Genomic DNA, 113,625 nt, shown 5'->3' on the forward strand with positions numbered 1-113,625 from the left:
CTGGCCCGCTCAAGGACCGCATCCGGGCCGGCACCCTGGTGTCGGGCCGGCGCTGGACCCTCAAGCTCGACGGCATCGACGTGCGCCTGCCCGAGACCGGCGCCCGCGAGGCGGTGGCCCGCCTCGTCAAGCTCGAGGCCGAGTCGAGCCTGATCGAGAAGGACATCATCGCGGTCGACCTGCGGCTGCCCGACCGGGTGGTGGTGCGGCTGACCGAGGAGGGCGCGGCGGCGCGCCTGGAGGCCCAGAAGAAGTCGAAGAAATCGAAGGGAACCGAGACATGACCCGCGCGCGAGACGTGACGCCCGCCGGTCTACCCGGCTCCTCCTCCAGCCCCCCGATCCCCTTTTCCTCCCCGGTGAGCGTCGCGTCATGAGTCTCCTCCAGCACGGTCTCACGCCGCGCTTAAAGCCGCTCTCGGCGCGCCGCAGCGCGACCCTGTCGGTGCTCGACATCGGCACCAGCAAGATCGTCTGCCTCGTCGCCGAGCTGCAGCCGGTCGAGACGCTGGCGACCTTGCGCGGCCGCACCCACCTCGCCCGCATCATCGGCATCGGCCACCAGCGTTCGCTCGGCTTGAAGGGCGGCGCCGTGGTCGATCTTGAGGCGGCCGAGACCGCGATCCGCCAGGCGGTCCACGCCGCCGAGCGGATGGCCCGGGTCGAGGTGCAGTCGGTCATCGTCAGCCTGTCGGGCGGGCGGCTCGGCTCGCAGCATTTCGACGCCAAGGTCCCGGTCCGTACCGGCGCCGTCACCGGCTCGGACGTGCAGCGGGTGCTGGAGGCCGCGAGCACCCACAGCATCAGCCCGGGGCGCGCGGTGCTGCACGCCCTGCCGACCGGCTATTCCCTCGATCAGCAGAGCGCGGTGGTCGATCCGTCGGGCATGCTCGGCGAGCGCCTCGGCGTCGACCTGCACGTCGTCACCGCCGAGATCGCCGCCGCCCGCAACCTGATGCTGGCGGTGGAGAACACCCACCTGCGGGTCGAGGCGGTGATCGCCACCCCCTACGCCTCGGGTCTCTCGGCGCTGGTCGACGACGAGGCCGAGATGGGTGTGGCCGTCGTCGACATGGGCGGCGGCACGACGAGCGTCGGGGTCTTTTCCGGCGGCCACCTCGTCCATTGCGACGCGCTCGCGGTCGGCGGCCACCACGTCACCATGGACATCGCCCGCGGGCTCTCCACCCGGGTGGCGGCGGCCGAGCGGCTCAAGACCCTCTACGGCGCCGCCATGGCGACGGCGTCGGACGAGCGCGACATGATCGCGGTCCACGGCGTCGACGAGGACGAGCGCGACCTGCCGCACCACATCCCGAAGTCGCACCTCGTGCGGATCATCCGCCCGCGGGTCGAGGAGGTGCTGGAACTGGTGCGCGACCGCCTGCGCAACGCGGGCTTCGCCGCCCAGGCCGGGCGCCGGGTGGTGCTGACGGGGGGCGCCAGCCAGCTCGTCGGCCTGCCCGAGGTCGCCCGCCGCATCCTGCAGGGCCAGGTCCGGATCGGCCGGCCGCTCGGGATCAAGGGGCTGCCCGAGGCCGCCAAGGGGCCGGCCTTCTCGGCCGCCGTGGGTCTCCTGGTCTATCCCCAGGTCTCCCACGTCGAGCATTTCGAGCCGCGCGGCCAGTCCGGCCGCCCGGGCCTCGTCTCCAACAGCTACCTCTCCAAGTTCGGACGCTGGTTCGCGGAGAGCTTCTAACGGGATCGCCTCCCGGCGCGGGCCCCGGAAACGGGCCGCGCCGGAGAGGCGGGACGGCAAACGGCGCCGTCCAAGGCGCCACCAGAAACGTAACGATCATCAGAGGCTCGCGCATCATGGCCATCTCCCTGCAAGCTCCGGACATCCGCGAACTGAAGCCCCGCATCACCGTGTTCGGCGTCGGCGGCGCCGGCGGCAACGCCGTCAACAACATGATCGAGTCGGGCCTCCTCGGCTGCGAGTTCGTGGTCGCCAACACCGACGCCCAGGCGCTGACCTCCTCGAAGGCCGAGCGCGTGATCCAGATGGGCATCGGGGTGACGCAAGGCCTCGGCGCCGGCTCGCAGCCGGATGTCGGCCGCGCCGCCGCCGAGGAGGTGATCGACGAGATCCGCGATCAGCTCTCGGGCGCCCACATGTGCTTCATCACCGCCGGCATGGGCGGCGGCACCGGCACCGGCGCCGCCCCGGTCATCGCCCGCACCGCCCGCGACATGGGCATCCTGACGGTCGGCGTCGTGACGAAGCCGTTCCAGTTCGAGGGCGTGCGCCGCATGCGCACCGCCGAGTCGGGCATCAACGAGCTGCAGCAGGCCGTCGACACCCTGATCGTGATCCCGAACCAGAACCTGTTCCGGGTCGCCAACGAGAAGACCACCTTCGCCGACGCCTTCGCGATGGCCGACCAGGTGCTCTATTCGGGCGTCGCCTGCATCACCGACCTGATGGTGAAGGAGGGTCTCATCAACCTCGACTTCGCCGACGTGCGGGCGATCATGCGCGGCATGGGCAAGGCGATGATGGGCACCGGCGAGGCCTCGGGCGAGAAGCGCGCCAACCGCGCCGCCGAAGCCGCGATCGCCAACCCGCTCCTCGACGACGTCTCGATGAAGGGCGCCCGCGGCCTGCTGATCTCGATCACCGGCGGCAACGACCTGACCCTCTACGAGCTCGACGAGGCCGCCACCCGCATCCGCGAGGAGGTCGATTCCGACGCCAACATCATCCTGGGCGCCACCTTCGACGAGAGCCTCGACGGCATCATCCGGGTCTCGGTCGTCGCCACCGGCATCGAGCCGGCGCTGATCAACGCCAACGCGATCGGCTCGCCGGAGATCGCCCAGACCGAGCAGCGCATCGCCGAGGTCGCCGAGCGCCTGCGCGCCGAGGCCCGGGCCCGGGCCGCCGCCCCCTCGGCGCCCCCCTCCACCGCCTCCTTTCGTCCCGCCGAGGCCCCGGTAGCGCGGGCCCCGGCACCGGAGCCGGTGGCGCATGCCCCGATGATGCATGCTCCGATGCACGCCCAGCCCGCCGCGCCGGAGCCGGCCCGGATGGACCTGTCCGCCGCTCACCAGGCCGCCAGCCTCATGCGCGACGAGGTCCAGATCACCCCGGCCCAGCCGCGCCAGGCCCCGGTCTACGAGCCGGCCCCGGCGCCCGCGCCCGAGCCGCAGATGCCGATGGCCTCCGGCCCGTTCATCCCGCCCTCCCCGGCGGTGGTGCGCGCGCCGCGCATGCCCCGGGTCCAGGACCTGCCGATGCCGGCCCAGAACCAGATCCGGGCCAGCCGCGGCGAGGAGCCGGTGCAGCAGGTGACCCCGGACGCCAAGCGCACCTCGCTGCTGCGCCGCCTCGCCACCGTCGGCTTCGGCGGTCGGCGCGAGGACGAGGCCGGTCACCCGGCCCAGGCGCCCGCTCCCGCGGCGCATGCCCCGCAGCCGGCGCCCAGGATGCAGGCTCCGATGCCGCAGGCTCCCGCGCATCAGGCTCCGGTGCAGCACCAGCCCGCGCCGCGCCCCGCGCCGCAATACGCCCCGCAGGGCAGCTACCAGGCGCAGCCCCAGGGCTACCGCCCGGCGCAGGGCAACCTCGACCCGCAGGGCCGGACGGTGCCGGCCGGCAACCGCATGGACGACGACCAGCTCGAGATCCCGGCCTTCCTGCGCCGCCAGGCGAACTGAGCCGGGAGCACCGCCCGCCGCCTTCGCCTTTGGGCGGAGACGGCGGGATGGTGGCGTATGCCACGATCCCGCCACGCAAGGGGGGCGGTGCCGCCCAAAAGACACACCCCGAGGCCCCCCGGCCTCGGGGTTTACGCGTTCTTCAAGCTTTTGATACAGCACGGTTTTTTGCGGCCGGAGCGGGTCCCCGGGGCTGTTACAGATCGTAAGAATCCGTGATTTGGCCGTGCTTTCGAGCGCGACTATAGCTGTCCTACGCACAAGGGCGAAGGCCGAGCGGAACCGCCGGCACTGACACCCACAGGGGCTTCAAGCAACGGACGGATCGCCTCGAAACGTGAGCCTGGCAACAGGACACGATGGTGAGTCGCGGCCGAGGGCTGAGGTAATGAAAACAAGTCAGCAAACGACCCTACGCTCCGCCGCGGGCCTTTCAGGCATCGGCGTGCACTCCGGTAACCCCGTCTCGATCACGCTCCATCCCGCGGAGGCGAATCACGGCATCGCCTTCCTGCGCACCGGCCTCGCGAACGGCCGGGACCGCCTGATCCAGGCCCAGTTCGCCCAGGTCAGCGCCACCGAGCTCTGCACCGTCATCGGCAGCCGCGAGACCGGCGCCGTCGCCACCATCGAGCACCTGATGTCCGCTCTCTACGGGCTCGGCATCGACAATTGCCTCGTCGAGATCGACGGGCCCGAGATGCCGATCCTCGACGGCAGCGCCGCCCCCTTCGTGGCGGCGATCGAGGCGGTCGGCACCACCTCCTGCGGCACGCCCCGCCGCTTCATCAAGGTGCTCAAGACCGTCCGGACCGAGAAGGGCCGCGCCTATTCCGAGCTGCGCCCGTTCGAGCGCGGCTTCCACCTCGACGTCGAGATCGACTTCGAGAGCCCCGTGATCGGCCGCAGCCGCAAGGCGCTGACCCTCACCCCCGCCGCCTATCGCCGCGAGATCGCCCGCGCCCGCACCTTCGGGATGATGCGCGACGTCGAGCGCTACTGGAAGGCCGGCTTCGCGCTCGGCGCCTCGCTGGAGAACACCGTCGCGGTCGGCGACGGCGGCGTGGTCAACCCCGAAGGCCTGCGCTACCCGGACGAGTTCGTCCGCCACAAGATCCTCGACGCCGTCGGCGACCTCGCGCTCGCCGGCCTGCCGATCCTCGGCGCCTACCAGTCCTTCTGCGGCGGTCACGGCCTCAACGTGGCGGTCCTCGGCGAGCTCTTCGCCGACCGGGCCAACTATGCCATCGTCGAGGGAGCGGCCGCCCGCCGCGAGCCGGTCTTCGCCGAGTTCGGCGTCGGCCTCGGCGCCGCCGTCTACGCGCCCGAACTCTGAAGGCCTCCGGCTCCGCGTTGCGGCGGGGCCACATTCTGCCGATTTCGTCGCCGCGCCGCGGCGAGTCACGGAACTTCAACCACCTCGCGCCGTCTTGGCGCCCCATTCGCCCCACAGGGTTGAGAGGCTCCCGACCGACGGTTCCGCGCTCCGGCGCGGTGGCCGTGACGGGCTTGGCGCGTGGCGCCGGCCTGGGCTAAGGGGCTCATGGATCAGCGGCCGCAAAGGCCGCTTGCTTGGGGAAGAACCCGAATGCCGTTCGCCCACCCGCTTCGCGACGCGAAGGTGACCGTTCTGCGGACCGTGCTGCTCGCGGCGTGCGGCCTGGGGCTCGCCGGTTGCGACGCGATCGACTCGATCAACCCGTTCGCGTCCGAGAAGTACAAGACCGAGGTCGTCCCCGACGTTCCGCCCAACAAGCTCTACAGCCAGGGTCTCGCCAAGCTCGAGGACCGGGACTACGAGGGCGCGACGAAGAAGTTCGACGACCTCGACAAGCAATACGCCTATTCCGACTGGTCGCGGAAGGCGGTGCTGATGACGGCCTACTCGAACTACGAGGGCGGCCGCTACGAGGACGCGATCACCGCCTCGAAGCGCTACCTGCAGCGCCATCCGGGCTCGAAGGACGCGGCCTACGCCCAGTACCTGCTGGCGATGTCGCATTACAAGCAGATCCCGGACGTGACCCGCGACCAGGACCGCTCCGAGAAGGCCCTCGTGGCGCTCACCGAGCTGGTGCAGAAGTACCCGACCTCGGAATACGCCGCCGACGCCAAGGCCAAGATCCAGATCACCCGCGACCAGCTCGCCGGCAAGGAGATGGAGATCGGCCGCTACTACCTCGAGCGGCGCAACTTCCCGGCGGCGATCAACCGTTTTCGCGATGTGGTGAGCAAGTACCAGACCACCCGCCACGTCGAGGAGGCGCTGGAGCGCCTGGCCGAGGCCTACATGGCGCTCGGCATCGCCGGCGAGGCGCAGACCGCCGCGGCGGTGCTCGGCCACAACTTCCCCGATTCGCCTTGGTACAAGGACGCCTACAACCTGCTCCAGAGCGGTGGCCTGCAGCCCCGCGAGGAGAAGGCCTCCTGGATCAGCAAGGCGTTCCGCGGCGTGATCGGGATGGACACGCGCACCGCCGAGGCGCAGTAAGAGCCTCGCGGCTCGTAGCCTGAACATGCGGCCGTGGCGCGCACTCGCGCCGCGGCCCGTTCGGCTGTAGATACCCGCCCGATCTCCTCCTTCACGTCCCGGCAAGGGTGGCATGCTGGTTCAGCTCGCGATCCGCGACATCGTCCTGATCGATAAGCTCGAGCTGAACTTTCGCGAAGGCCTGAGCGTCCTGACCGGGGAGACCGGCGCCGGCAAGTCGATCCTCCTCGACGCCTTCACGTTGGCGCTCGGCGGCCGCGGTGACGGCCGCCTGGTGCGCCAGGGCGAGGCGCAGGGCCAGGTGACTGCGGTGTTCGACGTGCCCGCCGACCATCCGGCCCGGGTGCTGGCGGCGTCCTCCGACATCGACACCGAGGGCGACCTGATCCTGCGCCGGGTCCAGGTCGCGGACGGGCGCACCCGCGCCTTCGTCAACGACCAGCCGGTCGGCGTACAGGTCCTGCGCGCCATCGGGACGGCGCTGGTCGAGATCCACGGCCAGCACGACGATCGGGCCCTGTCGGATTCGACCACCCACCGGGCGATCCTCGATGCTTTCGGGGGCTTGAGTGCCCGCCAGGCCGCGGTGGCGGAGTCTGCGCGCCGGGTGCGCAAGGCGCGCACCGCGCTGTCCGAGCACCGCGCCCGGGTCGAGGCCGCCCGCAAGGAGGTCGACTTCCTGCGCCACGCCGTCGAGGAACTGGCCGCCCTCGATCCCAAGGCCGGCGAGGAGACCGAACTCGCCGAGCGCCGCACCGCGATGCAGCAGGGCGAGAAGGTTGCCCGCGAATTGAACGAGGCCCTCGATGCCGTCGCCGGCCAGGGCTCGCCCACCGCCCATCTCTCGGCGGCGCTCCGCAAGCTCGAACGGCGGGCGGCCCAGGCGCCGTCCCTGGTCGAGCCGAGCATCGCGGCCCTCGACAATGCGCTGGTCGCCCTCGACGAGGCCCGCACCAGCCTGGAGGACGCGCTCCAGGCGGCGGAATTCGATCCGCGCGAACTGGAGCGGGTCGAGGAGCGCCTGTTCGGCCTGCGCGCCGCGGCCCGCAAGTACAACGTCGCCGTCGACGACCTCGCGGCGCTCCGCGAGCGCTACGAGGGCGACGTGGCGGTGATCGATGCCGGCGAGGAGGCGCTCGGCCGGCTCGAGGCCGATCTCGCGAGTGCCGACGCGGCCTATCTCGAGAAGGCGGAGGCCCTGAGCAAGGGCCGGCGCAAGGCGGCCTCCGCCCTCGACAAGGCGGTGCAGGCCGAGTTGCCGCCGCTGAAGCTGGAGCGCGCCCGCTTCATCACCGAGATCGCCACCGATCCGGAGGCCCGCGATCCGGCCGGCCTCGACCGGGTCGAGTTCTGGGCCCAGACCAATCCGGGCACCCGGCCCGGCCCGATGATGAAGGTGGCATCCGGCGGCGAGTTGTCGCGCTTCATGCTCGCCCTCAAGGTGGTGCTGGCCGACAAGGGCTCGGCCCCGACGTTGATCTTCGACGAGATCGATACCGGCGTCGGCGGTGCGGTGGCGGACGCGATCGGCGCCCGCCTCGCCCGGCTCTCGGCCCGGGTCCAGACCGTGGCGGTCACCCACGCGCCCCAGGTCGCCGCCCGCGCCTCGACGCATTTCCTGATCGCCAAGGAGGCGGTGAAGGGCTCGGACCGGGTCGCCACGCGGGTGAAGCCGCTGGCGGCGGTGCCGCGCCAGGAGGAGATCGCCCGGATGCTGGCCGGCGCCACGGTGACCGAGGAGGCCCGGGCCGCCGCGGCCCGGCTGCTCCAGGCGGCCGAGGCCTGAGCCGGGGCCGGCGGCATCGCAGGGCGTAACGGCCCTCGACAGAGGTTGCTGTACGGTTAAGCTCTAGGGGGTGATTCGCAGGGCGGCTGTTAGCCCCTTCGGCATGGTGAACAAAGAACAAATCTTAACTCTTTCTTTACCATGTCCCATGAGAATGTCTCGTCTCGGCATGGGTCGTCCTTTCCCTCGGACCCGTGCGACGGTGCGGGGCCAGTGGTCCATGAAACAGGAAGTGAGTGCGTCCCGGGAGGCCGTTCAGGATCAGATCCTGCCGGCGATCTGCGTCGAGGCCCAGCATCGTCTCGGGCAGACGCTGCGCTCGTTCTACGAGCGCACGGTGGACGGCGAGCCCATACCCCTCGACCAGGTCGACCTGCTGCTGCGCCTGCGGCACCGGGAGCGCGAATTGCAGCGTCAGCGCTGAGGCGCGACGACCTTCGGACATCGACTGAGAAATAGCGATTCAGGCGCGCGGTGCTCCGCCGAGGAGCAGCGCACGGGCTGCAAGCGAAGACGTGTGCGGGCCGTCACGGTCCCGCACAGGGAGCCGGTCCCGGGTGGGACCGGCAGGGGAGGGCGGTTCTAGCGCCGCCGGCGGTCGCGCACCCGCACCGGCACGAGGGCCGGTGCCTGCTGCGCCCGCGCCCCGGCGAGCGCGATGGCGCCCGCGAGACCGATCGCCGTGAGGATCCCTGTCACCACCATCGGCGAGGCCGTGAGAAGACCCGCCAGCAAGGCGAGCAGCACGAGGCCGGCACGCAGGGCATTGGAACGGATCATCATCAAGCCTCCATCCAGACGCCGGTGAGAACGTGTGGCGCGAAACCGGAGTTCCGCCCGGCCGCCCCCCGACCGTCCCGACAATGTGGGGGGTCCGATCCGTTTGCGCTACCTGCGACAAAGCGGAACCCAAGGTCATGCTTGACGTTGTCTGCTCACGATCGGCCGGGGGCCGAGAGAATCAGACAAGAGAGGGTCTCGCCATGCTGGGTTGGGCTGTCACATTCCTCGTCGTCGCCCTGGTGGCCGCGCTGTTCGGGTTCGGCGGTATCGCCGGCACCGCGGTCGAGGCCGCCAAGCTCATCTTCTTCGTCGCCGTCGTGCTCTTCGCCATCTCGGCCGTGGTCGGCCTGATGCGGGGCCGCTCGCCGACGCTCTGACATCGACGGATCGAACCTGTCGAGACTTCGCGCCGTCCCTCCCCTCGAGGGGCGGCGTTCTTGCTCCGCGGCGCTCGTGTGGTCCAGATCACGATTCCGTCGGCGGCGCATCCGGTGGCAGCTGTCCCGAGCTGCGCTCGAGTTCGGCGATGAGATCGACGAAGCGGTCGGGAATAGGCTGCTGCATCAGTTCGTCATACATGGCACGCAGGTGCGAGCCGATGCGCCCCTGCACGTTGCGGTCGAGGGCGGGCTGCTCGGGCCCTGCCGCGGGATCATCCTCGTCCCGGGGCGTCCGCGGGGCTTGCATCCCGGGACCTTGCATCCCCTTGCCGTCGATCATGCCGTTCCCCTTCGCCCGTCCTGGACACGCGGACAAGGCGATGCCATGGCGCCCGGTATGCCGGGTCGCGCTGCGGCGACAACGCGCGCCGGCGCGGTCAGTTCCGCGCTTGCCCGGAACGAATGCGGGCGCACGGCGTTGAGGCATCAGGGCCGACGCGCGTAAAACGGCAACACCAAGGGGACCTGAATGTCGACAGCACAACTCGTGGTGCAGCACCTGCCCTACCTGCGCCGCTACGCGCGCGCCCTCACGGGCAGCCAGGTGGCCGGCGATGCCTACGTGGCCGCGACGCTCGAAACGCTCGTGAACGAGCCCGAGACCCTCGGGCGCAGCACCAACGTCAAGGCCGACCTGTTCCGCGTCTTCACCCGGATCTGGAACTCGCTCTCGGTCAACGGCCAGACCGAGCAGACCCAGCACGACCTGCCGGCCGAGGTACGGCTCGGCCAGATCACGCCGCTGCCGCGCCAGGCCTTCCTGCTCTCCTGCCTGGAGGGCTTCTCCGAGGAGGACGCCGCCACCATCCTGGGCGTCGACGTCTCCGAGGTCCGCGACCTCGTCGACGAGGCCGGCCGCGAACTCGCCGCCGACATGGCGACCGAGATCCTCATCATCGAGGACGAGCCCTTGATCGCCATGGACCTCGAGGCCCTGGTGGAGGGCCTGGGCCACAACGTCACCGGCGTCGCCCGGACGCGGACCGAGGCGGTCAAGCTCGCCTCCAGCAAGCGCCCCGGCCTGATCCTCGCCGACATCCAGCTCGCCGACGGCTCGTCGGGCCTCGACGCGGTCAACGATCTCCTGAAGTCGTTCGAAGTGCCGGTGATCTTCATCACGGCCTATCCGGAGCGCTTCCTCACCGGCGAGCGGCCCGAGCCGGCCTTCCTCATCGCGAAGCCCTTCCAGCCCGCCAACGTCTCGGCGGTGATCAGCCAAGCGCTGTTCTTCCAGCAGAGCGCCCGCCGCCGCGAGGCCCGCGCGAGCGCCTGACGCCGCACCACGCGAATCGCGACGCGCAGTTCGGGACAAAGCCCTGGGCCCGCCGGCAGGCGGGTGCCGGGGCTTCGTCGTTTCGGGAATCATGTCCTTCGGAGCGTTCCGGATGATGGCGAACCGTCGAAAGGCGGGGGCGGTATCGCCGAATGGGTGCGTGGGCGGCGACCCGCGCATGCGCACCGCGCCTGCTTCAGCTGGACCACGCTTCCGCTAGACCATGCTTCCGCTAGACTTGGCCGCTCCCGAACGTCCAGGCCCAATACAAAAGAACGGGCCGGATCGGGATCCGGCCCGTTGAAAGAGTTTCCGGCCAATGCACAAGGGGAATGCGGGGAGGACCAGGTGGCCGGGTTGCCATATCAACGAGAATCTCCGCGACAAGGTTCCGTGCAGCTGCGATCGGCGATGCTTTTTCGTTGCCTGTGGCGAAATTGCTGCGCTTGATCGCCGCGCGATCCGCATCTGGGCTGGTTAACGAGTGGTTGACGGGCTCCGCCGCATTCGCGGCATGAATTGTCCCGTCCAGGCACGGACGCGGGAACGACTTGCGGAGGATCCGCGTTAAGGAAGCATTCTCAAGCTTCGCCGCGAGGGCCACGCGTATGCTCCGCCCGCACTTCTTCCTCGGTGTTACGGTTCCGGCCGCGTTCCTCACCCTGGTCGGGCAGCCGCTGATCGAGCATTCCGTCGGGGCGGTCGCCCGTCCGGCCGTCGAGCAGGCGGCGCTCAAGGGCGATCGTCTCGCGCCGGTCCGGCCGGCCGCGAAGGCGCAGGTCCCGGTCGCCGTCGAGATCACCGGGCTCGGTGCGGCCAAGGTCACCCTGCGCAACGCCGCCGGCGACATCGTCTACCAGGCCGACGCCACCCGCAACACGACGCTCGTCGCCCGCGACACCGCGATCCCCCACGTCACCGTGCGCGAGCGCACCGGCACTCCGGTGGCGCAGCGCGATCCGGCTCCCGCCGGCCAGGCCGTGCGGCGGATGCCGGAGGGCTGCGAGGGGGCGATCAGCGGGCTCGCCGGCCACGAGGCCCGTCGCCTGCTGCCGAGCCGCTGCCTCGCCGATGCCGGTGACGTCCTGCCGGCTTCCGTCTCTCCGACCCCCGTCGCGACGCTTTGACGGGCGCCGCCCCGTCAGACATCCACCGAATCCCCGTCATGATCGATCTGCGCGAATACGAGGTGCCCTCGCCTCAGCCGCCGCCTCCGGAGCGGGTTCATCGCGACGGTCACGTCGAGCCCGATGCCGACCGGCTCGCCAGCCTTCTGGCCGGTGTCACCGCCGTGCGGCCGGTCGACGACGTGGTCTGCCCGGCCCTGGCGCGGCGCAACCTCGTGGTCACGGCGCGGCCCCTCGCCGCCTGACGACAGGGGTCGAACGAAGAGCACCCCGGGCGCCGTGGCGCCCGGGGTGCTTCGTCGCGTCCGGAAGCGCGACATTCGACGATATGTCGTCCTGAACCGTCGTCACGGCCCATGCTGATGCGCCGGAGGCGAGGCTGGCTCCCTCCGGCGCATGAGCGCGGGTCTCAACGGGCGGGTCTCGATGGGTCCCCTGGAGCGGGGTAGCGCGAGGCGGGCCCGGTCATGGAGATCATCCGTCCGCCGGGCGGTTCCGGCTCGACGGGATCCGGCCTTCACTCGTCGGTGGCGCGGCCGCTGCCCGAAGCCTGCCCACCCTTGCGGCCGGCCGACGAGGCCAGTTCGCGGTCCTGCGAGAAGGAGCGCTTCTCGGCCGGCACGCTGCGGCCGCCCTTGCTGGCGATCTCGCGCTGGCGCTCCAGATCCATGGATGCGAAGCCGCGCTTCGAGGTCGAATTTCCGGTTGCCATGTTTGCCTCCTTGGCGGGGTTCTCAGTCCGGACAACCTTCAGCGCAAATGATGGTTCCTGCCACGCATGCGGGCCGTCCGACTGATGGTCCCGATTCGGGGCAGTACAGGTCGGGCTGTCGCCACGTCGCGTCACGTCGGCGACTTGAGCTAACACCTCTCGCAGACGGCGAAACTTCTCGCAGACGACGAAACTTGGCCGCACCGGCCGGACCTGAGGTGGAACCGGGCGGGTGGGCCGGCGTTCGCCCCGAACTCCGCGGTGGAGCGGCCTGCGGCCGCCTGCCGCACCCTCGTGCCTGGAGCCGCCGATGACCAACAAGACCATGGTGAGCCGGGAGGCCGCCGCGCATCCCGAGACCGCGCCCGCCCCGAACCGCGCCGCCCCGCCGCCGATGCCCGCCGAAGAGGGCAGCCCGCACCCGACCACGACCGAGGAACCCGGCGACTCGCCCCAGCCGAACCGCCAGTTCGGCGACGAGCCGATCGGCGGCCTGACCACCCGCAAGGACCATCCCCACCGGGATTGATGCGGATTCGGCCGGTGCGCGCCGGCACGGCGCCGGTTTCCAGTCCCGCTCCCGCCCTCTACACAGGCGGACGGGATCCGGGCGGGATTCTTGAGGCGGCAGACCACGATGAGCGGCGGGGCGGGGACGGCGGAGCGGACAGGGGTCGTCTCTAAGGAGGATCTGCCCAGGGGGGAGCTGCCTCCGGCGGCGGGCGACGGTCGGGCCGTCCCGCGCGGGGACCGCGCCGCCGGGGAGGACAGGGCGGAAGCGGCCCGCTTCGGCAACGATCCGGAGGCCGCCGACGCCTCGGGCGGCCTCGACCGCAGCCTGTTCCGCTACATCTGGCGGCACTCGAAGCGCGACCAGATCCTGATCTGCGCCGTCGTGCTGGCCTCGCTCCCGCTCTACTTCGCCTCCCTCGACCTGCCGCGGCGCATCGTCAACGAGGCGATCCAGGGCCACGCCTTCGAGAAGGGCAACGAGACCGCCAAGTTCCTGGTGCTGCGCCTGCAGATGCCGGACTGGTTCGGCCACGACATCTCGCTGTTTCCGGGCTTCGACGTCGACCGGTTCGAGCTCCTGTTCGGCCTCTCCTCGATGTTCCTGCTGCTGGTGCTGATCAACGGCGCCTTCAAGTACTGGATCAACGTGGCCAAGGGGGCGCTCGGCGAGCGGATGCTGCGGCGCCTGCGCTACCAGCTGTTCTCGCTGATCATGCGCTTCTCGCCGGAGGCCCTGCGCCACACCAAGGCGTCCGAGGTCGCCACCATCATCCGCGACGAGGTCGAGCCGATCGGCGGCTTCATCGGCGACGCCTACATCCTGCCGGCGTTCCTCGGCACCCAGGCCGCCACCGCGATGGCCTTCATCCTGCTCCAGAACGTCTGGCTCGGGCTGCTCGCCGCCGGGGTGGTGGGGGTGCAGTTCGTGGTCATCCCGCGCCTGCGGCGCGAATTGCTGCGCCTCGGGCGCCAGCGCCAGCTCGCCTCCCGCCGCCTCGCCGGCCGGGTCGGCGAGGTGGTGGACGGCATCGCGGCGGTGCATTCCAACGGGGCCGAGGCCTGGGAGCGGGCCGAGATCGGCCATCGCCTCGGCGGGTTGTTCGACCTGCGCCTGCGCATCTACCGGCGCAAGTTCATGGTCAAGTTCCTGAACAACCTGCTCGCCCAGATGACGCCGTTCCTGTTCTACTGCATCGGCGGCTACTTCGCCCTCAAGGGCCAGCTCAGCATCGGCCAGCTGGTCGCGGTGATCGCCGCCTATCGCGACCTGCCGCCGCCGCTGAAAGAACTGATCGACTGGGACCAGCAGCGCCTCGACGTGCAGGTGAAGTACGAGCAGGTGCTGCAGCAATTCCTGCCCGAGCGCCTTCTCGGGCTCGATGCGCCCGGCCGCGACGAGAGCCTGTGCGGGCGCCTCGCTGCCGAGGGCGTTGGCGTCCAGGAGCCGCACGGGCCGGTTCTCGCCAACGTCTCCCTGTCCCTGGACCTGCCGGCGATCGTCGGCATCGTCAGCGACGGCGGTCCGGCGGCCTCGACCTTCGCGCGGGTGCTGGCGCGGCGCGTGGTGCCGACCTCGGGACGGCTCACCCTCAACGACCACGACCTCGCCGAATGGTCCGGCGCGGCGCTCACCCGGCGCATCGCCTATGCGGGGGTCGATCCGATCCTGTTTCCGGGGTCCTTGCGCGACAACATCGTGTACGGCCTCAACCGCCGCCCACCCGAGGCGGCGGCGATGGACGCCAAGGCGCTCGCCGAGGCCCGCCGCACCGGCAACCCGGTCGAGCCCTTCCCGGCCGACTGGACCGATTACGAGCAGGCCGGCGTCCCGGATGCCGCCGCCCTCGATGCCCTGATCCTCGACTGGCTCACCCGCATCGGCATGGGCGAGGAGGTCTACCGCTTCGGCCTCCTCGGCCAGGTCGATCCCGAGCGCCACCCGGACCTCGCCGCGCGGCTGATCGAGGCGCGGATCGCCTTCCGCGAGCGCCTGGCGGCGGAGGGGCACGCGCATCTCGTCGAGCCGTTCGACCCCGCCCGCTACAACCGCCAGGCGACGGTGGCCGAGAACCTCTTGTTCGGCGTGCCGACCACCACGGCGCTGACCGGCCGGGCGCTCGCCGAGCACGCGGTGGTGCGCCTCGTCCTCGACCGCACCGGGCTCGCCGACGACCTCGTCACCATGGGCGAGCGCATCGCCGCGACCATGCTGGAGATCTTCCGCGGCCTGCCGAGCGGGCATCCGCTCTTCGAGCAATTCTCGTTCCTCTCCGCCGACGAATTGCCGGAATACGAGGCGATCCTCGCCCGCCGCACGGCCACCGAAGCCTCCGCCGAGCGCCATGGCGGCGGCACGCTCAACCGCATCCGGCGGCGCTGGATCGGGCTCGGCCGCTACGGCTCGGCCGATGCGACCCGGCTCATGGCCCTGCCGCTCGCCTATATCGAGCCCCGCCACCGCCTCGGCCTGATCGACGACGCCTTCCGCGAGCGGATGGTCGAGGCGCGGGCAGAGCTGCGCACCACCCTCGACGAGGCCGGGATGGGCGGCGTCGATTTCTACGACCCCGACCGGGTCTGCCCAGCGGCGCCTTTGCGCGACAATCTCCTGTTCGGCCGCGTCAACCAGTCGGTCGCCGATGCCGTCGAGACCGTGACGAAGACCGGCACCGCGCTGGTCCAGGAGATGCAGCTCGCCCCCGCCATCACCCGGGTCGGGCTCGATCACCAGGTCGGGCCCGAGGGGCGCTTCCTGTCGAGCGTCCAGCGCGCGGTGGTGAGCCTGGTCCGGGCCCTGATCCGCCGGCCGGACCTGCTCGTCCTCGACGGCGCCCTGTCGCCGATGGGCGAGGCCCGCGCCCGCACGGTGCTGGGCCTGCTCTTGGAGCGGTACGGCCGCGAGAACAGCCTCGTGGTGGTGCTGCCGAACGACCGCGTCGCTGACCGGTTCGCCCTGGTGCTGCAGGCCGCCGGCACGCAGATCCAGGGTCCGGAGAGGCCCGCCGGACCCGCGGCATCCCCCGAAGAGACGATGGCGGGGGCTGGCGCTGCGGCGCCGGCTGCGGCAGTCTCCGCACGCGCCGAGGACGAGACGGGGCCGGAACCGGCGCGCGTCGAGCAGGATGTGAAGGCATGACGCTTGAGACCGAGGTGCAGTCGCTGCGCCAAGTGCCGATGTTCCGCGAGGTGGATCCGGCCCGCCTGAAGCTGCTCGCCTTCACCAGCGAGCGGGTGCATTTCGCCGACGGCCAGCGCTTCTTCGACCGTGGCGACGCGGCGGATGCCGCCTACCTGATCCTGGAGGGGGAGGCGGCCGTGACGCTCGACGGGCCGCAGGGGCCGATCCGCCTGGCGCTGCTCGGCGCCAACGCGCTCGTCGGCGAGATGGGCATCCTGGCCGACCAGCCCCGCTCCGCCACCGTGACCGCGGTGGTGCCGACGACGGCGCTCCGCATCGACCGGCGGGTCTTCCTCGAACTCCTGAGCCAGTTCCCGCAGATCGCCATCGCGGTGATGCGCGAACTCGCCCACCGCCTCGAGATGACCAACCAGCAGCTCGCCCGGATGCGGACCGGCTGAGGCTCAAGGACCGACGAGGCCTGCCCGCGAACGAGGCAGGCCCGGACCACGATCGGGGGACACGCCATGGATCTCGCCGCAGGCCTGAAGGGCCGCCACGTCCTCGTCACCGGGGCTTCGGGCGGCCTCGGCGATCATTTCGCGCGCCTCTGCGCGCGTTGCGGTGCCGCCGTCACCGTGGCGGCGCGGCGCAAGGAGAAGCTCGACGCCCTGGTGCGGGATCTGGCGAGCGCCGGAGCCCCTGAGGCCCATGCCGTCGCCCTCGATGTCGCCGACCCGGATTCGGTGACGGCCGCCTTCGCCAGCCTGCACGCCCTGCCCGACGTGGTGGTCAACAATGCCGGCATCGCCGAGGGCGGGGCGGCGATCGACGTCGACACCGCGACCTTCGACCGGGTGATCGACACCAACCTGCGCGGCGTCTGGGCGGTCTCGACCAGTGCGGCCCGGGCCTGGCGCGAGGCCGGACGCGGCGGCGTCATCGTCAATATCGCGTCGATCCTGGGCCTCAGGGTCGCCGGCGGGGTCGCGCCCTACACGGTGTCGAAGGCCGGCGTGGTGCAGATGACCCAGGCGCTCGGCCTCGAATGGGCCCGCTACGGCATCCGGGTCAACGCGCTGGCGCCGGGCTATATCGGCACCGACATCAACCGCGAGTTCTTCGAGACGGCGCCCGGCCAGGCGATGCTCAAGCGCATCCCGATGCGCCGGCTCGGCCGGCCGGAGGACCTCGACGGCGCCTTCCTGCTGCTGGCCGGCGACGCCTCCGGCTGGATGACCGGGGCGACGCTGCCGGTGGACGGGGGGCATCTGGTGTCGGGGTTGTGAGGCACCCCCCGGAAAGCAGGGCTTTTCGGGGAAAGGAAAAGGCTAGGGTCTCCCCCTCTCCCCGCGGGCCTAGCGGATTCACACTTCTCCTCTGAGAGCTAAGCCTTTGTAAATGTGCGCGCTTTCCCCTCCCCCTTGTGGGGAGGGGTTAGGGGTGGGGGTGGTGCCGGAGAAGCCTCGGTGCTCTACGCGGCACCACCCCCACCTCCAACTCCTCCCCACAAGCTTGAGCGATCTCGGGCAAGCCCGAGATCGCCTGGGGAGGAGAGGCGCGCTACCTTCCAAGGGGAAAGCACCCAGACCGAGATGTGTGAATGCAGTAGCCCCGCGGGCGGGGAGAGGGCCGATCCCCCGTCCAGGGGGAGCGGCGAGCCCCCAGGGCGAGGGTGAGGGGGTGTTGCCGGAGGAGTCTCATCCGGAAATACCCCCTCACCCTCGCTTCGGCTTCGCCTTCCGCTTGCTGCGTCTCCTGAACGGAGACGTAGCCCTCTCCCCGCCCGCGGGGAGAGGGGAAACCCGCGCTGAATTTGTCTGGACGAAGGTTTCCCCGGATAGCCCTGCCCGGAATTGGGTTTTCCGGGAGGCGCATCGCGTGCCCTCCGGTATTCCGTGTAGACCTGCCTCGACGATCGAAGAGAGCAGGTCGCCCCCTCAGGAAAACCGCAGGTTGCTGCGTGTCAGCTGATCGACGGAAGAACACCCCATCAGGCGCATGTCCCGCTCGATCTCGGTCCGCATCAGGCCGAGCGCGCGCTCGACCCCGGCCTGCCCCGCCGCCGCGAGCGGGAACAGGTAGTAGCGGCCGAGACCGACGGCCTTCGCGCCGAGGGACAGCGCCTTGAGCACGTGGGTGCCGCGTTGCACCCCGCCATCCATGATCACGTCGATCCGGTCGCCCACCGCGTCGACGATCTCGGCGAGCTGGTCGAAGGCCGTGCGCGAGCCGTCGAGCTGACGGCCGCCGTGGTTGGAGAGGATGATGCCGGTGCAGCCGATCTCGACCGCGCGCTTGGCATCCTCCACCGACATCACGCCCTTCAGGCAGAACTGGCCGCCCCATTCCCGCACCATCGCGGCGACGTCGTCCCAGGACAGGCTGGGATCGAGCATCTCGGTGAAGTAGCGGCTGATCGACAGCGCGCCGCCGCCCATGTCGACGTGGCCGTCGAGCTGCGGCAGCTTGAAGCTCTCGTGGGTGACGTAGTTGATCCCCCAGGCGGGCTTGAGCGCGAACTGCATCATGCCGCCGAGGGTGAGCCGGAACGGGATCGAGAAGCCCGTCCGCTTGTCGCGCTCGCGGTTGCCGCCGGTGATGCTGTCGACGGTCAGCATCATGACCTCGATGCCGGCCTCCTTGGCGCGGGCCATCATCGCGCGGTTCAGGCCGCGATCCTTGTGGAAGTAGAACTGGTAGACCTGGGGACCGCCGCTGATCCGGCGGGCCTCCTCGAGGCTCACGGTGCCGAGCGAGGAGACGCCGAACATCGTCCCGTACTTGCCGGCCGCCGCCGCGACGGCCCGCTCGCCCTGGTGGTGGAACAGCCGCTGCAGGGCGGTGGGCGAGCAATAGACCGGCATGGCGAGCCGCTGGCCCATCACGGTCACGGACATGTCGATCTCGCCGACGCCGCGCAGGACGTTCGGCACCAGGTCGCACCGGTCGAAGGCGGTCGTGTTGCGCCGGTAGGTGACCTCGTCGTCGGCACCGCCGTCGATGTAGTCGAAGATCGGTCCGGGCAGGCGCGCCTTCGCCATGCGCCGGAAATCGTGGAAGCTGTGGCAGCTCTTCAGTCGCATCTCGTACGCTTTCCGATTGATCGCTTCGCGATGCGGAAAGCGGCTTCGCTCAAGCGCCGCGCGGGCTGGCGAGACGAGATCCGGAAGCGATCGACCGGATCTCGTCTCAGGGCTCCGCGGGCGCACGGCGCCGCCGCAGGCATCGAACGGGGGAGGGCCGGGGGGTGCCCCGGCCCGATGGCCTCAATGGACGACGGCCGGGACCGCCGCGTGCGGCACCATGGCGGTGAAGGGCGGCACATAGGCCTGCAACATCACCAGGAGGCCGACGAGGCAGGCGAGCGCGATCGAGTGGAAGAACACGTAGCGCAGGATCTTCGCCTCGCCGCCGTACCATTGCGTCGCGGTCGAGGCGACCACGATCGACTGGGCGTCGATCATCTTGCCCATGACGCCGCCCGCGGAGTTCGACGCCGCCATCAGGACCGGCGACAGGCCGAGCTGCTCCGCCGTGATCTTCTGGAGGCCGCCGAACAGCACGTTCGAGGCGGTGTCCGATCCCGTCAGCGCCACGCCGAGCCAGCCCAGCATCGCCCCGAAGAACGGGTAGATCCAGCCGGTCTGGGCGAAGGCGAGGCCCAAGGTGGCGTCGGTGCCCGAGTACTTGGTGACGTAGCCGAGCGCCAGCATCGCCGAGATCGTGATCAGCGAGTAGCGTACGAGCCAGGCGGTGCGACCGTATTCGCGCAGCAGCCTCACCGGGTTGAAGCCGAGGATCAGGCCGCCGACGATCGCCGAGAGCAGGATGCCGGTGCCCGTCGCCGAGAGCAGGTTGAGGGTGTAGATCGCGGCCTCGTTATGGGGCGCGGCGACGACCGGCGGCATCTTGACCACGAGGTTGTGCAGGGAGGGCACCGGCATCTTCCACACCCAGAGCGAGTCGAGCCAGATGCGGAATTGCGGGGTGCCCCAGGCGAAGACGAAGACCGACAGGATGATCCACGGCAGCCAGGCCCGGAACACGGTGCCCGCCGCGTGGGTCTTGCGCTCCACGACCGGGGCCGCCTCTCCCTCCATGTCGGTCGCCGTCCAGATCCGGGCCGGCTGCCAGACGCGCAGGAAGCCCGCCAGCGCCGCCATCGAGGCGATCGCCGCGACCACGTCGACGAGCCAGGGGCCGTGGAAGTTCGAGACGAGGTATTGCGGCACCGCGAAGGCGAGGCCGGCCACCAGCAGGGCCGGCCAGACCTCCAGCATGCCCTTGCGGCCGGCGAACGCCCAGATCAGCCAGAACGGCACGAGGAGCGAGAAGAACGGCAGCTGGCGCCCGATCATCGCCGAGAGCTCGATCAGGTCGAGGCCCGTGACCGCCGACAGCGCGATGACGGGCGCGCCGAGCGCCCCGTAGGCGACGGGCGCCGTGTTGGCGATGAGCGAGAGGCCTGCCGCAGCGAGCGGCGTGAAGCCGAGGCCCATCAGCATCGCCGCCGTCACCGCCACCGGCGTGCCGAAGCCCGCCGCGCCCTCGAAGAAGGCGCCGAACGAGAAGGCGATGAACAGGAGCTGGAGCCGCTTGTCCGGGGTGATGCCGGCGATCGAATCCCGCAGGATGTCGAACTGCCCGGTCTTCTCCGTCAGCCGGTAGAGGAAGATCACGTTCAGGATGATCCAGCCGATCGGCAGGAGGCCGAAGGCCGCGCCGTAGACCGCCGTGGCGCCCGCCATCGGGGCCGGCATCCCGAAGCCGATCACCGCGACGCAGAGCGCCACGACGAGGCCGAGGAGCGCCGCGACATGCGCCTTCAGGTGCAGGAGGCCGATGCCGCCGAGCAGCACGATGATCGGCAGGGCGGCGAGCGCCGTCGACCAGACGGCGCTCCCCAACGGATCGTAGGTTTGGTTCCAGCTCACTGCGTCGTCCTCCCGTTGCAGGTTCTCGGTCCGCGCGGCGATCGGGCAGCCTCCATCGTCACCCCTGGGCGCGTGGCGTACGCGCAGGGGCCGGATGCCGCTCTCACCGATCCGCGTCGAAGCCTTGGCTTGTCCTATGAGCCGATGGCTGCGCATTGGTAAAATGATTTTACCAAGCGCGTCAACTGGACATGGCGCTTGCCCGCGTTACAGTCCGGAGGCCGGCGGCGAGTTGGAGCCGGCGAGTGGGAGCACGGGATGGAGCCGGAGCCGATCAAGGGCGGGAGCGTCGCCGAGAGCACGGCCCGTCACCTCAAGGATCTGATCCTCGAAGGCGCCCTCAGCCCGGGCGACCTCCTGCTGCCCGAGCGCGATCTGGCGGTGCAGCTCAACGTGTCGCGCCCGACCCTGCGCCAGGGCATCAAGATCCTGGAGGACGAGGGTCTCATCGTGTCGACGCCGGCCGGTCGCTCCGTCGCCTCCCTCGGCAGCGAGATCACCGATCCGCTGATCGCGCTCATCGCCTCGCACGCGGAGGTCGTGGACGATTACCTCGAGTTCCGGGCGACGACCGAGCGCATGGCGGCGCGCCTCGCCGCCGAGCGCGCGAACGATGTCGACCGCGAGCGGCTCACCGCCTGCATGGAGCGCATCGACCGCGCCCACGAGGGCGGCGTGCAGCGCCAGGAGGCCGATGCGGATGTCGACCTGCACATCGCGGTCTACGAGGCGAGCCACAACCTCGTCGTCCTGCACACGATGCGCGCCCTGTCCGGCATGCTCCGGCAGGGCGTGATCGAGAACCGGGAGCTGCTGTTCTCACGCCCGGAAACGCGCGACCAGCTCCGGGCCCAGCACCGGGCGATCTACGAGAGCGTAATGGCGGGCAAGGTCGAGGAGGCCGGCGACGCGGCCGAGGCGCATATCCACTACACCCACCGGGCCCTGAACGAGATCAAGGCGTCCGAGGCCCGGCTTCAGGTCTCCCTGCGCCGGCTGAACGGCGGCCGCGTCTCGACGCGGAAGGCCGATCGTTAGAGCGCGTCACGATCGCGCTGCCATCGCGAAACGCTCTGAGTTTTTGCTTTGCCGCATTGTCTTCGACGAACCGGTATCCCCTTCGTCGGAAAAGGCTTCAGCCACCCAAGGGCGACATGCGGTTGACGCGGCGGGCGACATGGATCGCCGGACGGGCGACCGTCTCCAGGACGGTGCCGTCCGACGTCATCGTCCGCAAACCCTCTCAGGCAGCCCGGATGGTCGCGAGGAAGCGGGCGACCTCCCCGCCGAGATGCTCGGACTGGCGCGACAGCTCGGAGGCGGCCGACAGGACCTGGCCGGCCGCGGCCCCGGTCTCCTCGGAGGCCTGCGCCACGCCGACGATGTTGCCGGTCACCTCGTTGGTGCCGACGGAGGCCTGAGCGACGTTGCGGACGATCTCCTGCGTCGCCGCGCCCTGCTGCTCCACCGCTGCGGCGAGCGAGGTCGCCACGCTGTCGATCTCGCGGATCCGCTCGGTGATGCCGCCGATCGCCGTCACGGCCTGGGCGGTGACCCCCTGCACCTCGCCGATCTGGCGCCCGATCTCATCGGTCGCCCTGGCGGTCTGGGCGGCAAGCGCCTTCACCTCGCTCGCCACCACGGCGAAGCCGCGCCCCGCCGCGCCGGCGCGCGCCGCCTCGATCGTCGCGTTGAGCGCCAGAAGGTTGGTCTGGCCGGCGATCGTGGCGATCAGGCCCACCATGTCCCCGATCCGGGCCGAGGTGGCTTGCAGCGCCTGGACCAGGTGGCCGGTCTGGTCGGCCGCTCCCACCGCCGACTGGGCCAGCCGCGCCGAGCCGGAGACCTGCCGGCCGATCTCGACCACCGACGAGCCCAGCTCCTCGGAGGCGACCGCGACGGTGTTGACGTTCGCAGCCGCCTGTTCCGCGGCGGCGGCGACGGTGGTGGACTGGGACGCCGTCTCGGTGGCGATGGCCGTCATCTGCTGGGCGGTGGCCTGGAGTTCGGTGGCCGAGGACGACACCATGCCGACGATGCCGCCGACCGCGCGCTCGAAACCGTCGGCCAGTTCGACCATCGTGCGCTTGCGCTCGGCTGCCGCGGCCTCGTCGGCGCGGCGTTTGACCTCGGCCTCCTCGGCGGCCCTGCGGGCGACCATCGCCTTGATGCCCTCGACCGCCTTGCCCACCGCGCCGATCTCGTCGCGGCGGCCGGCTTCCCCGATCTCCGCATCGATCTCGCCGCGGGCCATGCGCTGGAGCACGCTGACGAGGCGGCCGAGCGGGCGGGTGACCTGCATGACGATCGTGTAGACGCCGTAGGCGATGCTGACGAGCGCGACGACGAGCGCGGACAGAAGAGCGAGGCGCGACCAGCCCGCATTGGTCTCGGAGCGTCGGAATTCCGCCTCCGCTTCACGGACCTGGAGCGTGGTCAGCTTGCCGAGCGTGAGATTGGTGGCCTGCATGCCCTTCAGCAAATCCGCATGGGTGGTCTCGAACTCCGAGGTGCTCCCGGCGGCGAGGCGTTTGAGGATCTCGGCTGCGATGGCGTGATTTCTGTCGATCTGCTCCTGTAGGTCCTTGGCGAGAATCTTCTCTTCCGGGGTCAAATAGCTGTTCAGATAGTCGATCCATTGCGCATGCAATCGTGACAGATCGCCTTCGATCTTTTCCTTGGCCTCTTGGTGCGCAATCTGCTTGCTGCGCAGCAGGCGCGAGACGTCGAACACATCGTCGTACGCGTCGCGAATGATGCTGAACTGCCGAAGACAGACGATGCGATCGTCGAAAATCGTCTTGAGGCTTTGATGATTCCAATGAAGCGCGACATTCCCGATCCCTGCAGTCGCAAACAGGACCAGGCCGATGCCGGCCAGCAAGGCGATAAGCCTCAATTTGATCGTCATCATCCAGCGGTCTTTCAGGGAGCGGGCTTGAACCGGCAGCGATCCCGATCTCGGGCACAAGCTCGATCAAGTCGCACAAATTTTATACAAATTGATTAAGAACTTACATCGATGCCTGAGCGTCGGCCCGGAAGATCACTTCCGGATTTCGTATCACCAGCCCGCGCGGCGTGCGAGCGAAGCCGATTTCCGCATCGCGAAGCGATCAGTCGGAAAGCGTATGACAATTCCGAAACATGAAGACCGGGCGCAAATGGCGCGTCCGGGACAAATCCGAGCGATCGTCGTGGACGCCTCCCACGAGGGAAGCGATCGATTCTTCGTCGCAAGAGCATCGGCACCCGACGCACCACCCAGGCAGCTTGCCGCAGGGTCAGACCGATGGATTACGAGCGGTCCGCCGACGCTTGCGCGCGACCGACACGCGCGTGATGAAAGAGCTCCGGTCCCGAACTTGGGCAGCCGTCGTGCGAAAACCGGATGATATGCTCCCGGAGCCTGCTTGACCGATCAATACGCTTCATCCCCTTCTCGGCCTCATCCTGGGGTGCTAGTCGATTGTGCTCCGACTGACCTCGAAGGAGGGCCCCAGGAATCACGGAGCCTCCTTCGAGGCTGCTTTCAGTCTGCGATCTATGATCGCCAGCACCTCGGGATGAGGTTGCGGGTGGGAAGGACTCATCCCGTGCGATGCCGTGATCGCCGATCCAACAGCTCTCGTACGATTTCCGGCTGATCGCTTCGCGATGCGGAAATCGGCTTCGCTCAGGTGTGTGAAGCGAAGCTTCACCGTTGCGGGCTCGTGAGACGAAATCCGGACGTGACCTTCCGGATTTCGTCTCACACCACCGGATAGGTGATGAACTCCATGAGCGACCCGTCCGGATCCCGGAAATAGACGCTGATGCCCTCGCCCACCGCACCATGCCGCGGCACCGGCCCCATCTCGACCGGGACGCCGTGCCGCTCGAGATGGACGATCGCCTCCTCGATCGGGCCGTGCCAGCGGAAGCACAGGTCGCTGTTGCCGGGCATCACCGGGGTCCGAGCCCGGGGCTCGCCGATCTGGCCCGGGCCGTGGCAGTTCAACTGCACGCCGCCGAAGCGGTAGGCGAAGCCCTGCCCGACCGGGATGACCTCCGCGCCGAGGATGTCCCGGTAGAAGGCGGTGGAGCGCTCCCAGTCCGAGACGTGGATGACGCAGTGGTCGAGGTGGATCGCCGGACGGACGACCGTCTCCGGGACGGTGCCGACGAGGTCGGGAAGGGTCTCGGTATCCGGCATCGAGGGGGCTCCGGGCGTGCGGAGCCCTAACGTAGCGCCATCGCCGCGCCGGTGACCAGGGGGCGGGCGGCATAGGGCGTTTCGCCGGTCGGTGTGGTCAGGCCCGCCAGAACGGCTTCACGCTCTCGCGCCGCACCACGTCCGGATCGAGACCGGTATCCCGCATCTGCGCGGGCGTGAGATCGGCGAGCACCCCGCGGTCCCGGGCGCGCCGCCACCATAGGCGCAGCAGGGCCGGGCGGGGTGGCCGAGGGTCGGAAGCGGAACGGGGGAAGGGGAGTGAGACGGCAGGCATGACGGTCGATCCGAGCAGGGGGGAAGGCAGTCCGGCCGGGATTGCATCGCCAGGATTGTACCGATACGAATGTCGGAGCAATCGAAACATTGTGCTCGGAGCAATAATGGCAGGCCTGGATTACCGGGGGATCGCCGATGCGGTGGCGGCGGAGATCGCCGAGGGGCGGCTGCGCCCGGGCGAGCGGCTGCCGCCGCAGCGCGACTTCGCCTATGCCCGCGGCATCGCGGTCTCGACGGCGAGCCGGGTCTATGCCGAGCTGGCCCGGCGCGGCCTCGTCCTCGGCGAGGTCGGGCGCGGCACCTATATCCGCTCCGATCTCGGCGCAGCGGAGCCGATCCGGCCCGAGCCGCCGCCGCACGCGCTCGATCTCCAGCGCACCATGTCGCGCCTGCCCGAGCAGGAGGCGCTGCTCGCCGAGACCTTGGCCGGGCTCGGGCGCGGGGCGATCGAGGCGGCGCTGACCCTCTACGGCCCGGCTGGCACGCCGCAGGCGCGGATGGTCGCCGCGCGCTTCCTCGCCCGCGACGGTTTCGCCCCCGATCCGGACGGGATCCTGTTCACCGGCAACGGCCGCCAGGGGCTCGCCGCCGCCCTGGCGACGCTCGCCCCGCCGGGGGAGCGCATCGGCTGCGAGCCGCTGACCTATCCGGTGATCCGGGGCATCGCGGCGCGGCTCGGCATCGCTCTCGTGCCGCTTGCCGTCGACGGCGAGGGCGTCCGGCCCGACGCCATCCTCCAGGCCCACCGCGCCGCGCCGCTGAGCGGGCTCTACCTGCAGCCGACACTGCAGAACCCGCTCGGGCTGACGATGGGACCCGAGCGCCGGGCGGAGATCGCCGCTGTCCTGACGCAGACCGGGCTCACGGCCGTCGAGGATGCGGTCTACGGCTTCCTGCGCGAGACGACCCCGCTCGCCGCCCTGGCGCCCGAGCGCGCGATCCTGGTCGACAGCCTGTCGAAACGCGTCATGCCGGGCCTGACGGTCGGGATGATCGTGAGCCCGCCCGAGATGGCGGAAAGCCTCGCGGTATCGGTGCGCCAGGGCGGGTGGAGCGCGATGGGGGTGGCGCTCGCCGCCGGCACCCGCTGGATGGAGGACGGATCCGCCGCCCGGCTCGAGCGCGCCAAGCGGATCGACGCGGCCGAGCGGCAGGCGATCGCCCGGGACTGCCTCGCCGGCCTGCCGGTGACGGGCGACCCGGCGGCCTATCACCTCTGGCTCACGCTGCCGGAGACCTGGCGGGCCGAGGCCTATGCGGCGGCGGCCCTGCGGCGGGGGATCGCGCTCATTCCCGCCTCTTCCTTCGCGGTCAGCCCGGGCCACGCCCCGAACGCCGTCCGGCTCGCCCTCGCGACGCCGTCGCGGGCCGATCTCGCGCGGGCGCTGGGTTCCCTGCGCCGCCTCGCGCTGGCGGGGGACGATCAGGTGATCGAGTAGGGATGCCGGCCGGTCACTGCGCCAGGCGCACCGGCTGGTCCTTCGCCGGGCCGACGCCGGCCGGGACCGGGATGGTGGAGGAGTTGTAGTTCGCATTGATGACGAGGTTGGCACTCCCCATCGTCCGGATCGTGCGTGCCACCACCACCGTCCAGGGCGACTGGTCGGCGATCTTGGTGTTGGTGCCGCGCACCGTGAGGCTCGCATTCGGCAGGTAGATCGTGCCGACGAGCTTGCGGGCGTTGGTGGTCGAGATCTCGACGTCGCTGATGAAAGTGCGATCCGTGATCAGCACGAAACCCGCATAGGGCCCGCTCTTGCGGCCTTCCAGGTTCAAGACGGCATTGCCGGTGATCTGCGCCGCGGCGGCGGTCTTGAGAATGAGGACGACGTCGGTGCCGGTCACCGTCGAATTCCCGCCGATGCTCAGGGCGGGGCCGATGAAATAATGCTCGCCGGGCTCGAGGACGAGATTGGCCGATCCGAGCACCGCGATGGCGGCACAATGGACGCCGGGCTTGAGATACGTGGTGCCCATCCCGATGTTGATCGACGTGTCGCAGAGCGAGAGCGGTGTGTCGATCCTCATGGCCGCGAACGGGTCCGGCATCGACGGCGCGTCGGTCACCGGGGCCGGACGGATCGGGCCGGAGGCGCTGCCGGCGGCCCGTGCCTCGCCGGCCCACAGGGCGGTGCCTGCGCCCGCATTCAGGTCGGCGTTGCTCTGGACGAGGCAGTCGCCAGCCGTGATCACCGAGCTACCCTGCAACGCGATGGTGGAGGCCCCGATGCCGAGGGGGCCGCTTCCCTGCGCGCCGAGCACGCAGAGCGGCTTGCGCGCGGTGCGGACCGCCGTCGCGGTGGCGGCGAGGTTCCAGCCGCCCGGCGGCAGCAAGCTGCGGAAGAACGAGGCGCGGTGCGCGGTCTGGCTCACCGTCACCGCGCGCGACGCGGCATCGACCGTGGCCGTCGAGGTGATCGTCCAGCGCAGGCGCAGGGGCTCTGCCATGGCGTCGGCGTAGAGGCGGGTTCGCTCCTGCGTGGCGGAGGACTGGTCGACCCCGAATTCGCCCGCGCCCTGGAGCGCTGCCGCGTCGACGTTGCCCTGGAGCTTCGCCTTCGCCAGCATCACCTCGGTGATCTCGGCGACGCCGACCGATCCCATCGCCAGGAGCGGCAGCAGCAGGCCGAGGATGACGATGACCGTCCCGCTCCGGCAGCGCCGGAAGCGGTCGAGACGGAGGGCGAGATCCAGGCAGGGTCGCATCGATGGGGCGGACGCTCATCAAGATGGCGGCCGGATCGACTGCAATCGAAAATTGCATTTCCGCGCTCGCAACATCGGCACTTGCCGTTTGTTGCGTCAAATTCCGAACAAATACCTAATGCCTTCGCTCAACGGCGCTGCCATGGTGTGATTCAAGGTTATCGGTTGCGTTTTACTGCCAGCACAACCGGCGCGCCCTGAGGCGGCGCGCCGGCCGTCTCTGCGTCAGCCGGTCACGTCGTGCTCGATCGCCCCGAAGATCGAGTGCCCGCCGGCATCCTTCATCTCGACCCGCAGGCGGTCGCCGGCCGCGAGGTAGGGGGTGCGGACCCAGCCGCCGGTCAGGGCCTCGGCGGCGCGGGCCTCGGAGAGGCAGGCATAGCCGGCGCCGCCCTCGGCGGCGGGGCGGCCCGGGCCGCCGTCGATGCCGCGGTTGGAGACCGGACCGGCGCTGACGATCGTGCCGGCGCCGAGCGCACGGTGGCGCGCCGCCTCCGCCACCAGGGCGACGAGGCTGCGGCCGAGATCGGTCCCGGCCTCGGGGCAGCCGAGCGCCTTGCCGTTGCGGCTCACCAGCAGCGGGCGGTGCAGGGCGCCGTCCCGCCAGGCATCGCCCAGCTCGTCGGGGGTGACCACCACGGGTGCGAGGCTCGCGGCGAGCGCCGGCGCCTCGGCCCCGTCGAGGTCGAGCCCGTCCGGCCGCAGGCGGTCGTGGCGGATCACCTCCGCCACCAGGGTCACCAGCCGGATGGCGTCCCCGGCGGCGGCCGCATCGGCGCCGGGGCCTACGTCGCCGGTGATCACCGCGAGGCCCGCCGCGAGATCGAGGGAGGCGGCCGGGTCGTCGGGCGTGAGCCGGTCGCGGGGCCCGAGGAACCCGTCGGAGGCGGCGGGCACGAGGAGCCCCGCCTCGCCGGCCGGCGCCTCGGCGCCCGCGGCCTGGCGCAGCAGGGCCGGGTAGCTCGGCCAGGCGGCGGCGTGCCGGCGGGCATAGGCCCGCGGCAGGGGAGCCGCGCAATCGTGCTCGTGGAAGCGGAACGAGGGCACCGAGCCGTGTTCGAGCTGCTCGGCCAGGGCGTTCAGCGCCGGGGCGTAGCGCTCCCAGTCGTCGAGGGCCTGCTGCAGGGTCGGTACCACGATGAAGGCGTCGGTGGCGCGGGTCAGGTCGCGCGAGACCACGACGAGGCGGCCGTCGCGGCCGTGCTTGAGGCTGGCGAGCTTCATTCGGCGTCCCTCCTGGGGCCCGCTGATGCGGGCGGGGCGGCCCGATTCGTCGGGCACGTTGCCCCATCATGGACCGCCCCGGCCGCGGAGGCTACGGCCGGGACGGTAAGGCGCATCCCTTTACGTCAGACGTCGTCCGTCAGATCGTCCCATGGACGAGGCCGTGGATGAAGCCGAGCTTGGCGATCACCGGCGGGGCCAGCACGAAGGGGTAGAGGTCGCCCTGGCCCATCGCCCGGTTGACGCTGTTGAGCGCGAACACGAAGGGCAGCCAGGCCTTCATGATCTGCTCGATGCTCTGCGCCTCGTAGGGGTCGAAGTCGATCCGCGCGGCGAGCTCGCCGCCGGCGTCGAGGAGCGGATGGACCTGCATGCCGAAGGCGCTCGCCATCTCCAGCGTGTCGACGATGTGCAGGTAATGGGCCCAGGTCTCGGCGAAATCCTCCCACGGATGAGTGGTGGCGTAGGCCGAGACGAAGTTCTCCTGCCAGTTGGCCGGCGTACCCTGCTCGTAGTGGCGCTGGAGCGCGGCGTTGTAATCCTGCGAATCGTCGCCGAACATTGCCCGGCAGGCGTCCAGCCGGCCGGCATCGCGCACCAGCAGGTCCCAGTAATGGTGCCCGACCTCGTGGCGGAAATGCCCGAGCAGGGTGCGGTAGGGTTCGCCCATCTCGCGCCGGCGCTTCTCGCGCTCGGCATCGTCGGCCTCGACGAGCGCGATGGTGATGACGCCGTTGTCGTGGCCGGTCATCACCTTCGGGCCCTGGTTCTCCGGCGGATCGGCCAGGAAATGGAAGATCAGCCCGTGCTCGGGATCCTCGGCCCGGGTCTGCAGCGGCAGGTTCCAGCGCAGCAGGCTGTAGAACAGCCGGTGCTTGGCAAATTCCATCTCGCGCCACTTGGCGAGGTGGTCCGGATTCGACACGTCGGGGATGGTGCCGTTGTGGCGGCAGGCGAGGCAGAAGGTGTCGCCCGAGCCCGGCGGCACCAGCCAGTTGCAGGTGTCGTGCACCGCGTTGGCGCAGAACCGGCTCGGCCGGTCGCGGGCGGCGAGCGGCGTCCAGTCCTCACCGCCTGCCGGCTCCAGCGCCGAGAGCGTGCGGGTCTCCGGCAGGTAGGCGAGGCGGTGGCCGCAGCGCTGGCAGGTCCGGTTCTCGAAATACAGGATGTTGCCGCAGGACTGGCACTGGAACAATTTCATCGGAGCCTCCACCGGGCGCGCTGCCCGCCGCACGGTGCAACGAACGTGCTAGGGGGGCGGTGGTTGCGGTGCTCCCTCGCCCGGAGCCGCATCGAGGCTCACGGTCGTCGTTCGACCGTCCGCTCCGGCGTCCGTGATGAGCGATCGAGTGTGAACGCCTCCACGCTCAGCCTATCATCGCCCGCAGGGAAGGCCGCCGTGAAGCCGGGCGTCACGGCGCCCACCCATGTCCCCCACGCCCTCACGGCCCGCACCGAAATCCCCTATCACCAGACCGCAAACCCGAACCGGGCCGACAGATGCCCGCGCGAGAGGAGACGCCGATGGCGATGAACGGGGCCGAGAGCCTGGTGCGCACCCTGGTGGCGGGGGGCGTCGAGGTGTGCTTCACCAATCCGGGCACCTCGGAGATGCACTTCGTCGCCGCCCTCGACCGGGTCGAGGGGATGCGGGCGGTGCTGTGCCTGTTCGAGGGCGGGGCGACGGGCGCCGCCGACGGCTATGCCCGCATGGCCGACAAGCCGGCCTCGACGCTCCTGCATCTCGGGCCAGGCCTCGGCAACGGCATCGCCAACCTGCACAATGCGCGCCGCGCCCGCTCGCCCCTCGTCAACATCGTGGGCGAGCACGCCACCTATCACCGCACCTTCGACGCGCCGCTGACCTCCGACATCGAGGGGCTGGCCGGCCCGGTCTCGGCCTGGGTCCGCACGGGATTGAGCGCCAGGGCGGTGGCGGCGGACGGGGCCGACGCCATCGTCGCCGCCCGCACCGCGCCCGGGGGCGTCGCCACCCTGATCCTGCCCGCCGACACCGCCTGGGAGGAGGGCTCCGGCATCGCCCCCCTGCCGGCGATCCCTGAGCGGCCGCGGGCGAGCGACGAGGCGATCGCGCATGCGGTCGCCGCCTTGCGCAGCGGCGAGCCGGTGCTCCTCCATCTCGGCGACCGGGCGGTGCGCGACGAGGGACGGCGGCTCGCCGCCCGCATCGCGGAAAAGACCGGCGCGAAGCTGCTCGCCATGACGTCGAACGCCCGCATCGACCGCGGCGCCGGCACGGTGCCGATCGAGCGCCTGCCCTATCCGGTCGATCCGGCCCGCGAGGTGCTGGCGCCCTACAAGCATGTCATCCTGGTCGGCGCGACGCTCCCGGTGGCGTTCTTCGCCTATCCGGGCAAGCCGAGCGCGCTCGCAAGCCCCACCTGCGACGTCTTCGCTCTCGCCACGCCGGAGCAGGACCAGATCGATGCGCTCGCCCGCCTCGCCGAGGCGGTCGGTGCGCCGGAAGAGGCGCCGCTGCCGCCGCTGTCCCGCCCCGACCTGCCGGGGGACGGGCGCCTCGACCAGGACGCGATCGGCCGCGTGCTCGGCGCGCTGATCCCCGAGGGCGCGATCGTCTGCGACGAGTCGGTGACGACGGGGCGCAACTTCTTTCCCGCCACCCATGCGGCGGCGCCCCATACCTGGCTCCAGCTCACCGGCGGGTCGATCGGCCTCGGCATCCCGATGGCGACCGGCGCCGCGGTGGCCTGCCCGGACCGCAAGGTGATCTCGCTCCAGGCCGATGGCAGCGCCCTCTACACCGCCCAGGCGCTCTGGACCCAGGCGCGCGAGCGCCTCGACGTGGTGACGCTGATCTGGGCCAACCGCTCCTACGCGATCCTGCGCCACGAACTCACCAATGTCGGCGCCAATCCCGGCCGCAAGGCGATCGACATGCTGACCCTCGACGATCCGCCGATCGACTGGGTGAGCCTGGCGCGGGGCTACGGCGTCGAGGGGCGCCGGGTCGAGACCCTGGCCCAGTTCGTCGATACCCTCAAGGGGGCGCTCGGCCGGCGCGGGCCGTTCCTGATCGAGGTCGCGCTCGGATAGCAACGCCGCGCATTCGCGGAATCTTCACCTTGCCTTGCGCCGATCCGTTCGAAAGCCGGCTCATTTTAACCATCCGGAAGACCTGCGAGGTCTATCGCCGGGACGGTGCGGGTTCGGATCGGATCGGATGAGCGGGAACGCGAAGGGCGACGGCACCGAGGGGCTGCTGCACCGCTGGCGCGCCGCCCGGGCCGCCGCCCGGGGGCTGCCGGCCTACGAGGACCTGGTGCTGGGCAATCTCGGCCGCATGGCGAGCCGGTCCGCCCTGGTGGGCGGGCAGGCCTCCCATCTCTGCCTGCTCTGGGTCGGCGAGGCATTCGAGGGCTGGCTCGGCCGCGAGGGGGCGGGCATCGCCCTCGACGACCTGCCGGGCGGGCTCGCGCAGTCCCTGCGCGAGGTCGTGGGCGACGCGCTCGCCACGGACGAGCCGGTCCGCGCGCCTTGTGCCCGGGTGGCCGGGGGCGTCGCCTACACCACCGGGATGCTCGGCCTGCCGCTCGCGACGAAAGCCGGCGAGCGCCTGGTGCTGCTATGCCTCGCCGGCGACGCCGCACGCACGAACCTCCTCAAGACCCTCTTTCGCTCGACCCGGCAGGGCATGGTGGCGGCGGCTGCCCTGCGCGACGCGAACGGCGCGGTGTGCGACTTCCGGATCCTCGCACTCAACGCCGCCGCGGCCGCGATGCTGCGCGCCACCGTCGAGACGGCGCAGTGGCAGCGCCTGACCACGCTGCTGCCGCACCTGCGGACCTCGGCGACCCTGGATCGCCTGGTGGCGGCCCTCGACGGCACGGCCGGCAGCTTCGAGGGCTCCTATCCGCGGCCCGACGGGGGGATGCTGCACCTGCGCATCGAGGTCGCGGCGATGGGCGAGTTGCTCGGCGTCACCCTCACCGATATCGGCGACCTGAAGGCCCGGGAGGCCTCGGCCCGCCTGTTGTTCGAGCACAACCCGGTGCCGATGTGGCTCTCGGGCGAGGACGGGGCGGTGCTGGCGGTGAACGATGCCGCCACCGGCCATTACGGCTTCTCGCGCGAGGACTTTTTGGGGTTCTCGGACGGCGACCTGATCGCCTCGGAGGCGTCCGGCCCGTCCCAGCGCCACCGCCGCCGCGACGGCAGCCTGATCGACGTCGAGGTCTTTTCCGGCCCGATCCCGTTCGAGGGCCGGCGCGCCACCCTGACGGCCTGCGTCGACGTGACCGAGCAGCGCCGGGCCGAGCAGCGCATCGCCCACATGGCCCATCACGACGCCCTGACCGGGCTGCCGAACCGGGTCCTGTTCCACGAACGGCTGGCCGAGGCGGCGGCATCGGGCACGGGTCTCGGCCTGCTCTGCCTCGACCTCGACCATTTCAAGCTCGTCAACGACACCCTCGGCCACCCGGCGGGCGACGCGCTGCTGCGCGAGGTCGCCGAGCGCCTGCGCGCCTGCCTCGGGCCCGACGGGCTGGTGGCGCGGCTCGGCGGCGACGAATTCGCGATCCTGAGCCCCGCGAGGCGGGACGTCCTGCTCGCCCTCGCCGACCGGATCGTCGCCGCCCTCGGCCGGCCCTTCGCGCTCGACGGCCAGGACGTCACGATCGGGGCCAGCATCGGCATCGCGCTCGCCCCCGAGCACGGCGACGACCCCGACGGGCTCCTGCGCAAGGCCGACACCGCGCTCTACGCCGCCAAGGCCGACGGGCGGCGCACCCGGCGCCTGTTCGAGCCCGCCATGGACGCGGCGCTCCAGAACCGCCGCGCCCTGGAGCGCGACCTGCGCGCCGCCATCGCCGCGGAGGCGCTGGAGGTCCATTACCAGCCCCTCGTCGACGCGCGCAGCCTCGCGGCGACGGGCTGCGAGGCGCTCCTGCGCTGGCGCCATCCGGAGCGGGGCTTCGTCTCGCCGGGCGCGTTCATCCCGGTCGCCGAGGAGACGGGGCTGATCGCGCCCTTGGGCGAGTGGGTGCTGCGTCAGGCCTGCCGCGAGGCCGCCGGCTGGCCGGCGGGCATCCGGGTCGCCGTCAACCTCTCGCCGGCCCAGTTCCGCACGCCCGACCTCGTCGGCACCGTGGCCCGGGCGCTCGCCGAATCCGGCCTCGACCCGTCCCGGCTCGAACTGGAGATCACCGAGCAGGTGATGCTGGAGGAGACGACCGCCAACCTGGCGGTTCTGCACCGGCTGCGCGCCCTGGGCGTGCGGATCGCCATCGACGATTTCGGCACCGGCTACGCCTCGCTGAGCTACCTGCAGGCCTTTCCGTTCGACAAGATCAAGATCGACCGCTCGTTCACCGCGGCGCTCGGCCGCGAGGCCACCGCGATGGCGATCGTGCAGGCGGTGATCGGGCTTGGCGCCAGCCTCGGCATCACCACCCTGGCGGAGGGCGTCGAGACCGAGGCGCAGCTCGCCATCCTTCGGGGCTGCGGCTGCGGCGAGGTGCAGGGCTTCCTGTTCGGCCGGCCGGTGCCGGCGGCCGAGATCCGCCGGCTCGTCGCGGCCTCCGCGCGGCCCGCCGGGATGGCGGCGGCCTGATTGTCGCCACCCGGTTTCGCGGGGGTTGAGGCCGGGAGGACACAACCCGGGCGTCCGGGAGCGGGTAGGCATGAGGTGAATTCTTGCCGAAAGGTTGCGCCCGCATGCTCCCGCGCCGTCTCGTCCTCGCCCTCCTCGCCGGGCTGCCGCTCGCGGCCTGCAATTCCCGTGGGCCTGCGAACGTCGCGGCCGTGGATCCGGACGCGGCCTGGTACATCGGCAGCATGCCCGACCAGCCCTACGACGTGCCGCTGGTCGACCGCAGCCGGATGGACCCGAAATACCGGCCCCAGACCGTCGCATATACCGGCCTGGAGAAGCCCGGCACCGTCGTGGTCGATATCGACGAGCGCTTCCTCTACCTCGTCCAGGAGGGCGGCCAGGCGCGCCGCTACGGCGTCGGCGTCGGCAAGCTCGGCTTCTCGTGGAAGGGCACCGCCACGGTCGGCCGCAAGGGCGTCTGGCCCGATTGGGGTCCGACCGCCAAGATGGTCAGCCTCCACCCCGACCTGCCGCGCTCGCGCAAGGGCGGCCTCGACAACCCCCTCGGCGCCCGCGCCCTCTACCTCTACCAGGGCGGCCGCGACATCCTGTTCCGCATCCACGGCACCAACGAACCCTGGAGCATCGGCGAACAGATGTCCTCGGGCTGCGTGCGGATGCTCAACGAGGACGTGGTCGATCTCTACAACCGGGTGCCGGTGGGCACGACCGTGCTGGTGAAGCGGAACGGGAAGTATCGGGTTTAGGGGAGATCGTCGGGTCGAGGGCTCGCGCCCGAACCCTCCCCCCTCTGCGGCAGGGCTGTCCGGGGAAAGTTGTGGCGTGCCTCCCCTCTCCCGTGTGGGAGAGGGGCCGGGGGTGAGGGTGACACGCTTCCGCGTAAAGCTCTGAATGTCGTGCTGACAGCTCGACGCTCTTCGTTTCATACTGAAGCGTATCACCCTCACCCCTACCCCTCTCCCACACGGGCTAGCGGATTCACACAACGTCTCTGAAGCCCAACTCATTGTAAAAGAGGGCGCTTTCCCCTCCCCCTTGTGGGGAGGGGTTAGGGGTGGGGGTGGTGCAGGAGGCACCGCCGAAATCTCTCCGGCACCACCCCCACCTCCGGCTCCTCCCCACAACTTGCAGCGATTCCGGGCAAGCCCGGGATCGCCGGGGGGAGGAGAGGCGCGCGACCTTCACCGGGAGAAGCTCTCGAACGGAGAAGTGTGAACACGCTAGCCCACACGGGAGAGGGGATCCCGCGCTTGATTTTAAGAGGGATTTTCCCCGCAGAGGGGGGAGGGTTACCCGTCGCGCTCCGTTCACACCGGCGGATGCATCCAGAACTGGGCGATCAGCGCCGCGCCGAGGAACGTGCCGGCATTGGCCATGAACGACACCACCACGATGCGCCAGCCGAGGCGCCGGAAGGCCGGGAAATCCTTGGCGAGCGACAGGCCAGCGAAGGCGAGGATCGGGGTGGCGAGCGCCAGGAAGTTGATCCGGCCCGTCGCCGCGGCGATCTCGGCCGAAAACGGCGTGCCCGGATAGGTGAGCGCCATGCCGATCAGCGAGACCCACACCACCGCTGGCAGCCGGCGCCCGGCGAGGCGGTAGAGCACCTCGCCCACCGCCACCGCGGCGACGATGATCCCGGCACCGATCAGCACCTGCCCGTCGATCGGCGTGCCGTAGGTGAGCCGGTTGCCGATGAGCCCGAACACGGCCGTGGCGAGCCAGATCAGGACCAGTGCCGGCAGGCCGAAGGCAGGCGCCGCATGCGCCGTCACCACCTCGGTCGGCGCGGCGGCGGCTTCGGTCCGTCCGCGACCGCGGCCCAGAATCGGCTCCAGCACGCCGTAGGCCCAGATCGTGAAGGGCAGGGACAGGAACAGGGTGAAGTAGGTGCCGATGGTGGTGGTGATGAGGTTGCTCGCCGCCGCGAAGGTGGCCACCTCCTTCGCCATCTCGGGATTCTGCTGCGCCGCGATGGCGCCGGACGCCGCCGCCATCATGCTGCCCGAGCCGACGCCCGCGCCCATGGCCAGCGCCAGCGGGTTGAAGATCCCGAGGCTGGCGATCAGCCCGGCCAGCACCGCGATGAACACCGCCCCGAACACCGTGCCGGTCAGGTACTCGGCGAGCACGCCGCGCCCTTCCGGCGAATCCATGCCGAAGCGCTCGCCGATGATCGCGAGGCTCGGCTCGCGCCCGACCGAGAAGGTGGCGCCGATCGCCTCGCGCTTGAGCCCGAGGAGCAGCGCCACGGGCAGGCCGAACACCATCGTGCCGAAGAAGTGGCCGAATTCCTGGAAGGCGAGGGCCCAGCCGGCGCTCAGGATCTTCGGCAGCGAGCCGCCGACGAGGAGGCCGAGCTTGGCGACGAAGAGGAGGAGCGCCGGCTGGAGGATCGCGCCCGCGGCGTGCTGGAGCGAGACGGGCAGCCGCAGGGCCGGGGGCAGGCGCGGCGCGGCCAGCCCGAGGCCGCCGCCCATCAGCAGGGCCCAGAGCAGGGGCAGGAGGATGATCTTGCCGTGGCCGAGCGGGATGGCGACGTTGCCGATCGCCTCCGCGATCGTCACCACCACGAGGGCGAGGAGGAACAGGACCAGGATGCCGGCGCGGCCGGCACGAGTCGCGGGAGGGGGCACGGGTTGGGTCACGGGCGCGACGGCGGGATTGCCGGTCGCCAGGGTGGCGCTCGTCATCGATCGGTCTCCGGTGCGGGGGGACGGTCCGGAGGCCGCCGCCCCCGGACCGGGAGGGATCAGGCGCCGACGCCGGGGGCGTAGCCGAAGGAGGCGGCGGGAGCGGCGGCGGTCTCGACCCAGACGCTCTTGACCTGGGTGTATTCGTGCAGGGCCTCGAGGCCGCTGGAGCGCCCGTAGCCGCTCCGCCCCGAGCCGCCGAAGGGCGAGGAGACGTGGATGGTCTTGTAGGCGTTGATCCAGAAGGTGCCGGCCCGGACCTGGGCCGCGACCCGGTGGGCGCGGCCGACATCGCGGGTCCAGACCGCGCCGGCCAGCCCGAACTCGGAATCGTTGGCGATGGCGACCGCCTCCTCCTCCGTGTCGAACGGGATCACCGTCACGACCGGACCGAAGATCTCGGTGCGGGCGCAGTCCATGGCATTGTCGGCCTGGGCGAGGATCGTCGGGCGCACGTAGAAGCCGCCCTCGGCGGGGGTGCCGTCGCTTCCGGCGGCGAGCGTCGCTCCTTGATCGAGGCCGCCGCGGATCATCGCGAGGACGTGCCGGTACTGGGTAGCGTTGTTGATCGGCCCGATTTCGGTCTCGGGATCGAGGGGATCGCCGACGCGGATGCGCTCGGCGCCCGCCGCCAGCATGGCGACGAAGCGGTCGTAGACCGGCCGCTCGACGAGGAGCCGCGAGCCGGCGACGCAGGACTGGCCGGCACCGGCGAAGATCGCGCTTTGCGCGCCGAGGCAGGCCCGCTCCAGGTCGGCATCGGCGAAGACGATGTTGGCCGACTTGCCGCCGAGTTCGAGCACGCAGGGCTTGAGATGCCGCGCGGCGCTCTCCGCGATCTTGGCGCCGGTGGCCGGCGAGCCGACGAAGACCACCTTGGTCACGGCCTTCTCGGCGAGGGCCGCCTGGCCGGTGGTGTGGCCGTAGCCGGCGAGCACGTTGACGACGCCCGCGGGCAGCCCGGCCCGCTCGGCGAGCGCGGCCACCGCCAGCGAGGTGAGAGGGGTGAGCTCCGAGGGCTTGAGCAGCACCGCGTTGCCGGCGGCGAGCGCCGGGGCGAGCTGCCAGCCGCAGGTGAAGACCGGGGCGTTCCAGGGCGTGATCTGGAGCACGACGCCGAGGGGCTCGCGCCTTGTGTAGTTGAGGTGGCTGGTCGGGACCGGGATCACCTCGCCATGGAGCTTGTCGGCCCAGCCGGCATAATACTCGAACATCTCGGCGACCTTGGTCGCCTCGCCGCGGCAATCGCGGATCGGCTTGCCGGCATTCAGCGCCTCGAGGCGGGCCAGACCCTCGACCTCGGCGCGGATGACGCGGGCGATCTCCTGCATCACCCGGCCGCGGGCGGCGCCGGTCAGCGCGGCCCAGCGGGCCTGGCCGACTTTCGCCGCGCGGGCGGCCTCGGCGACCACCTCCGGCCCGGCATCGGGGTACTCGGCGAGCGTCAGACCGGTCGAAGGATCGACGAGGCGCACTGGCTCGCCGGTGCCGGGGACGAGGCGGCCGTTGACCCAAGAACCGATGCAAGAACGGATGCAAGATCCGATCTGGGTCGCCCCGGGAAAGAACGGGCGGAGGAGGGCGGCGAGCGCCTGCGGGCGGGTCTCGGTCATGATGGGATCTCCCGGGTTCAGGCGAGCTGGAGCTTGACGATGGCGTTGAAGTCGGCGTCGTCGGGGATGGCATCGGCGCTGCCGCGCCACAGCCGGGCGGCTTCTCCCGAGAGCGGCAGGTCGAGGGCGAGGGCGCCGATCAGGCTCTCGGCGAGCCGCACGTCCTTGCGCATCAGCTTCATGGTGAAGCCGGAATCGAAGGCGCCGTTGAGCACCCAGGTCGGGAAGTTGACCTGCGTCACGCCGCTGCGGCCCGAGCCGGCATTGATCCCGGCGAGCAGGCGCTCGGGATCGACGCCCGCGTCCTTCGCCATCCTGACCGCTTCCGCGGCGGTGATGAGATGGGCGGCGCAGAGGAGGTTGTTGGCGAGCTTGGTGACGTGGCCGGCGCCGACGCCGCCGACATGGACCCGCGTCGCGCTCATCGCCGCGAGCACCGGCTCGGCCAGGGCCACCGCCCGGTCGCTGCCGCCGATCACCATCGTCAGGGTGGCGGCATGGGCGCCCTTCGGCCCGCCGCTCACCGGGGCGTCGATCAGGTCGATGCCGGCCGGCACCAGGGAGGCCGCGATCCGCCGGGTGACCGCCGGATCCGAGGTCGAGGTGTCGACGATCAGGAGACCGGGCCGCCCGCCATGGAGCGGCCCGTCGGGGCCGAGGAGCACGGCCTCCACCACCTCCGGAGTCGGCAGCGACAGCACCACCGCGTCGCAGTCACGCCAGAGGGCGGACGGCCCGTCGGTGATCGCGATCCCGTCCGCCGCCGAGGCCTCCCGGGCGGCGGGGGCGGGGTCGTAGCCCATGATCTCGAAGCCGCGCCGCCGCAGCGAGAGGGCCATGCCCCGGCCCATGTTGCCGAGTCCGATGACGCCGATCGTCCGCATGTCCGCTGTCTCCCGGAACCGGCGCCGCTCCGCTGCGGCGCCCCTCTGGGAACCGGAGACTGGGGCCGATCGGCGTTGAGCGGAACGACGTTGGCCGGTATTTTGCGTTGACTTGCCGGCAACGCACCCGGCGGGTGAGGAGGATCCGATGCATCACAGCCTCGACGAGCGCTGCTTGCGCTATCTCGCGGAAGCCGTCGGCTGCGGCTCGGTCCGCGCGGCGGCCGACAAGCTCAACGTCAACGCCTCGGCGGTGAGCCGCCAGATCGTCCAGATGGAGGGGCTGCTCGCCACGCCCCTGATCGAGCGCCACCGCCGCGGCGTGCGGGCGACGCCGGCAGGCAGCCTCCTCCTCGACTATTACCGGCGCCAGGCCTCCGACCGGGAGGACATCCTGGCCAAGCTCACCGAGTTGAAGGGCCTGCGCCGCGGGCACATCGATGTCGTGCTCGGCGAGGGCTTCATCGGCGACCTGATGTCGGGCCTGCTCCAGGGCTTCTGGGCCCGCCACCCCGACCTGACCATGACCCTCGATCTCGCGGCCACCAACGACGTGGTCCGCCGGGTCGTCGAGGACGAGGCGCATCTCGGCCTCGTCTACAACCCGCCGCCGGAGCCGCGCCTGCGCACCCACCTGGCGATGCCGCATCCGATCCGGGTGCTGGTGCATACCAACCATCCGCTCGCCGCCCATCCGGGCCCGGTGCGCCTCGCCGCCCTCGCCGGCCACCGCCTCGGCACGATGCACCCGGCCTACGGCATCCGGCAGATCATCGCGGCGGCCGAGCGGGCGGAGGGCGTGCGGCTCGACCCGGCGCTGATCACCGGCTCGATCGGCGTGCTCAAGCAGTTCGCCGCCTCCGGCACCGGCGTGACGCTGCTGCCGGCCTTCTGCGCCGCGCAGGAGATCGCCGACGGCATCCTGGTGGCCCTGCCGCTCGCCGATCCGGGGCTCGACGGGGTCGAGGCGAGGATCGTCACGCGGCTCGGCCGCCAGCTCTCGCCCGCAGCCGCCAAGCTCCTCCAGCACCTCGCCCGCGGGATGGCGGCGGAGGAGCGGGGGCGTGCGAGGCCGTGAGGTATTCGCAAGTGGGAGAGCGATGGCCGCTGTTGCGCCGGCACCCGCGCCGCTTTCCTGCGTCGTGAACCGTGATGATAAAGAAAAATTTGTCGCGATTCCATTCTCGAAACGCGAACAAGCGCCGAGGAAGGCTTGAGCGAGGTGAAGCACAGTACACGACAGGGCCGCTCACATGCGGCTCCGACCTGTCCCATCGGCGACCTCATCCTGAGGTGCGACTGAAAGGAGCCTCGAAGGAGGGCTCCAGACGTCTTTGCGATCCCTTGAGCCCTCCTTCGAGGTCAGTCGATCGAAGATCGACCAACACCTCAGGATGAGGTCGCGGGTGGGAGAGGCCATGGCCGGCAGGCTTCAGGCCGCTGTCGTGTACCATGAAGGTGAATGCTTGAACGCACCGAAACGTCAGCCCGCCCGGCCCTGCCCCGAGGCTGCCTCGCGCACGCCGCCGTCCTCCCCGAACGCCGCCCGGAATCCCGGCAGCGCCAGCTCGTGCAGCAGGTCGCGCAGCAGGCCCGCCCGCTCGGGCCCGAAGGCGGCATCGAACCGGTCCTGGGCCGTCCGCCACAACGGCGTCGCCTCCGCGAGCTTGGCGGCGCCGGCTTCCGTCAGGGCGATGCGCCGCGCCCGGCGGTCCCGGGGATCGGGCACCACGCTGACATAGCCGTCGCGGGTCAGGGGCTTGAGGGTGTGGGCGAGGCCCGAGAGGTCCATCACCATCGCCTCGGCCAGTTCGCCCATGGTCGGTTCGCCGAGGCGGCGGATCGTGCCGAGGAGGCCGAACTGCGTCGTGCGCAGGCCGATCGGCGCCAGGGCCTCGTCGTAGAGCTGCCCGACGCTGCGCGTCGCCCGGCGCAGGGCCGCGTTGCTGCAACGAGTCGGTTGGATCGCCACGAAACGCCTCCCGCCCCGACGCGGCGGGGCCGCCCCAGATATGCGGCCTTCCCGGCCGCGCCGCAATGCGAGCGCCCCTCGGCACTGCGCCGATGGTCGCGGGTGGAAGGGTGGAGACGGGCCGCCCGCCTCCGCTATATGGGCCCGCGGGGATGAGGCGAAAGGCGCGGACAGGCCGCGCGGCGCCGGTGCGGGTGGGAGAGGAATGGCGGATCCCGGACACGTCCCGGACCTCGTCGCGGAGAATGCGCGGTTGCGGGCCGCCCTGGCGGCGGCGGAGCAGGCGCGGGCGGAGGCCGAGGCGGCCCTCGCGGAGGCCGACCGTCCCTGGCGGCCGATCGGCGAGCCCCTCGTCGATCCGCGCCTGCGGGCGGCGCTCGGCGTCGAGACGGTCGGGGCGATCGTCTTCGACATGGCCGGCCGGGTGCTGGAGGCCAACGACACCTTCCTGGCGATGAGCGGCTACAGCCGCGAGGATCTGGGCCGGGGCCGGCTCACCGGCGCCACGCTGGTGCCGCCGGAATGGCAGGCGACCTCCCGGCGCGTCATCGCCGAGCTCCAGGCGCGGGGCCGCTCGGATTCGACCGAGCGCGAATATCTGCGCAAGGACGGCTCGCGGTTCTGGGCCTTGTGCGCGGCGACCCGCCTCGACGACGGCACCGGCTTCGAATTCATCATCGACATCACCGGCCGGCGGCGGGCCGAGGAGGCGTTGCGGCGCAGCGAGGCGCGCTACCGCACCCTGTTCGAGGCGATCGATGCCGGCTTCTGCGTCATCGCCCTGCGCTTCGGCCCGGAGGGCAAGGCCGAGGATTACCGCTTCCTGGAGGTCAATCCCGCCTTCGCCCGCCAGACCGGCCTCGCGGACGCGGCCGGGCGCTGGATGCGCGAGCTGGCCCCCGACCACGAGCCGCACTGGTTCGACCTCTACGGCCGGGTGGCGTCGACCGGCGAGCCGGTCCGCTTCGTCCAGCCGGCCCGGGCGCTGGGCGAGCGCTGGTACGAGGTGCACGCCTTCCGGGTCGATGCGCCGGAGGACCGGCACGTCGCGGTCCTGTTCAACGACATCACCGCCCAGCGCCGGCTGGAAGAGGCCCTGCGCGGCCTCAACGAGACCCTGGAGCGGCAGGTCGCGACCCGCACCGCCGAGCGCGACCGGATCTGGCAGGTGAGCCGCGACATGCTGGGGGTGGCCGATGCCGACGGCGTCTGGCTCAGCGTCAACCCGGCCTGGACGGCGACGCTCGGCTGGCGGCCCGACGAGGTGGTGGGGCAGACTTCCGCCTGGCTCGAGCACCCGGACGACCAGGACCGGACCCGCGACGAGATCCGGCGCCTCGGCTCCGGGGCGCCGACCCTGTCGTTCGAGAACCGGTTCCGCACCCGGGATGGGGGCTACCGCACCCTGTCGTGGCGGGCGGTGCCGTTCGAGGGCAACCTGTACTGTGTCGCCCGCGACGTGACGGAGCAGCGCGATCGCGCGCAGCGCCTCGTCCAGGCCGAGGAGGCGCTTCGCCAGTCGCAGAAGATGGAGGCGGTGGGCCAGCTGACCGGGGGCGTCGCCCACGACTTCAACAACCTCTTGACCATCATCCGCTCCTCGGTGGATTTCCTGCGCCGGCCCGAGCTGCCGGAGGCGCGCAAACGCCGCTACCTCGACGCGGTCTCCGACACGGTGGACCGCGCCGCCAAGCTCACCGGCCAGCTCCTCGCCTTCGCCCGCCGCCAGGCGCTCGCGCCGGAGGTGTTCGACGTCGTCGCCCGCCTCCAGGGCGTCGCCGACATGCTCGACACGGTGACGGGCGCACGCATCCGCGTGGTGACGGAAGGCCCCGACCGGCCGTGCTTCGTGCGCGCCGATCTCAGCCAGTTCGAGACCGCCCTCATCAACATGGCGGTCAATGCCCGCGACGCGATGGAAGGGGAGGGGACGCTGACGCTCGGCGTCGCCTGCGGGGCGGCAAAGCCCGAGATCCGCGGCCACGCCGCCGCACGGGGGCCCTTCGCGGCGATCTCGCTGACGGATACCGGCGCCGGCATGAGCCCGGCGGTGATGGAAAAGATCTTCGAGCCGTTCTTCACCACCAAGGAGGTCGGCAAGGGCACGGGCTTGGGCTTGAGCCAGGTCTTCGGCTTCGCCAAGCAATCCGGCGGCGACGTCGACGTGACGAGCCGGCTGGGCGAGGGCTCGACCTTCATCCTCTACCTGCCCGAGGTGGCGGCGCCCGCCGAAGAGGGCCAGGCGCCACCCGTGGACGAGGGCCTGGCGCCGGCCCGGGCCGGGCAGCGGGTGCTGCTCGTCGAGGACAATGTCGGGGTCGGCCGCTTCGCCGCGCAGATCCTCGGCGATCTCGGCTACGTCGCCACCTGGGTCACCAGTGCCGAGGCCGCCCTCGACGTGCTGGGCCAGGATGGCGCTTACGACGCCGTGTTCTCCGACGTGGTGATGCCCGGCATGGGCGGCATCGAGCTCGCCAAGGCCCTGCGCCGGCGCCATCCCGGCCTGCCGGTGCTGCTCACCTCCGGCTACAGCCACGTCCTGGCGCAGGAGGGCTCCCACGGCTTCCCGCTCCTGCACAAGCCGTACTCGGCCGAGCAGCTGTCGCGGATGCTGGCGGGGGCGATCGGGCAGCGGCGGGGCGTCGGGCCGGCCGCTTAGGCATGGCGCCCGGAAAAGCTTCGCCGATAGGCCGTCGGGCTGGTGCCGAGCCGCGTCCGGAAGTGGTGGCGTAAGGTCGACGGGCTGCGAAACCCGCTCGCCTCGGCGACCTCCGCGAGCGACACGGCGCCCGGCCGTTCCAGCATCTCCCGGGCGAGGCGCAGCCGCTCGGCGATGATCCATTCGCCCGGCGGCAGGCCGGTCGCCGCGATGAACCGGCGCTGGAAGGTGCGCAGGCTCATCCCGGCGAGGCGCGCCATCGCGGAAAGCGGCCGGTCCTCGTGCAGGCCCGCCCGCATCGCGTCGAGCACTGGCCCGAGACGGGCCGCCTCGCGCTCGCGCGGGACCGGCGCCTCGATGAACTGGGCCTGGCCGCCCGCCCGGTGCGGCGGCACGACGAGGCGGCGCGCGACGCGGTTGGCGAGGTCGGGTCCGAAATCGCCGCGCACGACGTGGAGGCAGAGATCGATGCCGGCGGCGCTGCCGGCGGCGGTCAGGATCCGGCCCTCGTCGACGTAGAGCACATCGGGATCGAGAGCGATGGCGGGGTGACGCGCCCGGATCGCATCCGCGTAGCGCCAATGGGTCGTGGCCCGCCGCCCGTCGAGGAGACCGGTTGCGGCCAGGACCGCGAGGCCGGAGCACAGCGACATCAGCCGGGCGCCGCCGGCATGGGCCTCGCGCAGAGCCCGCACGAGGTCCGGCGGCACGGGGGCGTCGATCGCCCGCCAGCCCGGCACGACGATCAGGTCGGCCTCCGCCAGCACCTCCAGCCCGCCCTCGACCGCGACCGTGAGGCCACCCCCGGCCCTGAGCGGCCCCGACTCCACCGCGCAGACCGCGTAGCGGTACCAGCCCGGACCGGCCTCCGGCCGCGGAAGCCCGAACACCTCGTAGGCGGCGCCAAACTCGAAGGTGCACAGGCCGTCATAGGCCAGCACCGCGACGCGCGGGCCGGACGGGGTGTTCGGAAAGGCGGAGCGATTTGGCACGATCTCGACGCGGAACGGCAGGCGGCCCGGTCTCGGGCCGGAGGGGAAGGCCGCAGGATAGGCCGGCTCGACGCGCCGTTCCAAGGGCGGCGCCGGCCCGCAACGGAGCACAGCCGCCATGCCGAACCCCGTCACCGCCGTTCCGCCCGCTCTCCCCGCCGAGGTCGCGGCGCATTACGCCCGTCGCCTCGCCTTCGAGACCGATTGCGCCGACGTGCACGCCGCCTTCGCGCAAGGACACTCGGCGCAAGGACACTCGGCGCAAGGAAATCCAGCGCAAGGAGAGTCGGCGATGAATGCGCCCGGCTTCGTCCTCCTCGACGTGCGCGGGCCGGTCCTCTACGCGAAGGGCCACGTCCCCGGCGCGCTGAACCTGCCGCGGGGCAAGATGACGCCCCGGCGCATGGCCGAGTGGCCCGCCGGCACGCTGTTCGTTGTCTATTGCGCCGGTCCCCACTGCAACGGCGCCGACAAGGCCGCCCTGCATCTGGCCGAACTCGGGCTGCCGGTGAAGGTGATGATCGGTGGCGTGACCGGGTGGGTGGACGAGGGCTTCGCGCTGGCGAAGGACGCCTGATCGAGAGGCCGGACGCGCTCAGGCGTCCGGCCTCGATCCATCTCACGCCGCAGCAAAAGCCCGCAGCACCGCGTCGGCCGCCTCGCGGGTCGTCGCAGTCCCCTTGAGGTCGCGGGTGCGCGACGCCGGTTCGCGGAGCGCCGTCTCGATCGCCGCCACGATGGCGTTCGCCGCCTCCACCTCGCCGAGGTGTTCCAGCATCATCGCGGCGGTCCAGATCTGGCCGACCGGGTTGGCGATGCCCTTGCCGGCGATGTCCGGCGCCGAGCCGTGGACGGGCTCGAACAGCGAGGGGAAGCGGCCCTCCGGGTTGATGTTGGCCGACGGCGCGATGCCGATCGTGCCGGTGCAGGCCGGGCCGAGATCCGACAGGATGTCGCCGAAGAGGTTCGAGCCCACCACCACGTCGAACCGGTCCGGGTTCAGCACGAAGTGGGCCGTCAGGATGTCGATATGGTACTTGTCGCGACGCACCTCGGGGTAGCGCTCGCCCATCGCCTCGACGCGCTGGTCCCAGTACGGCATCGTGATGGCGATGCCGTTCGACTTGGTGGCCGAGGTCAGGTGCTTCTTCGGCCGCGACTGGGCGAGATCGAAGGCGAATTTCAGGATCCGGTCGACGCCGTGACGGCTCATCACCGTCTCCTGGATCACGATCTCCCGCTCGGTGCCCGGATACATCGTGCCGCCGACCGACGAATACTCGCCCTCGGTGTTCTCGCGCACGACGTAGAAGTCGATGTCGCCGGGCTCGCGGCCGGCGAGCGGGCAGGGCACGCCCGGCATCAGCCGGACCGGGCGCAGGTTGACGTACTGGTCGAACTCGCGCCGGAACTGGAGCAGCGAGCCCCAGAGCGAGATGTGATCCGGCACGGTGGCCGGCCAGCCGACGGCGCCGAAGAAGATCGCGTCGGTCGGCGTCAGGATCTCCTTCCAGTTCGCCGGCAGCATCGTGCCGTGCTCGGCGTAGTAGTCGCAGGAGCCGAAGGCGTGGTGCTGGAGGTCGAGGCGGAAGCCGAACTTCTCCGCGGCGGCCTCCAGGATGCGGACGCCCTCCGGCACCACTTCCTTGCCGATGCCGTCGCCGGGGATGACCGCGATGCGGTAGTGGCGGTTCTTGGTCGTCATGGTCAAACGTCCTTTCACGCCAGCGCGGCGCGCACGTCGGCGACGTCGAGGACGTCGTTCAGCGTCTGTTCGAAGCGGGCGAGCAGGGTGTCGATGTCCTCGTCCGTGCAGCAGAGCGGCGGGGCGAAGCCGACGATGTCGTCGGCGAAGGCGCGGAAGATCACGCCGTTCCTGTAGCCGAACCGGGCGAGGTGGCCGGAGATGCCGAGATCGGCCGAGGGCTTGGTGCGCTTCGCCTTGTCGGTGACGAGTTCGACGCCGGCCAGCAGGCCGCGCACCCGCACGTCGCCGACGAGGGGATGGTCGGCGAGGCGCTCGAGGCCCGCGGTGAAGCGCTCGCCGGCCCGACGCCCGTTCTCCAGAATGCCGCCCTCGGTGTAGAGCCGCAGCACTTCGAGGCCGACCGCGGCGCTGACCGGGTGGGCCGAGTAGGTGAAGCCGTGGCCGATCGGCTTGCCGGCCGGAGCGTGGTCGGCGATGGCGCGGTAGATCCGGTCCGACATCAGCACCGCGCCCATCGGGCTGTAGCCCGAGGTCAGGCCCTTGGCGGTGGTCATCAGGTCCGGCACCACGCCGTCATGCTCGCAGCCGAAGAGCGGGCCGGTGCGGCCGAAGCCGGTGATGACCTCGTCGGCGACGAACAGGATGTCGAGCTCGCGGGCAGTCTCGCGCATCGCCTTCAGCCAGCCGTCCGGCGGCACGATCACGCCGCCCGAGCCCTGGACCGGCTCGGCGAAGAACGCCGCGACGTTCTCCGCGCCCAGTTCCTCGACCTTCGCCTTCAGCGCCGCCACCGAGGCGGCGATCACCGCCTCGTCCGAGTCGCCGGCCGGGTTGCGGTAGGGATAGGGCGAGGGGATGTGGTGCTGGAGCGTGGTCGGCGCGTCGAAGCCGTCGTGGAAGGCGGGAATCGCGGTCAGTCCGGCGCCGATGGTCGAGGAGCCGTGATAGCCCCGCTCCAGGGCGATCATGTGCTTCTTCGTCGGCCGGCCGGTGACGTTGTAGTAGTAGCGGATGAACCGCACCGCCGAATCGACCGCGTCCGAGCCGCCCAGCGTGAAGTAGACGTGGTTGAGATCGCCCGGCGCCAGCTCGGCGAGGCGGGCGGCGAGACGGATCGCCGGCTCGCTCGAGAAGTGGAAGTAGCCGGTGGCGTAGGGCAGCCGGCGCATCTGCTCGGCCGCCACCTCGACGATCGATTCGTGGCCGTAGCCGACATTGACGCACCACAGGCCCGAGAACCCGTCGAGCAGGGTGTGGCCCTCGGCATCGGTGAGATACGCACCCTTGGCCGATTGCAGCACCGTGGCGCCGCGCGCCTCGTGCCCCTTCCACGAGATCACCGGATGGATGAGGTGGTCGCGATCGAGCTCGATCAGGGAATTGGGGCGCATGGCGTCAGGCTCCGGGGCGGCGATGCCCGGCAGACTAAGCGGGGGCTGCGGGATTTTCCGCCGATCTGGCCCCGTGGCGCCGCGCGGGGTGCGGGTTTGGCGGGGGTGGGCGGCAGAAATGATGGCGGGCGGGCCCGGCGCACCGCTGGAATTGTCACCTGGCAACTCCCTCGGGGGCCCGCACCCGCGGGAAGCGGCCCTTTCCTGCCGTGCCGGCCGTCTCCGGCCGCAGGTTCTGCCGCGGCGGACGGCTTTCCGCCGGAGCCTGCCGGGCGTCTCGGACTATGATTTCCGGACAGCCAGCGAGATCCCGATGACCGACGCCGCCGCCCTTCTCTCCGACCTCGTCGCGATCCCCTCCGTCTGCCGCACGCCGAACGGCACGATCGTGGACCTCGTGCGGGCCTACCTCGCCCGCCACGGCGTCGAGGCGACCGTGCTGCCGGGGCCGGAGGGCGACCGCGCCAACCTGTTCGCCACGATCGGCCCGCGCGACGTGCCGGGCATCGTCCTGTCGGGCCATCTCGACGTGGTGCCGGCCGGCGAGGGCTGGAGCGGCGACCCTTTCACCTTGCGCCGGATGGGCGACCGGCTGGTCGGGCGGGGTGCGGTCGACATGAAGGGCTTCGTCGCCTGCATGCTCGCCCTGGTCCCCGAGATGGTGCAGGCAAAGCCCACCCGGCCGATCCACCTCGCCTTGTCCTACGACGAGGAGGTCGGGTGCGTCGGCGTCCGCCACATGATCGCGCGGCTGTCCGAACTCTGCGCGGCGCCCGAGGGCTGCATCGTCGGCGAGCCCTCGGAGATGCGGCCGGTCCTGCGCCACAAGGGCAAGGTGGCCGGGCGCCTCACCGTGCGCGGCCGGGCCGGGCATTCGTCGCGGCCGGACCTCGCCGACAACGCCGTGCATCTCGCCGCCGACATCGTCGGGCTGGTGCGCAGCCTGCACGAGGGGTTTTCGCGCCAGGGGCCGTTCCACCCGCTGTTCGAGCCGGCCGCCTCGACGCTCCAGGTCGGGGTGATCGCCGGCGGCACCGGGGTCAACGTCGTGCCCGATACCTGCCGGGTCGAGTGGGAGGCCCGGGCGGTGCCGGGGGTCGACCCGATGACGATCCACGACGCGCTCCAGGCCGGCATCCGCGATCTCGTGGCGCCGCTCCAGGCGGCCGGGCGCGCGGTGGCGGTCGAGAGCGAGATCCTGTCGCTCTACCCGGCTCTCGATCTTGCCGACGACGCCCCCTTGCGCGGCCTCGCCGAGGCCTGGTCGGGCCGGCCGGCGCAGGGGGCGGTGAGCTACGGCACCGAGGCCGGCCTGTTCCAGGCCGCCGGCATCCCGTCGATCATCTGCGGGCCCGGCCGCATCGCCGAGGCGCACCGGCCCGACGAGTCGATCGGCCTATCCGATCTAGAGGAATGCTGCGCGATGCTGCGCCGCGTCATCGCGCAGCAAAGTTAAATAAAGTCGAACCATGCCAGTTCGCGCACGTTGTCGGGTCCAGGATCTCACAAATCCAGGATCCGACAGGAGAGCAGCATGCGTTCGATTCTCGCCGGACTCGCCGCCGGCCTTCTCGTCGCCGGCGCGGCCTCGGCCCAGACCGCCGCCCCGTCCACGGCCCCCGGCACCATGAAGACGGGGCCGGCGACCACCGGCACCGTCGCGCCGATGCCGAACAACACCGGCGGCAGCGCCGGCGGCGTGGTGGCGCCCGGACCGAACGGCGCCTCGACCGTCACCGGCAACTCGGCCGCCGGCGGCAATGCCGGCCAGCCGTCCCGGGCGGTGCCGCAGGGTAGTGGCAACAGCGGCAGCCGGTAACCCGACCGCCGCCAGGCGTGGACGGAGTGCGCCGCGCGCCGTCCACGCCTTGGCAACCGGCCGCGGCCCCGGCAGTTTGAGCGAAGAGAGCCCCGGAGCAGTCCGGGTCGGCTCCCGCCGCTGCCGAGGTTGTCCCATGGCCAGGACCGTCACGACATCTGCCGGCAGGAAGGCCGCCGGCAACAAGCCCGCGTCCACCCGGAAGACGGCAGCCAAGAAGGCTGCCGGAAGGAAGGCGACCGGAAGGGCAGTCCCGGACGGACCATCCGCTGAAGCGGTCGCCGCGGATGGGGATGCGATGTCGCGCACGCTCCTGACCGTCCTCGCCGACCAGCTCGCCGAGGCTATCCGGTCCGGCACACCCGCCGCGCCCGTCCCGGACCTGATGGCCGAGATCGTCTCCCTCGACGGCGCCCCCGAGACCCTGTTCGATCTCCTGGTGGAGGAAGGCCGCAGGACGCGGCGCGACGATGACCGCTGCACGGCCCTCCTGATGCTGCTCGGCAGCACGCTCGGCGAGTGCCGCATGGCCGTCGAGGCGGAGCCGGGGGGCGCGGCCGCGGTCATCCTGCTGGGGCTGTTCGAGCGCCTGGAGGAAGCCGCCGAGACCGGCGCGCTGACGCCCGACCTGCTCCTCGGCATCGCCCATCAATTCATCGCGGCGCGGCTGCCGCTGCCGGAGACGATGCGCGACCTGATCGCCGGGGCGGCGCTGGACTCGGTCGAGGGCGCGGAGCCGCCGACCCCGGAGGAGATGGCGGCCGATTTCGCGCAGGCCGCCGAGGCGATGGATCACGACCCGTTCCTGATCCACGAGCAATTCGCCGAGCAGTTCGCGGTCTTCCCCGACCCGGTCCGCATCATGTCGGTCGGCATCATGATCGACTCGGACGTGCCGGCGATGCGCGAGGCGGCGCTCGGCTGGCTCCTCGATCCGGACCCGCAGATCGCCCGGGCCGTGGCGGAGCGCCTCGCCGCGGCCGCACGGCAGGGGCAGGTCTCGGCGGTGAGCGCCAGCCGGCTGGCCGCGATGCGGCCCTGGCTGCCGGGCGAGCTCCAGGAGCCCGTCGGCGCCGCGGTCGCGGCCTGCCGCGAGCGGGGCGGGGCCTTGCGGCTGGCCGAGGGCTCCGCGCCGGCGCGCGCCGTCCGCTTCGTCGCCACCGGCTGCGACGGCGCCGGGGCACAGAGCATCTTCGCGCAGGTCGGCGAGGGCGACCGGCACGTCTTTGCCGCCCTCCTGATGAAGCACGGCCACGGCCTGCGCGAGGCCATGCTGCAGGACGATCTCGGCCCCGAGGGCGCGGCCCGGTTCCTCGGCGAGGTCGCGCGGGCCATCGACTGCGTCGACACCTCGCCGGATTTCGTCCGCGACCTGATCGCCCACGGCCTCGCCACCGGCCTGGCGGCGGGCGAGCCGCCGCCCTTCGCATTGCTGCGCGTCCTCGACGCGGTCGGCCTGCCGCCGATCGCCCCGGCGCGGCTGGACGCCGGCGCGATCGTGGCGCAGCTCCTCGACGGGCTGCCGGAGGAGCGCCGGTCGGCGGCGGCGACCAGGGCGGCGCTCGCCGCCTCGGCGATGTGGGCGAAGGCCTACCACTTCCCGGCCAGCTGGTTCGAGACGGACATGGCGACGATCGTCGCCACGACGCTCACCGCCGGCCGGAAGAAGCAGGACGCGGTGCTCACCCGGATCGTCGGTCCGCGGCGGTCGCATTGGGGCGAGCAGCTCGCCTGGATCGCCAAGGCGGTCGAGGCCGGGGCGGATGGCGGAGCCATGGTCGGGCGCGGCCGGCGCAAGCTGCCGGCCGCCGAGGCCTGGATCGACCTCGCCCTCGTCGCTCGCGCCTTTCTGGACGAGACGCCGATCGAGGACATCCCGCTCGCCGCCGAGATCGCCCGGCAGACCCTCGCCGCGCAACGGCACTGCTGACGGCGCGCGCCATATCGCGATTCTATCGCGCACGCCCGTCGATCGTATTGGAATCCCTCCTCCCGGCGCGCTAACACCGCGCCCAACAGCTGGCCGGCCGCTGACAGTGCGGCCCGCCGCCACGGGAGGGAGACGCATGAACGCCCATCAGCACTTCATCGGCGGGACCTGGATCGGCAGCGAGGCGAGCCTGCCGGTGCTCAACCCGTCGCACGGCCAGGAGATGGCCCGCATCGCCCGCGGCGGTGCCCAGGAGATCGACGCCGCCGTGAAGGCCGGCCACGCCGCGATGGACGGCGAGTGGGGCCGGCTCGACGCCGCCTCCCGCGGCCGGCTGCTGCTGAAGCTCGCCGAGCTGATCCGCCGCGACGCCGAACTCCTGGCGAAGATGGAGAGCGAGGATGTCGGCAAGCCGATGACGCTTGCCCGCAACGACGCCCAGGTCTGCGCCCGCTACTTCGAGTATTACGGCGGTGCCGCCGACAAGGTGCATGGCGACACGATCCCGTTCCAGAACGGCTTCACCGTGATGACCGTCTACGAGCCGCACGGCGTCGTCGGCGTGATCGTGCCGTGGAACTATCCGCTCCAGATGACCGGCCGCTCGGTCGCCCCGGCGCTCGCCATGGGCAACGCCGTGGTGCTGAAGCCCGCCGAGGATACCTCGCTCTCGGCGCTCCACCTCGCCAAGCTCGCGGCCGAGGCCGGCTTCCCGGCCGGCAGCCTCAACGTGGTGACCGGCCTCGGCGAGGAGGCGGGCGCGGCGCTCGCCTCGCACAAGGGCATCCACCACATCAGCTTCACCGGCTCGCGCGAGGTCGGCACGCTGATCCAGACGGCCGCGGCCAAGAACACGATTCCGGTCACGCTCGAACTCGGCGGCAAGTCGCCCCAGGTCGTCTTCGCCGATGCCGACCTGTCCGAGGCCGGCACCGTCATCGTCAAGGCGATCACCCAGAATGCCGGCCAGACCTGCTCGGCCGGGTCCCGCGTGGTGATCGAGGATAAGATCTACGACAGCTTCACCGCCGATCTCGCGCAACGCTTCAAGGACCTGCGCGTCGGCTCGGGCGAGCAGGACCTCGACCTCGGCCCCGTCGTCAACGCCAAGCAGTGCGAGCGGGTGCAGGGCTACATCGATCTCGCCCGCCGCGACGGCCTGACCATCCTGGCCGAGGGCGAACTCGGCACCAACGTGCCGGGCGACGGCTACTACGTTCGCCCGACCCTGATCGGCGACGTGCCGCCGGACCACCGCCTGGCGCAAGAAGAAATCTTCGGGCCGGTCCTGGTGGCGATCCGGGTGCGCGACGAGGCCGAGGCGCTGAAGGTGGCGAACGGCACCGAGTACGGGCTCGCCGCCGGCATCTGGACCTCGGATCTCGGCAAGGCGTTGCGCCTGTCGAAGGGCATCAAGTCGGGCCAGGTCTTCGTCAACAATTACGGTGCGGGTGGCGGCGTCGAGCTGCCCTTCGGCGGCGTGAAGGGCTCGGGCCACGGCCGCGAGAAGGGCTTCGAGGCCCTCTACGGCTTCGGCTCGATGAAGATGATCGCGATCAAGCACGGGGTCTGACGATCATGGCGGCGGGGAGTGGGGCTGTGGGGAATAGGGTCCTGCCGCTCGCAGGCCTGACCGTGGTGGCGCTCGAGCAGGCGGTGGCGGCCCCCTACTGCTCCTCGCGCCTCGCCGACGCGGGCGCCCGCGTCATCAAGATCGAGCGGCCGGAGGGCGACTTCGCCCGCGGCTACGATGCCGCGGTGAACGGGCTGGCGAGCTATTTCGTCTGGCTCAACCGCGGCAAGGAGAGCCTGGTCGCCGACATCAAGGACCCGGGCGACGCGCGGCTCCTGCACGCGGTGCTGGAAAAGGCCGACGTGTTCATCCAGAACCTCGCGCCGGGCGCCGCCGCCCGGGCGGGTTTCGGCTCGGACGACTTGCGGGCGCGCTACCCCCGGCTCATCACCGTGGACGTGACCGGCTACGGTGCCGGCCATTCCTACTCCGACATGAAGGCCTACGATCTGCTGGTCCAGGCCGAGAGCGGCTTGGCCGAGATCACCGGCCATCCGGCCGGTCCGGGCCGGGTCGGGGTGTCGGTCTGCGACATCGCCTGCGGCATGGCGGCCCACGCGGCGGTGCTGGAAGCGCTGATCGCGCGGGGCATCACCGGCGAGGGCGCCAAGCTCGAGGTCAGCCTGTTCGACGGCATGGCCGACTGGATGAACGTGCCCTTGCTCTATTTCGAGGGCACCGGCCGGGCGCCGCAACGGGTCGGCCTCGCTCATCCGTCGATCTGCCCCTACGGCGCCTTCCCGACCCGGGACGGGGCCCTGGTGCTGCTCTCGATCCAGAACGAACGCGAATGGGTGAAGTTCTGCGCCGGGTTCCTGCGCCAGCCCGACCTGCCGTCGCGCCCCGGCTTCGAGAGCAACAACGCCCGGGTGGCGAACCGGCCCGAGGTCGATGCGGTGGTGGCGCAGGTCTTCGCCGAGTTGAGCCGTGACGAGGCGGCGGCACGGCTGCGCGAGGCCGGCACGGCCTACGGCTTCGTCAACGGGCTCGCCGACCTCGTCTCGCATCCGGCGCTTCGTCGGGTCACCGTCGAGACCCATGCCGGCCCGGCCTCGATCGTCGCCCCGCCGGCGCTCCGCAACGGCCAGGCGCCGGTGCTGGGACGGGTGCCGGGGATCGGCGAGCACAGCGAGGCGATCCGGCGGGAATTTGCGGCGTAGCTTCGCTCTCACGTTGACCAGTGGAGCACTCTCCCCTCTCCCGTGTGGGAGAGGGGCTGGGGGTGAGGGTGCTACGGTTAAGAATTGATCTCGACCGTGAAGCTACCGGCACGACGCTCAGCGTCTCATCCTGAAGCGTATCACCCTCACCCCTACCCCTCTCCCACACGGGAGAGGGGATCCCGCGCTCTGCGAATAAAAGGTGCGGTAAATCCTGTAACCATTTCGGGAGGACCACCATGGCCACCATCCGCGAAGACGACCTGGTCGCCTCCATCGCCGACGCCCTGCAATTCATCTCGTACTACCACCCGGCGGACTACATCCAGAACCTCGCCGAGGCGTGGCGCCGCGAGGAGAGCCCGGCGGCGCGGGACGCGATGGCGCAGATCCTGGTCAATTCGCGCATGGCCGCCTTCGGCCGCCGGCCGATCTGCCAGGATACCGGAACCGCGCAAGTGTTCATGAAGATCGGGCTTGGCGCCCGCATCGTCTCGAACCGCTCGCTCCAGGAGATCGTCGACGAGGGCGTGCGCCGGGCCTGGCGCGAGGAGCGCAACCCGTTGCGCGCCTCCGTCGTCTCTGAACCGCTCTTCGGCCGCCGCAACACCGGCGACAACGCGCCGGCCATGCTCCATGTCGAGATGGTGGCCGGCGACACCGTCGAGGTCCATGTCGCGGCGAAGGGCGGCGGCTCGGAGAACAAGGCGAAGTTCGCCGCCCTCAACCCGAGCGATTCCGTCGCCGACTGGGTGGTGCGCACCGTCGAGACGTTGGGCGCCGGCTGGTGCCCGCCCGGCATGCTCGGCCTCGGCGTCGGCGGCTCGCCGGAAAAGGCGATGACGCTCGCCAAGCTCTCGCTCCTCGATCCGATCGACCTGCCGCAGATCCGCGCCCGCGGGCCGTCGTCCCGGGAAGAGGAATTGCGGCTCGAGATCTTCGAGCGGGTCAACGCGCTCGGAATCGGCGCGCAGGGGCTCGGCGGGCTCACCACGGTGCTGGATGTGAAGCTCAAGACCTTCCCGGTCCATGCCGCCTCGCTCCCCGTCGGCCTGATCCCGCAATGCGCCGCCGACCGGCACGCGCATTTCATCCTCGACGGCAGCGGGCCGGCGGTCTTCACCCCGCCCTCCCTCGACCTCTGGCCGCAGGACATCAGCGTCGCGACGGCGGCCGGGCGGCGGGTCGATCTCGACCGGCTGACCCGCGAGGAGGTGGCGACCTGGCGCGCCGGCGAGACCCTGCTGCTCTCGGGCCGCCTGCTCACCGGGCGCGATGCGGCGCATTTGCGCCTGACCCGGATGCTGGAGGCCGGCGAGCCCCTGCCGGTCGATCTGCGCGACCGGGCGATCTACTATGTCGGCCCGGTCGATGCGGTCGGCGACGAGGCGGTGGGTCCGGCCGGCCCGACCACCGCGACCCGGATGGACAAGTTCCTGGAGCCGATCCTGTCGCAGACCGGCCTTCTCGTCATGGTCGGCAAGGCCGAGCGGGGCCCGGCGGCCGTCGAGACCATCGCCCGCCATGGCGCGGCCTACCTGATCGCGGTCGGGGGCGCCGCCTACCTCGTCTCGAAGGCGATCAAGTCGGCGCGGGTGCTGGCCTTCGCCGATCTCGGCATGGAGGCGATCCACGAATTCATCGTCGAGGACATGCCGGTCACGGTGGCGGTGGATGCCGCCGGCACCTCGGTCCACCGCGACGGCCCGGCCCGCTGGCGCCGCCCGGTGCGGGAGATGGCGCCGGCCTGACGGGGTGATTCTCGAAGGCGCAGGGCATTCGGAGAAATGCCGGGCGCGGGTTTCCCCTCCCCCGCAGAGGGGGAGGGGGGAAGCCTGCGCCATAGTCGGTCACCGACCGGGTCGCTCAGGCCCGCCGCATCGCCCCACCCGTCCCGACATGCCGGCTGCGCAGCCGGAAGGCGAGAACCAGCATGAACGCCCCGAAGGCGATGGCGTAGCCGCCCATCCAGTAGGTCAGGACGAGGAGCGACAGGGCCGGGCTGGCGACGAGCGCGATCGCGAACAGGACCGAGAGCGCCCCGCCGATCCCCAGCCACCAGCGGCCGTGGTCGAGGTGGAGCCGGAAGGCGGCGGCGATCATCAGGGCACCGGTCACCAGCGCCCAGGCGGCGATGAGGTAGATGAAGGCGACGAGTGCGCTGCCCGGCATCAGGAAGGCGATCACGCCGACCAGGATGTTGAGCAGGCCGGCAGCGAGCAGGTAGCCCCAGCGCTCGTGCCGCTCCGCCGCCCGCACCGCCGCGACGATCTCGGTGATGCCGTCGACCAGCATGTAGGCCGAGAAGAAGATCACCAGGGTCAGCAGGGTGGCGCCGGGCGCGATCAGCGCGATCGCGCCGAACAGGATCGCGAACGCGCCACGCAGGGCGATCAGCCACCAGTTGCGGGCGAGCACCGCGCTCATCGCATTGAGGCGGACGAGCGGATCGTTCGCGCTGCCGTAAGGGGAGGCGCTGCCAGGCCCCATGTTGGGAAGGGGTGAAGCGGTACTCATGCGATCATCCTCCGGGACGAGGGCCGCCAAGGTCCAGCCTTGCAAGAGGTGAACGTGGATGGAGCGCGGCCGTTCCGTTAGCTTTTGGTAAGCTTACGTTTCGGTAAATCTCCCCTTTTGCGCCCTGGCCCCGTCTCCGGATGGCGTGGCACGGCCCGCGGGGCCGCGTCATCCAGGCCTCCGTCCGTTTTTTTGCCGCACTGCGGAACCCACGCCGCTGCCCCAGCGTCTTCCGTGCCGAGGCGGGCGCCTTGCCCGGTCGGCTCCCGACCGTCGCGTGGAATTCACGACATGCTGGACGATCAGTCGCGGGCGGAGGCTGCCGCGGGACGGGCCGCGCCGGCGCCCATCGTGGCGCGGGGCGATGAGGCCCGGGCCGACGATACGCGTGCCGAGAACACGCGCGCGCTCCGCGAGAACACCCGGGCGCTCCGCGAGCATGCCCCGCAGGACGAGGCGGCGGGCAAGGACGCCGACGAGAAGACCTCGGACGGCCGGGGCGACGAGGGCGATGCGGGGAAGAAGAAGCCGAGCGTCATCCGCCGCCATCCGCTCTGGTTCGTCCTCGGCGCGGTTCTTCTGCTGCTCTCGGGCGCCGCCGGCTACTGGTACTGGCTGACCGCCGTCCACCCCTACGAGAGCACCGACGACGCTTTCGTCGATGCGCGCCAGTTCGCGGTCGCGCCCAAGGTCTCGGGCTACATCACCGCCGTGCCGGTGACCGACAACCAGCATGTCGAGACCGGCGCGGTGTTGTTCCAGATCGACAAGCGCGACTACGAGGTAGCGCTCCAGCAGGCGCAGGCGCAGGTCCAGTCGGCGCAAGCCCAGATCCAGGGTTTCGAGGCCCAGATCCAGGCGCAACAGGGCAGCATCCAGGAGGCCAAGGCCCAGGTCGAGCAAGCCAAGGCGGCGTTGCAATTCGCCAAGCAGGATGCCGCGCGCTACCAGGACCTCGCCCAGCGCGGCGCCGGTTCGGTGCAGCAATCGCAGCAATCGACCTCGAACCTGCAGCAGCAGCAGGCGAGTTTCGACCGGGCCAACGCCGCCGTCACGGTGGCGCAGCGCCAGATCGGCTCGCTCCAGGCGCAGAAGGCCGGCGCCGAGGCGAGCCTCGCCCAAGCGAGGTCGCAGGTGGCGCAGGCCAGGCTCAACCTCGACTACACGACCATCACCACGGCCCAACCCGGCCGGGTGGTGCGGCTGACCGGTGCGGTCGGGCAGTTCGCGCAGGCCGGCCAGGCCCTCAGCATGTTCGTGCCGGACGACATCTGGGTCACGGCGAACTTCAAGGAGACCCAGATCACCGACATGCGCCCGGGCCAGAAGGTCGAAATCGAGATCGACGCCTATCCGGAGCGCAAGATCACCGGCACGGTCGCCTCGGTGCAGCCGGGCTCCGGCACCGCCTTCAGCCTGCTGCCGGCGGAGAACGCCACCGGCAACTACGTCAAGGTGGTGCAGCGCGTCCCCGTCAAGATCACCGTCGAGGACTGGCCGAAGGACGTCTCGATCGGCCCCGGCATGTCGATCGTCCCGACGGTGCGGGTGCGCTAGGCAGCCGCCGATGAGCGCCCAGAACCCCGCCGACAGCGCCGCCGGCGACCACAATCCCTGGATCATCGCCATGGTGGTGGCGCTCGCCACCTTCATGGAGGTGCTCGACACCACGATCGCCAACGTGGCCCTGCGCTACATCGCCGGCGGGCTGGCGGTGGGCCCCGACGAGGCGGCCTGGGTGGTGACGAGCTACCTCGTCGCCAACGCGATCGTGCTCACGGCGTCGAGCTTCCTCGCCAAGCGCTACGGGCGCAAAGCCTTCTTCATGGCGGCGATCGCGCTGTTCACCGTCTCCTCGGTGCTGTGCGGCCTCGCCTGGAGCCTCGAATCGCTGCTGTTCTTCCGGATCCTTCAGGGGCTCGGCGGCGGCGGCATGGCGCCGCTGGCGCAGTCGATCCTGGCCGATTCCTTCCCGCCGGAGAAGCGCGGCCAGGCCTTCGCCCTCTACGGCGTCGCCATCGTGGTCGCCCCCGTGGTCGGCCCGACGCTGGGCGGCTGGCTTTCCGACCAGTATTCCTGGCACTGGTGCTTCCTCATCAACGCCCCGGTCGGCGTGATCGCCCTGTTGTTGATCTGGTGGCTGGTCCAGGACCCGAAATCCGCGATCGAGGAGAGGAAGCGCCTGCGCCGAGACGGCGTGCGCTTCGATATCGTCGGCTTTCTCTTGGTGGCGACCTTCCTGGGTTCGCTCGAGGTCGTCCTCGACGAGGGCCAGCGCAAGGACTGGTTCGGCTCGAACCTGATCGTGGTCTTCGCCTGCCTGATGGTGGCGTCGTTCGTGGCGATGATCCCGTGGGAGCTGAACCACAAGAACCCGGTCATCGACCTGCGCCTTTTGGGCAAACGCCAGTTCGGCTCCTGCTTTCTGGTGATGCTCGCCACCGGCGCCATCCTGATCGCCACGACGCAGTTCCTGCCGCAACTGCTCCAGGATTATTTCGGCTACACCGCCACCTGGGCCGGCCTGGCGCTCTCGCCCGGCGGCATCGTCACCGCGATGATGATGTTCGTGGTCGGCCGCCTCTCGGGCTTCGTCCAGCCGAAATACCTGATCGCCACGGGTGCCACCATCATCGCCTTCGCGATGTACGACCTGACGAATCTCTATGGCGATCTCAACTTCGGCTTCTTCGTCTGGTCGCGAATCTATATCGGGCTCGGCCTGCCGATGATCTTCCTGTCGATCACCGCCGCCTCCTACGAGGGCATTACCAAGGACCAGACCGACCAGGCCTCGGCGCTGATCAACGTCGCGCGCAACGTCGGCGGTTCGATGGGCGTGTCGCTCGCCCAGAACATCCTGGCCTACCGCCAGCAATTCCACACCAGCCGGCTCGTCGAGCACGTCGTGCCCTCGGAGCCGGCCTACCAGGAGAGCTTGCGGGCCGCGACGCAGTTCTTCGCCACCCGCGGCGCCAGCATGGTCGATGCCCAGGGCCAGGCCACCGCCTGGATCGGCCAGCAGGTCCAGACCCAGTCGGCGTTCCTCGCCTATATCGACGTGTTCTGGGCGCTCGCCATCGTCTCGGCCTGCGCGGTGCCGCTGGCGATGATCCTCAAGAACGTGAAGCGCGGCGGCGAGGCCCCGGTCGGGGGGCACTGAGCCTTGCCGTCGGGATCGAAGCTCGTCGTCTATGCGGCGCTGGCCGGCAACCTCGCCATCGCGGTCACCAAGCTCGCCGCGGCGTCCTATACCGGGTCGGGGGCGATGTTCACGGAGGCCGTGCATTCCTTCGTCGACACCGGCAACCAGGGCCTGCTGCTCTACGGGATGCGGCGTGCGGCCCGGCCGGCCGACGACAGCCACAATTTCGGGCACGGGCTGGAACTGTATTTCTGGTCCTTCGTCGTCGCGCTGCTGATCTTCACGCTGGGCGGCGCCTACGCGGTCTACGAGGGCGTCGAGAAGCTGCACCGCCCCGAGCCGGTGACGGCGCCCTGGGTCAATGTCGGGGTCATCGCCCTGTCGGCGGTCTTCGAGGGGCTGTCGTTCCGCACGGCCCGGCGGGAGATGCGGGCGCGCTTCGCCCGCGAATCGCTCTGGACGGCGGTGACCCGCAGCAAGGATCCGGGCACCTTCGCGATCATCCTGGAGGACGGGGCGGCGCTGATCGGCCTCGGGCTCGCCCTCGCCGGCGTGGTCGCGAGCGGCTTTCTCGGCTGGCCCCAGGGCGACGGCGTCGCCTCGGTGGCGATCGGCTGCCTCCTCATCGCGACGGCGGGCGTGCTGTTTCGCGAGACCCGCAGCCTGCTCACCGGCGAGAGCGCCTCGCCGCGGGTGATCGAGCAGGCGCGGGCGGTCCTGACGGCCGATCCGCGGGTGGTGCGGATCGAGCGGATGCGCAGCCTGCAGCTCGGCCCCGGCACGGTGCTGCTCGCCGTCACCCTCGATCTCGATCCCGACCTGACCGGCGAAGGGCTCAGGCGCACCACGGCCGATCTGCGCGCCGCGATCCGCCACGGCCTGCCGGGCGTCGCCCATCTCTACTTCCAGCTGCCGGTGCACGAGCACGAGGGCCGGAAGGCGCGGGCGGTAACCGGTTAAAAAATCCCGAACGAGCCGGAACCGGCCGGTGCATCGCGGGTTGTAGGATTGTCCCCGGCGCGCGGGCCGTCCTTCTCGTGCTCCGCTCCCTTGGCCGCTTCGCTCAAAGAGGCCGGGGGGGATATCAGGGCAGTTGGCTCAGGGCCGCGGGCGGCACGTCGTTCGGCCTGCGGGTGTCGATCTGCTCGGCGATCGCTGCGACCGGCTGATACAGGTCGAGGCGCTGGTCGATCATGCCGTCGAGGCGGTCATAAACCTCGGCGACCGTCAGGCTGCGCGTCTTCCGGCCTTCGCGGCGAAAGAACAGCGAGCGATTCGCCTTTGCGGCGGCCTTGAACGAGGCCTGGGCCGGCTGGTGCGGGTTCTCCACCGTCAGCTCCATGAACTTGCCGGCGCTCGCCGCCCCCAGGAAATGGGCGAAGTAGCATTCCGTCGGCTTCAGGTCACGGCCAAGGCGCTGCTCCACGCGGTTGCGGTCGCGCTTCATCATCTCGCCGGCCATCAGGCTCGCCGCGTAGGGGTCGCGCCGCAGGGCCAGCACCCGGCGCCGGTCGGCCTCCTTCAGCACCACCAGGGTACCGCCGCGCTTCTCGATCAGCTCGGCCTCCGCCGCGTAGCCGTGCTTGGCGCCGAAGCTGCGCACCAGTTCGAGCCAGGTGCCGGTGAGGAACTGGAACAGCCCTTCGGCCGTCGAGGTCGCCGCGCGGACGCTCGGCTGGAAGCTCGATTCCTTGTCCGCCAGCGCCATCAGGTAGACCGGGTCGGTCTCGGTGTCGCGGGCGGCCCGCACGATGGTCTCGACCAGGACCCGCGGCACCTTCTTGTCGCCGAAGATCACCAGCCCGTCCGCGGTCTCCTCGGGCAGGGCCATCACCTCGGGCAGGGAGATGTCGTCGGACGGGGCGGCCTCCGGCGGGAGGGCGATCTCCCGGGACAGCGAGGCCTCCCGGAGCGGCGCGGCCCCGGTGCCGGGCGTGGCCTCGTCGAGAGCGGTCCTGTCGCTGGACGACGCCGTCTCGTCGAGGCCGGCCTCGCCCCGCATCTCCTGACCGAGACGCTCGAGGTCGTCGCGGATCAGCGCCGTGGTGCTCGGAGTTTGCTCGATCAGGGCCGGGCCGCGCCAGTCCGGCGACAGGCCGCGGGCCTCGAGTGCCAAGCGGGGGGCCGCGAGGTCGATCCGGTCATGCGCTTCCGCCGCCGGGGCGACGGCGTCCTGCGGCAGGCAGGCCGCGAAGGCGACGCCGACGGCAAGCACTGCTGCGGCCTTGCGGCTCAGCGAGGCGGCCAGCGACAGGGTCCGGCCGCGCGCTCCGGAATGATGGCCTTCGCGGGCATCGAGCCAGCGGATGGTGTCGGTGCCCGCCTCGGGCACGAGTCGGCCAGCGTCGTCGGCGCAGGGCGCCGGCTCCGGGTAAACCCCCATCTGCAACCTTTTGTCCTTGCCGTTTATCCTGGGCGCGGGTCTTGGCCCCGAGAGGCCACGCCGTGTTTCGTGCTTCGCTCGCCGGCACCTCTGGCCGTCCGGTGTGTCCAGAATGGGACGAGGCAGCGGCGGCGCCTGAGGCCATTTTGCGGCACGATTTCCATCGAGATGGTTAACGAGCGGTTCTGCGGGGCCGTCCCGGCCGATCGGGAGGGCACGAAAAAATCGCGGGCGCTCCGGAACCAAATACTCCCCGGGGCATTCACTCTCGCCATGCGGAGTGAGCGAATGATTGCTCCGTCGCCCCGTCCGGGGCCCGCGGGCCTGAGAGAGGACATTCCCTACCGATGAGCATGCAGCCCGGTCGGCGCGTCGGCGTCGCTTTCGTCGGGATGGGGGGTGCCGTCGCCACCACCGCCATCGCCGGCATCGAGATGATCAAGTCCGGCTCGAATCGTCTCGACGGTCTGCCCCTTGCGGGCCACGCGGTGGCCGGGATGGTCGGGTACAAGGATCTCGTCTTCGGCGGCTGGGACCTCAACGGCGACGATCTCGGCGCCGCGGCGACCGGCCACGGCGTGCTGACGAAGCAGGACATCGAGAACGGCGCCCAGGTGCTCAAGGGCATGAAGCCCTGGCCGGCGGTCGGCAGCGCCAAGTTCTGCAAGAACATCGACGGCGGCAACCGCATCGTCGCCAAGGACCACCGCGGGGCGGTCGATTGCATCGCCGACGACCTCAAGCGCTTCCGCGAGGAATCCGGCGTCGACGACGTCGTGGTGGTCAACCTCGCCTCGACCGAGCGCTGGCCCGACCTCGACGACCCGACGCTGAATTCGGCCGCCGCCTTCGAGCGCGGCCTCGACGCGAGCGACGAGGCGATCAGCCCGGCGATGCTCTACGCCTATGCGGCGATCAAGAACGGCATCCCCTACGCCAACTTCACGCCCTCCGTCGCCGCCGACGTGCCGGCGCTCGTCGATCTCGCGCGTCAGATGAACGTCCCGGTCGCCGGCAAGGACGGCAAGACCGGCCAGACCATGATGAAGACGGTGCTGGCCCCGGCGCTCAAGTCGCGGGCGCTCCACGTCGACGGCTGGTTCTCCACCAACATCCTCGGCAACCGCGACGGCCTCGCGCTCAACGACAAGGACTCGCTCCAGTCCAAGCTCAACACCAAGGGCACGGTGCTGGATTCGATCCTCGGCTATCCGGTCGAGGACCACCTGGTCCACATCCACTATTACCGCCCGCGCGGCGACGACAAGGAGGCCTGGGACAACATCGACGTCACCGGCTTCCTCGGTCAGAGGATGCAGATCAAGGTCAACTTCCTGTGCAAGGACTCGATCCTGGCCGCGCCCCTGGTGATCGAGATCGCCCGCGTGCTGGATCTCGCCAAGAAGCGCGGCGACGGCGGCGTGCAGGAGCAGCTGTCGCTGTTCTTCAAGGCGCCGATGGTCAAGAACGGCCACAACCCCGAGCATGCCTTCGGCGTGCAGGAGCGCATGCTGCTCGACTGGCTCGGCGTCCACTAGGGATGGCCGTCAATCCCGACGCGGCGGGCGGGGCTCAGGCCCCGCTTCCTCTCCGCGAGCTCCTGGTCGAGCTCAACGACATCAAGCGCGTCCGGTCCGCCGGGCGCCGCGGCTCGATCGCCGAGCGGCTCTTTCTCCAGGCCTGGTCGGCGCTGGCCGGCGGGGCCGATCCCGAGGCGCTCGCCCTCGACATCACCGCCAAGGCGCTCGCGGCGTCACGCCTCGGCGATCTCGACGCGGCCTTCCTGAGCGTTGCGGGCCTCTCGCCGGGACAGGCGTCGGCCGTGCTGGTGCGGGGCTTCGACGAGGTGGCGGGCCCGCTCGATCCGGCCTTGGCTGGGCGTCTGCGCACGCGCCTCTCCGAGCCGTCGGACTGGGCGGCGGGCCCCGTGCCGCTTTTCGCCCGCCTCCAGGCCGATCAGCCGCGGGCCGGCGTCACCTGCCCGGGCAAGCCGCGCATCCTGCTCGAACCGCCCGAGAACCATGCCGAGCACTGCCTGGTGGTGGCGGTCTACGGCGTGTCCTTGAGCCCGTTCTACGGCGCCGATCCGACCACGGTCTTCGTGGCGGCGCTCGCCCACCACCTGCACAACGCCCTGATGCCGGATGCCGGCTTCACCGGCGAAATCCTGCTCGGCGACCATCTCGATGCGGTCATCGCGACCTTGAGCGAGCGGGCCTTGTCCGAACTGGACGCGCCGCTGCGGGATGTGGTCGCCTCGTCGCGAAAAATCCTGGCGGACGATCGCACGGCGGAGGGCCGCGCCTTCCATGCAGCCGACGTGATCGACCGGGTGCTGCAGATCGCCCAGCACCTGCGGGCGGCTTCGCTCACCATGGACACGGTGCTGGGCGAGATGGCGCTCGTCCATGACGGCCCGGTGAAGGGCTTTCACGATCGGGTCCTCGCCGACATGCGGCTGCCGTGAGGCCGATGGCGGGCGCCCTCGGGAATCCGCAAGTCCTTGGGCCTTCGCGCCCTATCTCACGTCAGAGCCTGCCGCAGGGCGGGCGCCGCGAGGAAACGCATCCGTGATCCCGTTCGGGCTCCTCTCGCCGGTGACCGGCGAGGCGCTGCACCACGATACGCCCCATTCCCTGCGCGAGGGCAAACGCGGCCCGCGCTGGCCGGTGGTCGACGGCATTCCCTACCTGAGGGTCGGCCGCGACGGCCTGATCGGCGAGGTGTTGGGCCATCTCGACAGGGGCGCGCCGGGCCACGCCCTCGAACTCCTTCTCGCCGATCAGGACGATTGGTGGACCGGTCCCAAGGCCGATCCCGCCGCCTTGCGCGATCTCGTGCGCGAGATGAAATACGTCAATTTACGCGAGGCCTGCGCCCGCCTCGGCTGGGGCCGGGTCGGCGACTACTTCGTCAATCGCTGGAGCGACCCGACCTATCTCGCCGGCCTCGCCTTGCTGGAGGCGCATTGGAACAAGCCTCTTTGCGCCTTCGAACTGGCCTGCGGCATCGGGCATTACTTACGCGAGTTGCAGGGGCGGGGCGTGCGGGTGTCGGGGGGAGACGTGGTCTTCTCCAAGCTCTGGGTCGCCCGCCACTGGGTCGCCGGGCAGAGACCGCAGCTCGTCTGCTTCGACGCCGCCTCGCCGCACTGGCCGATCGATCAGGCGCCGGTCGACCTCGTGATGTGCCACGACGCGTTCTACTTCCTGCCCGAGAAGGCCCGCATCCTCGAAGCCTTGCGCAAGACCGCCGGCGAGGAAGGCTGGCTCGCGCTCAGCCACGTCCACAACAGCGCCCGGCCCGGCTTCTCAACCGGGCACGCGGTCTCGGCGGCCGAGATCGAGGAGCTGTTTCCCGACGGGCTCGTCTACGACGACGACGAACTGACCCGCGCCCTCGTCGAGGCCCGCGCTCCGGTGCCGGCGGAACCCACCGCCCTCGACCACGTCGAGGCCTTCTCGGTGGTCTGCGGCCCCGGCATGCGACCGGCACCCCGCCCCTTGGTCGATGGGCTGACCCTGCCGCGGGAGGGGGCCACCTTGCGCCTGAATCCGCTCTACGCGCCCGATCCGGCGGGTGGTTCCACCATCGCCTGGCCCTCCGAGCGCTACCGCGACGAATATGCGGCCCGCGCCACCTATCCGATGCACTCCGAAGGGCCCGAGACCCTGGAGATGACGCCCGAGACCCTCGACCGCGCCCGCACCCGCGAGTTCGTCGACCTGCCGGAGCGGTGGTGATGGGAGACCCGATCGGCTGGGGCATCGTCGGGTTCGGCTGGGTCGCCCGGGACTTCATGGCGCCGGCGATCCGGGAGGCCGGGCATCGTCTCGTGGCGGTCTGCGATCCTGGCGCCGAGGCGCGGGAGGCGGCCTCCCGCCTGGGCGCGCGGGGGCATGCGGATCTCGCCGGGCTCCTCGCCGAGCCGGAGGTCGAGGCGGTCTACGTCGCGACGCCCAACCATCTCCATCGCGGCGCCGTCGAGGCGCTCGCCGCATCCGGCAAGGCGATCCTGTGCGAGAAGCCGATGGCGGCCTCCCTCGCCGACGCCGAGGCGATGGCGGCGGCGGTGGCCCGCACGGGCGCGCTCTACGGCACCGCCTTCGACCAGCGCCACCACCCGGCCCACCGGCTCCTGCGCGACGCGATCCGCGCCGGCCGGGTCGGCACCGTGACGGCGATCCGGATCGTCTATGCCTGCTGGCTCGACCGGGGCTGGACGGCGATACCGGGGCAAGCCAACTGGCGCATCGACCAGGCCCAGGCCGGTGGCGGCGCACTGATGGATCTGGCCCCGCACGGCCTCGACCTGACCGACTTCCTGCTCGACGAACCGATCCTCGACATCACGGCGCTGACCCAGGCGAGGGCGCAGGATTATGCCGTCGACGATGGCGCATTGCTGATCGGCCGCACCGGATCCGGCGTGCTCGCGAGTCTGCACGTCGCCTACAATTGTCCCGACGCGCTGCCGCGTCGCCGCCTCGAGATCGCCGGCACCAAGGGCCTGCTCGTCGCGCAGAACACGATGGGGCAGGAGGCCGGCGGAAGCGTCAGCTTCACCGACGGCGCCACCGGCGAGACGACCCCGCTCCCCTTCGACACCGAGGCCTCGCCGTTCCTGGAGCAGGTCCGGGCCTTCGGGCGCTGCTTACGCGATCCGTCCGGGCGCGACGCCTGGTCGGCCGAGCGCGATCTGCACACCATGCGGCTGCTCGCCCGCGCCTACGCCGCATCCCCCTCGCATCGTCCTGCCTCATCTTCGGAATGTTGAGAGCACTATGAAATTTCCCATCCTCGCACCTCATCCTGAGGTGTCAGTCGATCGAAGATCGACTGACCTCGAAGGAGACCTCCAGAGGTCGCCGGGGTACCTGGAGCCCTCCTTCGAGGCTCGCCACGCTCGCACCTCAGGATGAGGTGAGCGGGTGGGATATCCCTGATGATCGCAAGTCATCAGTACAAGATCGCGCTCAAACAAGCTCAGATGCCCGCGGAGGAGTTTTCGTATCGTGGACAGACCCGCCGCACCCCGCCCCTACGCCTTCGGCCAGTCCCGCATCATCGAAGGACTGCCCGAGCGCCTGCCCGACGCCGTCCGCGCCTATCTCGACGTGCTGCCGCCGGGAAGGATCGTCGGCTTTCCCCTGGCGCCCCTCGACCGGACCGGGGTGCCGTGCTGGTTCGTCTCGCTGTTCCTCGACGATCCCTACTTCGTCGGCGCGATGCCGAGCGGCATCGGCTACGGCGCCACCGACGACGAGGCGATCATCGGTTCGGTGGCGGAGATCGCCGAGAACCTGATGCCGAGCCTGGCGCTGATCCCGCGCAAGAAGGAGCGCGGCAGCTACCACGACCTCGTGCGGGTCTTCGGCGCCAAGTCCGTCGCCGATCCCCTGACCCTCGGCCTGCCGGCGGGAAGCCCGGTCGACCGCGACACGGTGCTCGAATGGACCGGCACGGTCCGGGCTCGGACCGGTGAGACGGTGCTGATGCCGCTCGACCTCGCGGCGACCGACTATTTCGAGCTGTCGGAGGGCTACCAGCCCTTCACAAACCTCATCACCAACGGGCTCGGCGCCGGGCCGGACGTGGATTTCGCCCTCGGGCACGGGCTCCTCGAACTGCTCCAGCGCGACGGCAACGGCCTTCTGTTTCGCGCCCTCGACCAGGGCGTGATGCTCGACACCTCCGAGGGTCTGGGGCCGGAGACGCGCGCGATGCTCGACCGGCTGGAGTCTCTCGGCATCCGCGCGATGCCGAAATTCGCCACCGACCAGTTCGGCTTCACCAACGTCTACTGCGTCGGCTACGACGTCGATGCCGCGCGCACGCCCGCGCCGATCGCGCTCTCGGCCTGCGGCGAGGCCTGCGATCCCGACCGCGAGCGGGCGCTTCGCAAGGCGATCCTGGAATTCCAGGCGGCCCGGGTGCGCAAGACCTTCGGGCACGGCCCCCTGGCGCTCGCCCGCTCGATCACCCCGCCCGGCTACGTCGACGCCTTCATCGAGAAGGCGCTGCCGAGCCTCGACCTGGAGGAGGGGAGGGCGCTTTCCGCGATGCTCGACTGGATCGACAAGCCGGCAGAGACCTTGCGGGACTATCTCTCCGACACCGTCTATTCCGAGCGCGGCACCAAGCGCTTCGCCGACCTGCCGACGCAAGCAGCCCCGACCGGCCAGGACCGCGCCCGCATCGCCCGCGAGCGGCTGGAGGCGGAGGGTTTCGACGTGCTCTACGTCGACGCCTCGCCGCCGGGGGGCGGGGTGGGCATCGTCAAGGCGATCGTGCCGGGTCTCGAGGTCGAGACCATGAGCTACTACCGCATCGGCGAGCGCAACACCCGAAAGCTCATCGAGCGCGACCACCCGCTGATCCGCTTCGGTGAGGAGAGCGACTCTTTACGCCCGGTGCGCCTGACCCCGGAGGCACTGGAGCGCTTCGGCGGCCAGCCGCTCTTCGACGTGGCGTTGGCCGAACGGATCGTCGGCCCGCTCTATCCGCTCTACCGCGAGCCGGAATCGCACCACGCGCCGTTCCGGCTCGAGCGCCGGGGGAGGGCGGCATGAGCCTGCGCTTCGCCTACAACACCAACGGGGCGGCCAATCACCGCCTCGACGACGCGCTGAGCCTCATCGCCGATGCCGGCTATGACGGCGTCGCGCTGACCCTCGACATCCACCACCTCGACCCCTTCGCGTCGAGCTGGGCGCAGGACGCCGAGCGGGTGCGCGGCCGGCTCTACGCCTTGAACCTCGGCTCGGTGATCGAGACCGGGGCCCGCTTCCTCCTCGACCCGCGGGCCAAGCACGAGCCGACCCTGGTGACGGCGGATGCGGCCGGGCGGGCCCGCCGGGTCGCCTTCCTGCAGCGCGCCATCGACATCGCGGCGATCCTCGGCTCGGAAGCGGTGTCGTTCTGGGCCGGGGTGCCGAAGCCGGGCGTCGATCCGGAAGCCGCCAAGGGCTGGCTGCGGTCGGGCCTCGTAGAGGTCGCGGCCTACGCCGCCGAGCGCCGGGTCGTGGCGGCTCTGGAGCCCGAGCCCGGGATGCTGGTCGAGACCCTGGACGATTACGCGGCGTTGGCGATCCCGTCCTTGAGCTTGGCGCTGGATACCGGCCATTGCCTGGTGACGCAGGAGCGCGATCCTGCCGCGGCCGTGACGGAATTCGCCGACCGGCTCGGCACCGTGGCGATCGAGGACATGGCGCGGGGCACCCACATCCACCTGCCCTTCGGCGAGGGCGACATGGACATCCCCGGTGTGCTCCACGCCCTTGAGGCGATCCACTTCCAGAAACTCGTCTGCGTCGAACTCTCCCGCGAGAGCCACCGGGCCGACCGGATGATCCCGGATTCGCTGCGCTACTTGCGGGAGTGCCGCCGATGAGGATCTGTTTCGTCAGCCGGCGCTACTTCCCGGCGATTTCCGGCATGAGCGTCTATGCGCAGAACCTGCTGCGTGAACTCGTCGGCGCGGGCCACGACGTGACCATGGTGAGCCAGTACCGGGGCGACGCCTTCGGCACGAAGGTCTATGGCGGCGGCCCGCCGCCGGCGGTGCCGGGCGTCCGGGTGATCGGCATCGAACAACGCGGCGAGCAGGAGAGCGGCGATTTCGAGCGCGACATCGCCACGATGGTCGAGACGATCGTGGCCGAGCACCAGAAAAAGCCGTTCGACGTGCTGCACGCGCAGTACGGCTACCCGACGGGCTTTGCCACGCTGATCGCCTCGCAACGCCTGGGCGTCCCGAACGTGGTCTCGATCCAGGGCGGCGACGGCCATTGGGTCGGCTCGTGCTGCGAGACCCATCGCCTCGCCATGGTGCGGGTGCTGGCCCATGCCAACGCGCTGCTGATCGGCGGGTGCTCCTTCGTGGCCGAGGTTTGCGACCGGCTCGGCAGCGATCCGGATCGCTTCACCATCGTGCCCGGCGCCGTCGATACCGCGCGCTTCCGTCCGCCCGAAGGATGGCAGCCGGGCGACGCGGCCGACCCGGTGCGGCTGTTCTATCACGGCCGGGTCGATCGCCGGAAAGGCGTGCTCGACTTCCTCGACGCCTTGAGCCTGCTGCGCCTGCGCGGCACGCCGTTCTCCGCCATCATCTCCGGCATCGGGCCCGACGTGGAGCCGGCCCGCGACCTCGCCGCCGATCTCGGCTTCCCGGAGAGCCAGGTCCGCTTCACCGGTTATGCCGAATACGACGCCGTGCCGGACCTCTACGCGATGGGCGACGTCTTCGTCTCGCCGACCTACGCGGAGGGGTTCTCCAACACCATCCTGGAAGCCATGGCGGCGGGGCAGGCGGTGGTCTCGACCCATTCCGTCGGCGTCTCCGACTGCCTGCGCGACGGCGAGAACGGGTTGCTGGTCCAGCCCGGCGACGTGCCGGCTCTGGCCGAGGCCCTGCATCGGATCGTCACCGACCGCCGCTTACGCGCCCGCCTGGCGGCGGCGGCCCTGGAGGAGTGCCGGCGGGTCTATTCCTGGCAGGCGGTGGGGCGGCAGATCATGGACGTCTATGCGTCGGTGAAGGACGAGCGGCCGGACCCGGCCTTCGACCCGGATCTACCGCATGATCCGAGCTGCCGCTTCCGGGCCGAGCCGCATCTGTTGTGAGGCTCGCTCCCGCGGGGAAGGCTTACGCCTGTGTCGGTGCGCATCCCTCCTCTCCCCGCGGGCGGGGAGAGGGTTTCGCCCCCCTCGTCGGGGGCGAAACGAGGCGGCAGCCGAGGGTGAGGGGGTGCTACCGAAAGAGTCTCACTCGTCTAAGCAGACTTGCGTTGGCAGGCCAACGCTTCGTCCGCTTAGATCCTTGTTTTATCGCAGATTTTTTCCGCAAAACCGGCGGCCACTTTTGCGAAATCTGCTTAGACCCCCTCACCCTCGCCCTGCGGGCTTGCTGTTCCCCCTGAACGGCGGAACAGCCCTCTCCCCGCCCGCGGGGAGAGGGGGAACCCGCACCACACTGGTTGTCTCAGTCGAGTCCCATGCCCACAGCCCTCGCCCTCTCGCCCCATCTCGACGATGCCGCCTTCTCTTGCGGCGGCACCCTGGCGCAGCTCGCGAGCGGGGGGTGGCGGGTGGTGATGGTGACGCTGCTCACCGCCAGCGTGCCCGACCCGGCCGGCTTCGCGCTGGCCTGCCAGCTCGACAAGGGGCTCGGGCCCGAGGTCGACTACATGGCGTTGCGCCGCGACGAGGATCGGGCGGCGGCGGCGTTGCTCGGGCTGACCCCGCCGGTCCACGTCGCCCTGACCGAGGCCCCGCATCGCGGCTACGCCTCGGCGCCCGCGCTCTTCACTGAGACCCGGCCCGACGACCCGCTCGCCGACGATCTCGGCCCCGTCCTCGCCCGCCTGATGGAGGAGGCGGTGCCCGACCTGCTGCTGGCGCCTCAAGGCGTCGGCGGTCATGTCGATCACGTGCAGCTGGTCCGCGCGCTGACCGCGCTCGCCCCCGCCTGCCCGATCCTGTGGTGGCGCGACTTTCCCTATACGGTGCGCCACCCCGATCCGAAGGAGCCGTTCCGCGAAACCTTCGGGGCGTTGAGCCCCGTCACCGTGCGCCTGTCCCCGCAGGAGGAGGCGGCCAAGCACGCGGCCTGCGCAGCCTATGCGAGCCAGATCGGGTTCCAGTTCGGCGGCCCCGCCGGCCTCGCCGAGCGCCTGAGCGCCGAGGACGCGCGCGAGCATTTCCGCCTCGCCGGCCCGATGCCGGACGGGCTGACGCTGGCGTGAACCCGGCGGCCCCGAAAAGCCTGGCCGATCCCGGCGCCGTCGCGGCGCGCCACGCCCTCGCGGAGGTCAGCCTCCACCTCGCTCCCTTGCGCCGCCTCGCCGAGCGCATCCGGGCCGAGCAGGACAGGCCGGTGCCCGAGGCCGATCCCCTCGACGGCGGCGTCTCGGCCCGCCTGCTCCTCCTCCTCGAGACCCCCGGCCCGGCCACCGGCCGCACCGCCTTCGTCTCCCGCGACAACCCGACCGGCACCGCCGCCAATCTCTTTCGCTTCCTCGATGGAGCCGGCATCGCCCGGACCGACACCCTGATCTGGAACGCCGTGCCCTGGGTGATCCACGCCCCCGGTGCCCGCAACCGGGCGCCGCGCACGGGCGAGATCCGGGCGGCCCGGGCCTACCTGGAGCCGCTCGTCGACCTGATGCCGGACCTCGCCGTCGTCGTCCTGTCCGGCAGGGTCGCGCAGGCCCTGGCGCCCGTCCTCGGCGCGGCGCGGCCGGGCCTTCCGGTCGTGGCGATCCCGCATCCGAGCCCGACCTATGTCTGCACCAGCCCGGCGGTGCCGGCCCGCATCGCCGCCGGCCTCGGCGAGGCCGCCCGGCAGCTCGGTCTCCCCGGCTGATTCGCCCGCTGCCGCATGGTCCGGCTGGTCATTCGCCGGCAGAGGGCCTACATGGCCCCTCATGCGAGCGGGGCTCGGTCGGAGTGCCGCCGGGCACCTTTGTGCGCGAGCCTGGCCGCGATCGGCCGCGGGCTCGTGCCCGCGACCAGCGGGGTCGGACGCCGACGCGATGAATTTCGCCAGCCAGGACAAGAACCTCGCGCAGGCCAGACCCCTGCGCGACGCGGGTGCGGGGGATGACCTCCCGCGCGACGAGGATCCGGCCGGGCAGGATCCGGGAAAGGATCCGCAGGTTGCGGGCGGGCAACATGCCCGCCACCGGCGCCGCTATGCCTGGATCGGTACGCTCGCCAGCGTCGTGCTGTTCGTCATCTCGCTGGGGGTGCTGGGCAAGCTCGTCTCCACCGTGACCTGGGCCGACCTGCGCACCGCCTTCCTGGCGGCGACGCCGAACCAGGTCGGGCTGGCCATCGGCCTCGTGGTGGTGAGCTACCTCTTCCTCACCTGCTACGACGCCCTGGCGCTCAGACAGCTCAAGCTGAAGGTGCCCTACCGCACCACCGCGCTCGCCTCCTTCACCAGCTACGCGGTCAGCTTCAATCTCGGCTTCCCGCTGCTCACTGCCGGCACGGTGCGCTACTGGATCTATTCGGGGCAGGGCTTGAGCCCCGGGCGCATCGCCGCGCTCACCATCGTTGCCGGCTTCACCTTCTGGCTCGGCATGGGGGCGGTGCTCGGAATCAGCTTGATCCGCGAGGCCGAGCCGCTCTCGCACCTCACCTATACCAGCGTCCTCCTCAACCAGGTGCTCGGAGTCGCGACGCTGGCCGCCGTGCTGGCCTATCTCGCCTGGGTCACCGTCAAGCGCCGCAGCGTCAAGGTGCGGGGCTGGCGCCTGGAACTGCCGGGTCTCAAGCTCTCCTTGAGCCAGATGCTGGTCGGCGCCGGCGACGTCTGCGCGGCGGCCGGCGTGCTCTACGTGCTGCTGCCGGCCGGCCACGGCGTCAGCTTCGAGGCCTTCGTGGCGATCTACGTGCTCGCCGCGATGCTCGGCATCGCCAGCCATGCGCCGGGCGGGCTCGGGGTGTTCGAGGCCACGGTGCTGCTGGCGCTCTCCGGGCTGCCGCGGGAATCGGTCCTCGGCGCGCTGCTGCTGTTCCGGGTCTGCTACTACCTGATCCCGTTCGTGGTGGCGCTCGCTGCGCTCGGCGCCTATGAGATCGCCAAGCGGGCGCGCCTCACCCCGCGGGAGGCGCCCGACGATGATGCCGCCGAGAGCGACGCCAAGCCCTGATTCCGGCGATCCGCCGGAGGACGGGCCTCCCGACGCCGCTTCGCCGCCGGTCTTCCCCAGCGCCGCGGGCGCCCTCCCGGCCGCCCGCCGGGCGGCGTGGCGGGGCGCGCTCGGGGCCGTGCTGACGTTCCTGGCCGGGCATGCCTGGCTGCACGGGTTCGATCTCGGCACCGGGCTCCTGGGACTCCTCGCCCTCCTGGTCGGCGGTCTCGTCGCCGCGCCGCGCCGGGGCGAGCCGGTACCGCGCTTCGATGCGCAAGGAAGCCGGGGCCGCCACGGCCTCGCCGAGGCGTTGCTCGCCAACATTCCCGATCCGGTCATCCTGATCGACCGCCGCTCCCTGGTGATCGAATCGAACGCCGCCGCCCGCGCGCTCCTGCCGTCCTTGCGCCCGCGCCACCCCCTCTCCTTCGCGCTGCGCGACCCCGACGTGCTCGACGGGATCGAGATCGTCCTACGCACCGGCGAGCCGCTGAAGACGCTCTATTCGCCGCGGGTGCCGACCGAGCGCACCTTCGAGGTGCAGATCGGCGCGATGCAGGGCGGCGAGGCCGGGCGGGCCGGGCCGAACGTCGTGCTGTTCCTGCGCGACCTCACCTCGGCCCAGCGCCTCGAGACGATGCGGGTCGATTTCGTCGCCAATGCCAGCCACGAGCTGCGCACGCCCCTCGCTTCGCTGCTCGGCTTCATCGAGACCCTGCAGGGCCCGGCCCGGGACGACGCCAAGGCGCGGGAGCGCTTCCTCGGCATCATGCGGGTGCAGGCCCTGCGCATGACGCGGCTGATCGACGACCTCCTGTCGCTCTCGCGCATCGAGTTGCGCGTCCACGTGCCGCCGACGCAAGGGGTCGACGTCGTGCCGCTCGCCCGCCAGATCGCCGATGCGCTGGGGCCGATCGCCGGCGAGCGCGGCGTCGCCATCACGCTCGACGCCGCGCCCGGGCCGCACCGCGTGCTGGGCGACCGGGACGAGATCCTGCGGGTGATCGAGAACCTGGTCGAGAACGCCGTGAAATATGGTGGTGACGGCGGCCGGGTCGCGGTCTCCCTCGACACCCTGCCGGCGGAGGAGAACCGGCCGCCGCAGGTCGAGATCGCGGTGCGCGACGAGGGCCCGGGCATCGCTCCCGAGCACCTGCCGCGCCTGACCGAACGGTTCTACCGGGTCGATGCCGCCTCCAGCCGCCAGCAGGGCGGAACCGGCCTCGGCCTCGCCATCGTCAAGCACATCCTCAACCGCCATCGCGGCCGGCTGGTGATCGAGAGCACCCCGGGGGAGGGGGCGACGTTCCGGGCCCTGATCCCGGCCTTGGGCGACGCAAAGAACTCGGGCGACGCAAAGAAGGAGGGCGGCCCGAAGAAGGCCCTGGATCAGGGGCAGGCGACGAGCAGCCGCCCGATATAGTCCACGGCCGCCGCGGCGGCGGCGCCCGGCGTGCCGGTGGCCTCGTCGTCGGGGATCAGCTGCTCGCCCTCCTGAGCCTGCCGGCTCGGACGGTTGAGCTTCAGCACGCATTCCGCGCTGCCCGACAGCTTGACCGGCTCGCCCGGCGGCAGCCCGAAGGCGACGTAGAAATCCGGATCGTCGAAGCTCACCACCAGATTGCGCACCGGGCCGGCGGGGCCTTGCGGCACCAGGGTGAAGTCGAGGGTGAGGCGCCCTTGCGCGAAGCTCGCCTTCGGGGAGGGGCCGGCCTTCAGGGCGAGCGGGCGCCCGTTGAGTTTTCCTTGCGTGAAGAAGGCCGTCTCGGCCATCGCCCCCAGGCGCTCGACGGCGAGTTCGTCGAGCTTCGCCGGGTCCGGCACGCCGTCGCGCTTCGAATCGAGGTTCAGCACCGAGAAGGCGGAATATTCCGGGTCGAAGGTCCAGGATTCGCGGATCGCCACCAGGTTGCGCTTCTGGTCGAGCACCAGCTCTGCCCGCGCCTGCACCCAGACATGGGGATGCGCCAGAGCCGCCCCCGCCCCGCCGCAGACCATCGCCGATACCGCCAGAACCCGCCCGATCATCGCCTGCTCCCGCTTCGCCCGGCGCTCTGGCGCCCGAGCGCGGCGAAAGCATGTTCGTGACGCAACGGCCGGCGGCGATCGGGGCGGTATCGCCGGGCGGTTCCGCACCCCACATCCGCTCGTGGGAGACCGCACCATGACCGCACCCGCCCGCCGCCTCACCCTGCCCGTCGAGGGCATGACCTGCGCGTCCTGCACCGGGCGGGTCGAGCGGGTGCTGAAACGGGTACCGGGCGTGCAGGCCGTGGCCGTCAACCTCGCCACCGGCCGCGCCACCCTCGATCTGACCCCCGACAACGACCCGGCGGCGCTCGCCGCGGCCGTGGAGGATGCCGGCTACGCGGTGCCCGAGGCGGTGAGCGAACTCACCGTGGAGGGCATGACCTGCGCGTCCTGCACCGGGCGGGTCGAGCGGGTGCTGAAAGCCGTCCCGGGTGTGCGCGAGGCGAGCGCCAACCTCGCCACCGGTCGGGTGAGCGTGCGCCACCCCGCCGGCCTCGTCCCCCTCGATGCCCTGGAAGCCGCCGTGCGGGAGGCCGGCTACGAGCCCCGCCCGGTGCGTGCGGGGACGGACGCTCCGGCGGCCCCGCGCGAGGCCGAGACGCTGACCCGCGACCTCATTCTCTCGGCTCTCCTGTCGCTCCCCGTCGTCGTGCTCGACATGGGGCGCCACGTCGTCGGTCACGGCCTCCTGCCGGAGGCCTGGAGCGCCGGCATCCAGGCCGCGTTCGCCACCCTGGTCCTGTTCGGGCCTGGCCGGCGCTTCTTTGTCCGCGGCCTGCCCGGCCTGGTGCGCGGCCACCCGGACATGAACGCCCTGGTGGCGCTTGGCGCCGGCGCCGCCTACCTGTTCTCCCTGGTCGCGACGCTGGTGCCGCACTGGCTCCCGGCCGGTGCGGCCCATGTCTATTTCGAGGCCTCGGTCCTCATCGTCACCCTGATCCTGCTCGGCCGCAGCCTGGAGGCGCGGGCCCGGGGCCGCACCGGCGCGGCGGTGGCGCGCCTCGTCGGCCTCGCGCCGAAGACCGCGCTCGCCTTGCGGGACGGCGCCGAGACCGAGGTGCCGGTGGCCGACCTCGCGGTCGGCGACCACGTCCGCGTCCGCCCCGGCGAACGCCTGCCGGCGGATGGACGGGTGATCGAGGGCGCCTCCCGCATCGACGAGAGCATGCTCACCGGGGAGCCGGTACCGGTGGCGAAGGGGCCGGGCGATCCCGTCACCGGTGGCACCGTCAACGGCACCGGCGCCCTGATCGTCCGGGTCGAGCGGGTCGGCGCCGACACGGCGCTGGCCCAGATCGTCCGCATGGTCGAGGCGGCGCAAGGAGCGAAGCTCCCGATCCAGGCGCTGGCCGACCGGGTCACCGCGTGGTTCGTGCCGGCGGTGCTGGCGCTCGCCCTCCTGACGGCCCTCACCTGGCTCGCCCTCGCGCCGCCGCCCGCCCTCGGCCCCGCCCTGGTCCATGCCGTCGCGGTGCTGATCATCGCCTGCCCCTGCGCTATGGGGCTCGCCACCCCGACCTCGATCATGGTCGGCACCGGCCGGGCGGCGGAACGCGGCATCCTGTTTCGCAGCGGCGCCGGCCTGCAGTCCCTGGAGGAGGTGCGCGTCGTCGCCTTCGACAAGACCGGCACCCTGACGGAGGGCCGCCCGACCCTCACCGACCTGATCCCGGCCCCCGGCTTCGACGCCGACGACGTGCTGGCCCTGGCCGCCGCCCTCGAAACCCGCTCCGAGCACCCGATCGGCCGCGCCATCGTGGCGGCGGCCGCCGACCAGGGCCTGGACCTGCCGCCGGTGAGCGCGTTCGCGGCGGTGCCGGGCCACGGCATCACCGGCCGCGTCGGGGACCGCACGGTCGCCATCGGCGCCGCCCGTCACCTCGCGGGCCTCGATCTCTCGGGGCTCGCGCCCCAGGCCGAGCGCCTGGCGATGGAGGGACGCTCCCCGCTCTACCTCGCCCTCGACGGCGTTCCGGCGGCCTTGCTGGCGGTGTCCGATCCGATCAAGCCCGGCGCCGCCGCTGCCGTGCGGGCGCTCATCGACCAGGGCCTCGCCGTCGCCCTCGTCACCGGCGACGACCGCCGCACCGCCGAGGGCGTCGCACGCAGCCTCGGCATCGCCACGGTGCTCGCCGAGGTGCTGCCTGCCGGCAAACGCGACGCCGTCCGGGCTTTGCGCGAGGCGCACGGTCCGGTCGCCTTCGTGGGCGACGGCATCAACGACGCCCCGGCGCTTGCCGAGGCCGATGCGGGCCTGGCGCTGGGCACCGGCACCGATGTGGCGGTGGAGAGCGCCGACGTGGTGCTGATGGCCGGCGATCCCGCCACCGTCGCCGAGGCGCTGCGTCTGTCGCGGGCGGTGATGCGCAACATCCGCCAGAACCTGTTCTGGGCCTTCGCCTACAACGTGGCGCTGATCCCGGTGGCGGCGGGCGTGTTGCGGGCGGTCGGCGGGCCGTCCCTGTCGCCGGTGCTGGCGGCGGGCGCCATGGCCCTGTCGAGCGTGTTCGTGGTGGGGAACGCGCTGCGGTTGCGACGGGTCTGAGCGGCGCGCCATCGCTGTCCGCCCGGAGGCGAACGTATCCGTGCCGGGACCGCGCATCGTCTCCAGCTTGACCGTGGACGTCCGGGCGATCAATCATGCCTTAAGTCCCGTCTGCCAGGGTCATCCGGGATCGATGGGACGTGACGATCACCTGCAATGCGCGCGAGCACTGGGTTGCAACCTGCAACTGACCTTTGTTCGCCCCCGGTTCCCGGGGCGGAAGCCTTGGCGGCGTTCCTCGAACGCGTCCGAGGTGCCTTCGCCGTTCATGCCGTCCTCCTGCTCGGCTCCCAATACGGCCCCCAAGACGGCCCCCAAGACGGCTCCCATTCCGGCCCGCCCCTGGCGGCGGCCGGCGTGGGCGTCCCGGAGGCCCTCGTCGATCTCTGCCGGGCCGCATCGGTCGAGGAATCGGAAGACGGTCTTCGCGTCGTCGCCGATCTGCGCACCGCCGTGCGGTGGCGCACTCACCCGGCGGTCACCGGCGTGCCGGGCTGCCGGTTCCTGGCGATCCACGCCCTCGGCCCCGGATCGGGCGTCCTCGCCCTCGTCGACCGTGCGCCCCGCCGCCTGACCCTCGCCCAGCGCCGGCGCCTCGCCGATTTCGCCGCCGCCGCGGAGTCCCTCGCCCGGGCAACCCTGGGCTTTCGCGAGGCCCTCGCCCGTCAGGAACTGGCGCTGGTGCAGAGCCGCAAGATCTTCGACCGCGCCTCGGCGGCGGCGCGGATCGGGGTGTGGGAATGCGGCCTGCCGGACGAGGCCCTGACCTGGACCGATCAGGTCTACGCGATGTTCGACCTGCCGCGCGGCGCAACCCTCGACCGGGACAGGATCGTCGCCTGCTACGCGCCCGAATCCCGCGAGGCGCTGGCCGCGGCCCGCAGCCGCGCCATCGCCGAACGGGGCGGCTTCACCCTCGATGCCGAGATCGTCAGCTTCACCGGCCGCCGCCGCTGGATCCGCATCACCGCCCTGGTCGAGTGCGAGGGCGGGATGCCGGTGCGGATCTTCGGGATGAAGCAGGACATCACCGAGGAGAAGCTGCTCGCCGACCGGACCCGCTACCTCGCCGAGTTCGACGCCATGACGGGGCTCGCCAACCGGGCGACGTTCCAGGACCGGTTCGCCGCGCTCGACCGGCCCCCGCCCGGCCGGGCCCCTTTCGGCGCCCTGCTGCTCATCGATCTCGACGGGTTCAAGCCGGTCAACGACACGTTCGGGCACGCCGCCGGCGATGCCTGCCTGGTCGAGGTCGCGGCCCGGCTGCGCCTGTCGTGCCGCGACGACGACCTCGTCGCCCGGATCGGCGGCGACGAATTCGCGATCCTGCTCGCCACCACGGCCCCCGGCATCGCCGAGGAGGTGGCGGCCCGCCTCATCGCCGCCCTGAGCCGGCCGATGACCTGGGCCGGCCGGGCCTTCACGATCGGCGCCTCGATCGGCATCGCCCGCACCGACGGCCGCCCCTCCGCCGACCTCTTCGTGGCGGCGGATGCGGCGCTCTACGCGGCGAAGGCGGAGGGGCGCGGGCGGTTCCGGGTGGCGGATGCCGAGGGGGGCGGGCTGCGAGAGGCGGCGCGGCGCGCGTGACCGGGGATCAGGCCCGGATCGCCGCGAGCCCCTTCCAGTCGAACACGATGCCGTGGCCCGGCCGGTCCGGCGCCACCGCGAACCCGTCCTCGATCGCCAGTGGCTCGGCGATGTAGGCGTCGAGCCCGAAGCCGTGTGCCTCCAGGTAGGAGCGGTTGGGTACGGCGGCGAGCAGGTGCACCGTGACGTCGTGCGCGCCGTGGGATGTGACCGGCAGGTTGAAGGCCTCGGCGAGGTGCGCGATCTTCATGAACGGTGTGACGCCGCCGCAATTCGTCACGTCGGGCTCCGGATAGGTGACGCCGCCGGCCGCGATCAACTGCTTGAAGTCCCACAACGAGCGCAGGTTCTCGCCCGCGGCGATCGGCAGCCCGCCCTCGCGCACGACGCGCGCTTGCCCGGCGACGTCGTCGGGGATCACCGGCTCCTCCAGCCAGGTCAGGTCGAAGGGCCGGAGCGCGCGGGCGGCGCGGATGGCCTCGTCGGCGCTCCAGCGCATGTTGGCGTCGACCATCAGCGGGAACCCGTCGCCGAGATGCCCGCGCATCGCCCGCACCCGCTCGATATCCTCGGACAGCCGCTCGCGCCCCACCTTCATCTTGATGGCGCGGAACCCTTTCTTCAGGTTGTCGTCGGTCTGGCGCAGCAGCCGGTCGAGCGGCAGCTGAAGGTCGATGCCGCCGGCATAGACCCGCACGCGCGGATCGTGGCCCCCGAGCAGCGTCCAGAGCGGCTGGGCGAGGCGCTTCGCCTTCAGGTCCCACAACGCCATGTCGAGGGCCGACTGGGCGAGCACCGCCGGCCCGCCGCGGCCGCCGTAATGCTGGCCCCACCAGATCCGCTGCCACAGATGCGCGATCCGGTCGGCCTCCTGGCCCACGATCTGGTCGGGAATGTCGCGCCGCAGGATCGCGTCGATGGCGGCGCCGTTGCGACCGCAGGTATAGGTATAGCCGGTGCCCTCCGCCCCGTCGGCATCCCGCAGGCGGACGGTGTTGAGCTCGAAGGCCGGCATGTCGCCGTGCATGCTGTCGCTGAGGGTGACCGACAGCTTCACGCGGTAATACCCGGCCTCCAGCGAGACGATGCGGGCCATGGCGCTCCTCCCTTTTGTGCGGCTCGTCGGCCGCTTATCGACAGGTCACTGTCGTGTTACGGGCATCGTATGGGAACGGGCCGCCGGATCGTCAAGACGTCATCGTGGTGTCTTGTTCGGGAACGCCAGGCGATTATTATGACGGGAGTTTCCTGATTTGCCGGAGCGTCGCCCGGGGGTGACCCTGTGGCGCGCAATATAATCACGTCAGGCTTATACCTTGTGTTGACTGTCTCCGAATTGCGCCGCGCCCCGTCCCGTGCTGATATGCCGGGAAAGCCGCCCGATCACAGGGGCGGATGGGAGGAACGGATCGATGAAGCGAGTGATCGCGGGGGCGTTGTCGATGGGCGCGCTGATTATGGCAGCGCTGCCGGCCGTCGCGCAGGACAACAAGACGCTCACCGTCTGGTTCAGCAAGGGCTTCTACCGCTCCGAGGACGAGTCGCTCTGGGCGACGATCAAGAAGTTCGAGCAGAAGACCGGGATCAAGGTCGAGCTGTCGCAATACGCGATCCAGGACATGATCCCCAAGACCGTGGCGGCGCTCGATTCCGGCTCGCCACCGGATGTCGGCTATTCCGACACCTACAACAACCAGGCCGCCGGCAAGTGGGCCTATGAGGGCAAGCTCGAGGACCTGACCGACGTCCTCCAGCCGATGATGCCGCGCTTCGCGCCGCAGACCGTCGAGCACGTGCTGCTCATGAACGGCCAGACCGGCAAGAAGGCCTATTACGGCTTCCCGCTCAAGCGCCAGACCCTCCACACCGAGATCTGGGGCGACATGCTGGAGAAGGCCGGCTTCAAGCAGGCCGACATCCCGCAGACATGGTCGGATTACTGGGCGTTCTGGTGCGACAAGGTCCAGCCGGCCTACCGCAAGGCCTCGGGCACCCGCGCCTACGGCATCGGCGCGCCGATGGGCGTGGAATCGACCGACAGCTTCCAGTCCTTCTACGCCTTCATGGACGCCTACGACGCCAAGCTCGTCGACAAGGACGGCAAGCTGACCGTCGACGATCCGAAGACCCGCGAGGGCGTGGTCAAGGCGCTCAAGGACTACACCGACCCCTACATCAAGGGCTGCGTGCCGCCGTCGGCCACGACCTGGAAGGACCCCGACAACAACGTCGCCTTCCACAACCGCACCACGGTGATGACGCACAACTTCACCATCTCGATCGCCGCGAAGTGGTACGAGGACAGCGTCAACCCGAACAACACGCCCGAGCAGCGCGAGGCCTCGAAGAAGGCCTACGAGGAGACCATCATCACCGCGCCGTTCCCGAACCGGCCGGACGGCAAGCCGATGACCTACCGCGCCGACGTGAAGCAGGGCGTGGTCTTCTCGGGCGCCAAGAACAAGGCGGCGGCCAAGGAATTCGTAAAATTCATCATGGAGGAGGACAACCTCCGTCCCTACGTCGAGGGCGCGATCGGCCGCTGGTTCCCGGTCACCACCGCGTCGATCGAGAGCCCGTTCTGGCAGGCCGACAAGCACCGCAAGGCGGTCTACAACCAGTTCAAGTCCGGCACCGAGCCGTTCGACTACGTGAAGAACTACAAGTTCACGCTGGTCAACAACGAGAACGTCTTCGCCAAGGCGATGAACCGGGTGGTGAGCGAGAAGGTCCCGGTCGAGAAGGCCGCCGACGAGATGCTGGCCCGCATCAAGCAGATCGCCGGGCAGTAACCGCCGGGGAAATACCGGAACAAGCAGGGCTGTCCGGAGACGGAAAAGGCGCAGGTCCCCCCTCTCCCGTGTGGGAGAGGGGCCGGGGGTGAGGGTGGCGACGGTTCCGCAATGAGCCTGAACTGTCGAGCTGCGCGGCTCGACACTCAGCGCTTCACGCGGAAGCCGAGCCACCCTCACCCCTACCCCTCTCCCACACGGGAGAGGGGATCCCGCGCCTTTTTCTTCGAAGGAAGGTCTCCAGGCAGCCCCGCGGAACAAGAGGAGAGGCACACGTGCCTCAACCCACACCATCCAGAGCGGGGTCCGATCGCGTGGCGCTCGGGGCCCGCTCTCGGCATTCGCGTACCCCCATCCCGGCCTCATCGAGGAGACCGACCATGTCCGCAACGGTCGCTGAGGCAGCGCCGGTCGCCGCGGCCCAGCCCTTCCGCCTGACCTCGTGGCAGGCCTGGGGGCTGATCCTGATCGCGCCCTACCTGCTCATCTTCCTGTTCTTCGTCATCTATCCGATCGGCTACGGCCTGTGGCTGGCGCGCAGCCCCGCGAGCTACGTACACCTGGCGGAAGACCCGATCTTCGCCCGCGCCGTCGTCAACACGCTGATCTTCCTGATCGTCGGCATCAACGTGAAGATGGCGATCGCGCTCGTGCTGTCGGGCTTCTTCACCAACGAGCGGAAGTGGATCCGCTGGCTGTCGGTGCTGTTCATCCTGCCCTGGGCGGTGCCGTCGATCCCGACCATCCTGTCGGTGCGGTTCATGCTGAACCCCGAATGGGGCATCGTGAACTCGCTGATCTTCCGGCTGACCGGCGATGACGGCCCGAACTGGCTCAACGACCCGAGCCTCGCGCTGACGCTCGCCATCGGCGTCCATATCTGGAAGTCGCTGCCGTTCTGGACGCTGATCCTGCTCGCCGGGCGGCTCGCCATCTCGGCCGACCTCTACGAGGCGGCGTCCGTCGACGGCGCCACCAAGTGGCAGAAGTTCCTGCACGTCACCTGGCCGTCGATGCGGACGCTCTACGTGACCTGCACCATCCTGTCGATGATCTGGACGCTGGGCGACTTCAACTCGGTCTACCTGCTCACCGGCGGCGGTCCCGCCGACCTCACCCACGTGCTGGCGACCCTCGGCATCCGGTATCTCCGCCTCGATCAGGTCGATGCCTCGATGGCGGCGGTGGTCTGCGCGATGCCCTTCGTGCTGCCGCTGGTCTACGTGCTGATGAAGAGGCTCTCGAAATGAGCACGACCCTGACAGCCCGCGCGACGCCGTCCGCCGAGGAGCGCTCCGCCGCCCGCACCAACTGGCTGCGCGCGGCCGGCACGGAGGCCAAGCTCCTCCTCATCGGCATCCCGGTCCTGCTCTGGACCGTGATCCCGATCTACCACCTCGTCCTGTTCGCGATCTCGCCCAAGCAGGACGCGATGTCGGGGGCTTTGTTCCCGGCCCACCCGACGCTGCAGAACTTTAGAATCGTGTTCGGGCAGCAGCACTACTTCCTGTCGAACTTCTGGCAGCAATTCTGGAACTCGGCGGTCATCGCCTTCGCGACCGGCGTGCTGACGCTGTTCGTCGCCACCGCGGCGGCCTTCGCGATCAGCCGCCTGAAGGTGAAGGGCGGCCGGACCGTGATGAACATGGCGCTGTTCACCTACTTCATCCCGGCCGCGTTCCTGGCCGTGCCGATGTACAAGACGATGGGAGCGTACGGGCTGCTGAACAGCAAGTGGGCCCTGATCCTCGCGATGGTGACGATCGCCAGCCCCTACGCGATCTGGGTGCTGAAGCAGGCCTCCGACAAGCTGCCGGTGGAACTCGACGAAGCCGCGATCATGGACGGCGCCTCGCCGCCCCAGCTCTTCCGCTTCGTCTACCTGCCGCTGATGGTCCCGTCCCTGGTCGCGATCGGCGTCTACGCGCTGCTGCTCGCCTGGAACGAGTACCTGTTCGCCTTCCTGCTCCTCTCCCGCGACACCGACGTGACCCTGCCGGTGGCCCTGGGCAGCTTCCTGGCGGCGGATGACTCGCCGTGGGAGCTGCTGATGACCACCGGGTTGATCTACGCCATGCCGCCTGCCGCGATTTATTATGTGTTCAAGCGGTATATGGTGGGTGGGTTGACGGCTGGGGCGGTGAAGAGCTGACGGCTGGCATCCAGCCAATTTGGGATCTCGTACCAGCCATGGTCGAAGTGATCGTGGCTGGTTTCCCCTTTCATCATGTAGAATAAAATGCTATGTCAGTTTTGTATATGCGCGGCGGAGTGACATCCGCAGGCACGGTTCTCGCCTTATAGTCGAGTTCGGGGTACGGTGCTCTACAAAAAATCAGATGAACTACTTGATTTTAAAAAATTATTTAAAGGAATAGATGTTATCAATATTGGCACATTTTAGTAAACTAATCGCGCCTGAAATTGGCAATCGATTCAACATTAATTGTTTAAATACAAACGAAAACTACGTATAGCCGATCGCAAAGGGTTCAAAATGGCGGCTTTTTGTATAATTTTTTTCTTATTCGCGACCAAAATAGAGTGGGATTTATCGTTATCGAGCGAAGCTAATCAATAGAAAGATTTATTTCTGCGCGCATTTCGTTTAGTTGTTTTACAATTTGATCGGCCATTTCTCTCGCATTAGTGAAGGTTGCTGGCCATCCATCGAGAGATGACGATGCGGCTGCGACGACTTCGTCAGGGCGCAGCCTCTTCGCGCCAATATCGTTCTGAACAAGTTCTATGTGCTCTGGGCTTATCCACGCATACTGTCTCATTGTTTCAACAATAAATTTTTGCCACTCAATGTCATCATCACGATCAGGCCATGAGGACACATCACAAATTTGATAGCCTTGACTTAAGAATGTCGCAACGATAAACGTTGCGCACGTCAGCCCTTTGCCTGCTGGCGGGGCAACATATGTTCCATCTGGCTCAAAGCAGAGCATATCGGAGTCTATGCCATAGGAAATTTCTCCGGCATGCCGCATCATATTGGCAAATACCGCCGCTAGAACGGATTTATTGACTTTATCTAAATCAATATCCGACCAAATGTATTCGCCACCGGGCGCTTCGAGTTTCAGTCTTGCGTGCCAAGCTAAGTGTATTAATTTTGTCTCCTCGCCATCTAGTTGAAAAATTATCCCGCAATGGCTCCTTGGAGGATCGGTCAAGCATATTGCGACGCCAAGCCGATCAACTTCGCTGAACGGCTTCTCTGTTGAAGTGAAAAATCTGGCCAAAGTCAAAGGCCTCTCATAAGCTTATCAGCGTCAAATCCTCTTGCCGAGAGTTCAGATTTGGCGCGTGTTATAAAATATGACCACTCTGTAATTCTCGATCTAATGCTGTACGTCGTTCGCGAATAGGCGACGAGCATCTCGGGGCTCATTTCCGATGTTTCCAAAGTTTGTAGAATAATATTTATCATTTCATAATCATGTTTTTTCATTAACGAATTTAAGCCATTGATAATTTTTATCAAATCTTCAGAGTTTGTATAATTTTTATCCGACCCTTGTAGCTCAAAAAACCATTTAATTTCTTCTTTATCAATCGATGGGCTGGTTTTATTTGAAATATTAGTCAATCTGCTAGGGGGGGCCTGTCGCCAAATCCGTCGGGCGACACCTCCTGAATATGTATGATGACGGTGGTCGTGCTTAATTCTCCACTTGGAACCTGTAAATAAACGTCCTCCGGAAAAAACTTTCCGAGTAAGGGGAACATCGAATTGAGTAGTGTCAACCGTTAATATGGTAGCCCACATTTCTGTAATGAGATTGGATATGTCAATCTCTGGCAGAGCAGATTTGGTGATTTCATCAGCTTGCACTTGCCCATAGCTATAAAATTCATCGATTTCCCACGATGAGTGACGGGCGGAGCGCTGTGTGTAGGCGATCTGAAATGCACCATCTGAACGCTCTTCCTGCCTCACAATGGTATTCATCGAGTTGGCCAAGGACATTGCTGCTACTCACTTCCTTTCGTGTTTCGTCGAAAACTTCGCAGTCAATTAGAAATCCGATTTGCGCATCAGTTTCGTTTTCTGCCAATCCATAACGAAGCTTGAGGCTTCCGCGTTCCAGTGATATAACTGCTTCTGCGGCGTATTGTAGTACCTCCGATGTTGGGGCTGCAGATAGTATGCCTACAGCGTGAGGAGTAATTAACTCCTTCCACTCAACGTTGTCCAGTCCAATCGTTTCTCGGACGATGAGATTTTGGTATCTCAGCGCAATTCTCGTGATAATTTGTGTATTATAAACATCTCTTAGTGAGTTGAATGCGTGGTCGACATATTCGCGGAAGTCCTCCCATTTAGTATAAGAAGAAGTTGATACGTGAAGCGCATCGTGTGTTAATGCTATGTTGGTACGATTATCTACTGTAGAAAAATCATATATTTTTTGATCCTTTTTTCCTTCCCGAACTTCGACATCCGGAAATTTGCTTGCAACCGCCTTTTGAAAAGCTACGGGAACCTGCTGCTCGAACTCTAGCAAGCGGGGAAATAGGATCTGTACGGCTGCGACGACCAACGGTGCAGCTTCGTAGGCCACACGTTCCCTATCTGGGAGCTGCATGTGACATCCCTCCTCGATTTTCCAATATGCACGGTAACTCTGACGAGCTACGAGTGTCCACAATTCCCATCAAAGACTCCTTAACACCTAAGGAGGTTACTAATCGAAGCTTGAACTCTGGGTTGTAGAAAATAGGTATGGCGCACGCCGAGACGAGGTGGCCAAGCGACGCAGCATAGTTTCTCGTGATCAACCAAGCGTAGAATTGAACAGGACGCATGCTGAATAATACATATTATGATTTTTATTATTTAAAATAATAAGTTTAAATAGATGTTATTTGATGTTTAATAAATAACCAATAATTCATAGAGCGGCAGTAACGTATGTAGAACGATAAACATATATATTGATAAAATCTCCTAGACGACAGGTAATTTTAAGATTATTATCGTATTCAAGAAATGCAACTAATCTATTATTTAAAAAATACCGTGGCTGGAAAAGCCACGGTACATCACGAACTAAGCCACCGCCGCCACACCCCCCGGCATCAACCTTCCCTCCTCCACCGCATGACACGCCACCCCATCCCGGAACACCGGCACCTCCGCCTTGCACCGCTCATTCGCGAACGGGCAGCGCGGGTGGAAGGTGCAGCCTGACGGCGGGTTGATCGGGTTCGGGATCTCGCCCTGCACCGGCACCCGCTGCCGTCCGACATGCGCAAGGTCGGGGACCGCGTCGAGGAGCATGCGGGTGTAGGGGTGCTTCGGGGCGGTGAAGAGCTCGCGGCCGCCGCCGATCTCGACGATGCGGCCGAGATACATCACGCCGATGCGGTTCGCCATGTGGCGCACCACGGCGAGGTTGTGGCTGATGAACAGGTAGGTCAGGCCGAGCCGGTCCTGGAGGTCGCGCATCAGGTTCAGGATCTGGGCCTGGACCGAGACGTCGAGGGCCGAGGTCGGCTCGTCGGCGACCAGGAACTCGGCCTCGGAGGCGAGCGCCCGCGCGATGGCGATGCGCTGGCGCTGGCCGCCCGAGAAGGCGTGGGGGTAGCGCTTGCCGTCGTCGGGATGCAGGCCGACCAGGGTCAGCAGCTCGCCGACCCTCGCTTGAATCTCGCGCTCGCCGCTGAGGAGCCCGAAGGCGCGGATCGGCTCGGAGACGATCCGGTCGACCCGCCAGCGCGGGTTCATCGAGGCGTAGGGGTCCTGGAAGATCATCTGGATGCGCCGGCGCAACTGCCGCCGCTCGGCGGCCTGGCGCGGGTCGGTCATCGAGATGCCGGCAATCGACACCTCGCCGTCGGAGGGCGGCATCAGGCCGACCACCATGCGGGCGACCGTCGACTTGCCGGAGCCGGATTCGCCGACGATCGCCAGGGTCTCGCCCTTGGCGACCGAGAACGAGACGTGGTCGACGGCGCGCAGGTACTGGCGCGGCTGGCGCTCGATCACCCGGTTGAGCCAGGGGCGCGAGACATCGAACAGGCGGCGCAGGTCGCGGACCTGCACGTAGTCGGGCTGGGGCGTGATCACGGGCTTCAAGGCGATGTGGGGCTTCATGCGGCGGCCTGTCCGGTCGCGTCGTAGAGGTGGCAGGCGACCCGGTGCGAGCCGACCGTCAGGGGCTCGGGCCGGTCGACCGTGCAGCGGGCGAACACCTTCGGGCAGCGCGGGTTGAAGGCGCAGCCGGGCGGGATCGCCGAGAGCCGCGGCATCGCGCCGGGAATCTGGGCCAGCCGATCGGCCTCGTGCGACAGGGAGGGAATCGCCCCCATCAGGCCCTTGGCGTAGGGGTGGAGCGGATCGCCCACCACCGCCGCCACCGGGCCGATCTCGGCGACGCGGCCGGCATACATCACCGCCACCCGGTCGGCGGCCTCGGCGATCACCCCCATGTCGTGGGTGATCAGCATCACGGCGGTGCCGTGGTCGCGCCCGAGGCGCTTCAGCAGCGTGATGATCTGGGCCTGGACCGAGACGTCGAGCGCCGTCGTCGGCTCATCCGCAATGATCAGCTCCGGCTCGGCGGCGAGCGCGAGCGCGATGACGACGCGCTGGCGCATGCCGCCGGAGAATTCGTGCGGGAAGCCGTCGATCCGCCGCTCCGGCGCCGGGATGCCGACCTCGGCGAGCAGGTCGATCGCCCGCTGGCGGGCGGCCTTGGCCGAGAGATCGGTGTGGGTGCGGATCGTCTCCTCGATCTGCCGGCCGACCCGGTAGAGCGGGTTGAGGCTGGTCAGCGGGTCCTGGAAGATCATGCCGATGCGCCGGCCGCGGACCTTGCGCATCGCCTCGGGTGAGAGGTTGTCGATGCGCTCGCCGTTGAGGCGGATCTCGCCGCCGGCGATGCGGCCGGGCGGGTCGATCAGGCCGATCACCGCCGAGCCGGTCACCGACTTGCCGGCGCCGGATTCGCCGACGACGCCGAGCACCTCGCCGCGGTTGATCTCGAAGGAGACGCCGTCGAGCGCGGTCAGCACGCCGCGGCGGGTGGCGAACTCGACCCGCAGGTCGCGCACCGAGAGGACGGGTTGGGTCATGTCGGTCATTGCAGCTTGGGGTTCAGGGCGTCGCGCAGCCAGTCGCCCAGCAGGTTGATCGCCAGGACGAGGCCGGCCAGTGCCAGGCCCGGAAAGGCGACGATCCACCACTCGCCCGAGAACAGGAAGCGGTTGCCGGTGCGGATGAGCGTGCCCAGCGACGGCATCGTCTCCGGCAGGCCGGTGCCGAGGAAGGAGAGCGTCGCCTCGGTGATGATGGCGAGCGCCAGGTTGATGGTGGCGATGACGAAGACCGGGCCGGTGACGTTCGGCAGGATGTGGCGGGTGAGGATCACCGGCGCCGACAGGCCGATGAGCCGGCCGGCCTGGACGTAATCCTTGTTCTTCTCGACCATCACCGAGCCGCGCACGGTGCGGGCATACTGCACCCAGAACGACAGGCCGATCGCCACGACGATGAGCGCGATCTGCGCATCCGCCTCCATGTGGCCGCCGGCCACCGCCTTGGCGACGCCGTCGACGATGAGCGCGATCAGGATCGCCGGGAAGGTCAGCTGCACGTCGGCGACGCGCATGATGATGGTGTCGACAAAGCCGCCGGCATAGCCGGCGATGAGCCCCAGGCCGATGCCGATGAAGCCCGAGAGCAGCACGCCGAGCACGCCGACGAGGAGCGACAGGCGCATGCCGTAGAACACCGCCGAGAGCACGTCGCGGCCCTGGTCGTCGGTGCCGATCAGGAACGGCGCCTGGCCGTCGGCGTACCAGAGCGGCGGCAGGCTCGCGTTCATCAGCTCGAGCTGGGCCGGGTCGTAGGGGTTCTGCGGCGAGATGACGGGGGCGAGCAGCGCGAGCGCGACGAACAGGACCGTGGCGAAGAACGCCGCCATCGCGAGCTTCGAGCGCTTGAAGCTGGCGAAGAGATCCGAATCGAGGAAGCGCGCGAGGCGCGACGGCGGCGCTGCGGCGGGAAGGGCGGGGGAGGCCATGGGCTTCAAACAATCCTCACGTCGCCCGCCGCACCGAGAGGCGCAGGCGCGGATCGACGATGGTGTAGAGGAGATCGACCACGAGGTTGATCGTCACGAAGATGAGGGCGACCAGCAGCAGGTAGGCGGCCATGATCGGCACGTCGACGTTCTGTACCGCCTGCACGAAGAGCAGGCCCATGCCGGGCCACTGGAACACCGTTTCGGTGATGATCGAGAAGGCGATGATCGAGCCGAGCTGAAGGCCTGCGACCGTGATGACCGGGACCAGCGTGTTCTTCAGCGCGTGGCCGAAATGGATCGAGCGCGTGGTGAGGCCCCGGGCGCGGGCGAAGCGGATGTAGTCGGTGCGTAGGACCTCCAGCATCTCGGCCCGGACGAGGCGCATGATCAGCGTCATCTGGAACAGCCCCAGCGTGATCGAGGGCAGGATCAGGGCCTTCCAGCCCGACACCGTCAGGAAGCCGGTGGTCCACCAGCCGATCCGCACCGTGTCGCCGCGGCCGTAGGACGGCAGCCAGCCGAGGGTGACCGAGAACAGGAAGATGAGCAGGATGCCGATCAGGAAGGTCGGCAGCGAGACGCCGATCAGCGAGATGGCCTGGACGAGCTTGGCGCCGACGCTGTCGCGGCGGAGCGCCGAATAGACCCCCATCAGGATGCCGGCGGTGAGCGCGAACAGGGTGGCGCAGAGCGCGAGTTCGAGCGTCGCGGGCATGCGCTCGGCGAGCAAGGTCGAGACCGGCTGGCGGAACTGGTACGAGTTGCCGAACTGGCCGCGCACGGCGTTGCCGGCATAGCGGGCGAACTGCACCAGCACCGGATCGTCGAGGCCGAGGCTCTGGCGGATCTGCAACCGCTCGGCATAGGGCGTATCGGGTGCCACGAGCTGGTTCACCGGATCGCCGGCGAAGCGGAACATCGCGAAGGCGATCAGCCCGACCGCCAGCAGCACCCCGATGGATTGCAGCAGGCGGCGGAGAATGAAGGCGAGCATGAGGGGGTTCTTGTGTTCTGGTGTGGTCCGAGAGGCCTCGGAGTTCGAACGCGAAGGATGCGGGACGGCTAACGCATTCTTCCGTCAACAAAAAAGGCACAGGGATCTCCTCTCCCCGCGGGCGGGGAGAGGCCTTCGCACCCCTCGTCGGGTGCGAAGGGAGCCCGAAGGGCGAGGGTGAGGGGGGGGGGCCCGGAGGAGCCTCATTCGGCACCTCCCCCTCACCCTCCGCTGCCGCCTCGTCTCGCCCCCGACAAGGGGGGCTCGACCCTCTCCCCGCCCACGGGGAGAGGGGATGCGCGGCCCGGTCGCCCTGTGATTCAGGCGCCGCTTACGGCTCCTTCGACACCCAGTACAGCATCATCTGGTTGTCGGCCCGCGGCACCAGCTTGACCTTCTTCGACACGCCCCAGGCCAGCGCCTGCTGGTGGAGCGGGATGTAGCCCCAGTCGTTCATCACGATCTCGTAGGCCTGCTTGATCATCTGGTTGCGGGCCGCCTGGTCGGTCTCGCGCTCGATCTTGTCGGCGAGCGCATCCACCTTCGGGTTGCAGTAATTCCCGAGATTGGTGGTGCCGCGCGGCGAGGCCTTGTCGGTGCGGCAGCCGGCGATCTCGTACAGGATGTTGTGCGAGTCCATCGACGACGGCGTCCACCCCAGCATGTAGAACGAGGTGTCGAAGGCGGGCTTGAGGATCTTGGCGAAGTACTTCGCCTTGGGCTGGGCGATCAGGTTCACCTTGACGCCGACGCGGGCGAGCATCGAGGTCACGGCCTGGCAGATCGCCTCGTCGTTGACGTAGCGGTCGTTCGGGCAGTCGAGGGGCACCTCGAAGCCGTTCGGGTAGCCGGCTTCCGCCAGCAGGGCCTTGGCCTTGGCCGGGTCGTAGGCCGGGCGCTTGAAGTCACCGGCCAGCGGGAAGAGCGGCGGGGCGATCAGCAGGGCGGCCGCGGTGGCCTGCCCGCGCATCACGCGCTTGACGATCGCATCCTCGTCGATGGCGCGGAAGAACGCCTCGCGCACCCGCACATCCTTGAACGGGTTCTTGCCCTTGACGTTGGAGCCGCGCAGCTCGTCGCTGGTCTGGTCCATGCCGAGATAGATCGTGCGCAGCTCGGGGGCGTTCACCACCACGGCGTTGTTGCTCGAACTGACGCGGCTCTGGTCCTGGAGCGGGACCGGGTCGATCCAGTCGACCTCGCCCGAGATCAGCGCGGCGACGCGGGTGGCGTCGTTGCTGATGGTGGTGAAGACCGCCTCATCGAGGTTCGACTCGACCTTGCCCCAGTAGCCGTCGAACTTCTTGAACACCGTGCGCACGCCGGGCTGGTGCTCGGTGATGACGAACGGGCCGGTGCCGTTCTCGTGGAGCGCGGCGTAGCTCGGGGCCGTCGCGGCGACCGGGGTGGGCTTCAGCGCATCGTGCTTCTCGGCCCAGGTCTTCGACATGATGTACCAGTTGCCGAACTGGTACAGGGCGATCGGGTTGGGGTTCTTCAGCACCATGTCGACGGTGTGGTCGTCCACCTTCACGAAGGTGGCGTCCGCCGGAACGTTGGTCTGGAAGTTGGAGCCCGGCGCCCGCACGCGCTCGGCGGAGAAGATCACGTCGTCGGCGGTGAAGGGCGAGCCGTCGTGGAACTTGACGTTCTTGCGCAGGTGGAAGCGGTAGCGGGTCGGCTCCGGGGTCTCCCAGGATTCGGCGAGGCCCGGGACCAGCTTCAGGTCCTTGTCGCGGGTGACGAGCGATTCGTAGACCGCGCCGTGCGCCGCGATCGTGAACGTTTCCTTGAGGGTGTACGGGTCGAGGGACTTGAGGTCGCCCTGGAAGGCGAACCGGAAGGTGTTGGCGGCCGCGGCCGGCGCGGCGCCGGCGATCGCCACGAGGGCGGTGGCGGCGAGGCTGGCCAGCAGCGGACGGAACTTCACAGGCGACATCGACGAGGACACTCCGCGGGGGCGAAAGGGGCGTTCAAGCGCGTTAGAGCATCTTCCGACGCCGCAGGCGACGGCGGAATGATGAAAAATGATGCACCGTCCCGGCCTTTCCGGCCAGGGGCCGAGGCGCTGTGGAACGATCGTGCGGCTCTAACAAGTCCCGGGCCAACCGGGCCGGCGCCATGCGCCCGGCGCCGGATCCGCGACATTCGCGAGTCGCGCGAGGGAGTTGACCGCGGACCGGTCTGCCTGTTGCATCCTGCGCGTCCGTTCCCGCCCCACCATGAGCGTATTGTCACATGCCCGTCATCAACCGCGTCGCCGCCCTCTCCGACGAGATCACGGCCTGGCGCCGCGACTTCCACCAGCATCCCGAATTGCTGTTCGCCCTCGACCGCACCTCCGGCCTGGTGGCCGAGCGGCTGCGGGCCTTCGGCTGCGACGAGGTGGTGACCGGACTGGGGAAAACCGGCGTCGTCGGGGTGATCCGCGGCCGCGACACCGGCTCGGGCAAGGTGATCGGTTTGCGGGCCGACATGGACGCCCTGCCGATCGAGGAGACCAGCGGCGTTCCCCACCGCTCGACGGTGCCGGGCAAGATGCACGCCTGCGGCCATGACGGGCACACGGCGATGCTGCTCGGTGCCGCCAAGTACCTGGCCGAGACCCGCAACTTCGACGGCACGGCGATCGTCATCTTCCAGCCGGCCGAGGAGGGCGGCGGCGGTGCCGACGTGATGCTGAAGGACGGCCTGATGGAGCGCTTCGGCATCCAGGAGGTCTACGGCCTGCACAACATGCCGGGCCTGCCGCTGGGCAGCTTCGCGATCCGCCCCGGCGCGATCATGGCGGCGGCCGACCGGATCACCATCACGGTCAACGGCAAGGGCGGCCACGCGGCGGCGCCGCACAACTGCATCGATCCGGTGCTGGTCGCCTCCCACATCGTCACCGCCCTGCAATCGATCACCTCGCGGACGATCGACCCGATCGAGTCGGCGGTGATCTCGATCACCCAGGTGAAGGCCGGTGACGCCTTCAACGTGATCCCGGAATTCGCGATCCTCAACGGCACGGTGCGCACCCTCTCCGAGAGCGTCCGCGACCTGTGCGAGGCGCGCATCGCGCAGGTGGCCTCGAACGTCGCCGCCGCCTTCGGGGCGACGGCGACCGCCGATTACGGCCGCGGCTACCCGGTGACCGCCAACGATCCGGGCCGGTCGAGCTTCATGGCCGACGTCGCGGCGGAAGTCTCGGGCGAGGGCGCGGTGGAGCGCGCGGTGCAGCCGATGATGGGCGCGGAGGATTTCTCCTACATGCTGAACGCCCGGCCCGGCGCCTACATCTTCCTCGGCACCGGTCCGGGTGCGGGCCTGCACCACCCGGCCTACGACTTCAACGACCAGGCCGCGCCCTACGGCGTGTCGCTGTTCGCCCGGGTGATCGAGCGGGCGATGCCGGCGGCGTGAGAGGGGGTGCGCCGCCGGATCGCCCGGTCCGGCGGCGCGCGCTCGGTCGGGGCCTGCTCATCGGCCTTCGCCCGGGTCTCGCGTGGCACCATATGACGGCAGGCACGACGGCTCGGCGCCGTTGCCGCGAGCATCCCGGGAGCCCGATGACCCGCCTGACGTCCATCCTCGTCCTGTCCGCCACCCTCGTCTCGCCGCTCGCCTCCGCGCTCGCCCAGGGCGTGTCCCGGGCCCCGCACCGGGGCGGCGTGGATCTGGCCCAGCTCGATATCGGGCCGGTTCCCGGCCGCGATGCGGGAGCCGCCGCCAGGGCCGGCGCGACGGCCGCGGGCGCCTGCGACACCGGCGCCTGGACCGGCTACGTCGACGGCACCTCGTCGCCGCAGCAGAGCTGCTACACGACGAAGGCGTCCCCGAGGATCGAAATCCCCTTCGCGGCCAGCGTCGGCATCGGTCCGGAGAACATGGCCGATCCGTTGCCTCCCCCGGGGGATCGGACCTACATCCAGCTCGCCCAGCAGCTCATCCAGGCGCGGACGACGCAGGGCAACATGCGTCAGGAATCCGGGCTCGTCGTCAATTTCGAGAGCATGACGGGCGCCGGACCGCAGACCAACCACGGCCAGAAGGTGGCGCTCTACGTGCCCACCATCGTGCGGCCGGGCGGCGGCAACACCTGGGCGTTCAATCCGGCGCTCACCATCCTGGCCAATACAGGGGTGCAGTCCCACTACAACACCGAGATCGACATGACGAACTTCAACGGGCCGTACCTGCCCGGCGGCAAGCTCGGCAATGCGGCCTCGGTGTTCCGCACCTTCCTGGGCTTTCCGATCACCGCCGCCGAATTGTGGTCGGGCGAGGCACCTGCGCCCTCCACGGTCACCGCGACCACCCGGGCGGGCAGCCCGAGCATCACGTTCTCGGGCAAGCTCCATGTCGGCGACCGCCTCAGCGGTCCCGGCCTCGCCGGCCTCGCGACGGTCGCGGCGATCGGCGGCGACCCGGCGGCGGTCAATCAGTCCTCCGGTACCGCGACGCTCAACCAGCCCGCGACAGCGACCGGATCCAAGGTGACCCTGACGCGCGAGACCTACAACATGATCAACGGGCACCTCTATCAGGGCGCCCACCTGATCCGCGACAATACGTTCTATGACGGGACGAGCGCGATCACGAGCGTCAACATCGCCGGGTCGCATTTCAGCGGGGTCAATACCAGCCAGGGCACCATGCCTTACGCGCTCATCGCCGGTGCAGGGCAGAACCTCTGCCTCAACAGCCTCGACGGCTGCCTGTCCTATGCCGATGGGGCGCTTCGCTACGTACAGGGTGGAGCGGCCGCCCTCACCGCAACCCCAGCACGGGTGACCGCGAACGGCCTCCTCAATTCGCCCCTCGCGACGCCGGCTTCGTCCAAGGCCCCGTGCCAGGCCGGCGACTGGGCCCACGACGCCGATTTCGTCTATACCTGCGTCGCCGCCAATACCTGGAAACGCGCCGCCCTCTCGTCGTGGTGAGCGGGCGGCGCTTGGTGCGCCCTACACCTCGAACGTCACGCCCTGCGCCAGCGGCAGGGTCTTGCCGTAATTGATGGTATTGGTGGCGCGCCGCATATAGGCCTTCCACGAATCCGAGCCCGCCTCGCGGCCGCCGCCGGTCTCCTTCTCGCCGCCGAAGGCGCCGCCGATCTCGGCGCCCGACGGGCCGATATTGACGTTGGCGATGCCGCAATCGGAGCCCGAGGCCGACAGGAAGGTCTCGGCCTCCGACAGGTCCTTGGTGAAGATCGACGAGGACAGGCCGGCCGCGACCGCGTTCTGGGCGAGGATCGCCTCCTCCAGATCGCGGTAGCGGGTCACGTAGAGGATCGGCGCGAAGGTCTCGCGGCGCATCGGGCCGGCTTGCTCGGGCATCTCGACGAGGGCCGGTCGGACATAGGCCGCCGCCTCGCCGCGGATGTCGCGCAGGCGCTCGCCGCCATGGACCGTGCCGCCGATGGCGCGTGCCTCGTCGAGGGCGCGGGCCATGGCGTCGGCCGCGGCCACGTCGATCAGCGGGCCGATCAGGGTGGCGGGATCGCGCGGATCGCCGATCCGCACCGAGCCGTAGGCGGCCTTCAGGCGCGGCACGAGCGCATCGTAGACGCTGTCATGCACGAAGAGCCGCCGCAAGGTGGTGCAGCGCTGGCCGGCGGTGCCCATCGCCGCGAAGGCGATGGCGCGCAAAGCCAGGTCGAGATCGGCGGAAGGCGCCACGATAGCGGCGTTGTTGCCGCCGAGCTCCAGGATCGCCCGGGCGAAGCGGGCGGCGAGCTTCGGCGCCACCTGCCTTCCCATCGCGGTCGAGCCGGTGGCCGACACGAGAGCCACCCGCTGGTCATCGACCAGCCGCTCGCCGAGGTCCCGGCCGCCGATCAGGAGCCCGAGCAGGCCGTCGGGCGCGTCCGCACCGAAGCGCTTGACCGCCGTCATGGCGAGCGCATGGACGGCGAGGGCGGTGAGCGGAGTCTTCTCCGACGGCTTCCAGATCACCGGATCGCCGCAGACGAGGGCCAAAGCCGCGTTCCACGACCACACCGCCACGGGGAAGTTGAACGCGGAGATGACGCCGCAGACGCCGAGCGGGTGCCAGACCTCCATCATGCGGTGGTCCGGCCGCTCGGTGGCGATGGTGAGCCCGTGCAATTGCCGCGACAGGCCGACCGCGAAGTCGCAGATGTCGATCATCTCCTGGACCTCGCCGAGGCCCTCCGAGAGGATCTTGCCGGCCTCCAGGGTCACGAGCCGGCCGAGATCGTCCTTGTGGGCGCGCAGCTCCTCGGCCAGCAGCCGCACCAGCTCGCCGCGGCGCGGGCCGGGTACACGGCGCCAGGCAAGGAAGGCCTGGGCCGCATTCGCCATCACCGCCTCGGCCTCGTCGGAGGTGGTCTCGCGGACCGTCGCCACCACGCCGCCATCGACCGGCGAGCGCGCCGGGAGGCCCTCCTCTGCGAAGGCCGCGGCCGGGACGCCGAGGCGCTCCAGCAGCGCCAGGGTGTCGTCGCGGACGGACAGGATGGTGGGGGCCATGGGGCGTTCTCCCTTTCGACGAAAGACGGCCCGCCTCCTTGCGGGAGACGGGCCGGATAGAGGTCGTGACCTTACGGGATGCGCTCCCGCTTCACGGCAGAAGCGCGCTTCAAGCGGCCTTCTGCTTCGGCTGGATCAGCTTGCGGTTGATCAGCACCTCGGCGATCTGGACCGTGTTCAGCGCCGCGCCCTTGCGCAGGTTGTCCGACACGCACCAGAACGACAGGCCGTTCTCGACCGTGATGTCCTCGCGGATGCGCGAGATGTAGGTCGCGTCCTCGCCCGCCGCCTCGTGGGGGGTGATGTAGCCGCCGTTCTCGCGCTTGTCGTCGACCAGGATGCCGGGCGCCGAGCGCAGGATCTGGGTGGCTTCCTCGGCCGAGAGCGGGCGCTCGAACTCGACGTTCACCGCCTCGGAGTGGCCGATGAACACCGGCACGCGCACGCAGGTCGCCGTCAGCTTGATCTTGGGGTCGAGCATCTTCTTCGTCTCGGCCACCATCTTCCACTCTTCCTTGGTGGAGCCGTCCTCCATGAAGACGTCGATGTGCGGGATGACGTTGAAGGCGATGCGCTTGGTGAACTTCTGCATCTTGACCTCGCCGGCGGTGAACACCGCGCGGGTCTGGTTGAACAGCTCGTCCATCCCTTCCTTGCCGGCGCCGGAGACCGACTGGTAGGTCGCCACGACGACGCGCTTGATGGTGGCGGCCTCGTGCAGGGGCTTGAGGGCCACGACGAGCTGCGCGGTCGAGCAATTCGGGTTGGCGATGATGTTCTTCTTGGTGAAGCCCACCACGGCGTCGGCATTCACCTCCGGCACGATCAGCGGCACGTCGGAATCGTAGCGGAAGGCCGACGAGTTATCGATGACGACGCAGCCTTGGCTGCCGATGCGGGGCGACCATTCCTTCGAGGTCTCGCCGCCGGCCGACATCAGGCAGATGTCGGTGTCGGAGAAGTCGTACTGGTCGAGGGCCTGGACCTTCAGGGTCTTGTCGCCGAAGGAGACCTCCTGGCCCAGGCTGCGGCGGGAGGCGAGCGCCACCACGGTATCGGCCGGGAAGGCGCGCTCGGCCAGGATGTCGAGCATCTCGCGGCCCACATTGCCGGTGGCTCCGACGACGGCAACCTTGTAACCCATCTCAATCGCTCCAGTTCGGACTTGACCCTCCCCGGACGATCTCAGGCGGGCTCTCGAGAGCCCGGCCTCCGTCCGCCACGGACGGGGAGGGATCCGAGGACGACGCGAGGCTTCAGCCGGCGGCGGTAATCGCCGTCGTGGCTTTGCGTTTCGTCGTGGTCGACACAGGCCGCATGGCGCGGTCAGTCCTCGGAAAAGGCGACACCCGAGATGGGGTGCGCGAGCGCGGGAAGCAACAGCCCGAACGCACCCGCCTGTCAAGCGCCGCGAGCGTGTGACGGCGACAGATTCCGCCTGCCGTCACCTGTTAGGGTTTTGGTGACTCTGCGGTCGCTCCGCCGGGGACAAGTCGGGGCGGGTCAACGAAATCGCTAAAATGCGAGGGGATCCTGGTTTCGCGATCACGCGCAACCGTAAGGAGCGATCCCGTGCGGCAGAGGCCGGACTTCGACGACGCCGCCCTGGCGCGGGCGGCGCGCGCCCTCTCACGGGACATCGGCCCGGTCGAGCCGCTGATGCCGCGGCCGTTGCCCCGCGCGGTCCCGCGGCGCTCCTGGCGCCGGCGCGTCGCCCGGCGGACGATCGGGGCCGCTTCGGTGATCGCGCTGCTCAGCGTGCTCGCCAGCGAACGGCGCCAGGCCGATCCTCAAGCCGACCCGCCGGTCGCCCGGGAGGCCGCCTTCGTGCCGCGCTACGCTGCCCCGGCTTTGGCGCCGCCGGTCTGGAACGAGGTCGCCGCCGACCGCTATCGCTTGGGCGAGGCGACCGGCAGCGCCCGGGTGCAGGCCGGCCTGCGCGAGGACATCCTGACCGCCGGCACCTTCGGGGTGCACGAGGCGCCGTTCCTGCGCCTCGTCGCCACCGAGACGTCCGAGCCGGACGGGGAGGGAAGCCTGTTCGTCACCCTGGCCCGCCGGGCCGCGGAGGCCGGCGGCCTCTCGGTGGCGCGTACCGGGGAGCGCGGCCAGCTCGCGACGCGGTTCGGCACCCTCGACACCGTCGACGCGACCCTGGCCGATGCCGAGGGGCGGCGCGCCTGCACGGCGTTCCGGATCGGTGCGGCCCTGCGGCTCGAAGGCTGGCTCTGCGCCCCGCTCGGGCAATTGCCCGAGCCGCAGGCCGTGGCCTGCACGGTCGAGCGCCTCGGCGCCCAGCCGGGAGCCCGGCCGTCCGCGGCGGTGGCCGCGATGCTGGCCGAGCCCCGCTCGGCATCCTGCCCGCCGGAGGAGCCGGCCACCACCGCGGCGATGCCGACCCTGCGCAAAGCGGTTCGAAAGAATGCGGCGAGAGTGCGGCATTCGCGACCCGACCCGCCGTGATCGGGAACCTCGGCCGCATTCGCACGTCTCTTTCCACACAAGCGTCGTTTCTTAACGAGTGCGGCGCTACCCTGGCGACGATCAGCAAAGGTGCGGCATGCGCTTCCAGACTCTCGCCCTGACCGGGCTTCTCTCCCTCGCCACCCTGGGCGCCGGTACCGCTGCCTCTCAGGCGCAGGACAGCTACGTCATCCGCAGCTACAAGGATGGCCAGGGCCTCGCGATCCGCGTGCGTCCGCGCAGCTGGCTCGATGCCGGCAACGTGGTGGAGGCCAATTCGGGCGCGACCGGCAACCCGGCCACCAACCCGCACTTCATCACCGCATCCTACCTGAACTCGCCGCCCTACATCGCCAACCGCGAGCGTTTCGGCGGTGCCGGCATCCTGCCCGACCCGATCACCAACGGCCCGTTCATCGGCGCCCGCCGCAGCGCCGTCACGGTCGACCTGTCGGCGGTCGACTATCTCGACCCGACCTCGCCGCTCTCGCGGGCGCGCTACGGGTACTGAGACGACCGAACATCACCGGATGTGCGACGGGCCCCGAGAGGGGCCCGTTTGCGTTCGTGGCCCTCTCGGCTCTTCCGTCGGCTGCCGGGGCCCGTCGCCGATCCCCGGCACAGGTGTCAGCGGCGCTCGTACAGCAGCCGCGCCCGGATCGTGCCGTCGATGGAGCGCAGCTCCTCGAGCAGGGCGTCCGGGTCGACGTCGGTCGTGTCGGTCTCGACCACGACGTAACCGACCTCGCCGTCGGTCTGGTAGAACTGCGCCGCGATGTTGATCTGCTTGCGGGCGAAGGTCTCGTTGAGGCGTCCGAGCATGCCCGGCAGGTTGCGCTGCACGTGGATGAAGCGCAGGCCGGTCGGCCGGGCCGGCAGCTGCACCTGCGGAAAGTTCACCGCGCCGACCGTCGAGCCGATATCCGAGTAATCGACGAGCTTGCGCGCCACCTCGGCGCCGATGCGCTCCTGCGCCTCCTCGGTCGAGCCGCCGATATGCGGGGTCAGGATGACGTTCTCGAGCCCCTGGAGCGGCGAGACGAAGCGATCCTGGTTCGATTTCGGCTCGACCGGGAACACGTCGACGGCCGCACCCCGCAGGTGGCCGTCCTTCAGGGCGGAGGCCAGGGCTTCGAGATCGACCACCGTGCCGCGGGAATTGTTGATGAGGTACGCGCCGGGCTTCATCGCCCGGATCTCGGCCTCGCCGATCATGTTGTGGGTCGAGGCGTTCTCGGGCACGTGCAGCGAGACCACGTCGCTCTGGCTCAAGAGCGCGTTCAGGCTCTCGACCGGCTCGGTGTTGCCGTGGCGCAGGCGGTCGGTGAGATCGTGGAAGATCACCCGCATGCCCATCGCCTCGGCGAGGTTCGAGAGCTGCGAGCCGATATTGCCGTAGCCGACGATGCCGAGCGTCTTGCCGCGGACCTCGAACGAGCCGTTGGCCGACTTGTCCCAGCCGCCGACATGGGCCGAGACCGAGCGCGGCACGATGCGCCGCAGCAGCATCACGATCTCGCCGATGACCAGCTCGGCCACCGAGCGGGTGTTGGAGAACGGCGCGTTGAAGACCGGGATGCCGCGCCGGCGCGCCGCGTCGAGATCGACCTGGTTGGTGCCGACCGAGAAGCAACCGACGGCCATCAGCCGGTCGGCGGCTTCGAAAGCGGCCTCGTCGAGCTGGGTGCGCGAGCGGATGCCGACGATGTGGACGCCCTTCAGCGCCTGGTGCAGGTCGGCCGGATCGAGGGCCTTGGCCAGCCGCGTGACGGTGACGTAGCCGGATGCCTCGAGCAGCGCCACCGCGCTGTCGTTGATGCCTTCGAGCAGCAGGACGCGAATCTTGTCCTTGGGCAGTGAGAGCTTGTCGGCCATTGGCGGTTCTTCTTGGAAACGGGAGGCGGAGACCGCAGGGAGGTGCGGGACCGGTCGCCGCGACCGATAGGAGAGCCCGCGACGCAACGCAACATGGGGCTCGGTTACCTCACGCCTGCTCACGCGCAGGGCAGTGCTGCGCCTACTGCGCGGGCAATCCGCTCTGCATCTCCAGCGGGGCGACCGCGTGCCCCCTTGCGGGCAGAGGCGGGCGGTGCTCCACCGGCCTCCGACCGTTACGGGAAGCCAGGAAGACCCCGCCGATGCCCCTCACGCCCCGGATGCGCCGCGCCGCGATCCCGCTCCTCGTCTTCGTTCTCGGCCTCGCGGTGCTGGGCTTTGCCGCCAGCCTGATGCTCGGCCGGCCCGTCGCCACCGGCGTCAGCGCGGTCGGCGGGCCGTTCACCCTGGTGGACCAGGACGGCCGCACGGTCACCGACCGGGACTTTTCCGGCAAGCCGCACCTGGTGTTCTTCGGCTTCACGCATTGCCCGGACATCTGCCCGACCACCCTGCAGCAGATCTCCGACGTGCTGGCGGCGCTCGGGCCGAAGGGGAACGACGTGAAGGCGCTGTTCGTCACCGTCGACCCCGAGCGCGACGACCCGAAGGCGCTGAAGGACTACCTGTCGAGCTTCGATCCCCGCATCGTCGGGCTCACCGGCTCGCCCGAGGCGGTCGCCGCCACCGTGAAGGCCTACCGGGCCTATAGCCGCAAGGTGCCGCTGAAGGAGGGCGACTACACGATGGAGCACACCGCGCTCGTCTACATCATGGACGGACGCGGCCATTTCGTCGGCTCGCTCAACCTGATGCGCCCGGCCAAGGACGCGGCGGACGAGGTGGCGCGCCAGCTCTGACCGTTCAGCTCCTCCGCCGCATCGCGCCCGTGCGCGAGGTGGCGGAGAGGCCGTGCTCGGTCTTGTTCCAGCGGTAGGGCGCGAGCAGCAATTCGATGAGGCCGAGCCAGGCGGCGACGCTGACGAGGCCGTAATAGACCGGCAGCATCAGCACCCAGGGGGCGAGGCTCCACCAGCCCCGCCGCAACCCGCCGGCGAGCGCCGGCAGCCACATCGCCGCGAGGCCGGCGGCGAAGACGGTCAGGCCCGTCGCCGTCACCAGGTTGGCGAGGAGGTCGGGACCTGCCGGCAGCGGGCCGGCGGCGAGGGTCCAGGCCGCCAGCCCGATCCCGAACGGGTAGGCCAGGGCCGAGACGACCGTGCCGGGCACCATCGCCACCGCGCAGAGCAGGCCCAGCGGCCCGAGGCGCCGCCAGGCCCGGATGGGGTGCCGGCTATGGGTGATGGTGGTCTGGACGAAGCCCTTCATCCAGCGGGTGCGCTGGCGCAGCCAGGGCCGGACCCGCGCGGGCGCCTCCTCCAGGGTCGCGAGCGGCAGGTCGCCGACCCGGTAGCCGGCGAGCGACAGGCGCAGGCCCAGATCGGCATCCTCGGTGACGTTCCAGGCGTCCCAGCCGTGCAGCTCGCGCAAGACCTGCGTGCGGAAATGCGTCGTCGTCCCGCCGAGCGGCACCGGCAGGTGCGCCGCCGTCAGCAGCGGCAGCAGCACGTCGAACAAAGCCGCATATTCGAGGGTGAAGCAGCGGGTAAGCCAGGAATCCTCGGTGTTGTCGATCACCAGCCGGCCCTGCAGGCAGGCGAGCCGGTCCGGGCCGGCGCGGAACAGGGCGGCGGCCGCCTTCAGCTGGCGCGGATCCGGCACGTCCTCGGCGTCGTAGACCACGAGGTGCTCGCCGCGGGCGAGCGGCAGGGCGACGTTGAGGGCCCGCGGCTTGGTGCGCGGCAGGCCGGGCGGCGCCGTGACCACCTCGAACCGGGCCGGCAGCGGCAGGGCGGCCAAAGCCGCCGCGGTGGCCGTGTCGTCGGCCTCGATCACGAATTTCACGTCGAGCTTGGAGGCCGGGTAGTCGAGGCGGGCGAGCGCGCGCACCAGGCGCGGCACCACCTTCGTCTCGCGGTAGAGCGCCACCAGCACGGTGTAGACCGGCAGTTCCGCATCCGGCAGGGGGCCCAAATCGGAGGCCAAGTCGGGGCCCAAGTCGGGGGCCAAGTCGGATCCCAAGTCGGGCAGGGCTGCCGGCCGCAGCAGCGGGGCGGCGAGGCGGAAGACGATCACCGCCAGGACCGCGAGGTTGAGGAGGACCAGAAGGGCGAGCTGCAGCCAAGGCGACGCTTCGACCAGCAGCAGGGCCGCCGCGACCCCGAGCAGCAGCACGAGAACCTGCGCCGGATGCAGCCCCGGGCGATAGGCCCAGTCGGGCGCGCGCACCTCCAGCGCCTCGGCGGCCCGTGCGGCGGCGCGGGGCCCGGCGGTGGCGAGCACGGCGCCGGCGAGCGCCGCCGGCGTGGTGAAGACGGCGCCGGGCGGCGCACCGGCCGAGAGGAGCGCCGCGACCGCCCCGGGCGGCGGGGCCAGAAAGACCTCTCCCGCAGCGCCGACGGCGGCACCGAGACGGATGTCGTCGGGAAACCGCGCCGCGGGATGCAGGACGAGGCCGGTGCCGCGGAACGGCCGGCCGAGCGCCCGGGCGAGGGCGGCGTAATAATCGGCCTCGCTCATCAGTCCCGCGCGCAGCAGGGCTGCGGCCGGCTCCGTGCCCTCCCGGCGCGCCAGGAGGGCGGCATCACGGACGAGCCCGAGGTCGACCCCCTGGCCGAGCAGGAAGGCGAGCTCGCCGGGCAGGACGAGGGCTGCACCCTGCGGAGACCGGACCTCGACGAACATCGCAAGTGCCCTCGACGAGGCCGGCTCCCACCGGCGGAGGTTCGTGGTAGGAGAGCCTATGGCCCGTACCGTCTCCGCGACAGCGTCGCGCTCCTCCGCCCGCGAATTCCTTGCGAATGTGGCGCGAGTGCCGCAGCGTCAGATGCAAGGCCTGATTGCCGCCGTGCTGATGCTCGCCGCGGTACCGGCGGCCGCCGCCGAGGCGGTGACGATCCCGAATTTCTGGAACCCCCGCGCCCGGCTGGAGCGGCCCGAGCCGCCGCAGACCACGAGGCCGATCCGCTTCCTCACCGACGACGAGTACCCGCCGCTGCACTTCGCCGGGCCGGACGGCAACCCGACCGGCTTTGCGGTGGAACTGGCCCGGGCGGCCTGCGAGAAGCTCGGCCTGACCTGCACCGTCCAGGTGCGCCGCTTCGACACGCTGCTCGACGCGCTCCAGGCCAACCAGGGCGACGTGGTGGCCGCCGCGATCCCGCTCACCGCGGCGCTCAGGGCCGACCACCGGGCGACCCGGCCGTATTTCCGCTGGCCGGCCCGCTTCGCGGTGCGGGGCGACAAGAGCCTGCCGGCGCCCGACGGGAAGGTCGTGGCCGAGCATCCCGTCGGCGTGGTCTCGGGCACCGCGCACGAAGCGTATCTCCGCACCTTCTTCCACGCGACGCCGAAGACCTATCCGGATCTCGGCACCGCCGAGGCGGCCCTGCGCCGGGGCGAGATCGAGTACCTGTTCGGCGACGGGTTGGCGCTCGCCCTGTGGATCGGCGGCACCGAGGCGGCGGGGTGCTGCGCCTTCTCGGGCGGCGACTACCTGGAGAACCGCTATTTCGGCGAGGGCATCGGCTTCGTCACCCGCAAGGAGGACGAGGCCCTGGCCCGCGCCCTCGACGACGCGCTCCAGCGCCTGTGGGACGAGGGGAAGTATGCCGAATTGTACCTGCGGTTCTTTCCTGTCGGCCCGTTCTGAGCGGGTGCCGTCATGCCTTCCGCGGCACGAAGGGATGCGTGCTCGACAACCCGCCATCGACGCTGAGCGCCTGGCCGTTGACGTAGGAGGCCTCCTCGCTCGCCAGGAACAGGGCCGCGGCGGCGATCTCCTCAGGCAGGCCCGCCCGGCGCTGCGGATTGAGCTGGCCGATGCGGTCCTCCTTGCCCTTGGCGCGGGCCGCGGCGAACAGACCCGCCGTCATGCCGGTCTCGATCAGGCCGGGGCAGACGGCGTTGATCCGCAAGCCCGTCCCCGCGAAGGCGTCGGCGGCGGTCTGGACGAGGCTGATCACCCCGGCCTTGCTGGCGCTGTAGGCCGCCCCCGCCGCGTTGGCGCGAAGTCCCGCCACCGAGGCGGTGCAGACGATCGAACCCCCGCCGTGGCGCAGGAGCAGCGGAGCCCCGTGCTTGATCGCCAGGAAGGTGCCGATCAGGTTGACCCGCAGCACCTCCTCCCACAGTTCCACGCTCTGCTCGGTGAACGGCACGGTGCCGCCGCCGATCCCCGCATTGGCATGGATCGCGTCGAGCCGGCCGAATTCGCGGGCGGTGGCGGCGAGGAAGCCGGTCACGTCGGCCTCGCGGCCGGCATCCGCCGTCAACGCCAGGGCCCGGCCGCCCTCCGCCGCGATCAGCGCCGCGGTTTCCTCGGCGCCGGCGGCGTCGCGGTCGACCACCGCGACGGCCGCGCCCTCGCGGGCAAAGAGCAGGGCGGAGGCGCGGCCGATGCCGCTGCCGGCCCCGGTGACGAGGACGGCCTTGCCGGTGAATCGTGCCATCGCATCCTCCTCACGCGACCGTGTAGCCGCCGTCGATCACCAGCACCTGGCCGGTCTGGTAGGCGGACGCCCCGCTCATCAGGTAGACGGCGATCCCCCCGAAATCCTCCGGACGGCCGAAGCGGCGGGCGGGGATGCGCGGCAGGTTGAACGTGACGAACTTCTCGTTCGCCAGGAGGCCGGCGGTCATGTCGCTCTCGATCCAGCCCGGCAGGATCGCGTTCGCGGTCACCCCGTAGCGGGCGAGTTCGACCGCCAGCGCCCGCACCATCGCGTTGAGCGCCCCCTTGGTGGCGCCGTAATGCTCGTTGCGCGCGGCTCCCAGCAGCGAGGCGACGCTCGACGTGGCGACGAGCCGCCCGAAGGCGTCGCCCGTGCCCGCCCGCTCGGCCATGTGCCGGCCCGCGACCTGGAAGCTCGCCACCACTCCGTCGAGGTTGACCGCGAAGGTTCGGCGCCATTCCTCCGCGTCCCGCTCCAGGAACGAGCGCCGCCCGCCACCGGCCACGCCGGCATTGGCGAACATCCCGTCGACCCGGCCGAAGCGGGCGAGCGTGGCGTCGAAGGCGCGCTGCACCGCGTCCGGATCGGCGACGTCGCAGATCTCGGCCGCGACCGGGGCGCCGGTGGCTTCCAGGCGCGCGAGGGCGTGCCGGTTCTTTGCCGCGTCGCGACCCCAGATCGAGACCGCGCAGCCGGCCCCGGCCAGGGCCTCCGCCATGCCGAGGCCGATGCCGCCATTGCCGCCGGTGATCACCGCCACCCGGCCGGTGAGATCGAACAATCCCGCCATGGATCCTCCTCGGACCGCCCGTCTCGCTGCTGCCGCGGGCGCAGGCGTCAGCATCGGTGAAACGCCGGACCCGGGCAAGGCCCGCTTTCGAAAGCTCGGAATGGATGGACGCCCCGGCCTGCTCGCTTCGTCCGAAGAGCCGGTATGCCCACGGAGCTCGGCCGGAACCGGCCGGTCCGCGCCGCCCATGCATGTCACGCATCGGCCTCACGCGCTTGCATCCGCCGCCATCAGCCCAAATCTTGGAACCCAGCAGGGGACATGCACTCACACCCTCCGGGATCCGCCGATGCCGCCACTCTCCGTCCTCGACCTCGCGCCGATCCCGCAAGGGTCCACGCCCGGCGACGCGTTGCGCAACACGCTCGATCTGGCGCAAGCCGCCGATCGCTGGGGCTTCACCCGCTACTGGGTGGCCGAGCACCACAACATGACCGGCATCGCCAGCGCGGCCACCTCGGTGGTGGTGGGCTACATCGCCGGGGGCACGCACCGGATCCGGGTCGGGGCGGGCGGCATCATGCTGCCGAACCACTCGCCGATGGTGATCGCCGAGCAGTTCGGCACGCTCGCCGAGCTCTATCCCGGCCGCATCGATCTGGGCTTGGGCCGGGCCCCCGGCACCGACCAGCGCACCCTGCGGGCGCTCCGCCGCGACCCGGCGGCCTCCGACCATTTCCCGCAGGACGTGCTCGAACTCCAGACGCTCCTCGGGCCGCTGGATGCCGGCCGGGTGATCCAGGCGGTGCCGGGCACGGGCACCAACGTGCCGCTGTGGATCCTCGGCTCCAGCCTGTTCGGGGCGCAGCTCGCCGCGATGCTGGGCCTGCCTTACGCCTTCGCGTCGCATTTCGCGCCCGATGCCCTGATGCAGGCGCTCGAGGTCTACCGCGCCCGCTTCGAGCCCTCAGGCCAGCTGTCCAAGCCCCACGCGATGATCGGCGTCAACGTGATCGCGGCGGAGACCGATCGCGAGGCGCGGCGGCTGTTCACCTCGGCCCAGCAGGCCTTCACCAACATCTTCCGCGGCACCCGCGGCCAGCTGCCGCCGCCGATCGACGACATCGAGACCTATTGGTCGGGCCACGAGAAGCTGCAGGCGTCGGGCATGCTGGCCTGCTCGGTGGTCGGCTCGCCCGAGACGGTGCGCCAGGGCCTCGCGGCGATCGCGGCCCGCACGGGGGCCGACGAGCTGATGGTGGCTGCCGCGATCCACGACCACCGGGCGCGCCTGCGCTCCTACGAGATCCTGGCCGACATCATGGCCGGGTCGCAGGCGGCCGGGAGAGCGGTGCGCGAACCCGCCCACGCCTGAGCGGATCGCCTCGCGTTGACCCTCGGGAGTGCGGCCCATAGGGTGCCGGGCTCCCGAAACGCTCAACCGAAGGCCGCGCCCGCGGCCTCACAGGCCGAAAACCCCCTCGCCATGTCCGTATACAGCATTGATCCCGCCCTGGCGGAGGCCGCCGCCTCCGCGTCCGCCTGGCCTTTCGAGGAGGCGCGCAAGCTCGTCGCCCGGCTGGAACGGACGGGCAAAGGCGAGGTGCTGTTCGAGACCGGCTACGGTCCCTCGGGCCTGCCGCATATCGGCACCTTCGGTGAGGTCGCCCGTACCTCGATGGTGCGCCAGGCCTTCCGGACGCTGACCGGCGACCGCATTCCCACCCGCCTCGTCGCGTTCTCGGACGACATGGACGGCTTGCGCAAGGTGCCGGAGAACGTGCCGAACAAGGCGCTGCTCTCCGAGAACCTCAACAAGCCGCTGACCGCGGTGCCGGACCCGTTCGGCACCCATGACAGCTTCGGCGCCCATAACAACGCCGAACTGCGCCGCTTCCTCGATTCGTTCGGTTTCGAGTACGAGTTCCTGTCGGCGACCGAGTGCTACCGCTCGGGCCGGTTCGACGCGACCCTGCTGCGGGTGCTGGAGCGCTACGACGCCGTGATGGCGGTGATGCTGCCGTCCCTGCGCGCCGAGCGCTCGGCCTCCTACTCGCCGTTCCTGCCGCTCCACCCGGTCACGGGCCATGTGATGCAGGTGCCGATCGACGAGGTGAAGGTGTCCTCGGGCACCATCGTGTGGCGTGATCCCGCCACGGGCGAATCTTACGAGACCCCGGTCACCGGCGGCCACGCCAAGCTGCAGTGGAAGCCCGACTGGGCGATGCGCTGGGTCGCGCTCGGCGTCGATTACGAGATGGCCGGCAAGGACCTGATCGACTCGGTCAAGCTCTCCGGGCAGATCGCCCGGGCGCTCGGCGCCGAGCCGCCCGAGGGCTTCAACTACGAGCTGTTCCTCGACGAGAAGGGCCAGAAGATCTCGAAGTCGAAGGGCAACGGGCTCACCATCGACGAGTGGCTGGCCTACGGCACGCCCGAGAGCCTCGCCCTGTTCATGTACAACAAGCCGCGGGAGGCCAAGCGCCTGCATTTCGACGTCATCCCGCGCCACGTCGACGACTACCTGTCGTTCCTCGACAAGTTCCCCGGCCAGGAGCCGAAGCTGAAGCTCGGCAACCCGGTCTGGCACCTGCATGCCGGCGCGCCGCCGGAGCCGGAGCGGGTCGGGAATGGCGGGGCGATCCCGTTCGCGATGTTGCTCAACCTCGTGGCGGTGGCCAATACCGAGGATCCGGCGGTGCTCTGGGGCTTCATCCGCCGCTACGCGCCGGAGGCCTCGCCCGCGACGCATCCGCGCCTCGACCGGTTGGTCCACCACGCCGTGCGCTACTTCCGCGACTTCGTGCGCCCGGCCAAGACCTACCGGGCCCCGAGCGAGGAGGAGGCGGCGGCCCTGCGCGACCTCTCCGAAACGCTCGCTGCGCAGACCGGCTCGACCGATCCGGAGGCCCTCCAGGCTGCGGTCTACGAGGTCGGGCGGCGCCACTTCCCCGACCTGTCGGGCAAGTCGAAGAGCCCGGACGGGCGGCCGGGCGTGTCGCAGACCTGGTTCACCACGCTCTACGGCATCCTGCTCGGCGAGGCCCGGGGCCCGCGCTTCGGCTCTTTCGTCGCGCTCTACGGCGTCGAGGAGACCCGGGCACTCATCGCCCGCGCCCTGTCGGGGGCGCTCGCCGAGGAACACGCGGCGTTCCTGAAGAGCCGCAAGGCTCCGGAAGCGGCCTGATCCACGCATCGGCCCCCGCCTCGCGGCGGGGGTCGTCCCGGCGTTGTCCCCATCCATTCCCCCGGTTACCTTGGCAGCAGGGAATCAGTGGTGGTATGGAACAGAACAGGAACAAACGCCCCGGGACCTCGCCATGCGCGCCGTGATGCCGCTTCTGCTCATCGCCCTGTCGGGTCCGTCCCACGCCATCGAGGTGGCGCGGCCGGCCCGCGAGGCGGCGGCGATCGCAAGGCTGAAGGGCTGCCTGGCGCGGGAATCGGCCGCGGCGCGGACGCGCCACGAGACGGCCGAGCACTTCGCCGTGCGGGCCCAGCATATCTGCCTCCCGGCCAAGCGCGACGCCGCGCGGGCCAAGGCCGTGGCCCTCGTCGCCGCGGGCTTCACCGAGGCGCCAGACCTCGTCGGCGCGGTCGAGCAACTGCTCTCCGACCACGAGCGCGAGACGGCGGAAGCCTATGCCCGCAGCCTCGACCGCCGGCGCGTCGCCGGGACCCCCTGAGGGGGTGCCCCGCGCGATGCCGGACTTGATCAACCGGCGCTAACCCTCTAAGCGGGCCGCGCCTTCCGCCCGGCTGGACGTCGTGGGCGGGCTTGCCGCAGGTGAGGGATATGGCCAAGGAAAAGTTTTCGCGGACGAAGCCGCACTGCAACATCGGCACCATCGGTCACGTTGACCATGGCAAGACCTCGCTGACCGCGGCGATCACGAAGGTCCTGGCCGAATCTGGCGGCGCGACGTTCACGGCGTACGACCAGATCGACAAGGCGCCGGAGGAGAAGGCGCGCGGCATCACGATCTCGACGGCGCACGTCGAGTACGAGACCCCGAACCGGCACTACGCGCACGTCGACTGCCCCGGGCACGCCGACTACGTGAAGAACATGATCACGGGTGCGGCGCAGATGGACGGCGCGATCCTGGTGGTGTCGGCGGCCGACGGCCCGATGCCGCAGACCCGCGAGCACATCCTGCTCGCCCGCCAGGTCGGCGTTCCTGCGCTGGTTGTGTTCATGAACAAGGTCGACATGGTCGACGATCCGGAGCTCCTCGAGCTGGTCGAGCTGGAGGTGCGCGAGCTTCTCTCGAAGTACGACTTCCCGGGCGACGACATCCCGATCACCAAGGGCTCGGCTTTGTGCGCGCTGGAGAACCGCGAGCCGAAGATCGGCCACGAGGCGATCCTCGAGCTGATGAAGACGGTGGACGCCTACATCCCGCAGCCTGAGCGTCCGATCGACCTGCCGTTCCTGATGCCGATCGAGGACGTGTTCTCGATTTCGGGCCGCGGCACGGTGGTGACGGGCCGGGTCGAGCGCGGGATCGTGAAGGTCGGCGAGTCGGTGGAGATCGTCGGCATCCGCCCGACGACGACGACGACGGTGACCGGCGTCGAGATGTTCCGCAAGCTGCTCGACCAGGGCCAGGCGGGCGACAACGTCGG

General features: G+C 70.0%; 95 protein-coding genes (2 of these 95 only partly in view). 58 read left to right on the forward strand and 37 right to left on the reverse strand.

What is annotated here, in order from left to right:
• From AC3AOF_RS18370 to AC3AOF_RS18400, 7 genes are all read left to right on the forward strand, one after another.
• A protein-coding gene (locus AC3AOF_RS18370; RefSeq protein ID WP_488346123.1) for a cell division protein FtsQ/DivIB crosses the window boundary here: on the forward strand, window positions 1-284 show its 3' portion. 736 nt of this gene lie to the left of the window's left edge; 284 of the gene's 1,020 nt are visible here — the last part of the coding sequence; its start codon lies beyond the left edge, outside the window; its stop codon occupies window positions 282-284.
• 88 nt (window positions 285-372) lie between these two features.
• The gene (ftsA, locus tag AC3AOF_RS18375) at window positions 373-1,698 is read left to right on the forward strand and encodes a cell division protein FtsA (RefSeq protein WP_488346124.1); all 1,326 of its coding nucleotides are present in this window, start codon (window positions 373-375) and stop codon (window positions 1,696-1,698) included.
• A 116-nt stretch (window positions 1,699-1,814) separates the two neighbouring features.
• Complete coding sequence (gene ftsZ, locus AC3AOF_RS18380) at window positions 1,815-3,659, forward strand: cell division protein FtsZ (RefSeq protein ID WP_488346125.1); 1,845 nt, start codon at window positions 1,815-1,817, stop codon at window positions 3,657-3,659.
• 388 nt (window positions 3,660-4,047) lie between these two features.
• Window positions 4,048-4,995 carry a UDP-3-O-acyl-N-acetylglucosamine deacetylase gene (gene lpxC, locus AC3AOF_RS18385; RefSeq protein ID WP_488346126.1) on the forward strand — a complete coding sequence of 316 codons (948 nt, stop codon included), beginning with the start codon at window positions 4,048-4,050 and terminating at the stop codon, window positions 4,993-4,995.
• Window positions 4,996-5,247: 252 nt separating this feature from the next.
• The gene (locus AC3AOF_RS18390; RefSeq protein WP_236989493.1) at window positions 5,248-6,150 is read left to right on the forward strand and encodes an outer membrane protein assembly factor BamD; all 903 of its coding nucleotides are present in this window, start codon (window positions 5,248-5,250) and stop codon (window positions 6,148-6,150) included.
• A 112-nt stretch (window positions 6,151-6,262) separates the two neighbouring features.
• A complete protein-coding gene (gene recN, locus AC3AOF_RS18395) occupies window positions 6,263-7,936 on the forward strand; it encodes a DNA repair protein RecN (RefSeq protein WP_488346127.1) in 1,674 nt (557 codons plus the stop codon).
• Between the two features lie 232 nt (window positions 7,937-8,168).
• A complete protein-coding gene (locus AC3AOF_RS18400; RefSeq protein WP_236989491.1) occupies window positions 8,169-8,360 on the forward strand; it encodes a hypothetical protein in 192 nt (63 codons plus the stop codon).
• 158 nt (window positions 8,361-8,518) lie between these two features.
• On the opposite strand, the gene AC3AOF_RS18405 is transcribed toward AC3AOF_RS18400, so the two are convergent.
• The gene (locus tag AC3AOF_RS18405) at window positions 8,519-8,719 is read right to left on the reverse strand and encodes a hypothetical protein (RefSeq protein ID WP_488346128.1); all 201 of its coding nucleotides are present in this window, start codon (window positions 8,717-8,719) and stop codon (window positions 8,519-8,521) included.
• 200 nt (window positions 8,720-8,919) lie between these two features.
• Between AC3AOF_RS18405 and AC3AOF_RS18410 the strand changes: the two genes are divergently transcribed.
• A complete protein-coding gene (locus tag AC3AOF_RS18410) occupies window positions 8,920-9,096 on the forward strand; it encodes a DUF1328 domain-containing protein (RefSeq protein WP_048429091.1) in 177 nt (58 codons plus the stop codon).
• Window positions 9,097-9,184: 88 nt separating this feature from the next.
• Here the strand turns inward: AC3AOF_RS18410 and AC3AOF_RS18415 are convergent, their stop codons facing one another.
• A complete protein-coding gene (locus AC3AOF_RS18415; RefSeq protein WP_236989489.1) occupies window positions 9,185-9,439 on the reverse strand; it encodes a NepR family anti-sigma factor in 255 nt (84 codons plus the stop codon).
• Between the two features lie 189 nt (window positions 9,440-9,628).
• Between AC3AOF_RS18415 and AC3AOF_RS18420 the strand changes: the two genes are divergently transcribed.
• On the forward strand, window positions 9,629-10,432 hold the full coding sequence (locus tag AC3AOF_RS18420; RefSeq protein ID WP_236989488.1) for a response regulator: 804 nt from the start codon (window positions 9,629-9,631) through the stop codon (window positions 10,430-10,432).
• Between the two features lie 232 nt (window positions 10,433-10,664).
• Here AC3AOF_RS18420 and AC3AOF_RS18425 read toward each other — a convergent pair whose 3' ends face one another.
• Window positions 10,665-11,036: a hypothetical protein gene (locus AC3AOF_RS18425; RefSeq protein ID WP_488346129.1), complete on the reverse strand. Its 372-nt coding sequence runs from the start codon at window positions 11,034-11,036 to the stop codon at window positions 10,665-10,667.
• A 4-nt stretch (window positions 11,037-11,040) separates the two neighbouring features.
• Here AC3AOF_RS18425 and AC3AOF_RS18430 point away from each other — a divergent pair, with 4 nt between their 5' ends.
• Together AC3AOF_RS18430 and AC3AOF_RS18435 are read left to right on the forward strand one after the other, a co-directional pair.
• The gene (locus AC3AOF_RS18430; RefSeq protein WP_236989487.1) at window positions 11,041-11,559 is read left to right on the forward strand and encodes a hypothetical protein; all 519 of its coding nucleotides are present in this window, start codon (window positions 11,041-11,043) and stop codon (window positions 11,557-11,559) included.
• 38 nt (window positions 11,560-11,597) lie between these two features.
• Entirely contained in the window at window positions 11,598-11,804 is a 207-nt protein-coding gene (locus AC3AOF_RS18435; protein WP_236989486.1) for a hypothetical protein, read from the forward strand.
• Between the two features lie 272 nt (window positions 11,805-12,076).
• On the opposite strand, the gene AC3AOF_RS18440 is transcribed toward AC3AOF_RS18435, so the two are convergent.
• Window positions 12,077-12,271, reverse strand: coding sequence for a con-10 family general stress protein (locus AC3AOF_RS18440; protein WP_048429096.1), 195 nt, complete (start codon window positions 12,269-12,271; stop codon window positions 12,077-12,079).
• A 310-nt stretch (window positions 12,272-12,581) separates the two neighbouring features.
• Between AC3AOF_RS18440 and AC3AOF_RS18445 the strand changes: the two genes are divergently transcribed.
• The 4 genes from AC3AOF_RS18445 to AC3AOF_RS18460 all read left to right on the forward strand — a co-directional run bounded on the left by AC3AOF_RS18445 (window position 12,582) and on the right by AC3AOF_RS18460 (window position 17,191).
• The gene (locus AC3AOF_RS18445) at window positions 12,582-12,800 is read left to right on the forward strand and encodes a hypothetical protein (RefSeq protein WP_236989485.1); all 219 of its coding nucleotides are present in this window, start codon (window positions 12,582-12,584) and stop codon (window positions 12,798-12,800) included.
• A 108-nt stretch (window positions 12,801-12,908) separates the two neighbouring features.
• On the forward strand, window positions 12,909-15,920 hold the full coding sequence (locus AC3AOF_RS18450; RefSeq protein ID WP_488346130.1) for an ABC transporter transmembrane domain-containing protein: 3,012 nt from the start codon (window positions 12,909-12,911) through the stop codon (window positions 15,918-15,920).
• Complete coding sequence (locus tag AC3AOF_RS18455) at window positions 15,917-16,363, forward strand: Crp/Fnr family transcriptional regulator (RefSeq protein ID WP_236989483.1); 447 nt, start codon at window positions 15,917-15,919, stop codon at window positions 16,361-16,363. Before AC3AOF_RS18450 ends, AC3AOF_RS18455 begins: the two co-directional genes overlap by 4 nt.
• A 66-nt stretch (window positions 16,364-16,429) precedes the next feature.
• Complete coding sequence (locus AC3AOF_RS18460) at window positions 16,430-17,191, forward strand: SDR family NAD(P)-dependent oxidoreductase (protein ID WP_488346131.1); 762 nt, start codon at window positions 16,430-16,432, stop codon at window positions 17,189-17,191.
• A gap of 651 nt (window positions 17,192-17,842) precedes the next feature.
• On the opposite strand, the gene AC3AOF_RS18465 is transcribed toward AC3AOF_RS18460, so the two are convergent.
• A complete protein-coding gene (locus tag AC3AOF_RS18465) occupies window positions 17,843-18,988 on the reverse strand; it encodes an alpha-hydroxy acid oxidase (RefSeq protein ID WP_488346132.1) in 1,146 nt (381 codons plus the stop codon).
• A gap of 183 nt (window positions 18,989-19,171) precedes the next feature.
• Window positions 19,172-20,839 carry an L-lactate permease gene (locus tag AC3AOF_RS18470; protein WP_236989480.1) on the reverse strand — a complete coding sequence of 556 codons (1,668 nt, stop codon included), beginning with the start codon at window positions 20,837-20,839 and terminating at the stop codon, window positions 19,172-19,174.
• Window positions 20,840-21,097: 258 nt separating this feature from the next.
• Here AC3AOF_RS18470 and AC3AOF_RS18475 point away from each other — a divergent pair, with 258 nt between their 5' ends.
• A complete protein-coding gene (locus AC3AOF_RS18475; protein ID WP_236989479.1) occupies window positions 21,098-21,877 on the forward strand; it encodes an FCD domain-containing protein in 780 nt (259 codons plus the stop codon).
• Window positions 21,878-22,082: 205 nt separating this feature from the next.
• Here the strand turns inward: AC3AOF_RS18475 and AC3AOF_RS18480 are convergent, their stop codons facing one another.
• From AC3AOF_RS18480 to AC3AOF_RS18490, 3 genes are all read right to left on the reverse strand, one after another.
• On the reverse strand, window positions 22,083-23,750 hold the full coding sequence (locus tag AC3AOF_RS18480; RefSeq protein ID WP_488349016.1) for a methyl-accepting chemotaxis protein: 1,668 nt from the start codon (window positions 23,748-23,750) through the stop codon (window positions 22,083-22,085).
• Between the two features lie 840 nt (window positions 23,751-24,590).
• Window positions 24,591-25,034 (reverse strand): VOC family protein, encoded by a 444-nt coding sequence (locus AC3AOF_RS18485; protein ID WP_488346133.1) that lies wholly within the window; start codon window positions 25,032-25,034, stop codon window positions 24,591-24,593.
• 97 nt (window positions 25,035-25,131) lie between these two features.
• Entirely contained in the window at window positions 25,132-25,227 is a 96-nt protein-coding gene (locus tag AC3AOF_RS18490) for a DUF1127 domain-containing protein (RefSeq protein WP_488346134.1), read from the reverse strand.
• Window positions 25,228-25,435: 208 nt separating this feature from the next.
• Here AC3AOF_RS18490 and AC3AOF_RS18495 point away from each other — a divergent pair, with 208 nt between their 5' ends.
• Window positions 25,436-26,770 (forward strand): aminotransferase-like domain-containing protein, encoded by a 1,335-nt coding sequence (locus AC3AOF_RS18495; protein ID WP_488346135.1) that lies wholly within the window; start codon window positions 25,436-25,438, stop codon window positions 26,768-26,770.
• A gap of 13 nt (window positions 26,771-26,783) precedes the next feature.
• On the opposite strand, the gene AC3AOF_RS18500 is transcribed toward AC3AOF_RS18495, so the two are convergent.
• The 3 genes from AC3AOF_RS18500 to AC3AOF_RS18510 all read right to left on the reverse strand — a co-directional run bounded on the left by AC3AOF_RS18500 (window position 26,784) and on the right by AC3AOF_RS18510 (window position 30,462).
• On the reverse strand, window positions 26,784-28,037 hold the full coding sequence (locus AC3AOF_RS18500) for a pilus assembly protein TadG-related protein (RefSeq protein ID WP_488346136.1): 1,254 nt from the start codon (window positions 28,035-28,037) through the stop codon (window positions 26,784-26,786).
• Window positions 28,038-28,262: 225 nt separating this feature from the next.
• Window positions 28,263-29,261 carry a fumarylacetoacetate hydrolase family protein gene (locus AC3AOF_RS18505; RefSeq protein WP_236989474.1) on the reverse strand — a complete coding sequence of 333 codons (999 nt, stop codon included), beginning with the start codon at window positions 29,259-29,261 and terminating at the stop codon, window positions 28,263-28,265.
• Between the two features lie 139 nt (window positions 29,262-29,400).
• Window positions 29,401-30,462 (reverse strand): zinc-binding metallopeptidase family protein, encoded by a 1,062-nt coding sequence (locus AC3AOF_RS18510; RefSeq protein ID WP_236989473.1) that lies wholly within the window; start codon window positions 30,460-30,462, stop codon window positions 29,401-29,403.
• Window positions 30,463-30,785: 323 nt separating this feature from the next.
• On the opposite strand from AC3AOF_RS18510, the gene AC3AOF_RS18515 reads away from it, so the two are divergent.
• From AC3AOF_RS18515 to AC3AOF_RS18525, 3 genes are all read left to right on the forward strand, one after another.
• Window positions 30,786-32,336, forward strand: a complete 1,551-nt coding sequence (locus tag AC3AOF_RS18515) for an acetolactate synthase large subunit (protein WP_488346137.1) — start codon at window positions 30,786-30,788, stop codon at window positions 32,334-32,336.
• 127 nt (window positions 32,337-32,463) lie between these two features.
• The gene (locus AC3AOF_RS18520; protein WP_236989471.1) at window positions 32,464-34,854 is read left to right on the forward strand and encodes a putative bifunctional diguanylate cyclase/phosphodiesterase; all 2,391 of its coding nucleotides are present in this window, start codon (window positions 32,464-32,466) and stop codon (window positions 34,852-34,854) included.
• Window positions 34,855-34,958: 104 nt separating this feature from the next.
• Window positions 34,959-35,603: a L,D-transpeptidase gene (locus AC3AOF_RS18525; RefSeq protein WP_236989470.1), complete on the forward strand. Its 645-nt coding sequence runs from the start codon at window positions 34,959-34,961 to the stop codon at window positions 35,601-35,603.
• Between the two features lie 561 nt (window positions 35,604-36,164).
• Here the strand turns inward: AC3AOF_RS18525 and AC3AOF_RS18530 are convergent.
• From AC3AOF_RS18530 to AC3AOF_RS18540, 3 genes are read right to left on the reverse strand one after another with little or no spacing between them, the layout of a single operon-like run.
• Window positions 36,165-37,550, reverse strand: coding sequence for a DUF3100 domain-containing protein (locus tag AC3AOF_RS18530; protein WP_488346138.1), 1,386 nt, complete (start codon window positions 37,548-37,550; stop codon window positions 36,165-36,167).
• A gap of 59 nt (window positions 37,551-37,609) precedes the next feature.
• Window positions 37,610-39,163 carry an aldehyde dehydrogenase family protein gene (locus AC3AOF_RS18535; RefSeq protein ID WP_488346139.1) on the reverse strand — a complete coding sequence of 518 codons (1,554 nt, stop codon included), beginning with the start codon at window positions 39,161-39,163 and terminating at the stop codon, window positions 37,610-37,612.
• Window positions 39,164-39,180: 17 nt separating this feature from the next.
• A complete protein-coding gene (locus AC3AOF_RS18540; protein WP_488346140.1) occupies window positions 39,181-40,047 on the reverse strand; it encodes an NAD(P)-dependent oxidoreductase in 867 nt (288 codons plus the stop codon).
• A gap of 148 nt (window positions 40,048-40,195) precedes the next feature.
• On the opposite strand from AC3AOF_RS18540, the gene AC3AOF_RS18545 reads away from it, so the two are divergent.
• Entirely contained in the window at window positions 40,196-41,125 is a 930-nt protein-coding gene (locus tag AC3AOF_RS18545; RefSeq protein ID WP_488346141.1) for a LysR family transcriptional regulator, read from the forward strand.
• A 405-nt stretch (window positions 41,126-41,530) separates the two neighbouring features.
• On the opposite strand, the gene AC3AOF_RS18550 is transcribed toward AC3AOF_RS18545, so the two are convergent.
• A complete protein-coding gene (locus AC3AOF_RS18550; protein ID WP_488346142.1) occupies window positions 41,531-42,019 on the reverse strand; it encodes a MarR family winged helix-turn-helix transcriptional regulator in 489 nt (162 codons plus the stop codon).
• A 205-nt stretch (window positions 42,020-42,224) separates the two neighbouring features.
• Here AC3AOF_RS18550 and AC3AOF_RS18555 point away from each other — a divergent pair, with 205 nt between their 5' ends.
• Window positions 42,225-44,678 carry a PAS domain S-box protein gene (locus AC3AOF_RS18555; protein WP_488346143.1) on the forward strand — a complete coding sequence of 818 codons (2,454 nt, stop codon included), beginning with the start codon at window positions 42,225-42,227 and terminating at the stop codon, window positions 44,676-44,678.
• Here the strand turns inward: AC3AOF_RS18555 and ftrA are convergent.
• Complete coding sequence (gene ftrA, locus AC3AOF_RS18560) at window positions 44,675-45,790, reverse strand: transcriptional regulator FtrA (RefSeq protein WP_488346144.1); 1,116 nt, start codon at window positions 45,788-45,790, stop codon at window positions 44,675-44,677. The two genes, AC3AOF_RS18555 and ftrA, sit on opposite strands and share 4 nt — an antisense overlap.
• Here ftrA and AC3AOF_RS18565 point away from each other — a divergent pair.
• Window positions 45,789-46,247: a rhodanese-like domain-containing protein gene (locus AC3AOF_RS18565; RefSeq protein WP_488346145.1), complete on the forward strand. Its 459-nt coding sequence runs from the start codon at window positions 45,789-45,791 to the stop codon at window positions 46,245-46,247. The two genes, ftrA and AC3AOF_RS18565, sit on opposite strands and share 2 nt — an antisense overlap.
• Before the next feature lie 42 nt (window positions 46,248-46,289).
• Here the strand turns inward: AC3AOF_RS18565 and AC3AOF_RS18570 are convergent, their stop codons facing one another.
• Both AC3AOF_RS18570 and AC3AOF_RS18575 read right to left on the reverse strand, forming a co-directional pair.
• Complete coding sequence (locus AC3AOF_RS18570; protein ID WP_488346146.1) at window positions 46,290-47,375, reverse strand: tartrate dehydrogenase; 1,086 nt, start codon at window positions 47,373-47,375, stop codon at window positions 46,290-46,292.
• A gap of 14 nt (window positions 47,376-47,389) precedes the next feature.
• Window positions 47,390-48,769, reverse strand: coding sequence for an aminotransferase class III-fold pyridoxal phosphate-dependent enzyme (locus AC3AOF_RS18575; RefSeq protein WP_488346147.1), 1,380 nt, complete (start codon window positions 48,767-48,769; stop codon window positions 47,390-47,392).
• A gap of 313 nt (window positions 48,770-49,082) precedes the next feature.
• On the opposite strand from AC3AOF_RS18575, the gene argE reads away from it, so the two are divergent.
• The 6 genes from argE to AC3AOF_RS18605 all read left to right on the forward strand — a co-directional run bounded on the left by argE (window position 49,083) and on the right by AC3AOF_RS18605 (window position 57,002).
• Entirely contained in the window at window positions 49,083-50,225 is a 1,143-nt protein-coding gene (gene argE, locus AC3AOF_RS18580) for an acetylornithine deacetylase (RefSeq protein WP_236989460.1), read from the forward strand.
• A 78-nt stretch (window positions 50,226-50,303) separates the two neighbouring features.
• Window positions 50,304-50,588, forward strand: a complete 285-nt coding sequence (locus tag AC3AOF_RS18585; RefSeq protein ID WP_236989459.1) for a hypothetical protein — start codon at window positions 50,304-50,306, stop codon at window positions 50,586-50,588.
• A gap of 298 nt (window positions 50,589-50,886) precedes the next feature.
• Complete coding sequence (locus AC3AOF_RS18590; RefSeq protein WP_488346148.1) at window positions 50,887-52,518, forward strand: hypothetical protein; 1,632 nt, start codon at window positions 50,887-50,889, stop codon at window positions 52,516-52,518.
• Window positions 52,519-52,654: 136 nt separating this feature from the next.
• On the forward strand, window positions 52,655-54,091 hold the full coding sequence (locus AC3AOF_RS18595) for an aldehyde dehydrogenase family protein (RefSeq protein WP_236989457.1): 1,437 nt from the start codon (window positions 52,655-52,657) through the stop codon (window positions 54,089-54,091).
• A gap of 26 nt (window positions 54,092-54,117) precedes the next feature.
• Window positions 54,118-55,251: a CaiB/BaiF CoA transferase family protein gene (locus tag AC3AOF_RS18600; RefSeq protein WP_236989456.1), complete on the forward strand. Its 1,134-nt coding sequence runs from the start codon at window positions 54,118-54,120 to the stop codon at window positions 55,249-55,251.
• Between the two features lie 239 nt (window positions 55,252-55,490).
• Complete coding sequence (locus tag AC3AOF_RS18605) at window positions 55,491-57,002, forward strand: fumarate hydratase (protein ID WP_488346149.1); 1,512 nt, start codon at window positions 55,491-55,493, stop codon at window positions 57,000-57,002.
• Window positions 57,003-57,117: 115 nt separating this feature from the next.
• Here AC3AOF_RS18605 and AC3AOF_RS18610 read toward each other — a convergent pair whose 3' ends face one another.
• Window positions 57,118-57,768, reverse strand: coding sequence for an HdeD family acid-resistance protein (locus tag AC3AOF_RS18610; RefSeq protein ID WP_442919251.1), 651 nt, complete (start codon window positions 57,766-57,768; stop codon window positions 57,118-57,120).
• 291 nt (window positions 57,769-58,059) lie between these two features.
• On the opposite strand from AC3AOF_RS18610, the gene AC3AOF_RS18615 reads away from it, so the two are divergent.
• The 3 genes from AC3AOF_RS18615 to AC3AOF_RS18625 are packed head-to-tail and all read left to right on the forward strand — an operon-like array spanning window position 58,060 to window position 61,873.
• Window positions 58,060-59,325, forward strand: a complete 1,266-nt coding sequence (locus AC3AOF_RS18615; RefSeq protein ID WP_488346150.1) for an HlyD family secretion protein — start codon at window positions 58,060-58,062, stop codon at window positions 59,323-59,325.
• 10 nt (window positions 59,326-59,335) lie between these two features.
• Window positions 59,336-60,931: a DHA2 family efflux MFS transporter permease subunit gene (locus AC3AOF_RS18620; protein WP_236989453.1), complete on the forward strand. Its 1,596-nt coding sequence runs from the start codon at window positions 59,336-59,338 to the stop codon at window positions 60,929-60,931.
• Window positions 60,932-60,934: 3 nt separating this feature from the next.
• Window positions 60,935-61,873 carry a cation diffusion facilitator family transporter gene (locus tag AC3AOF_RS18625; RefSeq protein WP_488346151.1) on the forward strand — a complete coding sequence of 313 codons (939 nt, stop codon included), beginning with the start codon at window positions 60,935-60,937 and terminating at the stop codon, window positions 61,871-61,873.
• A gap of 124 nt (window positions 61,874-61,997) precedes the next feature.
• Here the strand turns inward: AC3AOF_RS18625 and AC3AOF_RS18630 are convergent, their stop codons facing one another.
• Entirely contained in the window at window positions 61,998-63,296 is a 1,299-nt protein-coding gene (locus AC3AOF_RS18630; protein WP_488346152.1) for a transglycosylase SLT domain-containing protein, read from the reverse strand.
• A gap of 347 nt (window positions 63,297-63,643) precedes the next feature.
• On the opposite strand from AC3AOF_RS18630, the gene AC3AOF_RS18635 reads away from it, so the two are divergent.
• The 11 genes from AC3AOF_RS18635 (at window position 63,644) to AC3AOF_RS18685 (ending at window position 76,361) form a co-directional block, all read left to right on the forward strand.
• On the forward strand, window positions 63,644-64,834 hold the full coding sequence (locus tag AC3AOF_RS18635) for an inositol-3-phosphate synthase (protein ID WP_236989450.1): 1,191 nt from the start codon (window positions 63,644-63,646) through the stop codon (window positions 64,832-64,834).
• 2 nt (window positions 64,835-64,836) lie between these two features.
• A complete protein-coding gene (locus AC3AOF_RS18640; RefSeq protein ID WP_488346153.1) occupies window positions 64,837-65,763 on the forward strand; it encodes an HD domain-containing protein in 927 nt (308 codons plus the stop codon).
• A gap of 103 nt (window positions 65,764-65,866) precedes the next feature.
• Complete coding sequence (locus AC3AOF_RS18645; protein WP_488346154.1) at window positions 65,867-67,039, forward strand: class I SAM-dependent methyltransferase; 1,173 nt, start codon at window positions 65,867-65,869, stop codon at window positions 67,037-67,039.
• A complete protein-coding gene (locus tag AC3AOF_RS18650; RefSeq protein ID WP_236989447.1) occupies window positions 67,039-68,073 on the forward strand; it encodes a Gfo/Idh/MocA family protein in 1,035 nt (344 codons plus the stop codon). The genes AC3AOF_RS18645 and AC3AOF_RS18650 overlap by 1 nt, the downstream gene beginning before the upstream one ends.
• A 238-nt stretch (window positions 68,074-68,311) precedes the next feature.
• Window positions 68,312-69,868 (forward strand): YcaO-like family protein, encoded by a 1,557-nt coding sequence (locus AC3AOF_RS18655; protein WP_488346155.1) that lies wholly within the window; start codon window positions 68,312-68,314, stop codon window positions 69,866-69,868.
• Entirely contained in the window at window positions 69,865-70,689 is an 825-nt protein-coding gene (locus AC3AOF_RS18660; RefSeq protein ID WP_488346156.1) for a sugar phosphate isomerase/epimerase family protein, read from the forward strand. Before AC3AOF_RS18655 ends, AC3AOF_RS18660 begins: the two co-directional genes overlap by 4 nt.
• Window positions 70,686-71,921: a glycosyltransferase family 4 protein gene (locus tag AC3AOF_RS18665; protein ID WP_488346157.1), complete on the forward strand. Its 1,236-nt coding sequence runs from the start codon at window positions 70,686-70,688 to the stop codon at window positions 71,919-71,921. Before AC3AOF_RS18660 ends, AC3AOF_RS18665 begins: the two co-directional genes overlap by 4 nt.
• 371 nt (window positions 71,922-72,292) lie before the next feature.
• Entirely contained in the window at window positions 72,293-73,042 is a 750-nt protein-coding gene (locus AC3AOF_RS18670) for a PIG-L deacetylase family protein (RefSeq protein ID WP_488346158.1), read from the forward strand.
• Window positions 73,039-73,662, forward strand: a complete 624-nt coding sequence (locus tag AC3AOF_RS18675) for a uracil-DNA glycosylase (RefSeq protein ID WP_236989442.1) — start codon at window positions 73,039-73,041, stop codon at window positions 73,660-73,662. The genes AC3AOF_RS18670 and AC3AOF_RS18675 overlap by 4 nt, the downstream gene beginning before the upstream one ends.
• 169 nt (window positions 73,663-73,831) lie before the next feature.
• Window positions 73,832-74,956: a lysylphosphatidylglycerol synthase domain-containing protein gene (locus tag AC3AOF_RS18680; protein WP_236989441.1), complete on the forward strand. Its 1,125-nt coding sequence runs from the start codon at window positions 73,832-73,834 to the stop codon at window positions 74,954-74,956.
• Entirely contained in the window at window positions 74,925-76,361 is a 1,437-nt protein-coding gene (locus AC3AOF_RS18685; protein ID WP_236989440.1) for an ATP-binding protein, read from the forward strand. Before AC3AOF_RS18680 ends, AC3AOF_RS18685 begins: the two co-directional genes overlap by 32 nt.
• Here AC3AOF_RS18685 and AC3AOF_RS18690 read toward each other — a convergent pair.
• The gene (locus AC3AOF_RS18690) at window positions 76,328-76,966 is read right to left on the reverse strand and encodes a DUF1007 family protein (RefSeq protein WP_236989439.1); all 639 of its coding nucleotides are present in this window, start codon (window positions 76,964-76,966) and stop codon (window positions 76,328-76,330) included. The two genes, AC3AOF_RS18685 and AC3AOF_RS18690, sit on opposite strands and share 34 nt — an antisense overlap.
• 136 nt (window positions 76,967-77,102) lie before the next feature.
• Here AC3AOF_RS18690 and AC3AOF_RS18695 point away from each other — a divergent pair, with 136 nt between their 5' ends.
• Together AC3AOF_RS18695 and AC3AOF_RS18700 are read left to right on the forward strand one after the other, a co-directional pair.
• Window positions 77,103-79,514 carry a heavy metal translocating P-type ATPase gene (locus AC3AOF_RS18695; protein ID WP_488346159.1) on the forward strand — a complete coding sequence of 804 codons (2,412 nt, stop codon included), beginning with the start codon at window positions 77,103-77,105 and terminating at the stop codon, window positions 79,512-79,514.
• Between the two features lie 357 nt (window positions 79,515-79,871).
• Window positions 79,872-81,104 (forward strand): GGDEF domain-containing protein, encoded by a 1,233-nt coding sequence (locus AC3AOF_RS18700; RefSeq protein WP_236989437.1) that lies wholly within the window; start codon window positions 79,872-79,874, stop codon window positions 81,102-81,104.
• A gap of 7 nt (window positions 81,105-81,111) precedes the next feature.
• Here the strand turns inward: AC3AOF_RS18700 and AC3AOF_RS18705 are convergent, their stop codons facing one another.
• Complete coding sequence (locus AC3AOF_RS18705) at window positions 81,112-82,200, reverse strand: mandelate racemase/muconate lactonizing enzyme family protein (RefSeq protein WP_488346160.1); 1,089 nt, start codon at window positions 82,198-82,200, stop codon at window positions 81,112-81,114.
• 316 nt (window positions 82,201-82,516) lie between these two features.
• On the opposite strand from AC3AOF_RS18705, the gene AC3AOF_RS18710 reads away from it, so the two are divergent.
• The 3 genes from AC3AOF_RS18710 (at window position 82,517) to AC3AOF_RS18720 (ending at window position 86,048) form a co-directional block, all read left to right on the forward strand.
• Window positions 82,517-83,896: an ABC transporter substrate-binding protein gene (locus tag AC3AOF_RS18710; RefSeq protein ID WP_488346161.1), complete on the forward strand. Its 1,380-nt coding sequence runs from the start codon at window positions 82,517-82,519 to the stop codon at window positions 83,894-83,896.
• 380 nt (window positions 83,897-84,276) lie between these two features.
• Entirely contained in the window at window positions 84,277-85,146 is an 870-nt protein-coding gene (locus tag AC3AOF_RS18715; protein ID WP_203157548.1) for a carbohydrate ABC transporter permease, read from the forward strand.
• Window positions 85,143-86,048, forward strand: a complete 906-nt coding sequence (locus tag AC3AOF_RS18720) for a carbohydrate ABC transporter permease (protein WP_279357482.1) — start codon at window positions 85,143-85,145, stop codon at window positions 86,046-86,048. The genes AC3AOF_RS18715 and AC3AOF_RS18720 overlap by 4 nt, the downstream gene beginning before the upstream one ends.
• A 418-nt stretch (window positions 86,049-86,466) precedes the next feature.
• Here AC3AOF_RS18720 and AC3AOF_RS18725 read toward each other — a convergent pair whose 3' ends face one another.
• The 8 genes from AC3AOF_RS18725 to AC3AOF_RS18760 form a co-directional block, all read right to left on the reverse strand.
• Window positions 86,467-87,156 carry a hypothetical protein gene (locus AC3AOF_RS18725; RefSeq protein WP_488346162.1) on the reverse strand — a complete coding sequence of 230 codons (690 nt, stop codon included), beginning with the start codon at window positions 87,154-87,156 and terminating at the stop codon, window positions 86,467-86,469.
• Window positions 87,153-87,848, reverse strand: coding sequence for a hypothetical protein (locus tag AC3AOF_RS18730; protein WP_488346163.1), 696 nt, complete (start codon window positions 87,846-87,848; stop codon window positions 87,153-87,155). Before AC3AOF_RS18730 ends, AC3AOF_RS18725 begins: the two co-directional genes overlap by 4 nt.
• Window positions 87,763-88,473, reverse strand: coding sequence for a TIGR04255 family protein (locus tag AC3AOF_RS18735; protein ID WP_488346164.1), 711 nt, complete (start codon window positions 88,471-88,473; stop codon window positions 87,763-87,765). The genes AC3AOF_RS18730 and AC3AOF_RS18735 overlap by 86 nt, the downstream gene beginning before the upstream one ends.
• 488 nt (window positions 88,474-88,961) lie before the next feature.
• Window positions 88,962-90,008 (reverse strand): ABC transporter ATP-binding protein, encoded by a 1,047-nt coding sequence (locus tag AC3AOF_RS18740; protein ID WP_236989429.1) that lies wholly within the window; start codon window positions 90,006-90,008, stop codon window positions 88,962-88,964.
• A complete protein-coding gene (locus AC3AOF_RS18745) occupies window positions 90,005-90,988 on the reverse strand; it encodes an ABC transporter ATP-binding protein (RefSeq protein WP_236989428.1) in 984 nt (327 codons plus the stop codon). The genes AC3AOF_RS18740 and AC3AOF_RS18745 overlap by 4 nt, the downstream gene beginning before the upstream one ends.
• Before the next feature lie 5 nt (window positions 90,989-90,993).
• The gene (locus tag AC3AOF_RS18750) at window positions 90,994-91,938 is read right to left on the reverse strand and encodes an ABC transporter permease (RefSeq protein ID WP_236989427.1); all 945 of its coding nucleotides are present in this window, start codon (window positions 91,936-91,938) and stop codon (window positions 90,994-90,996) included.
• Between the two features lie 16 nt (window positions 91,939-91,954).
• Window positions 91,955-92,935, reverse strand: coding sequence for an ABC transporter permease (locus tag AC3AOF_RS18755; RefSeq protein ID WP_488346165.1), 981 nt, complete (start codon window positions 92,933-92,935; stop codon window positions 91,955-91,957).
• Between the two features lie 331 nt (window positions 92,936-93,266).
• Window positions 93,267-94,874: an ABC transporter substrate-binding protein gene (locus AC3AOF_RS18760; RefSeq protein ID WP_488346166.1), complete on the reverse strand. Its 1,608-nt coding sequence runs from the start codon at window positions 94,872-94,874 to the stop codon at window positions 93,267-93,269.
• Between the two features lie 299 nt (window positions 94,875-95,173).
• Here AC3AOF_RS18760 and AC3AOF_RS18765 point away from each other — a divergent pair, with 299 nt between their 5' ends.
• Window positions 95,174-96,343, forward strand: a complete 1,170-nt coding sequence (locus tag AC3AOF_RS18765) for a M20 aminoacylase family protein (protein WP_488346167.1) — start codon at window positions 95,174-95,176, stop codon at window positions 96,341-96,343.
• A gap of 146 nt (window positions 96,344-96,489) precedes the next feature.
• Complete coding sequence (locus AC3AOF_RS18770; protein WP_488346168.1) at window positions 96,490-97,863, forward strand: hypothetical protein; 1,374 nt, start codon at window positions 96,490-96,492, stop codon at window positions 97,861-97,863.
• A 21-nt stretch (window positions 97,864-97,884) separates the two neighbouring features.
• Here AC3AOF_RS18770 and amaB read toward each other — a convergent pair whose 3' ends face one another.
• Window positions 97,885-99,414: an L-piperidine-6-carboxylate dehydrogenase gene (gene amaB / locus AC3AOF_RS18775; protein WP_488346169.1), complete on the reverse strand. Its 1,530-nt coding sequence runs from the start codon at window positions 99,412-99,414 to the stop codon at window positions 97,885-97,887.
• Between the two features lie 109 nt (window positions 99,415-99,523).
• Window positions 99,524-100,558: an aspartate-semialdehyde dehydrogenase gene (locus AC3AOF_RS18780; RefSeq protein ID WP_236989421.1), complete on the reverse strand. Its 1,035-nt coding sequence runs from the start codon at window positions 100,556-100,558 to the stop codon at window positions 99,524-99,526.
• A 428-nt stretch (window positions 100,559-100,986) separates the two neighbouring features.
• Here AC3AOF_RS18780 and AC3AOF_RS18785 point away from each other — a divergent pair, with 428 nt between their 5' ends.
• Both AC3AOF_RS18785 and AC3AOF_RS18790 read left to right on the forward strand, forming a co-directional pair.
• Window positions 100,987-101,877: a hypothetical protein gene (locus AC3AOF_RS18785; protein ID WP_488346170.1), complete on the forward strand. Its 891-nt coding sequence runs from the start codon at window positions 100,987-100,989 to the stop codon at window positions 101,875-101,877.
• A gap of 97 nt (window positions 101,878-101,974) precedes the next feature.
• The gene (locus AC3AOF_RS18790) at window positions 101,975-102,388 is read left to right on the forward strand and encodes a hypothetical protein (RefSeq protein ID WP_236989419.1); all 414 of its coding nucleotides are present in this window, start codon (window positions 101,975-101,977) and stop codon (window positions 102,386-102,388) included.
• A 116-nt stretch (window positions 102,389-102,504) separates the two neighbouring features.
• Here AC3AOF_RS18790 and serA read toward each other — a convergent pair whose 3' ends face one another.
• Entirely contained in the window at window positions 102,505-103,752 is a 1,248-nt protein-coding gene (gene serA, locus AC3AOF_RS18795; RefSeq protein WP_236989418.1) for a phosphoglycerate dehydrogenase, read from the reverse strand.
• Window positions 103,753-104,015: 263 nt separating this feature from the next.
• On the opposite strand from serA, the gene AC3AOF_RS18800 reads away from it, so the two are divergent.
• Window positions 104,016-104,612, forward strand: a complete 597-nt coding sequence (locus tag AC3AOF_RS18800; protein WP_488346171.1) for an SCO family protein — start codon at window positions 104,016-104,018, stop codon at window positions 104,610-104,612.
• A 4-nt stretch (window positions 104,613-104,616) separates the two neighbouring features.
• Here the strand turns inward: AC3AOF_RS18800 and AC3AOF_RS18805 are convergent, their stop codons facing one another.
• Window positions 104,617-106,497: a glycosyltransferase gene (locus AC3AOF_RS18805; protein WP_488346172.1), complete on the reverse strand. Its 1,881-nt coding sequence runs from the start codon at window positions 106,495-106,497 to the stop codon at window positions 104,617-104,619.
• A gap of 169 nt (window positions 106,498-106,666) precedes the next feature.
• Here AC3AOF_RS18805 and AC3AOF_RS18810 point away from each other — a divergent pair, with 169 nt between their 5' ends.
• Window positions 106,667-107,464, forward strand: a complete 798-nt coding sequence (locus AC3AOF_RS18810) for a transporter substrate-binding domain-containing protein (RefSeq protein ID WP_488349017.1) — start codon at window positions 106,667-106,669, stop codon at window positions 107,462-107,464.
• Window positions 107,465-107,474: 10 nt separating this feature from the next.
• Here AC3AOF_RS18810 and AC3AOF_RS18815 read toward each other — a convergent pair whose 3' ends face one another.
• Entirely contained in the window at window positions 107,475-108,263 is a 789-nt protein-coding gene (locus tag AC3AOF_RS18815; protein ID WP_488346173.1) for an SDR family NAD(P)-dependent oxidoreductase, read from the reverse strand.
• Window positions 108,264-108,273: 10 nt separating this feature from the next.
• Window positions 108,274-109,056 (reverse strand): SDR family NAD(P)-dependent oxidoreductase, encoded by a 783-nt coding sequence (locus tag AC3AOF_RS18820; RefSeq protein WP_236989413.1) that lies wholly within the window; start codon window positions 109,054-109,056, stop codon window positions 108,274-108,276.
• A 289-nt stretch (window positions 109,057-109,345) separates the two neighbouring features.
• Between AC3AOF_RS18820 and AC3AOF_RS18825 the strand changes: the two genes are divergently transcribed.
• The 4 genes from AC3AOF_RS18825 to tuf form a co-directional block, all read left to right on the forward strand.
• Window positions 109,346-110,371 carry an LLM class flavin-dependent oxidoreductase gene (locus AC3AOF_RS18825; RefSeq protein ID WP_236989412.1) on the forward strand — a complete coding sequence of 342 codons (1,026 nt, stop codon included), beginning with the start codon at window positions 109,346-109,348 and terminating at the stop codon, window positions 110,369-110,371.
• Between the two features lie 111 nt (window positions 110,372-110,482).
• Entirely contained in the window at window positions 110,483-112,183 is a 1,701-nt protein-coding gene (locus tag AC3AOF_RS18830) for a lysine--tRNA ligase (protein ID WP_488346174.1), read from the forward strand.
• Between the two features lie 133 nt (window positions 112,184-112,316).
• Window positions 112,317-112,682: a hypothetical protein gene (locus AC3AOF_RS18835; protein WP_236989410.1), complete on the forward strand. Its 366-nt coding sequence runs from the start codon at window positions 112,317-112,319 to the stop codon at window positions 112,680-112,682.
• Window positions 112,683-112,792: 110 nt separating this feature from the next.
• Window positions 112,793-113,625, forward strand: the 5' portion of a protein-coding gene (tuf, locus tag AC3AOF_RS18840) for an elongation factor Tu (protein ID WP_048437545.1). Its footprint extends 358 nt past the window's final position; 833 of the gene's 1,191 nt are visible here — the first part of the coding sequence; it begins with the start codon at window positions 112,793-112,795; the stop codon falls past the right edge of the window.

It is taken from the genome of Methylobacterium sp. 142-1Y (assembly GCF_057747795.1).

Bases quoted from the DNA above. Each gene is read 5' to 3' on its own strand.
- ftsA (WP_488346124.1), top strand. From the start codon at position 373: ATGAGTCTCCTCCAGCACGGTCTCACGCCGCGCTTAAAGCCGCTCTCG.
- ftsZ (WP_488346125.1), top strand. From the start codon at position 1,815: ATGGCCATCTCCCTGCAAGCTCCGGACATCCGCGAACTGAAGCCCCGC.
- lpxC (WP_488346126.1), top strand. From the start codon at position 4,048: ATGAAAACAAGTCAGCAAACGACCCTACGCTCCGCCGCGGGCCTTTCA.
- AC3AOF_RS18390 (WP_236989493.1), top strand. From the start codon at position 5,248: ATGCCGTTCGCCCACCCGCTTCGCGACGCGAAGGTGACCGTTCTGCGG.
- recN (WP_488346127.1), top strand. From the start codon at position 6,263: ATGCTGGTTCAGCTCGCGATCCGCGACATCGTCCTGATCGATAAGCTC.
- AC3AOF_RS18405 (WP_488346128.1), bottom strand. From the start codon at position 8,719: ATGATGATCCGTTCCAATGCCCTGCGTGCCGGCCTCGTGCTGCTCGCC.
- AC3AOF_RS18410 (WP_048429091.1), top strand. From the start codon at position 8,920: ATGCTGGGTTGGGCTGTCACATTCCTCGTCGTCGCCCTGGTGGCCGCG.
- AC3AOF_RS18415 (WP_236989489.1), bottom strand. From the start codon at position 9,439: ATGATCGACGGCAAGGGGATGCAAGGTCCCGGGATGCAAGCCCCGCGG.
- AC3AOF_RS18420 (WP_236989488.1), top strand. From the start codon at position 9,629: ATGTCGACAGCACAACTCGTGGTGCAGCACCTGCCCTACCTGCGCCGC.
- AC3AOF_RS18430 (WP_236989487.1), top strand. From the start codon at position 11,041: ATGCTCCGCCCGCACTTCTTCCTCGGTGTTACGGTTCCGGCCGCGTTC.
- AC3AOF_RS18435 (WP_236989486.1), top strand. From the start codon at position 11,598: ATGATCGATCTGCGCGAATACGAGGTGCCCTCGCCTCAGCCGCCGCCT.
- AC3AOF_RS18440 (WP_048429096.1), bottom strand. From the start codon at position 12,271: ATGGCAACCGGAAATTCGACCTCGAAGCGCGGCTTCGCATCCATGGAT.
- AC3AOF_RS18445 (WP_236989485.1), top strand. From the start codon at position 12,582: ATGACCAACAAGACCATGGTGAGCCGGGAGGCCGCCGCGCATCCCGAG.
- AC3AOF_RS18450 (WP_488346130.1), top strand. From the start codon at position 12,909: ATGAGCGGCGGGGCGGGGACGGCGGAGCGGACAGGGGTCGTCTCTAAG.
- AC3AOF_RS18455 (WP_236989483.1), top strand. From the start codon at position 15,917: ATGACGCTTGAGACCGAGGTGCAGTCGCTGCGCCAAGTGCCGATGTTC.
- AC3AOF_RS18460 (WP_488346131.1), top strand. From the start codon at position 16,430: ATGGATCTCGCCGCAGGCCTGAAGGGCCGCCACGTCCTCGTCACCGGG.
- AC3AOF_RS18465 (WP_488346132.1), bottom strand. From the start codon at position 18,988: ATGCGACTGAAGAGCTGCCACAGCTTCCACGATTTCCGGCGCATGGCG.
- AC3AOF_RS18475 (WP_236989479.1), top strand. From the start codon at position 21,098: ATGGAGCCGGAGCCGATCAAGGGCGGGAGCGTCGCCGAGAGCACGGCC.
- AC3AOF_RS18480 (WP_488349016.1), bottom strand. From the start codon at position 23,750: ATGACGATCAAATTGAGGCTTATCGCCTTGCTGGCCGGCATCGGCCTG.
- AC3AOF_RS18485 (WP_488346133.1), bottom strand. From the start codon at position 25,034: ATGCCGGATACCGAGACCCTTCCCGACCTCGTCGGCACCGTCCCGGAG.
- AC3AOF_RS18495 (WP_488346135.1), top strand. From the start codon at position 25,436: ATGGCAGGCCTGGATTACCGGGGGATCGCCGATGCGGTGGCGGCGGAG.
- AC3AOF_RS18500 (WP_488346136.1), bottom strand. From the start codon at position 28,037: ATGCGACCCTGCCTGGATCTCGCCCTCCGTCTCGACCGCTTCCGGCGC.
- AC3AOF_RS18505 (WP_236989474.1), bottom strand. From the start codon at position 29,261: ATGAAGCTCGCCAGCCTCAAGCACGGCCGCGACGGCCGCCTCGTCGTG.
- AC3AOF_RS18510 (WP_236989473.1), bottom strand. From the start codon at position 30,462: ATGAAATTGTTCCAGTGCCAGTCCTGCGGCAACATCCTGTATTTCGAG.
- AC3AOF_RS18515 (WP_488346137.1), top strand. From the start codon at position 30,786: ATGGCGATGAACGGGGCCGAGAGCCTGGTGCGCACCCTGGTGGCGGGG.
- AC3AOF_RS18520 (WP_236989471.1), top strand. From the start codon at position 32,464: ATGAGCGGGAACGCGAAGGGCGACGGCACCGAGGGGCTGCTGCACCGC.
- AC3AOF_RS18525 (WP_236989470.1), top strand. From the start codon at position 34,959: ATGCTCCCGCGCCGTCTCGTCCTCGCCCTCCTCGCCGGGCTGCCGCTC.
- AC3AOF_RS18530 (WP_488346138.1), bottom strand. From the start codon at position 37,550: ATGACGAGCGCCACCCTGGCGACCGGCAATCCCGCCGTCGCGCCCGTG.
- AC3AOF_RS18535 (WP_488346139.1), bottom strand. From the start codon at position 39,163: ATGACCGAGACCCGCCCGCAGGCGCTCGCCGCCCTCCTCCGCCCGTTC.
- AC3AOF_RS18540 (WP_488346140.1), bottom strand. From the start codon at position 40,047: ATGCGGACGATCGGCGTCATCGGACTCGGCAACATGGGCCGGGGCATG.
- AC3AOF_RS18545 (WP_488346141.1), top strand. From the start codon at position 40,196: ATGCATCACAGCCTCGACGAGCGCTGCTTGCGCTATCTCGCGGAAGCC.
- AC3AOF_RS18555 (WP_488346143.1), top strand. From the start codon at position 42,225: ATGGCGGATCCCGGACACGTCCCGGACCTCGTCGCGGAGAATGCGCGG.
- AC3AOF_RS18565 (WP_488346145.1), top strand. From the start codon at position 45,789: ATGCCGAACCCCGTCACCGCCGTTCCGCCCGCTCTCCCCGCCGAGGTC.
- ftrA (WP_488346144.1), bottom strand. From the start codon at position 45,790: ATGGCGGCTGTGCTCCGTTGCGGGCCGGCGCCGCCCTTGGAACGGCGC.
- AC3AOF_RS18570 (WP_488346146.1), bottom strand. From the start codon at position 47,375: ATGACGACCAAGAACCGCCACTACCGCATCGCGGTCATCCCCGGCGAC.
- AC3AOF_RS18575 (WP_488346147.1), bottom strand. From the start codon at position 48,769: ATGCGCCCCAATTCCCTGATCGAGCTCGATCGCGACCACCTCATCCAT.
- argE (WP_236989460.1), top strand. From the start codon at position 49,083: ATGACCGACGCCGCCGCCCTTCTCTCCGACCTCGTCGCGATCCCCTCC.
- AC3AOF_RS18585 (WP_236989459.1), top strand. From the start codon at position 50,304: ATGCGTTCGATTCTCGCCGGACTCGCCGCCGGCCTTCTCGTCGCCGGC.
- AC3AOF_RS18590 (WP_488346148.1), top strand. From the start codon at position 50,887: ATGTCGCGCACGCTCCTGACCGTCCTCGCCGACCAGCTCGCCGAGGCT.
- AC3AOF_RS18595 (WP_236989457.1), top strand. From the start codon at position 52,655: ATGAACGCCCATCAGCACTTCATCGGCGGGACCTGGATCGGCAGCGAG.
- AC3AOF_RS18605 (WP_488346149.1), top strand. From the start codon at position 55,491: ATGGCCACCATCCGCGAAGACGACCTGGTCGCCTCCATCGCCGACGCC.
- AC3AOF_RS18610 (WP_442919251.1), bottom strand. From the start codon at position 57,768: ATGAGTACCGCTTCACCCCTTCCCAACATGGGGCCTGGCAGCGCCTCC.
- AC3AOF_RS18615 (WP_488346150.1), top strand. From the start codon at position 58,060: ATGCTGGACGATCAGTCGCGGGCGGAGGCTGCCGCGGGACGGGCCGCG.
- AC3AOF_RS18620 (WP_236989453.1), top strand. From the start codon at position 59,336: ATGAGCGCCCAGAACCCCGCCGACAGCGCCGCCGGCGACCACAATCCC.
- AC3AOF_RS18630 (WP_488346152.1), bottom strand. From the start codon at position 63,296: ATGGGGGTTTACCCGGAGCCGGCGCCCTGCGCCGACGACGCTGGCCGA.
- AC3AOF_RS18635 (WP_236989450.1), top strand. From the start codon at position 63,644: ATGAGCATGCAGCCCGGTCGGCGCGTCGGCGTCGCTTTCGTCGGGATG.
- AC3AOF_RS18640 (WP_488346153.1), top strand. From the start codon at position 64,837: ATGGCCGTCAATCCCGACGCGGCGGGCGGGGCTCAGGCCCCGCTTCCT.
- AC3AOF_RS18650 (WP_236989447.1), top strand. From the start codon at position 67,039: ATGGGAGACCCGATCGGCTGGGGCATCGTCGGGTTCGGCTGGGTCGCC.
- AC3AOF_RS18660 (WP_488346156.1), top strand. From the start codon at position 69,865: ATGAGCCTGCGCTTCGCCTACAACACCAACGGGGCGGCCAATCACCGC.
- AC3AOF_RS18665 (WP_488346157.1), top strand. From the start codon at position 70,686: ATGAGGATCTGTTTCGTCAGCCGGCGCTACTTCCCGGCGATTTCCGGC.
- AC3AOF_RS18670 (WP_488346158.1), top strand. From the start codon at position 72,293: ATGCCCACAGCCCTCGCCCTCTCGCCCCATCTCGACGATGCCGCCTTC.
- AC3AOF_RS18680 (WP_236989441.1), top strand. From the start codon at position 73,832: ATGAATTTCGCCAGCCAGGACAAGAACCTCGCGCAGGCCAGACCCCTG.
- AC3AOF_RS18685 (WP_236989440.1), top strand. From the start codon at position 74,925: ATGATGCCGCCGAGAGCGACGCCAAGCCCTGATTCCGGCGATCCGCCG.
- AC3AOF_RS18690 (WP_236989439.1), bottom strand. From the start codon at position 76,966: ATGATCGGGCGGGTTCTGGCGGTATCGGCGATGGTCTGCGGCGGGGCG.
- AC3AOF_RS18695 (WP_488346159.1), top strand. From the start codon at position 77,103: ATGACCGCACCCGCCCGCCGCCTCACCCTGCCCGTCGAGGGCATGACC.
- AC3AOF_RS18705 (WP_488346160.1), bottom strand. From the start codon at position 82,200: ATGGCCCGCATCGTCTCGCTGGAGGCCGGGTATTACCGCGTGAAGCTG.
- AC3AOF_RS18710 (WP_488346161.1), top strand. From the start codon at position 82,517: ATGAAGCGAGTGATCGCGGGGGCGTTGTCGATGGGCGCGCTGATTATG.
- AC3AOF_RS18715 (WP_203157548.1), top strand. From the start codon at position 84,277: ATGTCCGCAACGGTCGCTGAGGCAGCGCCGGTCGCCGCGGCCCAGCCC.
- AC3AOF_RS18720 (WP_279357482.1), top strand. From the start codon at position 85,143: ATGAGCACGACCCTGACAGCCCGCGCGACGCCGTCCGCCGAGGAGCGC.
- AC3AOF_RS18740 (WP_236989429.1), bottom strand. From the start codon at position 90,008: ATGAAGCCCCACATCGCCTTGAAGCCCGTGATCACGCCCCAGCCCGAC.
- AC3AOF_RS18745 (WP_236989428.1), bottom strand. From the start codon at position 90,988: ATGACCCAACCCGTCCTCTCGGTGCGCGACCTGCGGGTCGAGTTCGCC.
- AC3AOF_RS18750 (WP_236989427.1), bottom strand. From the start codon at position 91,938: ATGGCCTCCCCCGCCCTTCCCGCCGCAGCGCCGCCGTCGCGCCTCGCG.
- AC3AOF_RS18755 (WP_488346165.1), bottom strand. From the start codon at position 92,935: ATGCTCGCCTTCATTCTCCGCCGCCTGCTGCAATCCATCGGGGTGCTG.
- AC3AOF_RS18760 (WP_488346166.1), bottom strand. From the start codon at position 94,874: ATGTCGCCTGTGAAGTTCCGTCCGCTGCTGGCCAGCCTCGCCGCCACC.
- AC3AOF_RS18765 (WP_488346167.1), top strand. From the start codon at position 95,174: ATGCCCGTCATCAACCGCGTCGCCGCCCTCTCCGACGAGATCACGGCC.
- AC3AOF_RS18770 (WP_488346168.1), top strand. From the start codon at position 96,490: ATGACCCGCCTGACGTCCATCCTCGTCCTGTCCGCCACCCTCGTCTCG.
- amaB (WP_488346169.1), bottom strand. From the start codon at position 99,414: ATGGCCCCCACCATCCTGTCCGTCCGCGACGACACCCTGGCGCTGCTG.
- AC3AOF_RS18780 (WP_236989421.1), bottom strand. From the start codon at position 100,558: ATGGGTTACAAGGTTGCCGTCGTCGGAGCCACCGGCAATGTGGGCCGC.
- AC3AOF_RS18790 (WP_236989419.1), top strand. From the start codon at position 101,975: ATGCGCTTCCAGACTCTCGCCCTGACCGGGCTTCTCTCCCTCGCCACC.
- serA (WP_236989418.1), bottom strand. From the start codon at position 103,752: ATGGCCGACAAGCTCTCACTGCCCAAGGACAAGATTCGCGTCCTGCTG.
- AC3AOF_RS18800 (WP_488346171.1), top strand. From the start codon at position 104,016: ATGCCCCTCACGCCCCGGATGCGCCGCGCCGCGATCCCGCTCCTCGTC.
- AC3AOF_RS18805 (WP_488346172.1), bottom strand. From the start codon at position 106,497: ATGTTCGTCGAGGTCCGGTCTCCGCAGGGTGCAGCCCTCGTCCTGCCC.
- AC3AOF_RS18810 (WP_488349017.1), top strand. From the start codon at position 106,667: ATGCTCGCCGCGGTACCGGCGGCCGCCGCCGAGGCGGTGACGATCCCG.
- AC3AOF_RS18815 (WP_488346173.1), bottom strand. From the start codon at position 108,263: ATGGCACGATTCACCGGCAAGGCCGTCCTCGTCACCGGGGCCGGCAGC.
- AC3AOF_RS18820 (WP_236989413.1), bottom strand. From the start codon at position 109,056: ATGGCGGGATTGTTCGATCTCACCGGCCGGGTGGCGGTGATCACCGGC.
- AC3AOF_RS18825 (WP_236989412.1), top strand. From the start codon at position 109,346: ATGCCGCCACTCTCCGTCCTCGACCTCGCGCCGATCCCGCAAGGGTCC.
- AC3AOF_RS18830 (WP_488346174.1), top strand. From the start codon at position 110,483: ATGTCCGTATACAGCATTGATCCCGCCCTGGCGGAGGCCGCCGCCTCC.
- AC3AOF_RS18835 (WP_236989410.1), top strand. From the start codon at position 112,317: ATGCGCGCCGTGATGCCGCTTCTGCTCATCGCCCTGTCGGGTCCGTCC.